Source organism: Clostridium grantii DSM 8605 (assembly GCF_900129965.1).
In the GTDB taxonomy this organism is placed as follows: Bacteria; Bacillota; Clostridia; order Clostridiales; family Clostridiaceae; genus Clostridium_AF; species Clostridium_AF grantii.
Window position 1 is genome coordinate 1 of the sequence record NZ_FQXM01000017.1, and the last position, 93,458, is coordinate 93,458.

A 93,458-nucleotide genomic window follows, 5' to 3' on the forward strand; every position below is an offset into this window, starting at 1 on the left:
CTGATCGCGTACCATATTGTGGTGGACGTAGTTCAGTTGGTAGAGCGCCAGATTGTGGTTCTGGTTGTCGAGGGTTCGAGCCCCTTCGTTCACCCCATATTGGGATATCGCCAAGCGGTAAGGCACAGGACTTTGACTCCTGTATTCGATGGTTCGAATCCATCTATCCCAGCCATTTTGATTCACTAGCTCAGTCGGTAGAGCACTTGACTTTTAATCAAGTTGTCCGGGGTTCGATTCCCCGGTGGATCACCATTTTAAAATAATAAACAACATGCAGGTGTGGCGGAATTGGCAGACGCGCTAGACTTAGGATCTAGTATCTTTGATGTGGGGGTTCGACTCCCTTCACCTGCACCAATTAATTACATAAAACAAAAGTTGCGGGAGTGGCTCAGTGGTAGAGCGTCACCTTGCCAAGGTGAACGTCGCGAGTTCGAATCTCGTCTTCCGCTCCAAAAATTATGCGGGTATTGCTTAGTGGTAAAGCTCTAGCCTTCCAAGCTAGCGATGAGGGTTCGATTCCCTCTACCCGCTCCATTTTTATTTTTTGGAGTTTTTTTATTTTTTGGAAAACTTAAATTTGAATATTCAAAGGCATACTTAAACTATTTTTAAATTTAAAGATTTTTGAAGAAAATTATCCTTAACTGTAAATTGTAGCCTATATTTTAAACATGCACTCATAGCTCAGCTGGATAGAGTTACGGACTTCGAATCCGCAGGTCGGGGGTTCAAATCCCTCTGGGTGCACCAAATCAGTTCATCAGGCACAGATTTTGAGAGTTTTTCTTCGAAAAACTTTGAATTGGTCAAATAAAGTATTTAATAAAAAAGGCTATGTTTTAAAATAAATAATTCTTTAAAATTAAGTCAAAAAAACACAAAAAGTATTTGAACATTTGATAATATATGGTATAATGAATATTGTACAAAACTTATAATAAATATGCAGGTGTGGCGGAATTGGCAGACGCGCTAGACTTAGGATCTAGTATCTTTGATGTGGGGGTTCGACTCCCTTCACCTGCACCAATTACTTTAAAAAGAGCTGCGGGAGTGGCTCAATGGTAGAGCGCCACCTTCCCAAGGTGGATGTTGCGAGTTCGAGTCTCGTCTTCCGCTCCAAAGATTATGCGGGTATTGCTTAGTGGTAAAGCTCTAGCCTTCCAAGCTAGCGATGAGGGTTCGATTCCCTCTACCCGCTCCATTTTTATTTTCTTAAAAGAACTTTTAGTTATTTAAATAGAAAGATTTGTGACTTGATAGTTGCAAGTCTTTTTTCATATAATGTTTTAAATTTCTATAAATATGGTAAAATAGAAAATAAGCGCTAAAAGTTTTAGGTTTAATAAAATATTAGGTATGGATCAATGATTAAACATAAATAGTATTATACAAAGGGGATGGAAATTAAGTGATAAAGTACATAGATAAAAGGAAAGTAGTTACTTACACCACAATTATAATTATATCTATAGTTGTATATATGTTTTTCAATAATTTCACCAATGTAAAAGAATTTTTATTTTCAGCCGTAGCAGTTATATCTCCAATAATTATTGGGTTTATATTTGCTTATGTTATTAATATTCCAATGAAATTTTTGGAGGAAAATCTTTTACATAAAGTTAAATTATCTAAAAGTTTAAAAAGGATAGTGGCATTATTACTGACTATAGTAGCTTTTGTTGCATTAGTAGTAGTTATATTCTCTTTCGCTATTCCTCAATTAGTGGATAGTATAAATATTTTAGTGGATAATATTCCAGGATATATAAAGATAGTTCAAACATATTCTAATTCTATTTTAGTTGAGTATAACTTAAGTACAGAAATTACAAAAAAAATTGTGGAATCATGGAATGAATTACTTACTGGATTGAGTAGTATAATAATGAGTGTAGTAGAGTCTGTGTATGGTTTTGCAGGGGACTTATTTTCAGGGATTTTTAATGCCTTACTTAGCTTTATATTGGCTATTTATATGTTGATTAGCAAAGAAAAATTAACTTTGTTACTTAAACGGGTATTATATGCATTTATTCCTATAAAGGTATCTAATAGATTTATGAAACTTTTAGCAATTTTAAATAAATCTTTTGAAAACTTTATAAGAGGACAAATAGTCGAAGCTTTTATCATTGGAACTATATGTTTTGTTGGTATGAGTATTTTTGGATTTCAATATGCACTTTTAATTAGTGTTATAATAGGCATAACAAATATGATACCTATGTTTGGTCCTTATATTGGAGGAACACCATCCTTTCTTATTCTTGTAATGGTGGATCCAGTAAAAGCAATTTGGTTTGTGGTTTTCTTAATAGTGTTACAACAAGTGGAAGGGAATATAATATATCCAAGGGTTGTTGGAACTTCTATGGGTTTATCAGGTTTTTGGGTGCTTATTGCAGTAATTGTAGGTAATAATTTATTTGGTATTGTAGGCATTATAATAGGAATACCGATATTCTCAACAATATATACTATTGTTAGGGAATTTACCGCTGAAAGATTGAAAGAAAAAGAGATTAAGATAATATAGTTAATAATAGTAAAAGTGAGGTTTGTTATGATTGATAAAAGTAATGATATTTGTAGGAAAAAGCTTTTAGATGAAGAAATAGAAGAAAAGATTTGGTTGCTGTCAACAATAATAGATAGTTCGCCAGATATTAGTATATTTGTTTTGGATAAAGAATACAATTATCTATTTTTTAATCAAAAATATAAAGATATCATGAAGAGTATTGGTAGAAATAACATTGAAATTGGTATGAATGCGCTTAATGCTATATATGAAGATGAAGATAGAAATAAACTTAAGAAATCTTTTGATAAATCTCTAGGGGGAGAACCTTTTGATACCATAGATCAATATAAGAATGAAAAATTAAATGGATTTTTCTGGAGGAATTATTTTGCTCCATTAAGATCTAAAAAAGATGAAGTCATTGGGTTAACTTGTTTTGTACTAAATATTACGGATAGAAAAATTGCAGAGATTGAAAATGAAAAAATTTTAAAAGAAAAAAATATGATTTTAAAAGAATTACAAGAAAAAAATGAAATGCTAAAAATTCTATCTGAAACAGATGATTTAACAGGATTAAAAAATAAAAAGTATATTTTAGATAGAATAGAAATGCAAATAGCAAAATCTAATAGGTATGATTATGTTTTTTCAATTATAGTTATTGATATAGACAAATTTAAAAAGATTAATGATAATTATGGTCATCTTATTGGGGATGAGGTTTTAGAAACCTTAGGTAAGAAAATAAAAAATAGTCTCAGAAAAGTAGATGAAGTAGGACGATTTGGTGGAGAAGAGTTTATAGTTCTATTACCGCATATAAATAAAGAGGATGGATTTAAAGTAGCAGAGAAAATTAGGAAAAATATTGCTGACTTACAATGGGGATTTGAAGTTAGGATAACAATAAGTAGTGGAGTAGCGCAATATAGTAATGAAACCAAAGAGAGTTTAATAAACAGAGCGGATAAGAAATTATATGAAGCAAAAAAAAGTGGTAGAAATAAAACGGAAGTTTAAAAATAGTGGGTCAGCTTTAGCTGTCCCACTTAATTTATTTAACCATAAAAATATCAACTGATCTAACCTAATGCTACATCTAAAATCATCATAACAGCAAATCCTACCATACAACCTATAGTTGCAATATCAGTTTTCTTATCTTGTTGTGCTTCAGGTATAAGCTCTTCAACTACTACATAAATCATTGCACCTGCGGCAAAAGCAAGAGCATATGGAAGTATAGGTCTCATGAATATTACAGCAGCTGCACCTATTACACCGGCTATAGGTTCTACAATTCCTGATGCTTGACCGTATACAAAAGATTTTGTTCTAGAAAAACCCTCTCTTCTTAAAGGAATTGAAACTGCTGCGCCTTCAGGAAAGTTTTGAAGTCCGATCCCAATAGCAAGAGCAATAGCACCTGCTAAACTTGCGGAAGGTATTCCTGATGCTACTGCACCAAAAGCTACTCCCACAGCTAATCCTTCGGGTATATTATGAAGAGTAATTGCAAGTACCAATAAAATACTTCGTTGCCAACTAGTTTTAATTCCCTCTGCTTCTGAAACGTCTAGGCCTAGATGTAAATGAGGTAATATTTTATCTACTAGGAATAAAAAAGCACCTCCAGCCAAAAATCCAACAGCAGCTGGAATCCAAGGTAAAATACCCATTTCTTCTGATAAATCTATAGCTGGAGCAAGTAAAGACCAAAAACTGGCAGCTATCATAACTCCAGCAGCAAATCCTAACATTCCATTTAAAACATTACGATTAATTGACTTAAAAAAGAAAACTAATGATGCCCCTAAAGCAGTTACTCCCCATGTAAATAAAGTAGCTATTAATGCCTGTGTAACTGGGGGAAATTGTTGAAACCATATTACCATAATAAAACCTCCTTGCATAAAATATTAGAACTAACAAATAATAATTATTATTTATAGTATTAGAATAACATAAGTAACAGATTTTTTATATAAAATATAATTAAATTTTTAATTATATTTTTCTACAGTATTAACTACTTTTATATGTAATATTATTGAAAAGAAAAAATAAAGTTCTTAACAAAGTATATATTTAAAAAGAATACAAATATATACTTATATTAAATAATTTTAACATAAAAAGAAAAATATTATGTTAAAATTATTTAATTATGATATAATATTTTTAAGGAGGGATTTTTAAATTTTACAAAAGCTAATTCTAGCGCACGTAAATGCAGAGCAAAGTAAATGTTTACATGGTGTAATAAATGATGAAAACTTATCAAAAACTTAATAAATTATGGGGGAATGTATTTTGAAAAGTTATATTAAATCTAAAAAATCAAAAAAAATCACATCATTAGCTATGGTCATTGCGTTGTTGTTTAGCATAATCACACCAACAACAGTTAAGGCAATAGAAAGTCTGGAAACGGTTACAATCCAAATTCTTGCAACAAGTGATGCTCATGGTAGATTTTTGCCATATGATTATGCAATTAATGCAGTGGATAATTCAGGAAGTTTAGCACAGATTGCTACTGCAGTAAAAGAGTTAAGAGAAAAAAATGCAAATACTATTTTAATTGATAATGGTGATACTGTTCAGGATAATTCACAGGGTTTATTTTTAGATAACTCTAAAAATTTAAACGGAATAAACCCTATGGTATTAGCTATGAATGAAATAGGATATGATGCATGGAATTTAGGAAATCATGAGTTCAATTATGGAATCGGTACCATAAAGGAAATTTCTAGTAAATTTACTGGAACGGTTCTATGTGGAAATGTAGCAAGTAAATCAGATGGGGAAACATTAGGTGCACCTTATGCAATTGTAGAAAAAGAAGGTGTAAAAGTTGCAATAATTGGTATGGTTACACCAAATATTGATAGATGGGATTCAGTGAATTTAGCAGATTATAATGTGTTAGATGCAGTTGAAGAAACTCAAAAGGCAATAGCTGCAGCTAAGTTAGATGGAGCGCAGGTATTTATAGCAGCACAACATATGGGTCTTGACCAAGAGTATGGAGTAGCAAATTCAGGAGTTACAGAAATTGCAAATTCATGTCCTGAATTAACAGCTATAATTGCTGGACATGCTCATTCTATAGTAAATAAAAGTATAAATGGAGTACTAATTGTAGAACCGGGTAAATATGTTCAAAATTTATCTAAAATAGAGATCGTATTGACAAAACAATCAGATGGAAGCTTTTCTATTCAAGATAAAGCTACAGATGTAAAAGGAAGTAATATTGCAATGGCGGGTAAATATGGTAATCCTATTTATTATGCTGTAGATACCGACCTAGAAACAAAATTAAATCCGTATCATGAAATAGCATTAGCGGATGCTAACACTGTAATAGGTGAACTTAAAGGGGGAGATTTAGTTACAGCTGATGAAGTTACTGGAATCCCTACAGCTCAAATTCAACCAACAGCTATGATTGAATTGATTAATAAAGTTCAAATGTATTATGGAAAAGAAATATCTCCTGATAATAAAGCAGTAGATGTATCAGCAGCAGCAGCGTTCCAAAGTAATGCAAATATCAAAGAAGGACAAATAAAAAAATCTGATACTTCATTAATCTATAAGTACGACAATACATTATACATACTTGAAGTTACAGGAAAACAATTAAAAGAATATATGGAGTGGTCAGCTAATTACTATAATATGTACAAAGCTGGAGATTTAACTGTATCTTTTAATCCAACAGTTAAGGGATATAACTATGATATGTTTTCAGGAGTTAAATATAATGTAGATATATCTAAAGCCAGTGGTAGTAGAATAGTAAATTTAACAAAGAATGATGGAACAGCTATAAAAGATGAAGATATCTTAAGACTTGCTGTAAACAATTATAGAGCTACAACAAATATATTGGCATCAACATCAGCAATAATTACAAAAGATGGCGATTATCCTAAGGTGATTGTTAAATCAGAAGATGTTATGGGTGATGCAGGTAGAGTAAGAGATTTAATAAGAGATTATATAGTTGATGTAAAAGGTGGAGTTATAACACCTGAATATGATAAAAATTGGAGTATTATCGGGAATAACTGGGATTTGCAAGAAAGAGCAGCGGCAGTAAAAGCTATCAATGAGAGTAAATTAGAATTGCCAGCTTCAGATGATGGTAAGTCATGGAATGCAAAAGCTGTTACTTATAATGATTTAGTAAATGCAAATAAAATTAAGCATATTAATATACTTTCCTTCAATGATTTCCATGGAGCGGTAGAAAATTCAGGGAAGAATTCAGGAATAGCAAAATTTGCTGGAGAAATAAATAGAATTAAAAATACAAATCCGGATACTTTGGTAGTTTCTGCAGGAGACAGTTTCCAAGGAAGTGCTATGTCAAACTTAACATATGGTGCTCCTGTAAATGAATTTATGAAATATGTAGGGGTAACTGCTTCTGCGGTAGGAAACCATGAATTTGATTGGGGTATAGATAAAATAGCTCAATGGTCAAAAGATGGTGAATATGATTTCTTAGCTTCAAATATTTACAGTAAAACCACAAGTGAGCCTGTAACTTGGGCAAAAGCTTATAAAATTGTGGATATTGGAGGAATAAAAGTAGGATTAATAGGCCTTGCAACTCCAGAAACTGAATTTAAAACAAAAACTGAAAATGTTAAGGATCTTGAATTTAAAGACCCAATAGAATCAGCAAAACTTTGGGCTACAAAACTTAAAGATGGTTCTCTTCCAGAAGGTAAAGCTGATGTAGTAATTGCATTAACACATTTAGGGGCTTTCCAAGACTCTACTACAAAAGTAATAACTGGAGAAGCAGCAGACCTTGCAAATGCAAATACTGGAGTAGATGCTATTGTTAGTGCACACACACATCAAACTGTTTCCGGAAAAGTTAATAATACACCAATAGTACAAGCTTATTATTCAGGAAGAACTTTAGCAAGATTAACAATCGATGTAGATACTACTACAGGAAAAATTACAACGATAGAACCTACAGTAGATAATTTATATAGTAGATCTTCTACATTGATAGAAGACAGTGGTGCAAAAGAAATTGAAAATAAATATGTATCAGAACTTGCACCTATACTAAATCAAGTTATTGCAACAACAGAAAAAGATTTAACTCATAATAAATTAACTGAAGGAACATCAATTCTTGGAGCTTGGACTTGTGACGTTATGAAAAAAGCAGCAGGGACTGAAATTGGAATAACAAACGGTGGGGGACTTAGAACTTCGATTTTAAAAGGAAATATTACAATGGGCAATATGTATGAAGTGATGCCTTTTGATAATACTTTAGTTACAATGAAATTGAAGGGTTCAGACCTTAAAAGGGTTTTAGAAAATGGTATTGGTAACGATAGTATTGGATGGGTACAAGTTACTGGTATAAAAGCTTATTATGATTTAAATAGAACATTTGGCGATAGAATAACAAGTATAGTATTATCAAATAATAAAAAAATAGATATGAATGAATACTATACAGTAGTAACAAATGATTTTATGGCTACAGGAGGAGATAAATACGACTTTACAGGGGCAACTAATGTGGTTGATACACAAATTCCTATTAGAGATGCACTTGTAAATGAGTTAAAAGCAGTTAAGAGCTTAAATTATATTTATGAAACCTCTCTTGTAAATGGAGTAAAACCAGAAGTGGAAACACCAGAAACAGAAACACCAGAAACAGAAACACCAGAAGTAGAAACACCGGGAGTGGAAACACCAGGAGTAGGAACACCAGAAGTAGAAATACCAGCCGTAAAAATACCAGAAGCAAAAGATATAATTGATATTACAAAGAATAGTTTAGTAGGAAAATCATATTTTGAATCTTCAATTGGGAAAAATAAATCTATTAAATTTGTTGGTAATGGTATTACATGGGAATTTAATGGATTAGATTTGAATAAAGATTTTGTGGCAGCTATGACTGATATTGATTTATCTATGGAAACTCCATCTGATGAATTAAAAGGAAAAATCAAAGATAAAGTTAAAGCAATGGTTGGTAAAGATGTACCATTATATGCATTCTCATTAACTTGCGATGGACAATTACCAGGAAAAGCTTCAGTTACAGTATTTGTTGGTAATGACTGGGCTAATAAAACAATAGATGTAGCAAGATACTATTCAGATAAAAACACATATGAAATAGTAGATACTGTTAAAGTAGATAAAAATGGGTATATGACGTTTACTACGGATCATTGTAGTGATTACTTTATAACTGAAACTTCTGTTGCAAAATTACCTAAAACAGGGTCAAATGTTGATACTTCAGTACTTGTAACATTAGGAAGTATGATGACAATGGTAGGATTTGCTTTATTTATGGCAAATAGAAAGAAAGAAGAAGAAGTAGCTTAATAATAAAGGGTTGAGATTATAAAAATCTCAACTTTTTTATTTTCCAGTAGCTTTTAAAATGCTATCATAATGTTGCTGTACATACTCACTTGATGCTGTTGATGAATGTGGTTTACTATTTTGTAAATATAAATCAAAATGTCCTGATACATCATTAGAATATATGGTTGAAGCTCCGTGCGGCATGCCAGAGAAAGAAGCGGCTATATTCATTCCATCTTTATGTATAACAACTGCCCTTGGAGACCATTGCCAAGTTGGAAATAATTCTTTCATAATTTGTGTATCCTTTGAAGTTACAGGTTCCACATCAGAATGATTATAACCACCCATCATTCTTACAGTAAAAGTTTTTCCGGTTTCTACATCAAGAATTTTAAGAGTATCCCATCGTTTAATTAAATATTGGCCTTCTAGATACCAGTCCACAAGTTCACCAGTATTTTGTATTCTTGAAAATTCATTGGCAAAAACAGTATATTCCCTTGGAGCATAATCAGAGATTGCAATCTTATCTCCAGCATCTAGCCATTGATCTGCAGTCATATAATTATATTTTAAAATATCATTTACAGCTACATTAAAAACATTACTAATACCACTTACTGTGTCTCCTGCTTGAACTATATATGTTATAGCTGGCCATTCATTTATAGCATCAGAAGTTTCAGTGGAGATCTTAGAGTTTTCACTAGTACTGGGTATTATTAGTTTTTGACCAATACTTAAATAATCAGTTGTTAAGTTATTTTGTGTTTTTATTTTATCCATAGTTACTTTATATTTCTGAGAAATATTCCATAAGGTATCACCCGAAGATACAGTATGGGTAGTGTTTTTAACTTGTAAGGCAGTATTTTCAGATGAAATTTCTTTGATTTTTAAGTTTTGACCAACTGATGAAGTATCGAAGGTTAAATTATTTAAAGCTTTTATCTCATCTACAGTAGTGCTATATTTTTGAGAAATTTTCCAAAGTGTATCTTGAGTTTGAACAGTATAAATTTCATAGTTTAAATTAGAAAGTTCTTCAATTGTGGGCTCAGTAATATAAAGACTCTGTCCTATAAATATGTTGTTATTAGTTATATTATTATAGCTTTTTATATCGTTAATACTTACATTATACTTTTGAGAAATTACCCATAAGGAATCTCCAGATTCTACTGTATGAATTAAAGGGGTAGAAGTTGAGGCTACGGTTTCAGCTTTGGCTTCTACTGGACTCATTCCTCCAGCTAAAGCAATTGAACCTACTAATACTGAACCTAGTAATATCTTTACAGTATTTATTTTTATATCTGGGAATTTTTCTTTTATGTATTCATTTATACTTTGATTAAGTTTTTTATCTTTATTCTTGTATTCTTCTAAAAACTCTAATGAAAACTCTGTAGAATTTTCATTTACATATAAATGAAGAATATAACTATCATAGCTTTTTTCTAGCCGATAGTCTTCAAATATATCCATAGACAATATACCTCCTTTGGTAGATAAAAAATTAATAGTTGAATTAATTAATGCATAGATTGAAATAGAGTTGACAATTGAGGGTAAAATGTTAAAAAATTTAATGTGAACAGTATTTGAACACCGTAACAAATAGTATGTACTAAAATTTAAAGTATTATTAATGATAATTGTATTAGTATTGATATTAAGTAAAAAAATATTGATTTTTATTTTTAATTAACATAAATTTAAAATAATTATAAAAAAAATAAATCAAAATGTATAGCTTATGTATCTAATAATTAGAAGGATTATCCAAAGTGGAAGGAGTAAAACAATGGACAAAAAAGAATTTACTCAGAGCATAGAGGCTATGAAAATCCAATTATATAAAACGGCTTACTTGTATTTGGGTAACGAGACAAGTGCCATGGAAGCAGTGGATGAAACTATTTTCAAAGCTTTTAAAGCCTTAAAAAAGCTTAGACAACCTCAATTTTTTAATACATGGATTACTCGTATTTTAATAAATGAATGCAAAAAAGAGCTAAAACGTCTTAAACGAATGAGTCCTAGAGAAAATCTACCCATTGAAAAATATGATGAGGTATCTTATGATCAATTGCCACTTAAGGAGGCAATTGCAAAATTAAGTGAGGAGCTTAGATGTGTTGTGATTTTGCGATATTTTTCTGGATACACTCTTTCTGAAACTGCTAAGAGTCTTGATATTCCACAAGGAACAGTGGTAACAAGGCAACGTCGCGCACTGAATCTACTTAAACTTGAATTATCGGAGGTGGAATAAAAATTGAATAGAAGTGAAGAATACTTAATGTTAATTAAGGAGCTTGATAATACTCCGCCCCAGTTAGAATATAGTATGCAACGAGTGGAAGCAAAACTGAAAAAAGAACACAAAGGTCGATTTTTCACTGTATCTCTAACTAGTTTGGTTATTTTTTTCATTACCTTTATTTTACTTGTTAATAGTTTTCCAACGTTTGCTTATGCTTGTGGTAGAATACCACTAATAAAAAATCTTGCTCAATTAGTAGCATTTTCACCATCATTAAGTGCTGCAGTTGAAAATGAATATGTGCAGCCTATTGAAATAGAACAAACTCAAAATGGAATTACTGCAAGAATAGAATATGTAATTGTAGACCAAAAGGAATTGGATATTTTTTATTCCTTAGACTCTGAAAACTACAATGAAATGGATGCAAATCCAGAAATCAAAGCTAGAGATAATTCACCACTTGAGGGCTATTCCCTAATATCAGGAAATTATGACACTGGTAATGGGGAATTGAATCATATAACAGTTAGTTTTGTAGATGTAGATATGCCAGATAGCATGATTTTAACACTAAAAGTACATGATAATGGTTGGAGGAAAGAAATTGTAGAAGTGGAGAATGAAATAACTTCAGAAAATGAATATATGGAGCCAGATTATATAAGTGAATTTAATTTTACACTTGAATTTGATCCATATTACACTTCACAGGGGGAAGAGTTAATATTAAACCATAACTTTGAAATTGACGGCCAAACACTTGCGTTAGAAACAGCTGAAATCTATCCAACTCATATAAGATTAAATTTCTTGGACAATGAAGATAATTCTGCATGGCTAAAGGAGTTCAAATTTTACCTTGTAAATGAAAAAAAACAGCGCTTTGATAAAATCACTAATGGTATAACTGGGACAGGATCTGTAGATTCACCTATGATGAGATCGCATCATTTGGAAAGTTCTTTTTTTTCCGAAAGTAAAAGTCTTACCTTGTATATTACTGGTGTTACTTGGTTAGATAAGGAAATGGAAACAGTAAAATTAGACCTTGCGAATATTACGGCAGAAGAACTTCCTCAAGGGGTTACTTTTGTAAATGCAGAGCGTAAGGGAAATGATTGGTTACTTATCTTTGAAGCAACAGAAGAAGCAGAAAATCATTCTTATCAGATTTGGAACCAAGACTACTATGACCAAGAAGGTAATGAATATTTCTATAATAGCTGGGGAACCACTCATAACATGGATTCTTGGAATGATAAAGCAGAACAATTTGTGGAAAAAACAGGTGTGTTTCAGGTAGAGATTACTTTAAAAGATTATACTTTTGATACGGTTTATATGTCACCTTCTTATTCACGTAGAATAGAATTTGTAGATCCTATTGTTATTGAAGTGAAATAGTCATAATTTTTTTATTTAAAGTAGCAGTATTTATTCATATAGAATATTTTTGTTGGATTAGAAAAAAGACTTTATTTTATATTATTGTATATATAATGTTAATAGGGTATACTTTAAGAGTATTATAAAAACTTAATAATAAATTTGCTAGGGGTGCTTATTATAAGCTGAGACTGAGATTTTTTTCTAACCCTCATAACCTGATTTAGATAATTCTAACGTAGGGAAGTACAGTTAATGTTGATAATTTTTGTTAATATAAACACACAAACTTCTGTTTGTGTGTTTTTTTAATATAACATCACGATAACCATTTTATGAGGAAGCGAAAATCGCTTCCTCATTTTTTGGGAAAATAAATAATAATAAAGGGGATGTAAAAATGAATTACACAACACAAATGGATGCAGCAAGAAAAGGTATTATTACTAAAGAAATGGAGATAGTTGCTCAAAAGGAAAGCATAGAGGTTGAGTTACTTAGAGAACTAATTGCAAAAGGTCAAGTTGCTATTCCAGCTAACAAAAATCACAAAAGTATTGAACCAGAAGGGGTTGGACAAGGTTTAAGAACTAAAATCAATGTTAACTTAGGAATTTCTAAAGATTGTTGTGATGTTGACCAAGAATTAGAAAAAGTTACAAAAGCTATTGAAATGAATGTAGAATCTATAATGGACTTAAGTTGTTACGGTAAAACAGAGGAATTTAGAAAAAAATTAATTGATAAGTCTACTGCTATGATAGGTACTGTACCTATATATGATGCTGTGGGTTTTTATGATAAAGATTTAAAAAACTTATCTGTTCAGGAACTTTTGAAAGTTATAGAAAAACATGCTGAGGACGGTGTAGATTTCATTACTATTCATTCGGGTATTAATAGAGAAACAGCAGCGGTATTTAAAAGAAATAAAAGAAAACTTAATATAGTTTCAAGGGGTGGATCATTGATTTATGCTTGGATGGAGTTAAATGGTAAAGAAAATCCGTTCTATGAGTATTTTGACGAGATTTTAGATATTTGTGCAAAACATGATGTTACAATAAGTTTAGGAGATGCATGTCGTCCAGGTTGTATTGCAGATTCTTCAGATGCTTCTCAAATAAAAGAATTAATGGTTTTAGGAGAGCTTACTTTGAGAGCTTGGGAAAAAAATGTTCAAGTTATGATAGAAGGTCCAGGACATATGTCTATTGATGAAATCGAAGCCAATGTACTTTTAGAAAAAAAACTTTGTCATGGAGCACCTTTTTATGTTTTAGGCCCTATTGTTACAGATGTTGCTCCTGGATATGATCATATTACAAATGCTATAGGAGGTGCAGTTGCCGCCGCAGCAGGAGTTGATTTTTTATGCTATGTAACTCCGGCAGAGCACTTAAGACTTCCCAATCTTGATGATATGATAGAAGGGATAGTTGCTACTAAAATTGCAGCACATGCAGGTGATATTGGTAAAAAAATAAAAGGTGCTAGAGAGTGGGACAATAAAATGTCAGACGCTAGAAGAGAACTTGATTGGGAAAAAATGTTTGAACTTGCTCTAGAACCAGAAAAACCAAGAAGATATAGAAAAGAATCTACGCCAGAAGAAGAAAAAACTTGTACAATGTGTGGTAAAATGTGTGCAGTCAGAAACATGAATAAAGTTATTGATGGAGAAGATATAATGTGTTAGATAAATATTATTGTAAAAGATAACAAAAAAATGGTGGTAGAATTATCTACCACCATTTTTGCCAGCCTTTGTATATTTTGAACTGTGTATATGATAAAATAAATAAGACTAATTATTATTAGGTGGTGGCAATAGATTTGAGACAGGTTAAGATAGTACATTGTGCAGATATTCATCTGGGTGCAGAGTTAAGAACACTAGGAAGAAAAGCAACAACACGTAAATCAGAAATCAAAATGACATTTATGAATATTTTAAAATTGTGTAATTTAGAACAAGTACAAATATTATTAATTGCTGGAGATTTTTTTGATAATATTCATATAGATGAGAGTACATTAAACGAAATAAAAAATGGATTTTCAAGTTTAAATAATACAATAGTGGCTATTGCACCAGGAAATCATGATCCATTAACGGAAGATTCACCATATGCAAAAAAAGATTTTTGGCCTGAAAATGTTATTATTTTTAAAGGAGATTTAGAAAAAATAGAGATTGAGAATTTGGGAGTTCGTTTATGGGGAGCAGCTTTTAAAGGAACATATGTAACTAATCACATGATAAAGAATGTAAAAATTCCAAATGATGATTTTATTAATATTGGAGTAATTCATGGTGAACTTGTGGGTCTAAATCAAAAAAGTGATTATAATCCAATTACAGAAACACAAATCAAAAACAGTAAGTTGGATTATGTGGCATTAGGACATATTCATAAAAGTACTGAAATACTTAAAACCGGGGATACATATTATGCTTATTGTGGATGTCCAGAAGGAAGAGGGTTTGACGAACTTGATGAAAAGGGTGTTTACATTGGAATAGTATCAAAAGGAGTATGTAGGTTGGAACATCGTACCATGTGTCGGCGTATGAATGTAGAACTTCATGTAGATATTTCTGAGGCTATGAATTCTAAAGTGGCCATAGATATTATATTAGATAAAATAAAATTAAAATATAAAGAAGATTACACAGAGCATCTTTATAAGGTAGTATTAGAAGGAAACATAGGTGATGATATTAGTATTAATATTGATGATATCAAAGCTATGATTAATGAAGTATTCTTCATTAAAATTAAAGATCATACAAGTATAAAAATGGATTTAGAATCAGTTTCAACAGAAATAACACTCAGAAATATTTTTATGAGAAAGATGATAGAAAGGATAAATGATGCAAACCCTGATAAAAAAGAAGATTTAAATACAGCACTTAAACTTGGTGTAAAAGCATTTTTCGGGGGTATAAAATATAATGAAGATTAATAAATTGCAGATTGGAAATTTTGGTAAGTTTAAGGATTACGAACTAGAATTAAAAGAAGGTTTTCAAATAATATATGGCAATAATGAGGATGGAAAATCAACTTTAATGGCCTTTATTAAAATGATGTTTTATAGCAAATTAGAAAGAGGAAGAGACATTCATAAGAATTTAAGAAAAAAATATCTTCCATGGGACGGGGCCATGATGAATGGTGCTGTTGAATTTGAACATGATGGAATATTTTATAGACTTCAGAAAGATATTGGTGCTACTCCACGTGCTGATAAAGTAAGATTATTTAATATGGGGACAGGTGAACTTATAGCATTGGGTAAGGATGAAGAAGTAGGGAAAAGATTTTTTGGACTTGATTTGGGTGGATTTGAGCGCAGTGTTTTTATAAGCCAAATAGGAGGATTCTCATCAACTGGAAATAATGATGAGGTTGCTGAAAAGCTAATGTCAAATTTGGTTCTTTCAGGGGATGAAACTGTATCACAGCAACTTGTTATAAATCGTATTAATGAGGCATTAGAAGATATGGAGTCTAAAAACAGAAAAAAAGGAGTTCTTGTTGATGCTAAAAAAGAACTTGAATTATTGTTTACTGAAAGAGCAGATATTGAAATTCTAAATCAACAACAAAAAGAAATTATAGAAGAGTATAGGGATTTAGAAGAAAAACTAAATGAAGAAAAAAAGAAAATGAAATTATTAGAATTATATACAAATAAAAACAAATTTCTTCAACTTGCTTTGTTAATTGAAAAAATAAATCAATATACAGAATTAGAACAAGGTTTAGAAAAAGAAAATATTGCATACAAAAACCTTAAATCATTTTTGAAAAATTGTAATTCTTTAATGGAGGAAAGTGAGAAAATAAAGGGGAGTTTAGAAAAGCTTAAAGGCTCAAATCAGAGCGAATCAAAGAATAAGGCTATATTGAGTTTTATTAGTGAAGAAGAATATAGAGATTTAAATGAGTTGGTTGAAAAAGAAGAAAAATTTAAGGAATTATTAACGAAAATTGATGAAAATTTTATAAACTCTTTTGAAAGCTTTATAGTGTCAAAAAATAATTTTCAAAATGTACAATTTAATTTAAAACAAGAGATATATTTGAATGAAGAACTACAGAAATATCATGAAGATTATGAAAAATATGAAGAACAAAAAATTTATAAAATAAAAGAGAAGGACAGTACAATTAATAGTTTTGAAAGAGATAAGATACAATGGGCTAATGATAAAAAATTAAGGGAGCAAGAAATTAATTTTACAAATGAAAAAATTTCAATTCAAAGGCAAACTAAGGATAATACTAAAAGTGAAAATTTACTAATAATAGTAAGTGTTGTAACATTCATCATTTCTATAATGCTGGGGGTAGTACATATTCCGCTTGGCATAAGCGGAGTAATTATTTCTATTATTATTGGTATAATTGGGGTACGAGTTAAGAAAAAACAAAGCATGGCAAAGTATAAGAATATTAATAATGCTCAGACAAATGATTTAGAACTACAAATAGAAAAACTTAAGAAAAATAATGAAAAGGAAGAAAGTCTTATTTTACATAAATCTGAAAAATATAAAAATGCAATAAGTAATATTTCAACTGAAATTGATAAAATTAATAAAAAATTAGAGTTATTAGAAGAAAAGAATAATAATTATCAAAAATCTTTAGATAAGATTACAAAGTTATATAATAAAAAAGAAGTGGAAGAAAACCTGGTTAAAATTAAGGCGAAAGCATATTTTAAAGACAAGAACTACATTATTGAGAAATATAGGGAAGATTCAAGTCTAGGTGAGGATATTAAAATTACAATTTTAGAACAAGAAAAACTAGATGAGGTTAAGGTTAGAGAATATAGGAATAAAATTGAAGTGCTCTGCTATAAATTAAAAAGTAATATTGAAGATAAAATGAAAGAAAAGTCTTGCCTTTCAGTAGCAGAGTTTGAAAACAAGTATTTAGAATATGCTTCCGATTACAAAAATCAAAAAGCTATTCTTGAAGCGGAGCGTGAATATTTAAATAAAGCTGAAGAGTTTTTGAACAAAGTAAAGGAATATCATAGTGTAAAAAGCTATGAAGAAGGTGAACTTTTAATAAGGAATCTTTGGGAACAATTAATTCAAGTGGAAAAAGAAAAAGAAGAAGCATTTAATATTGCTAAGGGTATGGGACATACTGTTTTTTCAATAGAATATTTAATGGAGGAAAAAAATAAACTTGAACTATCTATTAAAGAATTAGAAGAGTTTAGTGAAAATAGATATGAAGTAGAAGAACTCCAACAATTAAGAAAAAGTTTTAGCTATGAAAATTTACAACAAGAATTGTTTGAATTACAGAAAAAAATTAAAACACCAGATAAAAATTTAAGTCAACTTCAACAACAAATAGAAGAAAAACAAGAAGAAGTGAAGGAAAAAGAGAATTATTTCAATTGTCTCAAAATCACATCAGAAGTGATGAAAGAAGCTTCTGATGAAATGCATCAAAGTTTTGGACCTGAATTGAACAGAAAGACAACTGAAATATTTAAAAATTTAACAAATGGAAAGTATGGAAACTTAATTGTTACAAAGGATTATGATATTTCAATACAATCAGGTATTCATTATAGAGAATGGGGCTATTTAAGTAATGGGACAGTTGATCAAGCTTATCTTTCATTAAGACTAGCTATTACAGAACTTATTTCAGATAAAAATATTGCTTTACCTTTATTCTTAGATGATGTGATGATACAGTATGATGATAAAAGGATGAGGGCAGCTTTGAAATTTTTATCAGAGTATGCCGATGAAAAAGGAAAGGAATTTCAACAGCTATTATTTACTTGTCACCAACATATCCTAGATAATTCAAAACCTTATAATATTAAAATAGTTAAAATATGATATAGAGTTTTGATATAGGTAATAAGGATATAAAAATGCTTGATTTTAACTTGAAAATTTTAGAAATGTGCTAATCAAAAAACTAGTCATTAGGGATAGTTTTTCAATTAGCACATTTTATATTAGGCCAATTTTACTTGAAATGTCCATACTAGATTACAAGGTTTTTCATCAGGTAAATTAATATGTAACCCTTGGGTATCTTGTTTCCATTGGATTTGGCCGTTATAACCAAGTAATGATACATCCATAATTGTTTCTTTAAGAAGGTTAGTTTTTAAAGATTTTACAATGATTTTTTTGTTGGATGGCCAATCAAAACTAAATATATTAAGAGTATCTTCTTTAGCTGTAAATCTAAATTCAGATGAAGAAATGCCAAAGCTACTTTCGTTATGACAAGATGTTTTTTCTACAGTTTTTTCAACACCTTCACCATAAATCTTCCAAGGATGTGTTTCATAAATAGCTTCACCATTTACTGCCATCCATTCTGAAATAGATTCAAGTATTTCTTCACATTCAGCATCCAAAGTTCCATCTGGAAGCAAGGGTATATTAAGCAATAAATTGCCGTTTTTACTTACTGTATCTACAAGAAATTCAATAACTGTTAAAGCACTTTTATATTTAAAACCATCTTGATAAAACCAGTTGCCTATGCATGTATCAAGTTGCCAAGGTTCATCTAGTATGTCTTTTGCTACCCCGCGCTCTACATCGAAAACTCCAATTCCTTTTACATACTCACCAAGTTTTTCAAGTTTTTTGATATTGAATACTCCATCTAGAAATCCATTGTTCTGGATCAAATTATTATTGTAGAAGTACGCCATTAAATTTTTACCAACATCACCAAAAGGAACTCCACCATCAATATACATTAAATCCGGTTTATGTTTATCAAGTAAATCTTTCATTCTAAAAAACCATTCTTTTATGAATTCTTTTGATGTATCATCAGTTGTAAACCAATCTGTCTCAATATCTTTTTCAACTAATGTTGAAAAATATAAATCTGAATTATCAGGGTTTGTACCATCATAAGGAATATTTTTTAATTCACCATGTTTATCACAACTTTTACTTGGTCCAAACCAGTGATGATAATTTGATAAATGCTCAGTTACACCAAATTTAAGATTATTTTCTCTAGCAGCTTTTTCCCACATTCCTACGATATTTTTCCTTGGCCCCATTTCAATAGAATTCCAACGTTGATAAGTAGAATCCCAACAATCAAAATTATCAACATGAACAGCTAAAGATACAAAATATTTAGCACCAGCTTTTTTATACTTTTTCACCAAATAATCTGGGTCAAAGTTTTCTGCTTTCCATAGAGGAATGATATCTTTATATCCATGTTGCGATGGGTGACCATAATTTTCAAGGTGATGGTTATATTGTTTATTTCCCTGTAAGTACATATTCCTTGCATACCAATCTCCTTGACGGGGAACTGACTGGGGTCCCCAATGTGCCCAAATACCAAACTTTGCATCGCTAAACCATTTAGGGCATTTGTATTGTTTTAATGATTCATAAGTTCCTTCAAAAGGACCCTCTCCAATAGTAAAATCTTTGCTCAGCAATTCAGCTCTTATTTGTTTAAAATCTTTCATGATAAAACCTCCTTATATGTTTTTCACAGCTTTAAATAAAGCTTCAATATTTTGTGGTTTTGTATCTTCTAATATAGCTTCATGACTTGGAGAAAGAATTAATCCAGTAGGGAAAATATTTTTTAATTCATTAACTGTAGTTCTTACTTCTTCTGGAGAACCTATTACCATTAGTTCTTGAGCATCTACCCCACCACAGAAGGCTACTTTATCTCCAAAATTTTCTTTTAATCTTTGGGGTTCCATCCCGGTAGCTTTAGCTTGTATTGGATGAATTATATCTACGCCGGCTTCTATTAAATCAGGAATAATATCGAATATAGAACCACAGGAATGATAAATAACCTTTAGTCCATAACTTTTAGCTTGATCTATAAGTTTTTTTGTTCCAGGTAAAATAAACTCTTTTACCAAGCTTGGAGAAAGCATAAGGCCTGTCTGGCTTCCCATATCATTTCCAATAAGTACCCCATGAAGTTTTCCTTTTGTAGCCTGATAAAATCGTTCATTTGCTTTTAAATAAAAATCGATAATTTTATCGTCAATAGCTTTATACATTTCAGGTTCAAGCATCATTTTAATTAACGCTGTTTCCATACCAAAAGCTGCACAGGTTTCTTGATAATGAGATGACCATAAAATACCAATAATTGCTTTATCATCAGGTACATTTTCAACTACTTTTTTACATTCCTCAATAGAAATATATTGTAAAGGGTCTGGCCAATTAAAATCATCAACTTTTGAAGGGTCACTGTAATCTTCGAAAAATCCAGCTGCGGTTAATGTTCGCTCATCTGGATTGCCTTTATCACTTTTACCAAAATGGAAGGCATCATAAATTGCATCGCTTATAGGCGAATGATAAGGTAGTTCTACTGGATAAATGTCATCATCAATTTTATTTTTCATATCATCTAAAGTAGCAACTTCAAAATATTCAAATAATCCTTTTAGTGCTTTTTTATCAGGTAAACCAAGCCAAGAAGCTGGTCTATCTACAGCTTTTCTTTCAATGGTTGCATAAAATCTTTCAACACTATTCATGATTTTCACTCCTAATTATAAAATATATTTTTGATTTCTATATTAAAATTTTAAATGAAAAGGTTTTATAATTGAATAGACAAAATGTCCATTAAAATGGACATTTTTAATAATTTGCATTATTAGGAGATTGATTAATCAATGTTATTTTTGGGAGGAAGTACAGTACCATCTCTATATGATTTGGGAGTAACACTTGTTTCTTTTTTGAACATTTTTGTAAAATAATTATAATCATATATTCCTACCATTTCAGCAATTTGAAAAATTGGTAATGTGGTATCCATAAGATATTTTTTTGCACGCTGTATACGTATTTGATTTATATGTTTTGAGATACCCATGCCATAACTTTTATTTGAAAGTTTATATAGGTTTGTTTTTCTAATATCAAATTTCTCACAAATTAATTGAACAGAAAGTTCTTCTTCAAGGTTTTCACCAATAAATGTATCTATTTTCTGGGCTAGTGAATCTTCCTTTAAAATCAATTTATGACTTGTATAAAGAAAACTAGAACATATTTCCATCATTTTAGCAGCGGATTCTATAGTATTTGTAGATACGTTTCGTTTGTTCATAAATGCTTTATGTAAAGTGTCGAGGTTTATGTTGTAATTCTTTAAGGAAGGTATTATTTCATTCCATAAAGCTGTCTTGGAATGAGTATTCAAGACTTGGCCCATCATAATATATCCAATAATTATATTGTCTGCAAATATGGGAACTATAGCTTCAGTAAGGCCAGCATGACATTGATAAAGATACAGGTTGTGGCTATCTTTACATTTTTGGAATGCTTCATAGTCGCAAAGCGTACATTTTTGGTGTATCGCTGGGTCTTCACGTATGATATGACAATAAGTGGATAATCGACTGGGATAAGATGCAATTTCATGATAATTGTCATCAAATATGGCAACACGCATTTTAGTTAAAGTATAAAAATTTATAAGTAATTCTTTTAAATCTGTTATATTAAAAAGTAAATTCATAAAATTTTTTCTCCTTATCTGAACAAAATTACTATTTTAAGAACAAAACTTACTATAATTATATAAGAAAATAAGGTATTGTCAATATAGAGATAAAAATCTAAAAGGTAAGGAGTGAGTAGATGTTTATTGCTGGTATTGATATAGGAACTACAGGGTGTAAATGTACAGTATATAGTAAACAAGGACTTTTTTTAGAAGAATCATATAGAGAATATAATTCGGAAATTACGGAAGAAGGCCATATTTTAAAGCCTTTAGTTGTATGGAATAGTATTAAAGAGGTTATTAAAGAGACAGTTGAAAAAGTAGGTAAAATTGATATTATTGGAGTTACTTCTTTTGGTGAAGCAGCAATATTGTTAGATGAAAAAGATAATCCATTAATGGATTCATTACTTTATACTGATCCTAGAGGTAAGTATGAATGCGAAGAATTAGTAAAATTTTTCGGGAAAAATTATATGAACAAAATTACAGGTTTAAATCCAGATTCAATGTATACTATTTCAAAAATAATGTGGATTAAAAAACATAGACCTGAATTATTTGAACTATGTAAACGTATTTGTTTATTTGAGGATTATATTGTATATATGCTCACTGGAATATGTCAAATTGATTATTCTCTAGCTACTCGAACCATGGCTTTTGATATTAATGGATTGCAATGGGACGATAAAATTTTAGAATTTGCTAAAGTTAAAAAGGAATTATTCTCAAAAGTTGTTCCTATAGGAACGAAAGCAGGTAATGTTAAATTGTCTTTAGCAAATGAGTTAGGTTTAGGTAGGGCTACTATGGTAGTATCAGGCTGTCATGATCAAATTGCAGCAGCTATTGGTACCGGGGTTTATAAAGAAGGCATGGCTGTTGATGGGACAGGAACAGTGGAATGTATCACTAATGTTTTTAATGGTAACAATTTCAATGTGAATAAAGAAATGCTTTATAAAGGCAGCTATGCTATTGTTCCATTTTTAAATGATATGAGTATCGCTTATGCTTTTTCGTTTACAGGAGGAGCTTTATTAAAATGGTATCGCGATAAGCTTGTCAATATGGAAAAAGAGATTATAAATAATAGTGGAAAAAGCAGCTATGATTATTTTAATGAAAAGGTAGATATGACCAAACCATCTGGATTATTGGTTTTACCATATTTTGCAGGTGCAGGAACACCTAATATGGATGGAACAGCAAAAGGTGGAATAATAGGACTTACATTAGATACTTCTAGTAGTGATATTTATAAAGCTTTGATGGAGGGTGTCACATATGAGATGCGTTTAAATATAGAAAAACTTTCAGAAGCTGGAATTGAAATCGATAGTATACGTGCTACAGGGGGAGGTGCTTCTTCTGAAATATGGCTTCAAATAAAGGCAGATATATTAAAAAAACCGGTTATATCTCTTGGTGCGGCTCAATCAGGGACACTTGGATCTATTATGTTGGCTGGGTTAGCTTGTGGTATTTATACTTCTATGGAAGAGGCAGAAAAAGTATTTGTTAAACTCAAGAAAACTTACGTTCCTAATGAATGTATGAGTAAAAAATATGATGAAATATATGAAAAGTATACGAAGGCATATGATTTGATAAAAAATATTATGTAAAGCAATTTAAAATATAGGAGGAAAATATTATGAAAAAGACAACATTTGCATTATTCTTTGGAAACAGAGGTTTTATGCCGGAAGAATTGATTCTTGAGGCTAGAAAAGATGTAGTTCAGGCAGTAGAAAATGCTGGATTTGATTATATTATGATGGATGAAAAATCAACTCGCTTTGGTGCAGTTGAAACTAGAGATGAAGGAAGAATTTATGCGAAATGGCTAGACCAGCACAGGGGAGAATATGATGGAGTTATACTATCAATGCCAATATTTATTGATGAAAATGGTGCTATTACAGCTTTAGAAGAAGCTGGAGTTCCTATATTAATGCAAGCTTATCCTGATGAAATTGGTAAGATGGGATTCACTACTAGAAGAGATGCATATTGTGGTAAATTCAGTGTAACTGATGTTTTTGAACAGTATAGAGTTCCATATACACTTTTTGGACCACATGTAGTTCATCCTCTATCAGAAGTTTTTAATGAAAATTTAAAGGATTTTGCTGGGGTTTGTCGAGTTGTTAGTGGAATGAAAAAATTTAATGTGGGTTGTATAGGGGCTAGAACTACTGCTTTTAAAACAGTTAGATATGATGAAGTAACGGTGCAACGTTATGGCATTAATATAGAATCTTTTGATTTATCAGAATTGATTAGCAAGGTTCAGAAAAAAGAAGATACAGAAGAAGCGGTATTAGCAAAGATAGATAGATTAAATCAATATTCTAATTTTTCTTGTGTACCAAAACACAATATGAACAACTTAGCTAAGGTAGCTGTTGTTATTGATGAATATATAGAAGAGTATAAATTAGATGCTATCACTCTTAGATGTTGGATGGAAATGCAAAATGTGTTACATGTAAGTCCTTGTGTTATTTTAGGTGAGTTAAACGATAGAGGAATTGCTGCATCTTGTGAAATGGATTTATGTTCAGCTATTACTATGAGAGCAATGTATTTAGCTTCAAGAGAGGCAACTACTTGCTTGGATTGGAACAATAATTATGGGAATGAAAAAGACAAGGTTATTTTATTTCATTGTGGACCAGTACCTACATCATTAATGACAAATAAAGGGAATATTACGGATCATAAAATGATAGCTAAGTTTGAACCAGGCATAGCTTGGGGAACGAATGAAGGCAGAATAAAGTCTTTTCCAATGACTTTTTCTAATTGTAAGACAGAAGATGGGAAATTATACATTTACGTAAGTGAAGGTGAATTTACGGAAGATGAGATAGAAAATGGATTCTTTGGATGTGGAGGGGTAGCTCACATTGAAAATCTAGAGAATAAGTTGAGGAAACTTGCAAGAAATGGATTTAAGCACCATACAACTGTAGGAGTAGGTAAGATGAAAAAAGTTTTAGACGAGGCATTCCGTTACTATCTAAAATATGAAGTAGTTGATATAGACAATTAACCATATATAAATAGTTTGGAGGAAACACATGAAAAATAATCCGTATATTGGACACAGTTTGCAATTGAGTGGTGTAGAAGAACACCGTTTGATTGGAGGAAAAGGCGATGGAATGAGACTTTTTGAGGTGAGGAATGGCTTGGGGTTAGCATTTACAGTTTCATTAGATAGATGTGCAGATATTTCAAGGTTGAGTTTTAAAGGAGATAATTATGGATATTTCTCTCAAGCAGGATATGTATCACCAGCTTACTACGATGGAAAAGGTGAAGGATTTTTGAAATCTTTCACTGGAGGATTTTTGACTACATGTGGTTTGTCAGCAGTTGGAGTTCCTTGTGTTGATGAAGGAGAAGAATTACCATTACATGGGAGTATTGGTAATACACCAGCTGAACATGCTTATTGGACAGAAGATGATAAGAAAATAACCATAAATGCGGTTATAAATCAATCAATGATGTTTTCGGATAAATTAATCCTTCATAGAAAGATTATATGTTCTAAGATTAAAAATGAAATTGTAATAGAAGATACAATAGAAAATGTAGGAGATAAAAAAGTTCCATGCATGATTTTATATCATATGAATATAGGTTATCCTTTATTGAGTGAAAAAGCTAAGTTAGAAATTCCTTCTATAGAGGTAAAGCCAAGAAATGATCATGCTGCAAAAGATATAGGTAATTGGAATCAGATGTTAAAACCTCAAGTGGGATTTGAAGAACAATGTTATTACCATTTATTTAATAAAACAGGTATGGCCACCATTTACAATTCTGATATTAAAAAAGGTTTAAAAATGACATTTGATGCTAATAACTTAGATTACTTTGTTCAATGGAAAATGATGGCGGTAAAAGACTATGTATTAGGTTTGGAGCCAGGTAATTGTCATGCAGATGGAAGAAACATTATGAGAAAAGATGGAACCTTAAAGTATTTAAATGTAAATGAACAAGTTACTTATCAAATAAAATTAGAAATATTGGAGGAAGATATATGTTAGTTACAATGAAAGAAATATTAAAAATTGCAGAAGAAAGAAATATTGCAGTAGGGGCATTTAATACTCCTAATTTAGAATGTATAATGGCAGTTATCAATGCGGCTGAAAAGGGTAACTATCCAGTTATGATTACGCATGCAGAAGTTCATGAAGATGTTATGCCTTTGAGTGTTATAGGACCAATTATGATAGGAATGGCAAAAAATGCAAAGGTAGAAGTATGTGTACATTTAGACCATGGGGATACTTTGCCTTATATTGAGCGAGCTTTAAAGTTAGGATTTACATCTATTATGTATGATGGGTCATTATTATCTTATGAGGAAAATGTAAATAATACAAAAAAAGCAGTAGCTTTAGCAAAAAAATATGGAGCAAGTATAGAAGCTGAAATAGGGATTCTGGGTGGTAGGGAATCAGGAAGCAAACCAAGTGAATTGACAATTGAAGAAATGTATACAGATCCTTATGTAGCTAAGAAATTTGTAGAAGATACTGGAATTGATGCATTAGCTGCCTCTTTTGGAACAGCTCATGGATTTTATAAAACAAAACCTAAATTAGATTTTGAAAGAATAAAAAAGATAAAAGAATTGGTGGATATTCCATTGGTAATGCATGGTGGTTCTGGTGTTAGCCCAGAAGATTATAGAACGGGGATAAGTATAGGAATACGTAAAATTAATTATTATTCGTATATGTCTAGAGTTGGAGTAGAAGCTATTAGATCCAAATTGGAAAATGAAGAAGTGCAATTTTTCCCAGATTTAGCTAAAGCTGCAGTAGAAGCAATGGAAGCTGATGCAGAAAAAGCACTAAAGGTATTTTGCCAAAATTAATAAATAATAAAAAAATGTAAATTTGGACTAAAATTACGGTTAGAATGATTTTAGGTATTATAAAAACACCACATTAATGTGGTGTTTTTATAATGTTATTTAATTAAAGTATATATGTGGAAATTAAAGTAGTATTTGATGTGCTATAGAAAAGTAGTGTAAACATATAATTAATAAAAATAGTATAAAAAAAAGATGATTATATGGTAGAATAGTTAATAAAATAACTTTAAGGTGGTGAGAGCGTGAATATAATAACACAAATTGATTTGTATATTTATTCTGCTATTATTCTATTAATAATTTATTTTTATATAAAAACAGAAAAGGTGAAAAATGATTTATCAATTATATATTTCGAATTAATTATCTATGTGTGTTTGTGGATGCTAATATTAGAAGCCATTTCATGGGTATTAGACGGCAATAGTTATATAATTAACTACTGGTTAAATTGGATTTTACTCCTGAGCAATCCATTACCATTAGTATCCTGGCTTTTATATTTTGATTATAAAATTCATGAGGACCATAAGAAAATAAAAAAGAATTTTAAAATATATATGATTCCATTCATAATTATTTTTGTATTGTTAATTTATAATAATTACAATCCGATTATTTTCACAATAGATAATAATATGATGTATACACGTTTAAAAGGAATGTATATATTTCCGATTTCAGAGTATTCTATGTTCATTATTTATTTAATCAATTTAAGAAAGTATAAAAATCACATTGATGGTAGATTAATTAAAACCTTGCTATTAGTATCTATAGTTCCCAGTATTGCAGCATTAATTCAGATTTTTGTTTATGGAGTAACACTATCATGGGCAACTATGGGATTAATGGTGTTTATTACATTTATATATGTTGAGCGTGAAACTTTACTAAAAGATCAACTAACAGGATTATCTACAAGAGCACAATTAGAAAATAGATTAGCATTTAAGTTGAAAAGAAAAATTGCATTTTCTATTATTATGATAGATATGAACGATTTTAAGGTAATAAATGATACTTATGGTCATGATGAAGGGGATATAGCTCTTAAAACAATAGCATCAATTTTACATCAGTCGGTTAAAAGAGAAGATATGATTTGTAGATATGGTGGAGATGAATTTGTTTTATTAGTGGAGTCAGATAATCTTAATGCTGGAGAGCTGATTATTGCAAGAATACAAGAGAAAATTAAAACTTATAATAATAAAGAAATAAAATCATATAAATTATCAATTAGTTGTGGAAGTAAATATGTACATCTGTTTAACAATATAGATAGTTTTTCTATTTTGCGTGATGCAGATAAACAAATGTATAGAAATAAAATGATAAAGAAAAATATGTCCTATTAAAAGTAAGAATCATAGTTTTTAGGAAGTATGTAATTTTAGTGAGGGAGTACAATTAATGAAAAAAATAGGGATGAGAAATATTAAAACTGCTATAGCAGTAGTTTTAGCCTTGGGGATATCTAGGTTAATGAAAACAGAATATCCCTTTTATTCTGCTATTGCGGCTATAATATCTATGCAGAGTAGTATTATTGAGTCTTTTAGAGTGGGTAAAAATAGAATGTTAGGTACAATTGTTGGTGCAGCTGTGGGGTTGATATTTTTTCTTATTAGTCCAGGAAATTTAATATTGAGTGGTATAGGAATTGTAGTAGTGATATATATTTGTGATTCGCTTGGTTGGAACAAGGCTGTTAGTATAGCTTGTATTGTGTTTTGTGTTATTATGACTAATTTATCTGGAAGAAATCCTTTTTTTTATTCTATTTCAAGGATTTTGGATACTTTTATAGGTATAATAATAGCAGTGGCAGTTAATTACATAATAAAGCCACCAAATAATTAAGACAATTTCATTGAAATAGGTGAATAGCATGAAAGCGAGTTTTTAGGTTAATTAAATAAAAATATAAATTATATAAAAAAATAATAAAAATAATAAAAATAATAAAAATAATGAATATTAATTTATTTTTGGGATAATAATTTAAATGATAACACTTATCCCTTATCCCCCAATTTAAAAGGTACCGGCATTAGCCGGTACTTTTGTTTGTATTTGTAAATTATATTCAAGATTATTAATTTAGTTAAGTTGTTGAAACTGATATAAAATTTTTTATGTTATCTGATAAATATTTATTTTTGTGATATATAATATGAAAATTTCGTTGAAACTTCACATCCTTTATTATAATAGGATGAAGTTTTTTGTCTTCTAATTCTTTTTCTATTAGTAATTTAGATATAACAGTTAAGCCTTGACCACAGATAACCGCATTTTTAATTGCTTCTGAATTATTACAAATCCATTTTTCATTTATAGTAACCTGAGACTTTTCAAGTGCTTTCTCAAAAAACTCTCTTGTCCCACTACCTTTTTCTCTAAGAATAAAATCTGAATTTTCAAGTTGTTCAATATTGATTTCTTTTAAATTAGAAAACTCATGATCCATAGAAGAAACAAGTATAAGCTCATCATAAATAATTGGGATTTTAACAATATAAGGGCTTTTAACTTTACCTTCAACAATGCCTATATCAAGGCGGCTTTTTAACATCATATCTTCAATTACACCAGTGTTTTCCACAAAAACTTTTGTTTTTACTTCAGGATGATTTATTTGGAATTTTTTTAAAATATCATTTATTATACAAGTGCCAACTGTTATTGTAGCACCAATTTTTAAGGTTATATTTTTAGAATTTAAAATTATATTTTCTTCCATTTCATTAAATGAAGAAACAATATGCCTTGCATAACTTAATAATTTTTCTCCGGATTCTGTAATATAAAGTTTTTTAGATAATCGTTGGAATAATTTTATTCCATAATATTTTTCCAATTCCGAAATGGCTTGGCTCACAGTTGGTTGAGAAATATGTAAATTTTCAGCAGCAAGGCTCATTTTTCCATAATCACAAACAGCGATAAAAACTTGTAGATGTCTAATTGTCATATTTATACCCACTTTCATAGGTAAATACCTATCATAATAATTATATATTACTATTTTACAATATACAATCCAAGTTTTAAAATAGGATTATCATATAGGGATAACTATAGCGAAAATTTGTAAATATATAATGAGGAGTGAATATTATATGGATATATCATTAGAACAAAGAAAAAAGCTTAAATCACAGGGATTTTTATCTAATAAAGATGGAGAACATTTTTCAGCAAGAATCATTACAGAAAATGGAGTTCTAAACCACAAACAACTAAAAAACTTAAGTGAAGCTGCTGAAAAATTTGGTGATGGACAAATTGCTTTTACTTCAAGAATGACAGTAGAAATACCAAGTATTAAATTTGAAAATGTAGAAAATTTAATAAATCATATTGGGGTGGAGGGGATGGTGACAGGAGGAACAGGCGCTAAAGTTCGTCCTGTTGTAGCTTGCAAGGGAACAGTTTGTACATTTGGATTAATTGATACTCAAGAAATTGCAACTGAAATTCATAAAAGATTTTTTCAAGGATATGGGGATATAGTTCTTCCGCATAAATTTAAAATTGCGGTTGGGGGATGCCCAAATAATTGTGTAAAACCTAGTCTTAATGACTTGGGTATTGTAGGACAAAAAGTACCCAATTATAATAGTGAATTATGTAAGGGATGTAACAAATGCGGCATTGTAGAGAATTGTCCTATGAAAGCAGCAAGCTTAAAGAATAAAAAAATGATTATTGATAAAGATGTTTGTAATAATTGTGGAATTTGCAGTTCTAAATGTTATTTTGGTGCAATGGGAGAAACAAAACAACAATACAAAGTATACATAGGTGGAAGATGGGGTAAAAAAATACGTATAGGATCTCCTTTAGATAAGTTGTTTTCAAAAGAGGAGGCTTTAAATATAATAGAAAATACAATTAACTTATATAAAGATAAAGGTATAAAAGGAGAACGATTTGGAGAAACAATTGATAGAATAGGATTTAAGAATATCGAAAAAATATTGATATCTAGAAATTAGATATTTTAAACAAAGCAAGCATAAGTAAACTTATAAAAAAGTTATTGTTATGTAAATAAGCATAGAATAGCTTTTTTTATTTAGTTATTTATAAATTTTTAAATAAAAAACAAATTGTAAAATTTAATATATTTATTGATTTGATGGAAATAAAGGTATATAATTAGTCGACTACCTAACGTAAGGTAGGAAACTTTAAAAAGGTGGTTTTAATTTGGAAACAAGAAAAAAAATCATGAACTCAGCATTTGAGTTATTTGCTAAAAAAGGTATTAGTTTTTCTTTAACAGAAGTTGCCAGTGAAGTGGGGATTAAAAAGGCTTCAATTTATGCGCATTTTCAAAGCAAAGAAATGTTATTGAAAGAAGTAATTGATAAAGAATTAAAAGAATATTTTTTTGAAATAAATCAAGAAAATGATAATTTAGAAAAAATTTTTTATGGTGTTCTAGACTATTATAATAATTCACAAACAAAGCTATTGTTTTGGAAAAGATTGCTTTTATTACCTCCTGAGGCAATAGAAGATTCAATATTAGATAAAGTTCACAAGCTTTCAGAGGATAGATTTCAAATAGTAAAAGAATTAATTGTTTCTGAATCAAAAAAAGGTAGGATAAAGATAAATTGTGATGAGGCATTCTGTTTAATGTTTTTTTCTTTAATTCATGGATTATTATCCAGTGAACTAATTTATCATCCTTATAATATTAGAGAACACTATGATATTATTTGGAATCAATTCTGGTTAAGTATAAAAAAATAGACAAAAATAATTAGGGGGAAGAAAAATTGAAACCAAAATTATTCTCAATTATTAAACATCGAGAAGTAGAATTAACGAAACATCAATTGGGAAACGATATAATAGCAGGAATAATAGTGGCTATTATAGCATTACCTTTATCAGTTGCATTAGCTATTGCTTCAGGAGTGACACCAGAAAAAGGTTTGATTACTGCTATTATTGCTGGATTTTTAATATCTTTTCTTGGTGGAAGTAGAGTACAAATCGGTGGACCTACAGGTGCTTTTGTTATTATTGTATATGGTATTGTGGCACAGTATGGGGTAGCAGGATTAACTGTTGCAACTCTTATGGCTGGTAGTTTTATGGTTTTTTTTGGATTGATGAGATTTGGAGGAATTATAAAATATGTACCATATCCAACAACAACCGGCTTTACAAGTGGAATAGCTATTGTTTTATTATCAACGCAAATCAAGGATTTTTTTGGACTGGCTATCGATAATGTTCCATCAGAATTTTTTGGGAAATGGAAGATGTATATTGATAATATATCCTCAATTGATGTTACTACAGCTATAGTTGGTATTATATCAATTTTGATAATAGTTTTATGGCCGAAAATAGATAAGAGAATACCGGGGTCATTGGTTGCCTTGGTAATAGTCACAGTTGCGGTTAAAATTTTAAATTTACCTGTGGATACTATTGGAAGTCGTTTTGGGGATATTTCTAATACCATTAAATTTGTTAATTTTAAAGACCTTGATATAAGTATCCCTATGATGAAAGAATTAATAAGGCCTGCTATAACTATTGCATTTTTAGCAAGTATAGAATCGTTATTATCAGCGGTGGTAGCAGATGGAATGATTGGAAAGAAACATAATTCAAATATGGAACTTATTGCGCAAGGAATCGCAAATATTTTTTCAGCACTCTTCGGAGGTATACCAGCAACAGGAGCTATTGCTAGGACGGCTGCAAATGTAAAAAATGGAGGACGTACACCTATAGCAGGAATGGTACATGCAATAGTACTTTTACTTATTATGATTTTATTTATGCCTTTAGCAAAATTAATTCCAATGACTACATTATCAGCAATACTTATTATAGTTGCTTACAATATGAGTGAGTGGCGTTCATTTAAAGCATTATTAAAATCCACAAAAAGTGATATAGCGGTACTTTTGGTTACCTTTATGCTAACTATTACATTTGACTTAGTTATAGCTATTGAAATTGGTATGATAATAGCCATGTTTCTTTTTGTTAGAAGAATGTCAGAAAGTACTCAGATTTCAAATATCAATCATTATTATGATAATTTGTTTTATGAAGAAGATGATGACGATGAATTGAATGAAAGCATTAATGATGGGATACATATAGGATTAAAAAGTAAGATAATGGTATATGAAATAAATGGACCATTGTTTTTTGGTGCTGCAAATACATTTCTTGAAATTATGAATGAAGTCAAAAATAATACCAATGTTTTAATTTTAAAAATGAAAAATGTTCCTAATATGGATGCTACTGCTTTTAACGCATTGAGAAGAATTGAAAAAAGATGTAGTAATGAAAAAATTACACTTTTATTTACTGAATTAAATGAACAACCTTTGAAATTGTTACGAGTTTCTGGATTTGTTGAAAAAATTGGAGAAAATAGTTTTTTTGATACTGTGGAAAAAGCGGTAGAATATGCTGATGAATTGGTAATAAATTAATTAACATTCTAGAAACATTTTCAACACCTATTTGTCACATAAATATATTATTATGTTATTAACAAGTAAATAAAAAACTTATCCCCCTAAAATAAGTTAAATATTAAACCCACACCTTGCAAGAGTGAGGGTTTCTTTTTTTGTTAAGATTATTAGCTAATATGACAAGATTTACATATGTAATTCCAAATTTTGCTAAAATTATTATGAAAACAAAGATTTAGTTACATTTTATATTGACAGCTTTTATAATTGCACGGTATAATGTACTAACATTAACATAATAATATTTAAAGCTATGATAGAGAGAAAAATGCTATGTTTTAATTTTAGAGAGCCAATAATTGCTGAAAATTGGTATTAAAGCTTGTATATAATGATCACTCTTGAGCATCCTTACTGAAAATATAAAGTAAGCGAGGACGTTTGCCTACGATATAGGGTTAAAGTTTGTTTAATTAATGATTACACAGATTCTACATTTAAGATATTTCATTTGAAATATGAAGTAAGGTGGTACCACGGATATAACTTCCGTCCCTATAAGTGCATTTATGCGTTTATAGAGACAGAAGTTTTTTTATTTTATTACACAATTTTAGGGGGCATAAAAATGGAAAGAGAAAATTTTGGATCGAAGATTGGTGTTTTAGCTGCAGCTGCGGGGTCAGCTATAGGGTTAGGTAATATTTGGAAGTTTCCTTATATTACAGGAGTTAACGGTGGGGCCGCATTTATTTTAGTTTATTTAGGTTGTATATTATTAGTTGGACTGCCTGTTATGTTAGCAGAATTTGTTATAGGAAGAAAAACTCAAAAGAATGCAGTAGGTGCAATGAAAGAATTAGCACCAGATAAACCTTGGTACTTAGCAGGAGCATTATCAGTAGCAACATCATTTATAATTTTATCATTTTATGCAATAATAGCGGGTTGGGTTTTTTCTTATATGGGAAGAGCGGCTATAGGCAAGTTGACTAGCGTACCAGTGGAACAAATGGAAGCTAATTTTGGAGCTTTAATAGGAAGTGTATATGAACCATTATTCGCTACGTTTTTAGTAATTGCTATAACTGGAGCTATTGTTATTGCAGGTATTAAAACGGGTATAGAAAAATATAGTAAATTATTAATGCCATTATTATTAGTATTATTAATAGCTCTTATGATAAGATCTGTAACACTTGAGGGAGCATCAGAAGGCTTAGCATTCTTATTTAAACCTGATTTTTCATTGTTAACAAGACACGGTGTTCTTGAAGCTTTAGGTCATGCTTTTTATTCATTAAGTTTAGCAATGGGTATTATTTTGACTTACGGAAGTTATGTTAATAAAAAAGAAAATATTCTTTCATTAGCAGTTCAAGTTACAATAGCTGATACTTTAATTGCTTTAATGGCAGGTGTGGTTATTTTCCCAGCAGTTTTTGCCTACGGACTTAAACCAGGGCAAGGACCAGGATTAATTTTCATTACATTACCAGCTGTATTTAAAGCTATGCCTTTTGGTGGATTCTTCGGATTCTTGTTCTTTTTACTAGTAGGGATAGCGGCTATAACATCTACTATATCTTTAATGGAAGTAATTGTTGCTTTTATTACAGAGCAATTTAATATGACTAGAAAAAAAGCAACATTATTTATATGTATAGCATTATTCCTATTATCAATACCAAGCAATTTATCATTTGGACCAATGAGTGGTGTAACTATATTCTTTGGATTTAATTTCTTCGATTTCCTTGATAAATTAACAGCTAATATTTTCTTACCATTAGGGGGAATATTTATCTGCTTATTTACAGCATGGGCTTGGGGAACAAAAAATGCTGTTAAAGAAATTACTAGTGATGGTCTTTATGAATTTAAATGGGAAAAATTATTTACCTTTGCTATTAAATATTTAGCACCAGTTTCAATATCAATTATTTTCTTCAACTCACTAGGAGTATTTAAACTTATTTCTAAATTATTTAAATAATAAATATATGTATTAAGGGACTATGTCAGAGTTAAATATGGCTTAGTCTCTTATTTTATGTTGTTTTTTAATCATCTATTAAGGGAAAAGTTTTTTTGTTTTGTCATAAGTAGCTATACTCAAATGATATTGGCAAATAAGAAGGTCCAATTCTTGGCTAGCTTTAATAATTTCTAGAGAAATAAGATTTGATGGATCTAATGCTATTAGATTATTTAAATAAGTTCTTTTTTCTTCTATAGTAATAAAAATATTTTCCATAAGGAGAGCCTCCAAGTTTATGAATATAAATTATTTTACAAAAAAGATGTCACAAATATGTCACATCTAAGCAATGGTTTTTGAACAAGTTTCACAATGGGATCCCTATAAAATTACACAAAATTAAAAAAAACATAATTCATATGATTGACATATGAGTTATGCATTTTTAGATTATTTATTGTGGTTTAGGTTGCCCTTGACCAGCTGGTTTTTCGCCAGGTCTTTCACCCATTTGTTCGCCTAAATTTTCTAATATACCAGTTAACCAAGTTTTAGTATCTTCATTAGTTAAAGATTCTAATTGCATGCCTTTAAATAATTCTAAAGCTTCCATTGCAATTTTATTTTGAGCTTCTTCATCACTTTCAGCTGTATAATTTTTATATAGCTCTTCTAAAGCAGAAATATTAGCAGCTATTGTTTCATCACTTAAATTAAGTTCTTCTTGCATAGGAGCTCCACCTTGTTTACCTTCAGGAGTAGTACCTTGTTCAGGTTTGGTTTCAAGCGTTCCTTTTTCAGTTGTTTGAGATTCGTTTGCAGCTATAGTAGATTCAACCTGGGTACTTGCGGTATTATTTTCCTGAGGTGTGCATCCTGATGCAAATAGTAATCCAAAGGCTATACTTATACATAATATTAACTTTTTATTTTTCATTTAATTTCTCCTCCTTAAATATACTACTAAAGTAGTTATTAAGGTGATTTTATAAAAGAAAGGTCACAATAATATCACAGGTTAATATCTTTTTCTAAACTAACTTCTTTTAACTCAGTTTCTTTTGATTTTTGGCAAGCAGTTTCATAATAATTAACTTTATGATTAATATGTTCAAGGTGATGTTGTAGTTCAGCTATTCTTGATTGAACTGTTTCTCTATGATTTAAAAGTAATTGTCGTCTTTCTTCTAAACTAGAATCGCCTAAAGCACAAAGGCAAACAAATTTTTTTATATATTTTATTGACATATCGGTATCTTTTAAACAAGATATAACAGAAAGCCAATCCAAGTCTTCTTGAGTATAAATTCTAATACCAGAATCATTTCTCATAATTCCAGGTAATAATTTTTCTTTTTCATAGTAGCGTAGAGTGGATGCAGGTAATCCAGTGATTTCTGAAACTTCTTTAATTGAATAATTCATAAAATACCTCCATAATAATGTTGACTTAAAGTACACTTTAAGGGTTAAAATATATTATATCAAAATAAAATAATAAATGCGAATGTGTAAAATGAAAAATTAACTTAAATTAATTCTAATGAGTTATAATTATAAGGGATTAAAAAATCATTATATTAAGTTAGGTAATAAATTTATAAAAGAAAGGTTGAGAATAATTATGCTATATAAAATATATGGTAAGACGGGTAAAAAAGTATCAGCAGTAGGGTTTGGAGGTATGAGATTTGACACTAATAAATCTTTAGAAGAAAATGCAGAGATTGTACGTTATGCAAATAGTAAAGGTATTAACTACTTTGATACTGCACCAGGATATTGCGATGATACAAGTGAGTTAATTTTTGGAGAAGCATTTAAAAATATGCCTGGACAGTTTTATGTATCAACAAAAGGGATGCCAACAAGATTTGATACTGCAGAAAAAGCTATCGCAGCTGTAAAAAAATCTATTGAACGATTGGGTGTAAAGAAAATAGATTTTTATCATATTTGGTGTATTAGAAAAACAGAACATTATGAATTAGCAATGAAACCCGGTGGGCAGTATGAAGGGTTATTACAATGCCAAAAGGATGGTCTTATAGATCACATTGTTTTATCCTCTCATCAAACAGGTAATGAAGTGAAAAATATTCTTGAAGATGGAAAAATTGATGGTGTTTTATTAGGCGTAAATATATTAAACTTTCCTTATCGTTGGGAAGGAGTACAAAATGCTTATGATATGGGATATGGAGTTGTAGCAATGAACCCACTTAGTGGAGGGGCTATCCCAAAACATGAAAAAGAATTAGAATTTATAACAAATGGAGATGAAACAGCTACAGAAGCGGCTCTTCGTTTTGTTATTTCCTGTCCACAAATAACTATAGCTCTTAATGGTTTTACAACAAAAGAACATATTGATATGGCTTGCCGTATTGCAGACGAAGCAAAACCATTTACAGATGAGGAAATCAAAGAAGTTAGTGAAAAAATAGGTGCATCCATGAATGAAGCATGTACTGGTTGTGGCTATTGTGACCTTTGTCCAAAAGATATTGCAATTCCAAGTTTTATGCAAGCTTATAATGAAAAACACGTTTTTCATAAAACTGATGAAGAAATGAAAAAAATGTTAGAAAATGCTTACGAGTGGGGAATTTTAGCAGGTAAAAAAGGAACAGCAAAGGATTGTATTTCCTGTGGTTTGTGTGAAAAAGAATGTACGCAACATTTGCCTATTATAGAAAGATTGAGAAAGTTTGAAGAATGGTCTTAGAAAATATGGAAATATATAATTTGTTTGATATATCATTTGATAAAAAAGAGCTTATATCATTTGTAGGAGGTGGTGGTAAAACCACCTCTTTATTTAAACTTTCTAAAGAATTAAAATCAAAAGGTAAAAAAATATTAGTAACTACTACAACAGCTATTTATTTCCCATACAAAGAAGAATATGATAAAATAATAATTGATAGTAGTAGCAAAATTATTCAGAAATTGATTAATATAAAAAATGAAACCGTAACCATAATTGGTTCTAGGGTTTCAAAAGAAGATAAGTTACTAGGAATTAAAGAAGAAATCATCGAAGAAATTTTTAATAAAGAGATATTTGATTACATTCTAGTAGAGGCAGATGGGTCTAAAAGAAAACCTATAAAAGCTCCAGCAGAGCATGAACCGGTAATACCTAAAAATAGTTATAAAACTATAGGAGTCATAGGATTAGATGCTTTAGGTACAAAAATAAATGAAGAAAATGTGCATAGACCAGAACTTTTTTGTAATATTACAGAAAGTAGAATAAACGATATAATTGATGAAGAAAAAATAACTAAAATTATTATTAATGAAAAGGGTTTATTTAAAGGGACAAGTAAAGAATCAAAAAAGTATGTTTTACTTAACAAAATGGATGATGAAAAAACTAAACAAAATGCTTTGAAAATAGCTGATTTAGTAATTAAAAGTAATTTTAAAGTAGATGGAATAATTGCAGCAAGTATGAAGTTTTATGATGGATTTAGAGCTGAAAAAATAATTAAATGAGAGAGTACGTAAAGGGAAAAAGGGATGAAAATTAATTGCATATTGCTAGGAGCGGGGAGCTCAAAACGTTTTGGAAGTAACAAACTTCTTCACAATTTTAATGGAAGTACAGTTATAAGTTATATAATAAATACAGTTACTAAAGTCGATTTTAATGAAATAATTCTTGTTACTCAAAGAAAAACCTTTAATGAAATCAATCAGAAATATAATATCAAAAAAATTCTTAATGCTAATCCAGAATTAGGGATAAGTAACTCAATTAAGTTAGCATTAAATCATACTAAAGAAGCTGATGCATATATGTTCTTTGTATGTGATCAGCCTTTTATTAGTTATGAAACTATATATGAAATGATAGAGGTTTATACTAAAGGAAATAAAAATATAGTGTGTGCCTCTTTTCATGGAAAAATGGGGAACCCTGTAATTTTTTCTTCAAAATACTACAAAGATTTAATTGACTTAAAAGGAGATAGAGGTGGTAAAATAATAGTAAACAATAACTTGGAAGATACATTATGTTATGAAGTAAAGAATTTTAAAGAATTAATAGATGTGGATACTGCTGAGGATTTGGAAAACCTTAAAAAGTACTAAAGAAGTTACTGTTATTAATTATCTAATAGAAGGGATGAAAATTATGTTTAAAAATTTTACAATAGTAGTTCGTGGTGGAGGTGATATAGCCACAGGGATTATTCATAGATTATACAGGGCGGGATTTAAAGTAATTGTTTTAGAAGTGGAAAAACCTTCTCTTATTAGGCGTAGGGTTTCTTTTGGACAATCAATTTATGATAAAGAAATTGAAATAGAAGGAATAAAATCAAAACATGTGGAGACATTTTCAGAAGCTATTGAATGTTTAGAACAAGGTATAATACCGGTCATTATTGATGAACAGGGTGAAATTATAAAAAATAATAAAATAGATGTGGTAGTGGATGCTATACTTGCAAAGAAAAATCTGGGAACAACTATGGAAATGGCATCAGTTATTATAGGGGTAGGACCTGGTTTTACAGTAGGAAAAGATGTTCATGCTATTATTGAATCAAATAGAGGGCATAATCTTGGAAAAGTAATTCTTGAAAAAAATAAAAGTGCTGAGAGCAATACAGGGATACCAGGTAATATTATGGGGTTTACTGAAGAAAGAGTGGTAAGGGCAGTAGGTGAAGGAAATATAAAAATAGTTAAAGATATCGGAGCTTTAGTTAAAAAGAGAGATGTTCTTGCAACTATTGAAGGTAAAAAAGTGGAAGCTAAAATTGATGGTGTAGTTAGAGGCATGATAAATGAGGGGTTTTATGTTTTTGATGGAATGAAGATTGGTGATATTGACCCTAGGGGAAATAAAGAAAACTGTTTTGAAATATCTGATAAAGCTAGATCTGTTGGTGGCGGAGTATTAGAGGCTGTATGTTATTTGTTAAATAAATAGTTTATAATAAAGGATATAAACTATTTATAGTAAAAGACATAAAAAAAGAAGGCGATAATATGGATGAGAAAATATTAAAACAGGTTTATGAAAGTGTTGAAAAAGGAGAAACTGTTGCTTTGGTAACCATTATAGAAGCCTTTGGTTCTGCTCCAAGAAAAAGTGGGTCAATGATGGCTGTTTGGCAGGATGGAAGAATTGCAGGTTCCGTTGGTGGTGGTAAAATAGAACATGAAGTAATAAATGAAGCTATCCAATGTATAAAAAGACTTAAAGATAGCCAGTTCCAACATACATTAAATGAAAAAGGTGACTTAGGAATGCAATGTGGAGGAACAGTAAAGGGGTTTATAAAGATATTTAGTGCTAGTCCAAAACTTTTAGTAGTAGGAGGAGGACATATAGGTGAAAATCTTTATAAACTAGGAAAAATTCTTGGTTTTTATACTGTGGTTATTGATGACAGAGAAGAATTTGCTAATAAAGAAAGATTTCAAGAAGCAGATGAAATTGTTCAGGGAGATATAGCAGAAATTATTTCTAACTATAATATTGATAATAATACTTATATTGTAATAGTTACCAAAGGACACAAGCAAGATTTAAATGCATTAAAATCTTCAATTTCTAGAAATGCAGCTTACGTAGGAATGATAGGAAGTAGAAGTAAAAATATTCATGTTATGAAAAATCTTTTAGAAGAAGGAATTGCAAAAGAAGAGTTACAAAAGGTATATGCGCCAATTGGGCTTAATATATCTTCAGGAACACCAGAAGAAATAGCTTTTGGTATTTTAAGTGAAATACTTTTAATTAAAAACAAAGGCTCATTAAATCACATGAAAGATGTTAAGAGGGTAGAAATATGAAAAGTATAAAAGTAGAAGAAGCTATTGGAACAATATTATGTCATGACATAACACAGATTATTCCAGGTAAATTTAAAGGAAGAGCTTTTAAAAAAGGACATATTATAACAGCGGAGGATGTGAAGGTTCTTTTATCCATTGGGAAAGAGCATATTTTTGTATGGGAACCTAAAGAAGGAACTCTTCATGAAAATGAAGCTGCCATAAGATTAAAAGATTTAACTGCAGGTGAAGGGTTAGTTTTTAGTGAAATAAAGGAGGGCAAAATAGATTTTATAGCTGAAAGGGATGGATTATTAAAGGTAGATAAAGAGGTTTTGTTGAAATTGAACTCTTTAGATGAGATTATTTTAGCAACATTACATAATAATATGCCAGTAAAAAAAGGTCAAAAAGTTGCAGGAACAAGAGTGGTTCCTTTAGTTATTGATGAAGAAAAAATAATCATGGCTGAAAAACTTGTACAAGAAAGTGTAGTTAAGGTAGTGCCTATTAATCCTAAAAAAGTAGGAATAGTTACTACTGGTAGTGAAGTTTATAATAATAGAATAAAAGATGCATTTGGACCAGTTATTATAAAAAAAGTTGAAGAATTTAATTGTGAGGTACTAGGACAATCTATTATTAATGATGATGTAAACATAATAACCAAGGCTATTAAAGAATGGATTGATAAAGGTGCAGAACTGGTTATATGCACAGGAGGAATGTCTGTGGACCCTGATGATATGACACCAACAGCTATAAAAAATACGGGAGCAAACCTTGTAAGTTATGGGTCGCCAGTTTTGCCAGGGGCAATGTTTTTACTAGCATATGATAAGGATACTGCTATATTAGGATTGCCAGGATGCGTTATGTATTCTAAAAGAACGGTATTTGATTTAGTATTGCCTAGAGTTTTAGCAGGTGAAAAACTTAACAAACAAGATATTGCAGAACTTGGACATGGTGGTTTATGTATGGATTGCCATAATTGTATATTCCCTAATTGCGGATTTGGCAAATAAGAAAAGCTATTAGGTTATGCTCATATATACTTGAAATATTACTAGAATCTTTAAAAATACTAAAAAAAATGGTATAATAAGAACATACATTACATTTTAAGGGAGTGGACAATTATGAGAAAAAGAGTCACGAAAAATGTACATTGTTTATACCAAATTATTTTAGCAGTACTAGCTGTATCAGCTATTGCAAAAGTAATTAACTATGAAATCTTTCTGAAATCGTTTAAAAGCTTAATGTTATGGTACACTAATTCTAGCAATTTGATAGTAGCTTTCACTTTAATTTTATGTGCTGTTTACAATATGAAAGATAAGAATCCACAATGGTTGATTCTTCTAAGAAGTGGGGCAACTCTATGGGTTATTATAACCTCTATTGTTTATCATTTTATTTTAGCTAATCCTATGTATCCTTTTCATGATACCAGTTATCAAAACTTGGTATTACATTATATAGTGCCAATAGGAATGTTGTTTGATTGGATAATTTTCGAGAAAAAAAATAAATATAAATTCTATTATCCTATACTTTGGTTAAGTTATCCTTTGATGTGTTTAGTTTTTTATTTGATTTATGGTTTGAGGACTAATTTCTATCCATATTGGTTTGTGAATCCCTATGAAAGTTATCCGCAAGGAATTGGGAGTTATACCAATTTGATTTTGTTAGTTTTAGCTTTGACAATAGGATTTCTTGTCTTAGGATATATATTTGTTTGGTTTGATCACATTAGTAAAAAATCAAGAAAAGAAGTTTCTTATGATATGTAGATAAAAGTAGCAAAATGCTACTTTTTTTCATGTTAAAAATTTTTACAATCTTTTTTTGATTATAATTGCATGCAAGAATGTTGCAATATCATTGTATTATTAATTTAATATTGGTATAATATAATATAGCTAAGTTCGTTATAAACTAGCTATATTGTTATAATTGTGGGTAATTTTATAATTAAGTTTAAGAATAACTAATTCATTCATATCTTAATATCTTTTGGATGGGAGAAAATGTATATGAAGGAATTTAGTATTAACACAAAGGTTTATTTTGGAGAAGGTGCTTTAGATAGACTAAGTAAAATTAAAAATAAAAGAGTTTTAATTGTGTGTGATGAATTTATGAAAACTTCAGGTATGGCTACAAGAATACAAGAAAAACTTGTTGATTGTGAAGTGGAAGTATTTAGTGATATAGTACCGGATCCATCTGTAGAAATCATTGCCGCGGGTATTCAAAAGTTACAAAGTAGCAATGCGCAGGTTATGATAGCTCTAGGGGGAGGATCATCAATTGATGGTGCTAAGGCTATAAGAGAATATGCAAAAAAAATTACTAATGGAGTTTCTTCAATAGAAGAATGCTATGCTATTCCTACTACAAGTGGGACAGGTTCTGAGGTTACTCAATATGCAGTAATTACAAACAAACAAGAAGGATTAAAATATGCTCTTTCAGATAAATCTCTTCTTCCTATGGTTGCTATTCTTGATCCAGAATTGGTTAAAACTGTACCTAAAGCTATAACTGCTGATACAGGAATGGATGTAATAACACATGCTATAGAGGCTTATGTTTCAAAAGATGCTACTGATTTTTCAGATGCACTTGCAGAAAAAGCCTTTACATTAGCATTTAGATTTTTACCAAAGGCTTATGCTGATGGCAATGATATAGTAGCAAGAGAAAAACTTCATAATGCATCATGCCTTGCAGGAATGGCATTTAATGCATCAGGGCTTGGAATTACTCATAGCATAGCACATGCAGTGGGTGGAAAATTACACGTTTCACATGGAAGAAGTAATGCAATTATACTTCCTTATGTAATTGAATATAATGCTAATTTAAGTAAAAATGCTTTCAATGTTGAATATGATATAGCTGCTAAAAAATATCAAAGACTTGCAAAATTATTGAAATTACATGCACCAAATGTACATATTGGTGTTAATAATCTAATTAAAAGTATTATAGAACTTCAAAAAACATTGATGATTCCAACAACATTAAAAGAACATGGGGTTGATATGGAATTAGCTCAAGCATCAAATGAAGAAATTATTAATGCAGCTCTTAATGATATTTGTACAACCACAAATCCTAAACAAGTAACAAGGGAAAAATTATGTAAAATTTTAGCAAAAGTTTTGGGATAAAATAAAATTTTATAACTACTCATCAATGGGTAGTTTTTTGGGTTGTTTGTTTTTTTACAAATAAATTTATAAATTGGAAAAAATAGAGTACAATTAAAAATATCACAAAAAAGGTGGTTTCGATATGGAAAATGAATTATATTCAATCGGGAAAATCGGTGAAATGTGTAAAATAACAAAGAAAGCACTAAGATATTATGACAAAATGGGCATACTGGCGCCAGATAAAGTAGCTGGAGAAAGTGGATACAGATATTATAGCAAGGAAAATTTGCTTGCGGTTCCAGTGATAAAATATTATAAACAAAGTGGATTTAAGCTTGATGAGATGAAAGAGTTTCTAAATGGGACAACCTACGATTCTTTTGATAAAAGTTTTAGGAAAAAAATAGATGAACTAAGGGAACTTGATAGGGAAATAAATTTAAAGATAAGGTCGGTTAAAGATTGGCATAATCTTATAGTTGAAGCACAGATGGTAATTGAAAATAATATATGTGATGTTACAGTAAAATATATAGAGAGCAGTACTTTGATTTTTTTAGAACAAGATTTTAAATATGATTATATGGATTCAATAATAAATATAAAGTTTAATAATTATATAGATAGTATAAATAATGCAATAACAGGGCCTGTGATTATATCTTTTCCTTCTTTTCAAGATAAAATTAATGGAAACTGTAGTAAGATGAGAATAATGCAAGAAACTATTTTGAAGAGTAAAGAAGAATTAACTATAGAATTTGGGGGATATATGGCAATTGCTTGTTACCATATAGGATCTCATGAAACAATTAATGAAACATATAAAAAAATACAACAATGGGCAGATACGCATGGTTATATTTGTTCAGAAGAATGTTGTGAAAGATATGTAACAGATTATTGGACAACTAAAAATGTTGATAAATTTGTGACGGAAATTTTAATTAAAGTTAAGAGAAAAAAATAATTTTATCTTAATAAAGGGATATGGCAACAGTTTATTAATTTAAATTTTAGCATCCAAACCTGAGATTAGTAATTGTATCAGGTTTGGATGTTTTTTTTATTTCAGATAAAGAATTATTAATTTACATATTTATTTAAAGTTTTAAGGGATATATGTATTCTATGTAAGAGGTTATAACATTGACCTTAGAGGAAAGTATATAAGGTAATAAAGTTAAAAATGTAAAATAAAACATATTATGAGTAAATAAAATAATTTAATCGTTTTCATAAAAATGAAGTTGTTTTAAGTAGTTTTTTTAAGATAGTTTTATATTAGTTAAGCAAATAAGCCAATATCGTAGATTTTATAAAACGTTAATAAGTAGTTATTATTTTTGAAGTGAATATGGAATTGCAAGGATGAGAGTGTTTTCAAAATAGATATTGACTCTACCCTATAGGTAAAGGCGTATAATTTATGTGGGAATCAAATTTCATAAGATAGAAATGAAAAGGTGTTCAAAATCTTAAAAAAAGAAATACCCACAAACCATAACAATTTATAACAATTTATAACAAACTTAATAAAAGTAGTACCTGTTTTAAAGTATATCCATTATAAATTTTAATTAACAAAATAAATTAAAAGATTTAAAAGATTAAACGAAAGGGGTCTTATTTTTATGGAAGCAGTTTCAAACAAGGCAAATTTGGAAGCAAATATTGCAAAACAAAAATTATCATCTAATTTTCTAAAAAAAGGTATTTTTATCGCTCTTTTTTCAGGTTTAATGTATGGATTCTATTCTGCATTTTTAACACTGGGAATGACAAAAGGAATTTGGGGAGACTGGTATGGGGATAATACAGCTGGTTTATCAGCATTAGTTATTACATTTTTGCTTGGAGCACTTGGTTCTGCAGTAAACGATATTTGTAGTGCGATTTGGGCAATAATTTATGCGGCGGTTAAAGGTAAACTTGGAGATTTTTTCAGATGTCTTAATACTACTCCAGGCCGTGTAATGATATTAGCAGCTCTTATAGGAGGACCAATTTCAAGTACAGCTTACGTGGTAGCTTTAAAGATGGCTGGCTCTATTGTTATTCCAATTACTGCTCTTTGTCCGGCTATTGGTGCTATTTTAGCAAGAATTTTATTTAAGCAAAAATTAAATAAACGTATGATCATTGGTATTGGTATATGTATTTTATCTAGTGTTATGATTGGTAGTACTGGTGTAGGCGCTGATGCTCCAGAGGGAATGTTAATTGGACTTTGCATTGCTTTTATCGCAGCACTTGGATGGGGATTTGAAGGTTGTGTAGCTGGTTATGGTACAGCTATGATTGACTCAGAAATTGGTATTACAATTCGTCAAACAACATCTGGACTTTCAAATTTAATAATATTAGTACCTTTATTTGGAATTATATTTGGTGATGGAATTAAATTTTCAACTGATTTAGTTGCCCAAGCATTTACAAGTGGTCCAGCAATGTTCTGGTTTGCTTTAAGTGGTCTTTGTGCATTTCTTTCATACATGTGTTGGTATAACGGTAACAGTATGTGTGGTGCAGCTCTTGGTATGGCTTGTAATGGTACATTTTCTTTCTGGGGTCCATTCTGTTGTTGGATAGTTCTTGGAGTAATTGCAGGTATGGATGGATGGGCATTACCTCCAATTGTTTGGTTTGCAGCATTATTAATGATGTTTGGTATTCTTGTAATAGCTATGAATCCAATGGAGTTATTCAAAAAAAAGGAGGTAGCATAAAATGAAGCCTCTTAATTACGCAATTTTAAAGCATTTTACAAAAGTTAAAGAAGCTTGTGCAGATGATGTTATAAATGCTTTAAAAGGAGAGTATGGGAATTTTAAGGCATTAAATAAAAAAGCAGTAATAACCGCTTTAATGACTGCAGAAGCAAATGGTCTTATTGAAGAAACAAGATTTGAATTAGATAACAATCATGAGTTGAGAGTTTATTACCATGCACATAAAGATGGTGCTGATACAATCAACAAATATATTAAAGAGTAAGTTAAACTTAAATTTATTTTTACATAAAAAGCTTAATAAAAAACAAAAGAAATTATAAAAAGGAGTTTTATTTTATGAATGATAATTCAAATGTAGCAAGTTTACAAGCAATTGCTGCCAAAAAGAAAGTATCAAGTGATTTTTTCAAAAAAGGTTTGTCTCTAGCTTTATTTTCAGGACTTGCATACGGACTATATACTGCATTCTTAACTATGGGTATGACTAAAGGAGTTTGGGGCGATTGGTACGGTGCTAATACAGCTGGTTTATCCGCATTTGTTATAGTATATTTACTTGCTGCCATTGGTAATGCAATAAATGATACATGCAGTGCGGTTTGGGCACTTTTGTATGCATCAAGTAAAGGTAAATTTGGAGATTTTTTAAGATCTATTAACACTGCTCCAGGACGAATTATGATATTAGCAGCGCTTATTGGAGGCCCTATAGCTGGTACTGCTTATGTTATAGCTCTTCAAATGGCAGGTTCAATAGTTGTTCCAATATCAGCTCTTTGTCCTGCAGTTGCTGCTATTTTAGGTAAAATCTTATATAAGCAGGAATTAAATAAGCGTATGGCCTTTGGTATTGCGATATGTGTATTTGCTAGTTTCTTAATTGGTAGTACAGGTTTTGGAAGTGAGGCATCAGCAAGTACTTTTATAGGAATTTTAATAGCTCTTATTGCAGCTCTTGCATGGGGATTTGAAGGCTGTGTTGCTGGATATGGTACAGCTATGATTGACCCAGAAATTGGTATTTGTATTCGTCAGGTAACATCAGGTATAGCAAATTTATTCATACTAGTTCCTATTTTTGGAATAATGGCAGGTGGAATAAATATTTCTACAAATCTTGTTTTACAAGCATTCACAAGTGGTTCTGCAATGATTTGGTTTGCAATAAGTGGTTTTTTATCATTTGTTACATTTATGACATGGTATGCTGGAAACAGTATGTGTGGAGCAGGATTAGGTACTGCAGCTAATGGTACATATTCATTCTTTGGACCATTATTCTGTTTATTATTATTAGGAGTATACGGTGGATTAGATGGATGGGCATTACCTTCTGTTGCTTGGGTTGGAGCTGTAATAATGATGTTTGGTATTCTAACAATATCTATGAATCCAATGGATCTTTTGAAAAGAAAAAAAGGGGAGGTTCAATTAGATGAAGCCGCTTAATTATGCAATCTTAAAACACTTTACTAAAATTGAAGAAGCTTGTGCAGAAGATGTAATAGAAGCTTTAAAGGGGGAATATGGAAATTTTAAAGCCTTGAAAAGGACTGCTGTAATAACTGCTTTAATGACTGCAGAAGCAAATGGTCTTATTGAAGAAACAAGATTTCAACTAGATGAAAATAAAGAATTAAAAGTTTATTATCATGCACATGCAGAAGGTGCTGAAACAATTAATAAATATATTAGAGATTAATCATAAACATTACCTAAGGGGAATGTTATATAGAATAAATACTTTGATAATATATTAATACAATTACTTTTAGTAGATACTTAGGGGGGGGAAAAAGTCTCCCTAATACCATACTTCACAAAAATCTTTAGTATAAAAAAGATATTGACTTTCCCCCAAAGGGTAAGGGATATAATAAAAGTATAGTAACAAACAAAAAAACGTAGGTTAAAACAGGAAGGAGGAATTATAAATGAGATATTATGGAGAAGAAGCTTTAGGTCTTGTGGAAACAATAGGATTAGTTCCTGCACTTGAGGCTGCAGATAAAATGCTTAAAGCAGCTAATGTTGAATTGATTTCATATGAAAACGTTGGTTCAACACTTGTAACAATTATGGTAAAAGGTGATGTGGGTGCGGTAAAATCTGCAGTAGAAGCAGGTGCAGCAGCAGCGGCAGCAGTTGGTAAATTAACAGCACACAATGTTATGCCTCGTCCTATTAGAGAAGTTGGAGATATTGTTTCAGTACACGATATTGATTCATAAAATATAGAAAGGAAATGATATAGATATGGCAAGATATGAAGCTTTAGGATTAATAGAAACTTTTGGTTTAGTTTTTGCTTTAGAAGCAGCAGACGCTATGTGTAAATCAGCAAATGTTGAACTTGTAGGATATGAGAATGTAGCATCAGGATATATATCTGTAATAGTTCGTGGTGATGTAGGTGCTTGTAGAACAGCAGTAGAAACTGGTATTGCAGCAGTTGAAGGAATGGAAGGTGGAAACCTTTATAGTTCAATAGTTATTGCAAGACCACACCAAGATCTTGAGAAAATAATAAAACGTTATGCAATTACAAATCTTATAACAGAATAAAAACATTGATTTTTTTATGAGAAGAGGGAGAGAGAAAAATGAATATTATTGATAATGATTTACTCTCCATACAGGAATCAAGAATTCTTGTGGAAAATGCGCGTGAGGCTCAAAGAAAGTTAGCAACCTTTCCCCAAGCAAAACTTGATGAGATAGTTGAGCGTATGATTGAAGAAATTGAAAAGCAATTAAAAGAACTTGCAAAAATGTCTAATGAGGAAACAGAATATGGAAAGTGGGAACATAAGTATATTAAAAATCACTTTGTATGTAAGTATCTGAAAAGTAGACTCAAAGATATAAACTGTGTAGGTATTATTAATGAAGATAAAGTGAACAAGACAATGGATATTGGAGTGCCAATGGGTGTTATTATAGCTTTTTGTCCAGCAACAAGTCCTGTTTCTACAACTATCTACAAAGCTTTGATTGCAATTAAGTCAGGAAATGCTATTATATTTTCACCTCACCCAAGAGCTAAAAGTACAATTTGTAAGACAATTGATATTTTGATTGGTGCTGCAGAAAGTGCAGGTCTTCCCGAAGGTGCTTTGGCATATTTACACACAGTAACTTCAAGTGGATCATGTGAACTTATGAATCATAGAGATACTTCACTTATAATGAACACTGGAGTTCCACAAATGCTTGATTCAGCTTATAAGTCTAGTAAGCCAGTAATTTATGGAGGCAATGGTAATGGCCCAGTTTTTATTGAGCGTACAGCTGATATAAAGCAGGCAGCTAAAGACATAATTGATAGCAAGAACTTTGATTATGGAGTTGTTTCTGGTGCTGAACAGTCAATTGTTGTTGATAGTTGTATTGTAGCTGAAGTAAAGCAAGAACTTGAAAAAAATGGTGGATATTTCATGACTGATGATGAAGCTGAGAAATTAGGTTGTACATTTTTTAATAAAGATGGAAGCCCAGACTTAGAGATGGTTGGTAAATCACCACAATTCTTAGCTAAAAATGCTGGTTTTAGTGTTTCAGAAGATGTAAAGGTTCTTATTTCACAACAAAAATTTGTATCTCAAAAAAATCCCTACGAAAGAGAAAAACTTTGTCCTGTATTAGCCTTTTATATAGAAGATGATTGGATGCATGCTTGTGAAAAATGTATAGAATTGTTACTTAGTGAGAGAAATGGACATACACTTGTTATACATTCAAGAGATGAACAAGTTATTCGTCAATTTGCATTGAAGAAACCAGTTGGCAGAGTACTTGTTAATACTTCTGGAACTTTTGGAAGCATAGGAGCAACTACAAATTTATTTCCTTCTATGACTTTAGGAAGTGGATCAGCAGGCAAGGGAATGACATCAGACAATGTTTCACCTATGAATTTAATATATGTACGTAAAGTTGGATATGGAGTTCGTAAGGTAGATGAAATTGTTAAAGCAACAAGCAATAAAGATGATTTACTTAATACAGTTTTAGATGATAAATTAAATGCTAATCAAACAGATAACTTTAAGTTATTAGAGAGTATTTTAAAAAAACTTATAGATGAATTAAATTAAAAAATTATACTTTAAGGTATAAAATACATTAAAGAATGCGAGGTAATAAATTGGATATTCGTGAATTCACAAATAAATTTATGGAAGCTACTGAAAGCATGTCTGAAGAAGAACGTGCTAGTTTAATGCAAATGTTTTCTAGTGTTTCTAAAGAAATAACAAAAGAAGAAAAAACTATCAATAATGTTGTAAGTGATAATAACGGTCAAATTCCAGATGGAATAACAGAGCGTTTAGTTAAATTAAAAGAAAATTACATGAAACATGTTCCAACGATAACAACTCACCGTGCAAGAGCTATAACTAAAATAGCTAAAGAAAATCCTGGTACTCCTAAATCAGTTTTACGTGGTGAATGTTTTAAATATTGTTGTGAAACAGCACCATTAGTAATTCTAGACCATGAACTTATTGTTGGAGCACCAAACGGACAACCACGTGCAGGAGCATTTTCTCCAGATATAGCTTGGAGATGGATGGTTGATGAGATTGATACAATAGGAACTCGTCCACAAGATCCATTTTACATATCCGAAGAAGATAAAAAAATTATGCGTGAAGAGTTATTCCCATTTTGGGAAGGTAAATCAGTTGATGAATACTGTGAAGACCAGTATCGTGAAGCTGGAGTATGGGAACTTTCAGGAGAGTCTTATGTTTCAGATTGTTCATATCATGCAGTAAATGGTGGAGGAGACTCTAATCCAGGATATGATATTATCTTGATGAAAAAAGGTATGCTTGACATTAAAAAAGAGGCAGAAGAAAAATTAACGCACCTTAGTTATGAAAATCCAGAAGATATAGATAAAATATATTTCTATAAATCATTAATTAGTACTGCAGAAGGCGTTATGATATATGCAAAACGTATGTCAGAATATGCTGCTGAGTTAGCTGCAAAAGAAACTAACCCTAAACGTAAAGCAGAGTTACTAAAAATTTCAGAAGTAAATGCTAGAGTTCCAGCACATAAACCAAATACATTTTGGGAAGCAATTCAATCAGTTTGGACTATAGAATCATTACTTGTAGTTGAGGAAAATCAAACAGGTATGTCTATAGGACGTGTTGACCAATATATGTACTCATTCTACAAAGATGATATTGAATCTGGAAGAATGAATGATTTTGAGGCATTTGAATTATCAGGTTGTATGCTTATAAAAATGTCTGAAATGATGTGGATAACAAATGAAGGTGGTTCTAAATTCTTTGCAGGATATCAGCCATTTGTTAACATGTGTTTAGGTGGTGTTACTAGAGAAGGCCGTGATGCTACAAATGAATTAACTTATCTTTTAATGGATGCAGTTCGTCACGTTAAAATATATCAACCATCTATAGCTTGTCGTATCCACAAAGGTTCACCACAAAAATATCTTAGAAAGATAGTTGATGTTATTCGTGCAGGAATGGGATTCCCAGCATGTCACTTTGATGATGTTCATATAAAAATGATGTTAGCAAAAGGTGTTTCTTTAGAAGATGCAAGAGATTATTGTTTAATGGGATGTGTTGAACCACAGAAATCAGGAAGATTATATCAATGGACTTCAACAGGATACACTCAATGGCCTATATGTATAGAACTTGCCCTTAACCATGGTACGCCATTATGGTATGGTAAGCAAGTATGTCCAGATGCTGGAGATTTAAGCAACTTTAAAACTTATGAGCAATTTGAAGCAGCTGTTCAAGATCAAATTAAATATATTACTAAATGGACAAGCGTTGCTACAGTAATTTCTCAACGTGTTCACAGAGATCTTGCACCAAAACCACTTATGTCTATGATGTATGAAGGATGTATGGAAAAAGGTAGAGGAGTAGAAGCAGGCGGAGCTATGTATAACTTTGGACCTGGAGTAGTATGGAGTGGTCTTGCTACTTATGCAGATTCTATGGCAGCTATAAAGAAATTAGTATTCGAAGAAAAGAAATATACTTTACAAGAAATGAACGAAGCGCTTAAAGCAGATTTCGTTGGATATGAAAAATTAAAGAAAGATTGTTTAGAAGCACCTAAGTATGGTAACGATGATGACTATGCGGATTATATTGCCTCAGATTTGATTAACTTCACTGAAAGAGAGCATCGTAAATATAAGACATTATATTCAGTACTTAGTCATGGTACTTTATCAATTTCTAACAATACTCCATTTGGACAACTTACAGGAGCTACAGCAAATGGACGTGGAGCATGGATGCCTTTATCAGATGGTATAAGTCCATCACAAGGAGCTGATTATAAAGGACCTACTGCTATAATTAAATCTGTTTCTAAAATGTCTTGTGAGGATATGAATATAGGAATGGTTCATAACTTTAAATTAATAGCTGGTCTTCTTGATACAAAAGAAGGTGAAGAGGGAATTATCACATTACTACGTAGTGCATGTGCTCTTCAACTTGGAGAAGTACAATTTAACTATTTAGATAATGAGACTTTAATTGAAGCACAAAAGCACCCAGAGCAATATCGTGATTTAATAGTTCGTGTTGCAGGATATAGTGCATTCTTCGTTGAGTTATGTAAAGATGTTCAGGATGAAATCATCAGTAGAACTATGCTTACACACTTTTAAGTAGAAGGTATTTGAAAAATCATAAATAGTATATAACTTGAAACTGTTTGATGGAGTTTGCAATCTACAGCATGTTCTGTAGATTGCAGATTATAGAATAGCTTTAAGTTATATATTAAAAATGAAGTTAATGAAACTGGAGAATTAAGAATATGAGTAATGGAAATTTAGGTATAATCGAACGAAAAGCTAGGATTTTTAATATACAAAAATACAATATGTATGATGGAGATGGAATAAGAACTGTGGTATTTTTTCAAGGTTGCCCCCTTCGTTGTAAATGGTGTGCAAATCCTGAAGGACTGACTAAAAAGTATAGAGTTATGTTTAAAAGGGATTTATGTATTAATTGCGGAGCGTGTGTTTCGGTTTGTCCAGTAGGAATCCATACTATTTCTAATGAAACTTTAAGGCATGAGGTTAATCGTGATATAGATTGTATTGGATGCGGTAAATGCAAAGAAGCTTGTCTTAAATCAGCCTTAACTATAGTTGGAGAAATAAAAACTATTTCTGAACTTTTGAAAATTGTAGAAGAAGATAGAACATTTTATGAAGTTTCAGGTGGTGGAGTTACATTAGGTGGTGGTGAGGTTTTAATGCAACCAGAAGCAGCCTGCAATTTATTAATGGCCTGTAAGCAAGAAGGAATAAACACTGCAATTGAGACCTGTGGTTATGCAAAATTAGAATCAGTACTTAAGGCAGCTGAATTTACAGATTTATTTTTATTCGATATTAAGCATATCGATTCTGATAGACATTTCCAGTTAACAGGTGTTAGAAATGAACAGATTTTAGAGAATTTGCAGGAACTTATTCGTCGCAAATACAATGTGAAGATTCGTATGCCTTTACTTAAGGGTGTCAATGATCGTAAAGAGGATATTGAAAAAACTATGGAGTTATTAACACCATACAAAGATTATAAGAATTTTAAAGGAATTGATTTACTACCATATCATAAGATGGGAGTAAATAAATACACTCAATTAGGTATGGAATATCCTATACAGGATGACCCGAGTTTGAAAGATGAAGATTTAGATATAATAGAAGGATGGATTAAAGGATACGATTTAACTGTAAAAATAATCCGTCATTAATAATTTTCAAATAGACAATAAGATGGAAGGTAGTGCTTATGGCAGATTTTCTTGATAGAAATATACAGCGTATTGTGCAAGAGTCAGTTCCAGGCAAGCAGATTACCATAGCTCATGTTATTGCAGCACCTATGCCTGATATATACGAACGTCTTGGAATAGATGAAAAAGGAGCAATTGGTATTTTAACTCTTTCTCCATATGAAACAGCTATTATTGCAGCAGATATTGCCACAAAGGTTGCGGATGTTGAAATCGGATTTCTTGACCGTTTTACAGGATCAGTTGTAATAAATGGTGATGTTCAAAGTGTTGAAACAGCACTTGAGGCAGTGAATAATACTTTAAAGGACATGCTTGGATTTACTCCTGCTACCATTACAAGAACATGAGAAAGAAACGTATAATGGTAATTGGCCCTTCAAGGTGTGGCAAAACTACATTAGTTAATGTATTAAACGATTATGATGGTCCATTAAAGCGAACGCAAGATTTGATTTATGGTAAGAATACCATTGATGTTCCAGGCTCTTATATAGAGAATGCATGGATGTATAAACATATAATTGCTGCAGCTCAGGATGCATCTTACGTGATTATATTGATTGACCAATCTAAGTGCACTGAAATATATCCTCATGGATTTGCAAAGTCTTTTACAAGTAAGGTTATTGGAGTTATAACCAAAAGCGACTTGATGCCTGAAAATGAAGAAAAATGTTTGCGACAGCTAAAGAAAATAGGTGTAGTAGAGCCATATTTTCATATTAGTTTTCCAATGGGAACAGGAATTGATGCTTTAAAGAAGTATTTATTTGAAAAAGGTGAGGAGTAAAGGTCAATGATGAAATTTATTACTGAAGAGTATTTAAGAGATTTATATAGAAAAAAACCTTTTGATGCCTACAAGTTAGAACAGGGACAGCGCCTTACACCTGGAGCAGTTGAGTATTTATCTGATAAAGGAATAAGAATGAATGATAATATTCCAAAAGCAAAAGATAATATTCCAAAAGTAAAAGACAGCATTTCAGAACAAGATAATGATATTTTGAAATTAAGTAACAATGTTCCTGAATGTAATCAGGAAGAAACGATTAAACCAGTGGTAGATATTAATTCAAATTTGAAGAAAAAACTTTGCTGTAAATTAAAATCTATAGGTGCAACATTTCTTATTACTAGTACCGAAATATTAGAAGAAGATGTTAACTTGGCACAAAAAATTACTGACTTAGGTAGAAAAATAACAAATATCAGAAATGTTGTGGATGGTAAGGGTATTCTTGAAGCTATTCATTGTAGAGAGTGCACTGGAATAAACTTATTAAATTTTAGAACAGAAATTGATGATTGTTTTGAAATAACAGAATTTCATATGCAGTTGAAAAAAAGCAGTACAATTTTAAAAATACACGCACTTCGTTGTGATTTACAAGAGTTACAGCTTGAAATAATTGAGACCTACAAAAATGATGATGACGATTTGAAAAATAGAATTATGGGAAATATTAATTCAATAATTAATTCGCTGTCTCAGATGATTTGTTTATCAGTAGGAGGAGAAAAATGTCAGAGGGAAAAATAGTTTTTGAATATTGTGATAAACTAGTTCAAAAATTTGAAGAAGTTATAGAAAAACCAATTATTAATGGATCTTCTGTTTATTATACAGGGGTGGACTTAGGTACTGCATGTGTAGTTGTAGCAGTTTTAGATGAAAACTATGAGCCAGTTGCTGGTGCATACAGATATGCAGATGTAGTTCGTGACGGTATGGTTGTTGACTATATTGGAGCAATAAGAATTGTTAGAGAAATGAAACAGGAACTAGAACAGAAACTTAACACTGAGTTAATTTATGCTGCTGCAGCTATTCCGCCAGGAACTGATGCTTTAGATTCTGGGGCAATTAAAAATGTAGTTCAAGCAGCTGGATTCGAATTAACATGTATTTTAGATGAACCTACTGCAGCAAATGCTGTGCTTAGAATGCAAAATGGAGCGGTTGTAGATATCGGTGGTGGAACAACTGGAATATCAGTATTAAAAGATGGAAAGGTTGTTTATGTTGTTGATGAAGCTACAGGTGGTACTCATTTTTCATTAGTCATTTCAGGAGCATATGGAATGTCATTTAAAGAAGCAGATTTATTCAAAAGGGATAATAGAAACCATAAGGAAATTTTACCGGTATTAAAGCCAGTAGTAGAAAAGGTTTCATCGATAATTAATAATAATATTAGAGATTACGATGTAAGGGAAATTTCTTTAGTCGGTGGTACGTGTTGTTTGACAGGAATTGAAGAGATTATTCAAAAACAGACTGGAGTGTATACTCATAAACCGAAAAACCCTATGTTTGTTACACCACTTGGAATAGCATTGAGTTGTACAAAAGATATTTTGGAGTAATGAGGGGAGTGTTTAAAAGTGGATTTTAGAATTATAAAATCACCTTCAGATAGCACTAAAGATATTCTTAGAAGACGAATGAGTGGAAATTGTAAAACTGATTTAGACAGTGCTGATGCAATAGGACTTGTGCAGGGGAAACTTATAGATATGATTTATGCAAGTGATATTGCTGAGAAAGCTGTTGGAGTTACAGTTGAAGATATTAGAGGTACATGTCCTCAACACATGGTTTTACTTGGAATTTTTGGTGATACATCGTCAGTTGAATCCGCAATTAATGAGATCAAGCTGAAAATGAAAGAGGGTAAAATGATATGATAGCAGCAAGACTTATTGATAGTATATGGGCTACAAGAAAGTCAGAATCCCTTAGCGGACTTAAGTTTATGCTCGCAGAGGAAATTGGCGGAGTAAACGAAGGTCGCAGGTTTGTTGTTGTTGATATTATAAGTGCAGGTATTGGGGATAGAGTTATTGTTAGTACCGGATCATCTGCACGTAGAATGTTAGGAAACGACGATATTCCTGTAGATGCAGTTGTTATTGGAATAATTGATGATGATTGTAATTTCGATTAAAATAAATCCTTCTTAAAATAATCATAGAATTTTAGGATTTTTATAGATACCAATACTATTAGAAAGGATGTAAGACTATGAAAAGATTAATTAGTGCAAAAGATGTTGAAGAAGTAATTTTGAGCACAAAGAAAAATTTTTATGTAGATGGTAGTGAAATAATTACACCATCAGCACGTGATCTTGCTAAAAAGAATGGAATAATTTTTACTACAGAAGCGCCTGTACCTGAAGTGCAACATGTAGAAGTTAAGAAAGCGCCAAGCATAGAAGGTATGGATAGTGAAATGATGCTTAATTTCTTTAGAACAATGATGGATAAGGGTCTTTTACAAGAAATGCTTGAATGTTTAAAACCAAAGAATGTTTTATTTGAAGCTGATTGTGATTCTAATGGACTTAAAGTTGTTAGAGGAAATACAGTAAAAATGGATGTATTTGATACTGGCAATCCAAATGCAAGGGTTTATTTTCAAGAATTAGTAAGTAAAGAAGAATCAAAAATGAGTGCTGGATTTTTAGTTATTGAGAATTCAAAATTTGATTGGGAGTTAACTTACGAAGAAATTGATTATGTTATTGAGGGAACTTTGACCCTTGAGATTAATGGAAAGACATATACAGCTTACCCAGGAGATGTTGTATTCGTACCATCAGGTTCTAAAGTAGTTTGGGGTTCACCAGACAAAGCAAGGGTATTCTTTACAACATATCCAGCAAACTGGGCGGATCTTTTATAGAATACTAGGAGGACGAACCTATGCAATCAATTGGTTTAATAGAAACAAAAGGATTACTTGCGGCTATTGAAGCTGCTGATGCAATGGTGAAATCTGCAGATGTAAATATTGTTGAAAAAACTTATGTAGGTGGAGGCCTTGTTACAATAATAGTTACAGGGGATGTAGGTGCAGTAAAAGCAGCTATAGAAGCTGGTGTGGCGGCCGTAAAAAAACTTGATCAAGAGTCTTTAGTTTCAGAACATATAATTCCACGTCCTCATGAGGAATTAAAAAGTATTATTGGATATGATACTTTAGTAGAAGGTTTAGAAGTTCCATTATCTGATAAAGATAAAAAGGATGTATATGATGCAGAAGAAAATAAAAATGTAGAAGATATTAAAGAAGCTAAAGAGATTGAAGAAACTAAAGAAACTAAAGAAATTGAAGAAATTGAAGAAACAGAAGATAAGTGTAAAGAAGATCAAGATGATTTTGATACTGATTTAGAAAAATTGTATAAAGTAAGTTTAGAGAATCTTCATAAGAGTGATGTGGATAATTTAGTAAGTAAAGATGGTATAGAAAAAACTATTTTAATATTATCTAAAATGAAGGTTGTAAAGTTAAGAAATCTAGCCCGTGAATATAAAGATTTTGTAATTACAGGCAGAACAATTTCTAAAGCAGGTAAGAATTTATTGATCACAAAATTCAAATTACATTATGAGAAAAAATAGTAATAAGAAGTGATGCGAGAGGATGTGTGAAAAATGGAAAATTTCGATAAGGATTTACGTTCAATTCAAGAAGCTAGAGACCTTGCTAGACGTGGAAAAGCAGCAGCTAATATAATTGCTGATTTCACTGAAGAGCAAATTGATAAAATCATTTGTAATATGGTTAGAGTAGCAGAAGAAAATGCGGTTTGTTTAGCGCAAATGGCAGTTGAAGAAACAGGTTTCGGTAAAGTTGAAGATAAAACTTACAAAAACCATTTAGCAGCTACTATACTGTATGATTCAATTAAAGATATGAAAACTATAGGCATAATTAACGAAGATGAGAAAAATAAAGTTATAGAGATTGCTGAGCCAGTTGGTTTAGTTATGGGTATAATTCCTTCTACAAACCCAACTTCTACTGCAATATTTAAATCAATTATTTCAATTAAATCACGTAATGGCATAGTACTTTCACCTCATCCAGCTGCTGCAAAATGTACAATTAAAGTAGCAGAATTGATGTTAAATGCAGCTGTTGAAGCTGGTGCACCAGAAAATATTATAGGATGCATAACTACTCCAACAATTAAAGCTACAAATGAATTAATGACATGTAAAGAAGTAGATATAATAATAGCTACAGGTGGACCAGGAATGGTTAAAGCAGCTTACAGCTCAGGAAAACCAGCTCTTGGTGTTGGTGCAGGAAATTCTCCAGCATACATAGAAAGAACTGCTAATGTACAACAAGCTGTTAGAAACATTATAGCAAGTAAGACTTTTGATAATGGAACAATTTGTGCTTCAGAGCAATCCATAATTTGTGAAGAATGCAATCATGATGTAGTTGTAGAAGAGTTTAAAAAGCAAGGCGGATATTTCATGACTGAAGAAGAAACTTATAAAGTTTGTAAGTTATTATTCAAAAATGGACATGTTATGAATGCTAAGTTTGTTGGAAGAAGTGCACAAGTTATTGCAAGTTCAGCTGGATTTACAATTCCAGAAGGAACAAAAGTACTTATAGGAAAGCAAGATGGAGTAGGCGAAGGCAATCCATTGTCATTTGAAAAACTTACTACAGTTCTTGGATTCTATACAGTGAAAGATTGGCATGAAGCATGTGAATTAAGTATTCAATTACTTCAAAATGGAATAGGTCATACAATGAGTATCCATACTGAAGATAGAGATATAGTTATGAAATTTGCTAGAAAACCGGCAGCACGTATTCTTGTTAATACTGGTGGAGCACAAGGTGGAACAGGTGCAAGCACAGGCCTTAATCCTTCATTTACATTAGGATGTGGTACATGGGGTGGAAGTTCAGTATCTGAAAATGTTACTCCAAAACACCTTATAAATATTAAGAGGGTTGCTTATGGTTTAAAAGATTGTGCAACATTAGCATCTAATGACGCAACTTTTAATCGTATAAAAACTGCTGAAAATTGTCATGGGGTTCAAAATCAATTTATGAATATGAGTCCAGCTCAAATTGCAGCAGCAGCGAAAATTTTAAATAAAACTAGTGATAGTGTTGAAACTACTAATAATTGTGTTGAATCAAATGATGAAAGTGCAAAAAAAGAAGAACTTTTAGATTTAGTTAATCAAATACTTGCTGCTATGAAGGTGGCAAACTAATGGATAATTGTGAAGCAGTATTAAAGCTTTTATTAGAAGCTGTAAAAAGCAAAGAAGATAGTACTGTACTTCAGATTCCAGTAGGTGTTTCTAATAGACATATACATCTTTCGCAAAAAGATTTAGAAAGTCTTTTTGGTAAAGAGTATAAACTTACTAAACTTAAAGATTTGTCTCAACCAGGACAATACGCATGCAAGGAAATTATAACAATTTGCGGCCCAAAAGGTGCCATTGAAAAAGTTAGAATCCTTGGGCCAGTAAGAAGTAAGACTCAAGTTGAGGTGTTAATTGGAGATTGTATTAAACTTGGAACAGTACCACATGTAAGATTATCTGGAGATTTAAACAGAACATCTGAAGTTACATTAGTGGGACCAAAAGGGTCTGTTCAAATTGAAGAAGGCTTAGTAGTTGCACAAAGACATATTCACATGACACTTGATGATGCTAAAAATTTAGGAGTCTGTGATGGAGATAATGTATCTATAAAGTTTGATAATTTAAGAGGCGGAACATATAGCAATGTAGTTATCAGAGCTAATGATGATTCAAAACTTGAATGTCATCTTGATATTGAAGAGTCTAATGCAATGGGCATTAACTCAAAATCAAAAATAGTAATAGTAAAATAAAAAATCAATAAAAAACAGTTGTTTATAATTAAAAATTATAATATAAAAAAAATATATCTTAGGAGGATTTTAAAATGAAATATGATGCATTAGGAATGATAGAAACTAAAGGTTTAGTAGGAGCAGTAGAAGCAGCAGACGCTATGGTTAAGGCAGCAAATGTATATTTAATAGGTAAAGAATATGTTGGAGGCGGACTTGTAACTGTTATGGTTAGAGGAGATGTTGGAGCTGTTAAAGCTGCTACAGATGCTGGTGCTGCTGCAGCACAACGTGTTGGAGAATTAGTATCAGTTCACGTTATTCCACGTCCACACTCTGAGGTTGAAGTAATTCTTCCAACATCTAAAGAAGTTGCAAAATAATATTTTAATTAAAATGTAAAATATAAAAACGCCGCTAAAGTTGAATTAGCGGCATTTTTTTAAGAGATTTTTATTTTTACCAGGAGGGATCTTATGGAGTTATTACAGAAAATAATTGATGCAGGTGTTGTTGGAGCAGGAGGAGCTGGATTTCCTACTCATGTGAAGTTAAATTGTAAAGTTGAGTTCTTAATTGTTAATGGTTCTGAATGTGAACCACTTTTAAAAACAGACCAACTTCTTATGAAAACGAAACCAGAAGAAATGATAAAAGCACTTGAAGAAATGGCAAAAATAGTTGAGGCAAAGAGAGTTATTATTGCTTTGAAAAATAAATATAAAGAACAAATAGAAAGTTTAGAAAATGCTATTAAAAGTTTAGATTCAAAAGTGGAAATATTTTTAATGGATAATTTTTATCCAGCTGGGGATGAACAAACTCTTGTATATGAAGTAACAGGTAGGTCTATACCGGCTGGAGGGATTCCTTTAAAAGTTGGTACAGTAGTATCAAATGTTGCTACGGTAGTAAATATTTATGAAGCTATTAAAGGTAATCCGGTTATAGAACAACACGTAGCAGTACAAGGAGATGTTAAAAATCCTATTATTCTAAAAATACCAATTGGAACTTCGGTTATTAGATGTATTGAAGAAGCAGGTGGAGCAATTCTCGATGATTATAGTGTTATTTTAGGTGGACCTATGATGGGAAGAAATGTAGATAAAGAGGATTTGTATAAAGAAGTAATAACTAAAACAAGTACTTCTATTATAGTTGTTCCAAAGGATCACCACGTTATTAATAAAAATAGGATTTCTATTGAACATATGATAAATAAGGCAAAATCAGCTTGTATTCAGTGTTCTTATTGTACAGAAATGTGTCCTAGGTATTTAATAGGACATCCAATACAACCACATAAAATAATGAGAACTGTAGCATTGTCAGAAAACAGTGAGTGTATTAAAGAGGCATTGATATGTTGCGAATGTGGAGTGTGTGAGTTATATGCTTGTCCAATGCAATTATCACCAAGAAAAATGAATATATATTTAAAAAATAAATTAAGAGAACAAGGGGTTAACTACCAGAATCATCAAAGTGAGATTAATGCACATGAACAACGTGAAAATAGAAAAGTACCTGCTAAAAGGTTGATTTCTAGATTGAATTTAAATAAATATGAATATCAAAAAGTAGAAGAATTAAAAGAAATAGAAATTTCAATGGTAAGTATACCACTTAAACAGCATATTGGTGCGCCTTCTGAGGCTATAGTCAACGTTGGTGATTTAGTTGTAAAAGGACAGTTGATTGGGAAAATGGAAGAAGGGTCATTAGGTGCTAATATTCACGCTAGTATAAATGGTCAAGTTACAGAAGTGAGCAATAAAATAGTTATTAATAGCAAGTACGGAGAGGAGAAATAGTATGGACGCAATTGGAATGATTGAATTAAATAGTATAGCAAGAGGAATTGAAACAGCTGATCATATGGTGAAAGCTGCTAATGTAGAATTGATTATGGCAAAACCAGTTTGTCCGGGGAAATATGTAATTTTAATATCTGGAGATGTTGGTTCTGTTGAATCATCGGTAAAAGTTGGGGAAGAGATTGGTGCTCAATATGTAGTAGATAAACTATTGATACCAAGAGTGCATCATCAACTTATAGGAGCTATAAATCAGGCTACTGAAATAAATGACGTGAATGCTGTGGGAGTGTTGGAGTATTTTAGTATTGCTACAGCAATCGTTGGCGCAGATGCCGCAGCAAAAACAGCTCAAGTAGAGTTGATAGAAGTTAGACTAGGAATTGGTATAGGTGGAAAAGCTTTTGTTACTCTTAGTGGAGATATAAGCGCAGTACATGCAGCTGTAGAAGCTGGTGCAAAGGTAGGAAAGGACAATGGATTTTTGGTCAATAAAGCAGTTATACCTTCACCTTCAAAAGAGGTATTTGCTAAATTACTATAGTTCTATAAAGTCGATAGACCGAAATAAAAATTTTATGAATTTTTCATTAGTGATTTGTAAAGTTAATTAGTATATATTTCTTTAAAAAAACCATTTAGGTAAGTTGCCTAAATGGTTTTTTAATTATAGTTAATTGATACTAAATTATCAATATTTTAAATGCATCAATAAGATTTACATAAGGTAGTTTAATTAATTTTTGATATAATTAATATAAAGAAGTTTTATATAAGCAAAAAATAAATCTATTTTTGAAGGCTAAATTAAAAATCCTTCGTCAATATTAATGAAAGGAAAGGAGGGGACCATGCAAAGTGTAGATGATATCATAATTAAGAAAGCTGCAAAGGGAGATAAAGAAGCTTTTAGAATAATTGTTGAACATTATAAGAATTTAGTTTTTGCAGCTTGCTATAAGATTGTTAAGGATCCCCACGAAGCTGAAAATCTAACACAAGAAACCTTCTTGAAGATTTATAAGTCCATTTCTCAGTACCGATATGAGGGATTCAATACTTGGGTAATGAGGATTGCTGTGAATAAAGCTATTGATAGTAAACGAAAGATGATCAAAATTAAAGAAAGAGAAATAAACAATGTAGAGGTTATAAATTTTATTAAGGACCCTAAATTATCCGTACAAGACCAATTAATTAAAAAAGAAGAAGCACAGCAATTGATTGCTTGTTGCAATGAACTTCCAGATAAATATTCTAAAATTATTAATTTATATTACATAAAGAATAAAAGTTGCCAAGAAATAGCCTTAGAAGAAAGTATTAATGTAAAAACTGTTCAAACAAGACTTTCAAGAGGAAGAAAATTATTGAAGGATGCTTTAGAGGGGGTGATTTCTAAATGAAACAATATGATTTTAAAAATATAAATATAGATGATGAATTAATGAAGTATTTTAAAGATGAAGTAAGTGAAGAAGAAGAATTTATGGTTGAAGAAGCGCTACTAAACAATGATGAAAGTCTTATGAAGTATGTTTCTATGATAGAAAACTCAATAAATGCGCCGGAAGCTCTTTCCAAAGATTTCACAGATAAATTGTTAGAAACAGTGATTATAAGAGAAAGAAATCTAAAGAAAAATAAACGGGTAAATTTAATTACTTATTATGTGGCTGTTGCCAGTATTACTATAATGTTTTCCTTTGCTGGAGTGTTTGAAATGGTTTATTCTAGGATTGAATTTAATGCAAAGGTACTAGAAAGCAAGGAGAATTCTAAATGGGATTTAAGTAGTGAAAAATGGGCGGAAACTTTGTCTCATAAGACAATAATTTTTCTAGACAAATTCAAACTAACAGGAGGTAAAGAAGGTGAATAAAAGAAAGAGTAAATTTTTAACGTTTATATTTTCATTTATACCAGGGTTAAGCCATGTATATTTAGGATATGCAGCAAGGGGAATGTTATTCTTATTTGCAGTAATTGGGGATATAGCATTAACAATATTTTTGAGTTATATAGGAAGGTTTGATGATGTTGCCACATTAATTCCCCTGCCGATTATTTGGCTTATTGCTTTAGTGGACAGTTTTGTATTGGCAGATAAAATAAATATGTTAGTAGATATTAATAGAACATCATCAAGTCAAGTAAGTATTTTTGAAGATAAGGAGTTATCAAAAGAAAGGCAAAATATGAGTACAAAGATGCTTTTATCAATATTAATGTCAGTTATACCTGGTGTAGGACATATGTATTTAGGATTAATGAGAAAAGGAATGCAACTTATGACATCTTTCTTTATAGCTTGGTATTTTGTAAATGAGTTGAGAGTAACAGCCTTTATGGTAGTAATCCCAATTATATGGGCTTACAGTGTTTTTGATGCTATGCATAAAGCATCTTCAGAAGAAGGGTTAAAAGATGAAGATTTATTTACTAATATCCCTGGATTGACTAAAAATATGAGTAAAATTATTGGCTATGGACTAATTGCAGTAGCTTTTATCATGATATTCCAAAGTGTAGCAATTCCAATAATTAGTAGGTTCTTTGACTATGAATTTGGAGAATATTTAAGAACTGTAATTATTGCTATTGTTTTCTTTGTTGGTGGAATAATATTATTAAGAAATACTAAAAAAGATAATGCAGAGATTGAAGAAATTGCAGTTAGCCAGAATAATATAGTTGTTCAGTATGATGGCTATGAGATTAATGATGAAGTAATAGAAAATGATAGTAATAAATAAATATAATCAAGAGCCTTGGAATTTTTCAAGGCTCTTAATTATTAGAAAACAGAAACTTCTCATTTATGTAACACTAAAAATAGTAATTGATAGAAAGTGAATTAAATTTGTGAAAATATGTATTGTAATATTCGTTACAATGGGTTAATATAAATGTAACGAATATTACAAAGGAGTTATGGTTATGGAAAAAATAAAATGGCTTGTAATAAATTATAATCTTCCTACGGAACCGTCAAGACCCAGAGTTGCTGTATGGAGAAAACTTAAAAAATTAGGTGCTGTAAATATTCAGAAATCAATGTGGATTATTCCTAACAATGATGAAAATTATATTGCCCTACAAAAGATATCTGAAGAAGTTGAAGCTAATAAGGGGGAAACCCTTTTGATGGATAGTATGTTTTTGGATAATAAACACCAAGAAAGAGTTATATCGATATTTAACGGTATGAGAGATGAAGAATACGGAGAACTTATTGATGAATGTGAGAAATATTTAAAGGAACTGGAAAAGGAAATATCCATAGAAAAATTTACTTTTGCAGAGTTAGAGGAAGAAGAGGAAGAGCTGCAGAAGCTTATTTCATGGTACATCAAAATTGAATCAAGAAATAATTTCCAGGCATCTAAAGGCGAAAAAGCAAAGGGTATGATTAAAGAAATTCAAGAGTCATTTGAAAACTATAGTGATTTGGTATATGAAAATACTGAAAAGGACCATATGAGATGAGTGAAAAAAAAGTATACCCTGAAAAAAAGATTTTGGGAATTGAGAAAAATATTTTCTTTGTTGGCCTCACTAGTTTTTTAACAGACACAATGACAAAAATGATATATGCTGTTATGCCATTATTTTTAATGACCTTAGGAGCAACAAAAACTGAGCTGTCATTGATTGAAGGTATTGCAGAAAGCACTGCTTCTATTATAAAAGCTTTATCTGGTTGGTGGAGTGATAAAGTAAGAAGGAATAAGCCGTTTATGATTATTGGGTATGCATTCACTGCTATTCTTTCACCTATTTTTTCCTTAGCGGCTACTCCTTTTCAAGTTTTAATTATAAGATTTACAGAAAGGGTTGGTAAGGGAATAAGAACAGCTCCAAGGGATAGTTTGATAGTTGCTTCATCGGAAGAAGGCACTAAGGGTAGAAGTTTTGGTTTTCACAAAGCTATGGATAATAGTGGAGCAATAATTGGACCCCTTTTAGCTTCGGGAATTCTATTGATTTTTCCTCGTAATTATCGTATGGTATTTTTAATTGCAGCTATACCAGGTTTGATGGGCTTAATATCCATTATTTACTTTGTAAAGGAAGCAAAATCTAAAAATCAATCACCCTTAGGAAAAATAAAATTAACTGATTTTCCGAAAAAATACTATATTTTTCTTATAATAGTTTTTATATTTACCTTAGGAAACTCAACTGATGCGCTTTTGTTAGTAAAAGCAAGTGATATAGGAATAGAAGCAGCATTTATACCAATAATGTATCTAATTTTTAACGCTGTCTCAGCTATGTTTTCTATCCCAGCTGGAATATTATCAGATAAAATCGGAAGAGAAAGACTTATTATTTTTGGATATTTACTTTATTCAATTATATATTTAGGGTTCGGTAGGACAAACAGCAAAGTTATTTTAATTCTACTTTTTGCGTTTTATGGATTATACAGTGCATCAACAGATGGAGTGCAGAAGGCATTGGTTTCAGATCTTATTGATAAAAATAAAAGGGGTACAGGCCTTGGAATATATAATTGCATTATAGGAATGACTCTTCTTCCAGCCAGTGTTATAGCTGGATTGCTTTACGACAACATTAATAACAGAGCCCCATTTTACTATAGTGCAAGTTTAGCTTTTATTGCAGCTATATTAATGTATATTTTTCATAAAACAGGAAATAAAACATTGAAAAACAGTTAATATTTTCGTGTTATTTTATGCTGGAGAAACTTTTATTTGTTTTTATTTAATATGAATTTGGGGAATATTTGAGAACAGCAATTATTGCTATTGTTTTCTTTGTTTGTGGAATTATGTTGTTAAGAAATACTAAAAAGGATAATGAAGAGCCTTGGAATTTTTGTAAGGCTCTTCATTACTAGTACATAGAAATTTGTAAATTTTATTGTTTTATATATATTTAGGTAACCATTCTCCATGAGCTTCAATCAAATCATCGCACAAAGATTTAATATCATCAATACTAAGCTCAGCAGAAGTATGAGGGTCAAGCATCGCAGCATGGTAAATATGTTCTTTCTTTAAAGTTAATGCAGCTTCTATTGTTAGCAATTGAACATTTATATTTGTTCTGTTTAAAGCAGCTAATTGAGGAGGAATGTTACCTACATAACATGGAGTAACTCCACTACCATCAATTAAACAAGGAACTTCTACAATTGCTTCTTGTGGCAAGTTAGGTATCAAACCTGTGTTTAGAACATTACCACCAATTTTATAAGGCTTATTTGTTTCCATAGCCTCCATTATATAAGAAGCATATTCGTGAGTTCTAGTATGTTCAATTGTGTGATTTTCTAAAAGTTCATCTCTAGTTTTCCCCCATTTTTCAATTTGCTCGATACAGCGTCTAGGGTATTCGTCTAAAGGAATATTGAATCTATCTATAAGTTCTGGATATTTATCTTTTATAAAATAAGGCATATATTCTGCGTTATGTTCACTGGATTCTGTAACATAGTATCCGAAGTGTTTCATGATTTCATAACGAACCATGTCATCATGTTTTTCTGATCGTAATAAAGCTTTTTCTTTGATTTCAGGATATAAATCTTCTCCATTTCTACTAACTTCTAATAACCAAGCCATATGATTTATCCCAGCAATTTTAAAATCTACATTTTCTGCATTCATATCTAATCCTTCTAAAAGGTGAGGTACACAGACTTGTACACTATGGCATAATCCAAGAGTTTTTACATTAGTACCTTTTAACATAGCGCCTGTAAGCATTGACATTGGATTTGTATAATTTAAAAACCAAGCATTAGGGCAAACCTCTTCCATATCTTTCGCAAAATCTAGCATTACAGGTATAGTACGTAGAGCTCTAAATATACCTCCAATTCCTAATGTATCTGCAATTGTCTGACGGAGATTATACTTTTTAGGAATCTCAAAATCTGTTATGGTACAAGGGTCATATCCTCCTACTTGAATAGCATTCACCACGTAATCGGCATTTCTTAAAGCTTCTTTTCTATTCCGATAAGAAACGATTTCGGCTCTACTATTATTAGAGTTTTTATTGATATTTTGTAGTAGCATTTCTGATTCTTTTAATCTTTTATCATCAATATCATATAAAGCAATATGAGAATTTTGTAAAGCTGGCGTTAGCATACAATCCCCCAAAACATTTTTTGCAAAAATAGTGCTGCCTGCACCAAGGAAAGTAATCTTTGGCATGTAAATATCCTCCTTTATTTAACTGACTATATATTTATTTTAGATTATATTTTAATTTAAAGGAATGGAAGTTTGCGTGGAGTATGTATGGTATAATGTGAGATGTGGAGAGTGAGGAAGTTACAAAGTGGAAAGTTGGAAAAGGATAAATATGAAATAAAAGAAGTTTAAAGTAGAAGGTGTTGGTGAAAACAATGAATGAGTATTTAGAGTTTAAACTTAATCATTTAACGGATTTAGATATATACCAGTGCGGTTTTGAGGAATGTAATAAAAATCATTCCTATGGACCAGCTATGAGGGACCACTATTTGATTCATTATATTGTAAAAGGAAAAGGTAATTTTGAAAGAAAAGGAGAAACATATAATTTAAGTGAAGGGCAAGGTTTTCTTATTTGTCCAAATGAAATAACATACTATAAAGCTGATAGTGAAGAGCCTTGGACATATTACTGGGTGGGGTTTAACGGAGTAAAAGCTAAGGAATATTTATTAAAAGCTAATTTAGCAGAAGAAAAACCTATTTTTGATTATGTTAATTCAGGAGAATTACAAGAATGTTTAAATAATATGATAGGTACTAAGTCTATGAGTGCTGGAGGGGATATTCAACGTGTTGGCTATTTGTATGTTTTTTTATCTTATCTTATGGAAATGGTAGATGCGTCAAAAAAAAGAATAAGAAATAAAACAAAAGAGGAGTATGTAGCTAAAGCAATTGAGTATATAGAAAAAAATTATTCGAGAAATATTAGTATTAGCAAATTAGCTTATTATATAGGGTTAGATAGAAGCTATTTAACATTCGTATTTAAAGATGTCCTAAATATTTCACCTAAGCGATTTTTAATAGAATATAGAATAAATAAAGCTAGTGAATTGATAAAAAATACTGAATTTTCAATAGGAGATATATCACGTTCAGTAGGATATGATGATCAACTTGCTTTTTCTAAAGTGTTTAAGAAAATAAAAGGGGTAGCTCCTAGTGAGTATAGAAAAACAAGGGAAATCATTTTTTTAAATTTAAGGAAAGAAATTTAAAGAAGTATGGACGGGTGTACAATCAATTCCTGTGGAAGATATAGAAAAAGAAATTATTTTTAGCTTGCTAGCTTCAGAAGATAGAGAAGAAGAAACTATGGTGAAACTGAATCTATCAAAGAATGAATTTTCTATAGATAGATCTAAATCTAGTTTATTTGAAGAAGTAGAAAAAACAGAACTTTTTGGAAAAATAGATTTTAAAGTTGGGGATAATATAAAGCTTAATATATTTATTGATCAATCAACTATTGAAGTATTTATTAATGAAAGAGAATGATTATCTACACGAATTTATCCATCAAAAGAAAACAGCAATAATGTATTTATTTTTTCTTCACATTTATGTAACAATTCTATTATATAATATGATTAACTTAATATGATTAAATTTATAAATAAACAAAGTGAGGGTTTTTTATGAAGAAAAAACGTTGCGAAAGAAGCTTAAAGAGAAGAATAAATACCATGGTTTCAATTGTTAATTTCTCTAGTTTACTGCTTATGCTAATTGCATTTATGGTTGCTTTAGGAATAGCTTTCACCATTGTTAGTGGAATTGTATCAGAGTATGCAGCTAATCAAATGAATTTTCAAATACAACGTGAATTAGAAATGCCTATTAAAAAAGGTGTTGATATTGAAAGTGATGCCTATTTAAATGATTTATTTAAAAGAGTTGGATTTTCTTTTGAATTTCTTGGAGAAAAAAAGAATCAGTTTATTATGAATGAAATAGAATCTGATGAAAATGAAATACCAGAGTTTCTACCAACGCTAAGCATTCAATATAAAATCTTTAAGAATGAAGAATTAATTTATGATTCTATAGTGGAAACAAAAAAAGATAATATTTTTTATGATACAGCAGATATAGATTTCAACAACTTATTTTTGAAAAATGTAAATTCAACAGCATACAAGAGTATAGTAGATAGTTCTGGTGAAGAATTATTTGTTTTACAGGTTAGATTGAATCCTAAGATTATTTATGGAAGTTATATAGCTTTGTTAATTGTTTGTGGGATTATATTTTTAATAACTTTAACTATATCTAAGTTGGCTTTTTTTGGATTAAGCGGGTCTATTATAAAGCCTTTATCAGAACTGGATAAAAAAATGAATCAAATATCAGAGGGAGATATAGAGTCAACAATTTATAATGAAATAAAATTTGAAAAACCAGTGATAGAAGTTGTAAGTTTAGCTAATAGTGCAAATAAAATAATGTCAAAAATGCATGAATATATGGAGACTTTAGCACAACAAAATGAAGAACTAGAGCATCAAAACTTAACGTTACAAGAGAGTAGTGTTGTGTTAGAAAATACAAATAAAATATTGGATAATAAAAATCTGAAATTAACTAATATTTTAAGTAATGTGGAACAAGGAATTCTGACTTTTAAACAAAACTTAATTATCCATAATGAATATAGTTTGGTTTGTAAAGAAATATTTAGTGAATGTATTAGTGATAAAAAATTATCAACAATATTGCATCCTCATGATACTAAAATGCAATTATTCATAGATGATTTATTAATAAAAATATTTAGCTTAGATAAAGAACAACAAGGAATATATTTAACTTTACTACCAGAAGAGATAGTAATCAATAATAGATTTATTAGTTTAGATTATAAAATTGTTAAAGATGAAACTAATAAAGATACTATTATGACAATTATAACTGATGTAACAGAAAAGAAAATTTTAGAAAAACAAAGAGATAAAGAACATGATACTTTAAAGATGGTTGTAAAAACCATTTTAAATAGGGATGATTTTAGAGAGCTTGTTTTCCAGTTTGAAGATTTTGCATCCCAAAGTTTTGATAATTTACCAAAAGAAAAATATGAAGAAATACTTCGAGAAATACACACATTTAAGGGAAGTTTTAGTCAATATGAAATGGTAAATCTTATTTCAAAATTAGATGATTTAGAAAGTAAACTATATGAAAAAAATGATTTGTTTCATGTAAAAGATATTGATAATAGTCAACTTCATGGATGGTTAATGGAGGATTTGGGTATAATTGAAGCTTATGCTGGTGAAGATTTTATAAAAGATGAAGAGTTTTGTTATATAAAAAAAGAAAAATTAGTTGAAATTGAAAGAAAAGTAGTAGAAACATTATCTTCAAAAGAAGCTAGAGTAATTCTACCTTTGATAAAAAGTTTGAGATATAAATCACTTAAAGAACTTTTGAAAACTTACCCAGATTATGTTATAAAATTAAGTGAGAGACTAGGTAAAAATGTTGCTCCATTTGATATAACAGGAGATGATATAATGGTAGATAGTAATTATTATCAGGACGTTTTAAAATCTTTGGTTCATATATTTAGAAATTCAGTGGACCATGGTATAGAAACAGATGATGTAAGAATTGAAAATAATAAAGAAGAAATAGCAAATATAAGATGTAATATAGTTGATTTAGAAGATTCATTTAGTATACAAATTTCAGATGATGGTAAAGGAATAGATTTAAAAGCGCTAGAAACTAAAGTTGTAAGTGAAGGATTATTTACAACGGAGGATTTTAATAAGCTAAAATTAAATGAGAAGCTTGAGCTAATTTACAAACAAGGAATTACTACCAAAGAAAAAGCAACTTATGTTTCTGGTAGAGGAGTTGGCATGGCTGCTGTTAAACAAACAATTGAAAATTATAATGGAAGAATAGAAGTAGAAAGCATACAGAATAGAGGCACAAAATTCACAATTACTATTCCTAAATTTGAAGAAAAAGAAAATAATGTGGTAACGGCTGAGCATTTTATGGAACAAGTTATGAAAACAAGTAAGCATATTATTTTTAAGGAAACTAATATGGAATTTAAAGAAAATCCTATTGAAATTAATGATAGGGTTACACTAAATAAAATTACTGCTCTTATTAGTTTAAAAGGTGATTTTAATTCAATAATGATGGTTAGTGTGAATGAAAAAATGGCAAAAGAGTTTGTTAAAGGATTTATGATTGATAATATTGAGGAAAGTGTTATATTAGAATATGTAGAAGATGTTTTAGGAGAAATTTCAAACACTATATTAGGATCTACTTTTGGAAAATTTGAGAACACAAATAGTAAATTTTATATGGGATTACCAGCAGTTTTATCAAATAGTGATGGGTATATAAAACATGCTCAATCTGAAATATTATCTTTTAGGTTAAAACATGATGAATACGAATTTGAGATACACATGTTTTTAGTAAATGATGACGTGAATACAAATTATCAAATGGAGGATATAATAGATGGCTAGAATATTAATAGTTGATGATTCAACAGTAATGAGAAAAAACTTACATTCTATATTTATAAAAAATGGACATGAAGTGGTAGGTGAAGCTAACAATGGAGTTCAAGCTATAGCTTTATATAAAGAATTAAATCCAGATTTAATTACTATGGATATTACAATGCCTAAAATGAATGGAGTAGAAGCGGTTAAACATATAGTAGATAGTGATGAGAATGCTAAAATAATAATGGTTAGTGCACTAAATCAAAAACAAATGGTTTTTGAAGCTTTAAAGAATGGAGCAAAGCATTATATTACTAAACCTATAGAAGCAATGAAGTTAATAGGGGTTGTTAGTGAAGTACTTAATGAAAATATGAGTAAAAAAGAAGAAATAAGAGATAGTAAAATTGAGAATATTAATAATGTTGTAGTCAAACCAGGTTTCTCAATTGAAAATATTGAAGGTAGCTTTATAATAAAATTTAAGGAATATTTTAATGATGAAGACATCAATAAACTTGAGGTAGCTATAAAAGGAATGATGTTCATTACACCTTTAAACGTAGTATTTGATTTTGAAAATAATAAGTTCTTATCAGACAAAGTGATGATAGATATCAATAAATTAGGAAAAAGCATTAAAAATGCTGGAGGATCTTTAAAGATTTCATCTGAAAAATAAAGAATAATTTCAAGAAATTAATTGGAGGAGGCTATAAATGGAAAAGAGTATATTTATACTTACTAAAAAATACAGTAATGAAATGAAAATTAAAGAAGCTATAGGGAGTTTGTATGAAACAAATCTTGTAACTACAGCAACTTTGATGGTGGAATTATATAAAAAAAGTCCTATAGTTTTAATAGTTGATTTAGATAGCTTCGAAGAAAGCACCATTGAAATGATACAATCAGTTGTTGCAATAGATTATTTGCCTGTAATCTATACCTATGAAGTTAATGAAAGAATGAAAAAGATTTTAAAGAATGAAATTGTTTTACATTTAGATAAAGTGAAAGAAACTATAATCCCTTTAGTAAATCAATCAAGTATTTTTAAAAGCAAATACGATAAAGTTATGGATAGCTATAATGCTATTGACTTAATAAATGGTGAATTTAAAACATTTTTTAAGGATTGGGTGAATAATGAAGATGATTCAAAAATAATGATGAAAAAATCTTTAGATTTAGTGTATGCTAAAAATCTTTTCCTTAATAATAAACCAGAAATTGTATGGATATTGACTTTGAAAAATAAAAACTATTATAGTATAAAATTTAACTTGATAGATGATGAATATTTTGAAGAGGTAAGTTTTAATATGAGTAGCAGAAATTCGTTTAATTTTGATATTTATGCTGCCAATGGCTTTAGTAAAAATTTCAACACAAATGAACTTTCAGATATAAGTATTTACGAAAATAATTTTCCTCATGATATAGAAAAAAATACTGAAGATATTAGGAATTTTGCGGGTTTTACTATGGGAAAAATAATTATTATAGGCATGAATTATAAGCAATCAGTTTTTAATTTTGATGTGGGTATAATGAAAGCATTGGCTATAAATTTTGATTTATTAGAGACCGTAAAATCTCAGATGAATGAATTAGAGGGGGCTTTTGATTATACTACAAATGCTCTAGCTAGAGCGGCAGAAGCTAATGATGATATTACAGGACAACATATAAAAAGAGTTAATACTTTTGCTAAATTAATTGCAGAAGAACTAGAAATGGATAAAGAATTTGTAAAAAGAATTTACAATTCTTCTCAAATGCATGATGTAGGAAAAATTTATGTTGAGAAAGAAATATTAACTAAACCAGGAAAGCTTTCTAATGAAGAATTCGAAAAAATGAAAATGCATACGATTTTTGGGGAAAAAATAGTAGGAGATTCAGAATATTTAAAAATGTCTGCAGAGATTGCTAGGTATCATCATGAAAAATTTGATGGGTCTGGGTATCCAGATGGCAAAAAAGGAGAAGAAATTCCTTTGTCAGCGCGAATCGTTTCTTTAGCAGATATATATGATGCACTTAGAAGTGCAAGAAGCTATAAGCCAGCTTTTACACATGAGGAGGCTTATAAAATTATTGTTGAAGGTGATGGACGAGTAAATCCAGAACATTTTGACCCTAGTGTATTAGAGGCTTTCAGAAAAAATCATCTTGAGTTTAATGAGATTTATAAAAAGTTGGCTGATTAAGACAAATAATTCAAAAAACAATATATTTCAATAATTGACTGTAGGTAGGATGTATGATAGCATATATACTATATAAATTGAGGTGGATAATTATGAAATTAGATAAAATAGATAATCAATCAGTTGTTAATGTTGTTGTAGAGCGTATAAAAAATTCAATTATAAAAGAAGAATTAAAACCAGGGGATAAAATACCAACTGAAGTTGAATTGATTGAACAATTAGGCGTTGGAAGAAATTCAGTAAGAGAAGCTATAAAGATGTTAACAGCTCTTGGAATACTAGAAGTTCGTAGGGGTCAGGGTACATATGTAGTAACTAAAGTAAATCCATCATTCTTTGACCCACTAATCTTTAGCTTGATAATTGAACCAAAATCAAATAGAGATTTGTACGAGTTAAGGGTTATGTTTGATTCTATGGTACTATTTAATGTGATTGAAAAAGTATCTGATGAAGAAATACTTATGATAGAGCAAGAAATAATGGATACAGAACAAAAGTATAAAGAAAACAAAGAGAATATAGATGTAGAGTATTTTGTAAAGAGAGACTGTGAATTTCATTATATGATATTGGAATTAACTAAAAATCCTTTGATTATTCGAATTGGGCAAGCAATACTTGGACTTTTTCAAGAGTACATAAAAAAATCTATTTTGCAGCAAAACGGAATTGAGAGAAGTATTAAAAACCATGTGAGAATACTTGATACAATTAAAAAACGAGATAGAAATAATGTTTTAGATATTGTAGAGAATACTTTAATAGAGTGGAAAGAAGAATGGAAAAATTTTGAAAGTAAATAATTAAATATAAATTGATAGATTTTTGATTTTAGAAAGAAAAGATATTAATGTTGTAAATAAATAAAAAACCCTTATATTGGGTTTTTTTATTTTTGTAAGAAGTAATTAAGTAATTCATGACCAGCAGAAAAAAACTTGCCTGAATTCTCAGCAGCCATTTCTGAAAATCTATTTTCTTCTTTAAATGAATCTAAAGTACTATCGTATATAACATAAGGTACTGGTTCAGAAGAATGGGTTCTTATTTTTATAGGAGTTCTATGGTCAGGAAGAATTAAAATTCTATATGCCTCGCCTGCTTTTTCCATAGCATTCTGTACTGGTTTTACTATCTTTTCATCAATTATCTCAATAGACTTAATTTTACCATCTAAATCTCCTTGATGACCACATTCATCTGGAGCTTCTAAGTGTATATAAACAAAATCATCACCATCTAATATGGCTTTTATAGCTGCAGTTGCTTTTCCATCAAAATTTGTGTGAATAGTTCCAGTGGCACCTTCTACAGGGATTGCTTTAAGTCCGGCTAGTATTCCAATTCCGTAAATCAGGTCAACAGCAGAGATTACAGACCCCTTTAAACCAAATTTTTCATTAAATGAATCTAATTTAGGTTTTTTGCCTTCTCCCCATATCCATATAGAGTTAGCAGGATTTAGACCTTTTTCTTTGCGACTTATGTTGATAGGATGATTATTTAATAGATCAAAAGATTTTTTCATCATATCATATAGAATGCCACTATTTGGTCCTTGGGGTAGATAGCTTGTTACCTTTTGACCTAAGAAATCATGTGGTGGAATAAGAGTAAATTCCAGGGGACCATTGTCCCAAACTATCAAATGTCTATAACTAACACCTGGATAGTATTTTATAAACTCATTTTCAAGTTCTTTTTTTAGGAAAAGAATAAGTTCTTTAGATTCCTCACTAGAAATTTCTCCTGCAGAATGGTCTATCATAGTTTTTTCATCATAAGGTTCATCTTCTGATAAAGTAACCACATTACATCGAAAAGTCACATCAGTTTCTAAAAGTTCAACTCCCATGCTAGCCGCTTCTAGTGGGGAACGACCGGTGTGGTAAATTTCAGGAGCGTAGCCCATAACAGATAAATTCGCAGTATCACTTCCTGGAGACATTCCTTTAGGTACAGTTTGTACTAATCCAATTTCACCCTTTTGAGCTAAATTTGTAATATTTGGGATATTAGCTACTTGCAAAGGTGTTTTATTACCAAGAGATTCTATTTCATAATCAGCCATTCCATCTACTAAAACCGTAATATATTTCATATAATATCCTCCCGAGAATAAATTTTATGAACTTAAAAATTAAATTACTTTATTGTAACACAGCGATAAATTAGTATCAAGGTGAGAAAATCAGATAAAAATTAAATAGTATGTTTAAGTATAAAATTATTAAATTTTTGAATATTTTGCTTTAAGGATTTTTTTTCTTCATACATTTTTTCATCAGCATCACTTATAATTATATCAACTGAATTTGGAGTTTTTGGTTTGTATTCTGAAATACCGTGGCTTAAATTAATATTAAAGTTTAAATTTTTAGTGCTATTAATTAAATCGAATTCTTCAAGAATTCTAAGCCAAAGGTCTTCAGATTCAACAACATTAGTATTTGGAAGGAGTATAAGAAATTCATCTCCACCTAATCTTATTAAATAATCAGTTTTTCTTATTGTTTCACCGATTGTAGATGATACAGTTTTTATTAATAAATCTCCAGCATCATGACCAAGAGAGACATTAATAATTTTTAATCCGTTTATATCGATAAAACAAATACATAAAGTTTTTGAAGAAGATTTTGATTTAGATACTTCTTCGTTAAGAATTTCATAACCAGCTCTTCGGTTCAAAACATTAGTTAAAGCATCGTACTTCGCAAAATATTCTATTTCTTCACTATACTGCTTATTAGAGGCGTATAAAATGGCTAGAATTAATGAAATTAGTAATAAGGCTACTATAAAATAATACTCTTGTAGAAACTTATTAAAAATCAATTTGAAATCATTTAAAATAACCCATCCATAGGTTTCATTAGTAGCATCTATATGAGAAAGAATTATCCAATTATTACTATAAAATTTATTTTGTCTTTATAAGGAGATGAGGTGCTGTTTTGATTCAAAAGGTTACTTATAGATTTATAAGTATACAAGCCGTTAGAAGTTATAAATTGACCTTCATTTCCATTTTGAACTAAACTCCATTCTTCGGGGCAATAGTTCATAAATTTATTATCTATCTTTGAATCGTACATAAAGCCCCATTGTTTTGAAGAGTCTTTATTTATAAGTCAGTAACTATCTTTGTTTAACAAGTCCATATTGCCTATAAAACCCAAAGTAATTGAACTAAAGTCATTTATAAGATTTTGTGCAAGATAATTGACGATAACTATTCCTTTAAAGTCACCATCAATATAGAGAGGGGTAGAAATTATTAAAGTGGGTTTTATTGGTAGTTCAATCACACCATTTTCCTTATTTAAATCAAATTTAGAAATAAAAATTTCTCCATCCTTTAATTTCATAGTTTCAGTAAAATAGTATCTATCGCTTTTATCTTGCAATAAATTATTTTCAACAATATCTGTAGTACCCTCACAATTATTTATTCTAAGTTGTTCTTTTCCAGAATTATCGATAAATCTTATTTGATCATATATTTTTTTGCAGAAGAAAAAGAACTAAGGTTTTTAGAAATAGCGTCATAGCTGCCGTTATTATTTAAATAGTTAGTGTAATTATAATTATACCTTAATTATTTTTATTATACTATAAAAGTTTTATATAAAATACAGTTTAAGCCTATAAATTATATATAAAAAACAAGAAGTTTGTGAAAAAAATACATCAGTAGTAAAAGATATAGTACAATATCCATAGGGGATTATGAAGTAAATTGATAAAAAGTATCGGGGGGGAGTTATAAACATGACAATTGAATTTTTGGATTCATTTTTAAGTACTTTGACAGAGTTAGTCTGTTTACTTATTTTGAGAAAATCCTTCATAGCTAAGAGATTAAATGAAAATATTATGGGGAATTTTTTTGTTTTAATTTTAGCTAGTTTAGTTATTGCAGTTAGGTATGAAATATTTAAAGATACGCAGCTTATTTTCAATATAATGATACTAATTATTCTACTAGTGCTTATTTTTAAGATGTCTTTTTACGAAGCAATTATACAATTAATGTTAGCTTTAACCACGGTGATGACTATAGAATTTATAATTATTATGTTCTTTTCTGTTTTTATAGAAAACGTAAAAGGCTCATATTTGGTGAAATGTGGAGCAATATCATTAACTATATTATTTTCTTTAATTATATATTATAAAGTAAATTTGAAAAAAGTATATTCACAAATAATCAAAAAAGAGAATAAAGTACTTAAATTTATTGTTATAAATAGCTTTATAGCAGTTTTTTCTATTTGGTTTTATTGGGATAGCAATTTTAATAGACAAGTATATAATTTGATCTATATAGTACTTATATTGGTAATTATACTTACTACAAATTTAGTTTCAGTAATTTATTTGGAAAAAATAGATGCACAACACAAAGCTTTAGAGGCTTATAACAAGTACAATCCTTATGTAGAGGAGCTAATAAAAGAAATAAGAAAAGAACAGCATGATTATAAAAATAGGTTGCATGCATTAATGATGCTTCCAGAAGTTTGCGATAATTATGATGATTTGGTTAAAGAAATTCAAGAATATACAAATAATTATAAAAAGGAAACTATTGATGATAAAATTCAAATACTTAAACTGAACAATAAAATGTTGGGAGCTCTTCTTTATTATAAAATTAATCAAGCTAAAGAAATGGGAATTATAATTGATTGTGAAATAGAAGATGATTGTATGGAAGGTTGTATGCCTAATTATGAGATAGTTGATATAGTAGGTATTCTTGTAGACAATGCAATAGAAGCAACAGCAACTTATACAGGAAATAAGCATATTAAAATTGAATTTAAAGAAAAAAAATTTAAGCGCTATATTATAATTAAAAATACTTTTTATTTTATTGAAAAACAGAGGTTAGAAAAATTATTTAAGAAAGCTTATTCAACTAAAGGGAGTGGAAGAGGATACGGACTATCTAATGTTGAAGGAATTATAAATAAGTATCCAGAGATTATGATACAAGCCTATAATGAAAAAAATTATAATGAAAATTATGTTGTTTTTGAAATTAGTTGTGAATAGATATTTTAGACATAATAAAAAATTTATTTGTATATTTTAAACAATATTATTTTCTTCATGGAATAATTTATTTAATTAAAATTCGGTATTTTATTTAGAAATATTTATACAAAAGTGCAAAAATTGATAATTGAAAAATTAAAGCTATAAAAAATAAAAAAACAGTAAAAAAACAATAAAAAAACTATTGATTTTTAGAATAATATAGTTTAATATATATACGTACCGAATAATTAAAAATAAATAACATAAAAATGTTCGTCAACTCGTATATCTTCAGTAATAAGGACTGAAAGTTTCTACCAAGTCACCGTAAATGGCTTGACTACGGGTGTTTATATACTACATATAAATTCATTTTAATTATTAACATATATTTTAGTTGAAATATGTGTCTTTAATTAAAATAATTTTAAGATATTTCAATATCAATGAATGTATATGAGCTCCCTAAGTATCGTAGGGGGCTCATTTTTATTTTGGAAAGGATAATTTATGAAACTACTAAAGGAAAGAATTTTAAAAGATGGCAAAGTTATAGGTGAGGATATCTTAAAAGTGGACAGCTTTTTAAATCATCAAGTTGATGTTAAGTTATTGAATGAAATGGGAAAAGAGTTTGCAATGAGGTTTAAGGATACTAAAGTGGATAAAATATTGACTATTGAAGCATCGGGAATCGGAATAGCTTGTATTGTTGCTCAATATTTTGATGTTCCAGTCGTATTTGCTAAAAAACACAAAGGTTTAAATATGGATAATAGTGTTTACGAAACAGAAGTTTTTTCTTTTACAAAGAATACAACCTACAATGTTAGAGTTGCTAAAGACTTTATTACTCCAAATGAAAAAATTCTAATAATTGATGATTTTCTTGCAAATGGGAAAGCTATAGAAGGACTTATGGATATAATAAATCAAGGTAAAGCTGAAACTGTAGGAATAGGTATTGTAATTGAGAAAGCATTTCAAAATGCAAGAGTAGATATTGAAAATACGGGCGTAAGACTTGAATCTCTTGCAATAATTGAAGGCTTTAAGGATGGAAAAGTTTATTTAAAGTAATCAATAAAATTTAACTATAAAACATTTTTAATTTTGGGAGGATAAAAAATGAAAAAAATTACTGCATTAGTTCTAGCAATGGTATTAACTTTAGGGGTTTTATTAACAGGGTGTGGTTCAAACAATGAAGTAAAAGAAAACACTTCAAATGAGACTACAACAGAGCAAAAAGATGAAAAGAAAGAAGTAAAGGTTGGATTTTTATATGTTGCACCTATTGGTAACGAAGGTTGGACATATGCACATGACCAAGGAAGATTATATTTAGAAGAAAAACTAGGTGTAGAAACAATATACAAAGAAAGTGTTAAAGAAGATCCAGCAGAAGTTCAAGCAGTTATTGAAAACATGATTGATGAAGGTGTTAATGTAATTATAGGAACAAGTTTTGGATTTATGGATGGAATGGAATTATCAGCTAAAGAATATCCAGAAGTTACTTTTATGCATTGTTCTGGATACAAAATGTCTGATAACATGTCAAACTATTTTGCAAAACTATATCAAGCTAGATACTTAACAGGAGTAGCAGCTGGTTTAGCAACTAAAAGCAATGAATTAGGATATGTAGCAGCTTATGAAATACCAGAAGTAATTAGAGGAATCAATGCATTTACATTAGGAGTTAAATCTGTTAACCCGGATGCAGTTGTTAATGTAAAATGGACTCATACTTGGTATGATCCTGCAAAAGAAAAACAAGCAGCAGAAGCTTTAATTTCTGAAGGTGCTGACGTAATAGCTCAACATCAAGATACAAGTGCACCACAACAAGCAGCAGAAGAAGCAGGAGTTTTCTCAGTAGGTTGTGACACAGATATGGAAAGTTCAGCACCAAATGCTTATTTAACTGGAGCTATATATAACTGGGGAGATTTCTATGTGAGTGAAATTCAAAAAGTTATTGATGGTACTTGGGAATCAACAAGTTACTGGGGTCCAATGACAGATAGTGAAGATAGTATGGCTATTATAACACCATTAACAAAAAATGCGCCAGAAGGAGCACAAGCGGCTGTAGATGCAGCTAAAGCAGATGTTATAGCTGGAAAACCAATATTTGTTGGACCAATAAAAGATCAAAATGGTGAAATTAAAGTTGCAGAAGGAGTAGAACTAACTGATGCAGAATTATTAGAAATGAAATGGTTCGTTGAAGGCGTTAATGGTAAAATTGAAGAGTAATAAAAATTAAAAAACAAAAAAATAAGAATAAAAACAATTTAGCTTTGCCCCTTGTAGGGGCAAAGTTGTATTTTGTTATTGCACCAAATATAGGAATTTCATTGTTAAACTTAATTTATACTTGTACAAAATCTCATGATTCTACGAGTTTTGGACACGTATAAATTAATAGTTTAACTGAAATACCTATAAATATTTATAAAATTAAGGATAGGTGAGATTATGGATAAGAAAACTCCTTATATAAAAGTAGAAAAAATAACAAAAGTTTTTGGAAAAGTAATAGCTAATAAGGATGTAGATTTAATAATTGAAGGTGGAAAAACTCATGCTCTCCTTGGAGAAAATGGTGCAGGTAAAAGTACTTTAATGAATATGTTATCAGGTGTATATTCTCCTGATAGTGGTAAAATGTTTGTTCATGGTAAACAAGTTAGATTTTCCTCGCCAAAGGATGCAATAAACTCAAAAGTAGGAATGATTTATCAACACTTTAAGCTAGTAGAAGCAATGACGGCACTAGACAACGTTATGCTGGGACAAAAGGGTAAATTTTTTATAGATAAGAAAAAAACTAAAAACGAAATCAATGAAATTATAAATAGATTAGAATTAAATGTAGATTTAGACAAATATGTTTGTGATATGTCTGTAGGAGAAAAGCAAAACTTAGAAATGCTTAAGGTTGTATATAGAGGAGCGGATATATTAATTCTTGATGAGCCCACTACAGTTTTTACTCCTCAGGAAAGCAAAAAATTATTCAGTATAATGAACAAAATGAAAGAAGAAGGTTGTGCAATAATATTTATATCTCATAAAATGGATGAAGTTATGGAAGTTGCTGATACTGTAACAGTTTTGAGAAAAGGACAAAGTATAAAAACTTTAGATAGAAAAGATACAAATCCAAAAGAATTAACTGACTTAATGGTAGGCAAATCTGTTGATTTAGCTATTAAAAGAGTGCCGCGTGAAGGTGAAGAAAAGATACTTCAAGTTAAAAATTTGAATGTGTTTAATGAGGATAAAATTCAGAAAATCAAGGATATGAGCTTTGATGTAAGAAAAGGAGAAATTCTTGGAATAGCTGGTATTGCAGGTAGTGGACAAAAGGAATTATGTGAAGCTATAGCTGGAATTCAAAAAATTAAGAGTGGAGAAATTATTTTTGAAAATGATAATTTAGTAGGTAAATCGCCTAGAGATATAATTACAAAAGGAATTAGTATGAGTTTTATTCCAGAGGACAGATTAGGAATGGGACTAGTTGCATCTATGGATATGGTAGATAATATACTATTAAAAGAATATCAGGGACAAAAGGGCTTATTTGTAGATAGAAAGTCTGTTGCTAAAAAAGCTGAAGAAATGGTAGAAGCTTTAGAAATAAAAACTCCAAGTGTACATTATCCAATTAGATATCTTTCTGGTGGTAATATTCAAAAAATATTATTAGGAAGAGAACTTAGCTTATATCCTAAATTATTAATAATGGCTCATCCTGTAAGAGGATTAGATGTAAACACTTGTTATACAATTTATGATTTAGTTAATGTAGAGAAAGAAAAAGGAAACTCAGTTATTTATATTGGAGAAGACTTGGATGTATTAATAGAATTATGCGATAGAATAGCAGTTGTTTATGATGGGAAAATAACAGGTATCAAAGATACTGATAAAATTACTAAAGAAGAAATTGGTTTATTAATGGTAGGAAAAAAATCGGATGGGGAGGTATCAAATAATGTTTAGAATAGTAAAAAAGAGTGAAACTACAAGATTGCAAGCAACTGTAATAATTTCTACAGCTATTATTCTAGCCATATTAGTTACTTCTATATTTATATCAGCAATAGGATTTAACCCTATAGAAGTGTATGGATCTATGCTAAAAGGTTCTTTCGGATCTAGTTCAAAATTAAAAAGAACTATAATTATAGCCATTCCGTTGTTAATAACATCGCTTGGAATAGCTGTAGCTTTTAAAATGCAATTTTGGAATATTGGAGGAGAAGGACAAATATTGATGGGTGGATTTGGAGCTGCTTTTATAGCTTTGAATTTTGCATATTTACCAAAACCAATAGTATTAATATTAATGGCTATTTCAGGAATGTTGTGTGGTGGACTTTGGGCATTGCTACCTGCATTTTTAAAATCAAAATGGGGAACTAATGAAACGATTGTTACATTGATGATGAATTATATAGCTTTAAAATGGATAACTTTTCTACAATATGATAAATGGAAGGACCCAAATTCAATGGGGTTTCCTAAGATAGCAAACTTTGAAGACAATGCTGTACTTCCAAGAGTATTTGATATTCATATTGGTTGGATAATTGCATTGATATTAGTTGTAGTTATGTACATATTTATGAATTACACTAAAAAAGGGTATGAAATTAGTGTACTTGGAGAAAGTGTAAAAACAGCAAAATATGCAGGAATTAATATTAATAAAACAATGATAACAGCCATTTTACTAAGTGGTGGATTATGTGGATTAGTAGGTATGATTCAAACATCAGCAGTTAGTAATACGCTTTCTATTGAAATTTCTGGAGGTGTTGGATTTACAGCAATTATAGTAACTTGGCTTGGAGCTCTATCAGCACCAATAATTCTTATAGTATCTGTGCTTTTTGCGGCATTACTACAAGGTGGAGCTTATATTCAAACAGCCTTTGGAATACCAGCAGCAGCGGCATCAGTCTTACAAGGAATGATATTATTCTTCGTTCTTGGAAGTGACTTTTTTATTAGGTATAGATTAGTTTTAGAAAAAAATATAAAAGTTAAAGGAGCAAAATAATATGAATATGGTGATAGCTTTTTTAACAGCAGCAATAGTTTCAGGTACTCCAATTCTTTTTGCTACATTAGGAGAAATTTTAACTGAAAAATCTGGTAACTTGAATTTGGGAGTAGAAGGTATGATGTTAATGGGCGCTGTTATGGGATTTGTTGTAGGAATTAAAACAGGAAACCCTATTTTAGCAATATTAGCAGCAGCTTTTGCAGGAGCTTTTGGTGCGTTAATTTATGGATTTTTAACCATAGGATTGAGAGCTAATCAAGTAGTTACTGGTTTGACATTAACTATTTTTGGAACAGGGTTCTCTTCATTGGTAGGAAAACCTTTGATGGGGGAAGTAGTTCCACAAACAATAAAGAATTTTTTTGGAACAATGAATGTCCCTTTGTTATCTAAAATACCTTTCATTGGCCCTATATTTTTTACTCATAATATATTTGTGTATTTTGGATATGTTTGTGCTATAGTTATGGGAATCTATTTTTATAATACTCGTAAAGGCTTGAATCTTATAGCAGTAGGAGAAAATCCAGGATGTGCAGATGCGGCAAGTATAAATGTTAATTTATATAAATATGTGCATGTGCTTATAGGTGGCGCTTTATGTGGTATTGGTGGAGCTTATTTATCTTTGGTTTATATACCATCTTGGCAAGAAAATATTACAGCGGGAAGAGGTTGGATCGCAGTTGCTTTAGTAATATTTGCAGCTTGGAATCCATATAAAGCAATCTTAGGAGCGTTTTTATTTGGAGGCTTGGATATTATAGCTTTCAGATTTGAAGCATTGACACACTACGTTTCACTTTATTTTATAGATATGTTACCTTACTTAGTTACAATAGTGATTTTGGTTATTTCATCTATCAAAAATAATAAGAATGCAGGACCTCAAGGATTAGGGCAACCTTATTTTAGAGAAGAAAGATAGAAATTTTATTTATAGTAAAAAAGGCTTTTCTTTGGAGGAAAGCCTTTTTATTTGGCTAAAACTTTTTATAGCTTCTAATCCTTGATAAATTTCACTTCTTGAAAAGTTATTTTTATATAATTCATCATGACTTTTTTTCAATAGTAAATTATAAAAATAAAAATTAATATTAAATAGTTTATCCATTAATTATATAAATTCTATTTGAATTTTTCTAATCGGTAATGTCCTTCATCATCTAATTTTAGTATCCCATCTTTATAATCATAGCCCATTTTTTATAAAATTCACAAGCAGTAATTGATGATGGTATCTCAATTCTTTTTGATCTTAAAAAATATTCATCAGACTCTAATGTTTCAATTATTTTTTTCCTATACCATTTCCATGTAATTCAGGTGAAACAAAAATTGTTAAAAGAATACTTTCATCTTGGCTTCCCCAAAAACTTGAAATTGCTCCACAACCAATAATTTTATTGTCTATACAAGCAACATACATATGTGCATAGCTAGTAATCTCTAGTAATTTATCTGAAGTATAAATTGATGATAAATGTTCCATTTCTTCTTTTGGATAATCTTTTATATTAACTTCCAAAAAATTTCTGCAAATTATATTTGATAGAGTAGTTGCATCATTAGTTTTAAAATTTCTTATCTTTAAATTTTCCATAGGAGACCTCCATATTTTTTATTTTCTATCTCGCTTAATAATTGGTAAATCAGTGCTATTATTTGTTCGTACGTGGATAATGCTATTTCCTAATCCTCTACTCACTATCATGTTAGTATTATTAAGCTTGTATAATCCAGAAGTGTATTCAGGGAATAAACCTTGATTTGGGGCGATAATGCCTTTACTCATAAAAGGAATTCTAAATTGACCTCCATGAGCATGTCCAGAAAAAACTATGGTAGGACTAATGCTATTATCAGAAGATGAATAGGATTCAAATAATTCAGGGCGATGAGCTAATAAAATTACTGGCATATCTTTGATTTTATCAATGTCTTTAAAATTTTTAGGGTCATATGTAGCCTCATCAGTTAAACCTAGAATTGCAATATTTTGCTGGTTTTTTGTGTATATTTCTAGTTTGTTATCAACGATTCTAATATCATTATTTGTTAGAATACTTGTCCACTCATCTATATTCCCACTCCGAATCTCATGATTACCTGTAACAGATAAGTATTTGTGATTTCAGATAAACCTTTGCATAACTTTTCTAAGCCACATGTGTTCAAATCAGCACTTTTATCAATAAGGTCACCTGTGAGTACTATTATGTCAGGTTTTTGCTTTTTCACTTTGTTTAAAATAGTATCTATATTAGAAGCATTTTTGGGTAAATGGACATCAGAAATATGGGCTATTTTTATACCTTCTAATTCTTTTGACAAATCAGTTATTTCAACTTTTATATTTTGAACCTTTATGGAATTGTTTTGAGCATAACAATATACAAAAATCGTTATAGATATAAGCAAGAGTGTAAAAGTCAATTTATAGCGTTTTGATTGTTTAATTATAAAAAAGACCTCCTTATAATAAAATATTATATTCCAATATTGATATGATAGCTTAAATTAAGGTACACAATATAAAAAGTATTTTATTTTGAGAAATTTAGAAATAAGATGAAAATACTTATTTGTTAAAATATTTTCTTAAGTAGAATTACAATTAGAACAATCCAAATAAAAATAATGGCTACCCCAGCTATCAAATTATTTTGCTTCCCCTCTTTAAAAATATCATTTGACTGCTGCCTACATTCTTCCAAAATAGAAGATGGGATTAATTTTACTGCTAACATAATTCCTAAAGGAAGTAAATATTAATTAGAAATTATTATCAATAAATTAGGAAAATGTTTGATTTATTTATAATGAGGATGTTAAAAAGGTATAAAAACGAGAATTTATAAAGTTAAACACTCATGGCCAATTATTTTCACACCTTTTTCAATGTCACAAAGAGTTAATCTTGAAAATCCAAGTCTAAGAGTATCCCATCCCACTAAAGAGGAGGTGCTGTGTAATGTGTCAATGGATTGTGTATAAAATATATCACCTGGAGTAAAAATAACCCCTTTATCAATACATTTGCTCAAGAGCTTACGTGCATCAATATTCTTTAGTTTTATAAAAATGTAAAGACCACCATCTCCAGTTATATACTGGTGAGGGATATATTCTTTTGCTAGCTTTATTGCTAAATTGAATTTCTCATTATATACAGTTCTAATCTTCTTAAGGTATTTTTCAAAATTACCGTTTTTCAAATAATCATATAAAATAGCTTGGTCTAAAGATGAGGTATGAATATTTTTACTTCTTTTGATGCTTTCCATAGCATTAATGAGTTTTTTGTCTCCCAGTATCCAACCAATTCTTAAGCCTGGAAATAAAATTTTTGATAAACTTCCAATATAAATTACAGAATTATCATTATTACTAATGGCAGCTAAGGGGGAAATGTGATCGCTTTTCAATTGAAGCTCTTCATTAAAACCATCTTCGATTATTGGAATATTATTTTCTTTCATAATTGTATATAAAAGATTTCTTTTATCATAAGACATGACAAGGCCAGTGGGATTATGGTAAGAGGGCACAAAGAAACCTGCTTTTACTTTGTTATTTTTGATTTTATCACTTAATTGGGTTATATCAATTCCATCTGCAGTCATATCCACGCCTATTATATCAAGACCTTGTAACTTCATTATTTTAAGAGCGGTGTTATGAGTTGGATTTTCACATAGGATTTTATCGCCTTTATTTAAAATTGTAGATAGAGTTAAATCAAATCCTTCAGTAAACCCATTAGTAATAAGGATGCTTTTATTAGTAGTATCAACTCCTTTAGAAGTCATATATGATAATAGAAAATTAATAAGTTTATCATATCCTTTAGCATAACCATAATTAAGTATTTTCTCACCTTCATTAGAGAGTATATTCAAAACAGATTTTTTGACTTCTTCAATAGGAAAAAGATTCTCATCTGGGGCTATAGTTTTGAAAGATATCATACCTTTCTTATAAACAGATTCATTTTTTATAATATCGGTTTTCTCCGCAATTTTCGCATAAGCAGTTGTTTTTATTTCCCAGGGAATAATCCAGGAGCATTCCTTATTTTCATCAGCAACCAATTTTTTTACATAAGATCCTTTGTTTCGTATAGAATATATCAATCCTTCCTGTTCTAATAATTCATAAGCCGACATGATAGAATTTCGGCTTACACAAATAAGACTTGAAAGTTCTCTGGTTGATGGAAGTTTACTATCTGGTGCAAGCATCTTACTATAAATCATATTTTTAAGTTGACTATAAATTTGAAGATATTTCTTTTCTTTATCATTTATTTTAAAATCGAATACCATAAGACGCCTCCTAGCTATTTAATTTATTATCTATTAATTAATAAAGAGTACTCTATAATTTTATCCAATAGTTCACTATAAGTAAGACCATAAGCATTAGCGCTTTTAGGAATCAAACTATTTTCTGTCATTCCTGGAAGTGTGTTAATTTCTAAAACATAAACTTGTTCCCTACTAATTATCATATCAATTCTGGCATAGACTTGTAAACCAAATTGTTCCCAACAAGTTTTAGAGATTTTTGTTACTTTATCATTTAAATCATTAGGTAAATTTATAATTTTCTCTTCTGCGCCGTCCTTATTATACTTAGAATGGAAATTAAAAAAGTTAGCTTTGGGTTTTATTGAAATAATAGGTAAGACTTCTTTGTTTAACATACTAACTGTGATTTCTTCACCTTGTACAAACTCTTCAATTAACACTTCTTTATCTAATTCAAAACACAATTTAATTGAGTGAAATAACTCATTCTCATTTTTAGCAATGAAAACTCCAATACTTGATCCGCCATTACTAGGTTTTACTACAAGAGGATATCCTAATTTTTTTATAGGAATGTCTTTTATAAAAGTTTCTTTAGAAGTATAAGATTTATAGTTTTCTAGATTAATGGATATCCATTTGGGAGTTTTTATACAGCTACTCTTGAAAATTCTTTTACTCATAATTTTATTCATACATAAAGCACTAGTTAAAACTCCACATCCTGTATAAGGGACATGCATTGTTTCAAGAAGAGATTGTATTCTACCATCCTCTCCAAATTCACCATGTAATGCTATAAAAGCAAAACTTAAATCCCGGATCTGATCAATTAATTGAAATCTTGTATTTATAGGAATGGGAAATACTTCATATTTTTCTTCATCTAAGTTTTTTATTATTTCATTGCCTGTCATTAAGGAAATATCCCTTTCGGTAGAATCTCCTCCCATAATAACGCCTATCTGCATAAACTCATCTCCTTTAATATATTCTATGATTTAAGCTATGCAAAAGAAAGAACCACCCTAAGGCGATTTTTATGCCAAGGTGGTTATTTTCTGTAAAGCATCTTTATATGAGGTATATCATCTTCTAAATATTCTTCGGAAATAGTTATAAAACCTACCTTATTATAAAAACCTTCAGCATATTTCTGAGCGGATATTTTTACTTCAGTTTCATTAAGTTCATTTTCAATGAAAGCTAAAGCGTTTTTTACTAAATGAAAACCTAAATTTTCACCACGACGATCATGTTTTGTTAAAATTCTTCCTATGGACATTTCTTTATAAGATATTCCTTTAGGAAGTATGCGCGCATAAGCAATGACTTCACCTTTATCCTCACAATATATATGATACGATTCCAAATCTTTGTTATCACAATCAGGGTAAGGGCAGTTTTGCTCAATTATGAAAACATTAATTCTCTCTTTAAGTATTTTGTAAAGTTCTAGTGCAGTTAGTTCGTTGAATTTTTTGATTTGCCAGTTCATTATTCTCCTCCTATGTGTTAGCTTATAAATAAATTAAATTATTATAATAAATAGATTGTTTTCTAAATTATATTCAATATAGAAAATAATATCAAGTTAACTAACTCTAATATGATGGATTTTTAATGAGTGGAATACTTCTGTTTTCAAAGGAGAAGTAGTTGATACTAAAAACATTAAAATTGAAATGGGTAAAAACAATGAATATAGAGCAATTGCAACTATAAAAAAATGGGAAATTATAGTGGAGAGGAAGTTGTTGGAGATGTTGTAGATGTTTTATTGTCATGTGCAATGGATATTGATGAATGGGTTGAGGATGCTTAGGTGATTTCAAGAATCAGAGTTGGAATTTTTATGCTATTAAAGTATGATGATAAAAATTCTATTTGGATGGAAAATGGAGTTACATTGTATAAGACAGATATATGTGATTAGGATTTTCTAGATGTGGTGAGATGTGTTTTCTTACAAAGAAGAAATGGCGTAGATTATGCAGCAGGGGCATTTAAATCGATACCTAAAATTAAACTATGAATTAAATAAAGATATATATATTAATTAAAGATGCTTAATAAATAATAATTTTGAATATATAGTAAGTAAAATAAAAGGTAAGAGCTTACTATATAAGAAATTAAATATCCGGATTTAAATGTTAGATAATGAGGGACGCATTACTTATTGAGGTAATGAAAGCTTATAAGAACTATAAACTGTTCCTAGTGTGTCATTATAAGCAATGTCAAGAAAAACTTAGAAATACATATGTGTAGTTAGTTAAATTCTTGTAATGAGCTATTAGATAGAAAAGTAGATTAAATATAAATGATAAGATACTCCTTGTCGCCAAGAGAACTAAGAAAAATGTCGAAAGATAAGTTTTGAAAAAACTCTTGACAACATGGAAAATAAGTGATATTCTAGATAAGCTGTCGCAAGATGGTAACAAGAAATTCACAAAACAGAAATTGATCTTTGAAAATTAAACAGAGAATGATAGAATAAATTCCAGTAATGGATTCTATGTAAAATGCCAGTCAATAATTTAAGTAAATGAGTAAACAGATTAAACTTTTTAAATTGAGAGTTTGATCCTGGCTCAGGACGAACGCTGGCGGCGTGCTTAACACATGCAAGTCGAGCGATGAAGTTCCTTCGGGAACGGATTAGCGGCAGACGGGTGAGTAACACGTGGGCAACCTACCTCGAAGTGGGGGATAGCCTTCCGAAAGGAAGATTAATACC

The 93,458-nt window shown here is 30.2% G+C and carries 86 protein-coding genes, 10 tRNA genes, 1 rRNA gene, 1 pseudogene, 2 riboswitches and 1 other annotated feature; of the genes and pseudogenes, 77 read left to right on the forward strand and 21 right to left on the reverse strand.

Translation table 11 applies throughout. The features are described 5' to 3' along the window. The first annotated feature begins 21 nt into the window (after positions 1–21). From BUB83_RS13900 to BUB83_RS13955, 12 genes are all read left to right on the forward strand, one after another. Positions 22–97, forward strand: a tRNA-His gene (locus BUB83_RS13900). 3 nt (positions 98–100) lie between these two features. After that, positions 101–175: transfer RNA gene (locus BUB83_RS13905), tRNA-Gln, on the forward strand. Positions 176–179: 4 nt separating this feature from the next. After that, a tRNA-Lys gene (locus BUB83_RS13910) sits at positions 180–255 on the forward strand. A 21-nt stretch (positions 256–276) separates the two neighbouring features. After that, positions 277–360, forward strand: a tRNA-Leu gene (locus tag BUB83_RS13915). Positions 361–383: 23 nt separating this feature from the next. Beyond that, positions 384–458 (forward strand) — tRNA-Gly (locus tag BUB83_RS13920). Positions 459–466: 8 nt separating this feature from the next. Beyond that, positions 467–540, forward strand: a tRNA-Gly gene (locus BUB83_RS13925). A gap of 139 nt (positions 541–679) precedes the next feature. Continuing rightward, a tRNA-Arg gene (locus BUB83_RS13930) sits at positions 680–756 on the forward strand. Positions 757–951: 195 nt separating this feature from the next. Next, positions 952–1,035 (forward strand) — tRNA-Leu (locus BUB83_RS13935). A gap of 18 nt (positions 1,036–1,053) precedes the next feature. Continuing rightward, positions 1,054–1,128: transfer RNA gene (locus BUB83_RS13940), tRNA-Gly, on the forward strand. 8 nt (positions 1,129–1,136) lie between these two features. Further along, positions 1,137–1,210, forward strand: a tRNA-Gly gene (locus tag BUB83_RS13945). Between the two features lie 207 nt (positions 1,211–1,417). Next, a complete protein-coding gene (locus tag BUB83_RS13950; RefSeq protein ID WP_084133575.1) occupies positions 1,418–2,548 on the forward strand; it encodes an AI-2E family transporter in 1,131 nt (376 codons plus the stop codon). 27 nt (positions 2,549–2,575) lie between these two features. Continuing rightward, positions 2,576–3,559: a sensor domain-containing diguanylate cyclase gene (locus tag BUB83_RS13955; RefSeq protein WP_073339075.1), complete on the forward strand. Its 984-nt coding sequence runs from the start codon at positions 2,576–2,578 to the stop codon at positions 3,557–3,559. A 62-nt stretch (positions 3,560–3,621) separates the two neighbouring features. Here the strand turns inward: BUB83_RS13955 and BUB83_RS13960 are convergent, their stop codons facing one another. Then, on the reverse strand, positions 3,622–4,434 hold the full coding sequence (locus tag BUB83_RS13960; protein WP_073339076.1) for a ZIP family metal transporter: 813 nt from the start codon (positions 4,432–4,434) through the stop codon (positions 3,622–3,624). Positions 4,435–4,852: 418 nt separating this feature from the next. Here BUB83_RS13960 and BUB83_RS13965 point away from each other — a divergent pair, with 418 nt between their 5' ends. Beyond that, positions 4,853–8,938 (forward strand): 5'-nucleotidase C-terminal domain-containing protein, encoded by a 4,086-nt coding sequence (locus tag BUB83_RS13965; protein WP_073339077.1) that lies wholly within the window; start codon positions 4,853–4,855, stop codon positions 8,936–8,938. 36 nt (positions 8,939–8,974) lie between these two features. Here the strand turns inward: BUB83_RS13965 and BUB83_RS13970 are convergent, their stop codons facing one another. Continuing rightward, complete coding sequence (locus BUB83_RS13970) at positions 8,975–10,411, reverse strand: muramidase family protein (RefSeq protein WP_073339078.1); 1,437 nt, start codon at positions 10,409–10,411, stop codon at positions 8,975–8,977. Between the two features lie 319 nt (positions 10,412–10,730). Here BUB83_RS13970 and BUB83_RS13975 point away from each other — a divergent pair, with 319 nt between their 5' ends. The 5 genes from BUB83_RS13975 (at position 10,731) to BUB83_RS13995 (ending at position 18,474) form a co-directional block, all read left to right on the forward strand. Continuing rightward, positions 10,731–11,201 carry a sigma-70 family RNA polymerase sigma factor gene (locus BUB83_RS13975; RefSeq protein WP_073339079.1) on the forward strand — a complete coding sequence of 157 codons (471 nt, stop codon included), beginning with the start codon at positions 10,731–10,733 and terminating at the stop codon, positions 11,199–11,201. A gap of 3 nt (positions 11,202–11,204) precedes the next feature. Beyond that, entirely contained in the window at positions 11,205–12,599 is a 1,395-nt protein-coding gene (locus BUB83_RS13980; RefSeq protein WP_073339080.1) for a DUF4179 domain-containing protein, read from the forward strand. Between the two features lie 139 nt (positions 12,600–12,738). Further along, positions 12,739–12,843: riboswitch (TPP riboswitch) on the forward strand. 138 nt (positions 12,844–12,981) lie between these two features. After that, on the forward strand, positions 12,982–14,280 hold the full coding sequence (gene thiC, locus BUB83_RS13985; RefSeq protein WP_073339081.1) for a phosphomethylpyrimidine synthase ThiC: 1,299 nt from the start codon (positions 12,982–12,984) through the stop codon (positions 14,278–14,280). Positions 14,281–14,417: 137 nt separating this feature from the next. Continuing rightward, entirely contained in the window at positions 14,418–15,554 is a 1,137-nt protein-coding gene (locus BUB83_RS13990; protein ID WP_073339082.1) for a metallophosphoesterase family protein, read from the forward strand. Then, complete coding sequence (locus BUB83_RS13995; protein WP_073339083.1) at positions 15,544–18,474, forward strand: AAA family ATPase; 2,931 nt, start codon at positions 15,544–15,546, stop codon at positions 18,472–18,474. Before BUB83_RS13990 ends, BUB83_RS13995 begins: the two co-directional genes overlap by 11 nt. 122 nt (positions 18,475–18,596) lie before the next feature. Here BUB83_RS13995 and BUB83_RS14000 read toward each other — a convergent pair whose 3' ends face one another. From BUB83_RS14000 to BUB83_RS14010, 3 genes are all read right to left on the reverse strand, one after another. Then, on the reverse strand, positions 18,597–20,099 hold the full coding sequence (locus BUB83_RS14000; RefSeq protein WP_073339084.1) for an alpha-L-fucosidase: 1,503 nt from the start codon (positions 20,097–20,099) through the stop codon (positions 18,597–18,599). 12 nt (positions 20,100–20,111) lie between these two features. Then, positions 20,112–21,146 (reverse strand): uroporphyrinogen decarboxylase family protein, encoded by a 1,035-nt coding sequence (locus tag BUB83_RS14005; protein ID WP_073339085.1) that lies wholly within the window; start codon positions 21,144–21,146, stop codon positions 20,112–20,114. 134 nt (positions 21,147–21,280) lie between these two features. After that, the gene (locus tag BUB83_RS14010; RefSeq protein ID WP_073339086.1) at positions 21,281–22,141 is read right to left on the reverse strand and encodes a PocR ligand-binding domain-containing protein; all 861 of its coding nucleotides are present in this window, start codon (positions 22,139–22,141) and stop codon (positions 21,281–21,283) included. Between the two features lie 122 nt (positions 22,142–22,263). Here BUB83_RS14010 and BUB83_RS14015 point away from each other — a divergent pair, with 122 nt between their 5' ends. From BUB83_RS14015 to BUB83_RS14040, 6 genes are all read left to right on the forward strand, one after another. Next, complete coding sequence (locus BUB83_RS14015) at positions 22,264–23,760, forward strand: FGGY-family carbohydrate kinase (RefSeq protein ID WP_073339087.1); 1,497 nt, start codon at positions 22,264–22,266, stop codon at positions 23,758–23,760. Positions 23,761–23,789: 29 nt separating this feature from the next. Next, the gene (locus BUB83_RS14020; RefSeq protein WP_073339088.1) at positions 23,790–25,193 is read left to right on the forward strand and encodes an L-fucose/L-arabinose isomerase family protein; all 1,404 of its coding nucleotides are present in this window, start codon (positions 23,790–23,792) and stop codon (positions 25,191–25,193) included. A 28-nt stretch (positions 25,194–25,221) separates the two neighbouring features. Then, positions 25,222–26,202, forward strand: a complete 981-nt coding sequence (locus BUB83_RS14025; protein ID WP_073339089.1) for an aldose 1-epimerase family protein — start codon at positions 25,222–25,224, stop codon at positions 26,200–26,202. Then, positions 26,196–27,041 carry a class II fructose-bisphosphate aldolase gene (locus BUB83_RS14030; protein WP_073339090.1) on the forward strand — a complete coding sequence of 282 codons (846 nt, stop codon included), beginning with the start codon at positions 26,196–26,198 and terminating at the stop codon, positions 27,039–27,041. Before BUB83_RS14025 ends, BUB83_RS14030 begins: the two co-directional genes overlap by 7 nt. A 245-nt stretch (positions 27,042–27,286) precedes the next feature. After that, complete coding sequence (locus tag BUB83_RS14035; protein WP_073339091.1) at positions 27,287–28,405, forward strand: GGDEF domain-containing protein; 1,119 nt, start codon at positions 27,287–27,289, stop codon at positions 28,403–28,405. A 55-nt stretch (positions 28,406–28,460) separates the two neighbouring features. Further along, positions 28,461–28,910, forward strand: a complete 450-nt coding sequence (locus BUB83_RS14040) for an FUSC family protein (RefSeq protein ID WP_073339092.1) — start codon at positions 28,461–28,463, stop codon at positions 28,908–28,910. A gap of 244 nt (positions 28,911–29,154) precedes the next feature. Here the strand turns inward: BUB83_RS14040 and BUB83_RS14045 are convergent, their stop codons facing one another. After that, positions 29,155–30,024, reverse strand: a complete 870-nt coding sequence (locus tag BUB83_RS14045; RefSeq protein ID WP_073339093.1) for a LysR family transcriptional regulator — start codon at positions 30,022–30,024, stop codon at positions 29,155–29,157. A 148-nt stretch (positions 30,025–30,172) separates the two neighbouring features. Between BUB83_RS14045 and BUB83_RS14050 the strand changes: the two genes are divergently transcribed. From BUB83_RS14050 to BUB83_RS14065, 4 genes are all read left to right on the forward strand, one after another. Then, entirely contained in the window at positions 30,173–31,051 is an 879-nt protein-coding gene (locus BUB83_RS14050; RefSeq protein WP_073339094.1) for a (4Fe-4S)-binding protein, read from the forward strand. A 214-nt stretch (positions 31,052–31,265) separates the two neighbouring features. Continuing rightward, entirely contained in the window at positions 31,266–31,817 is a 552-nt protein-coding gene (locus BUB83_RS14055; protein WP_073339095.1) for a TetR/AcrR family transcriptional regulator, read from the forward strand. A 26-nt stretch (positions 31,818–31,843) separates the two neighbouring features. After that, positions 31,844–33,535 carry a SulP family inorganic anion transporter gene (locus tag BUB83_RS14060; protein ID WP_073339096.1) on the forward strand — a complete coding sequence of 564 codons (1,692 nt, stop codon included), beginning with the start codon at positions 31,844–31,846 and terminating at the stop codon, positions 33,533–33,535. Positions 33,536–33,824: 289 nt separating this feature from the next. Next, positions 33,825–34,080: a binding site (T-box leader), on the forward strand. Between the two features lie 68 nt (positions 34,081–34,148). After that, on the forward strand, positions 34,149–35,516 hold the full coding sequence (locus BUB83_RS14065; protein ID WP_073339097.1) for a sodium-dependent transporter: 1,368 nt from the start codon (positions 34,149–34,151) through the stop codon (positions 35,514–35,516). 78 nt (positions 35,517–35,594) lie between these two features. On the opposite strand, the gene BUB83_RS14070 is transcribed toward BUB83_RS14065, so the two are convergent. The 3 genes from BUB83_RS14070 to BUB83_RS14080 all read right to left on the reverse strand — a co-directional run bounded on the left by BUB83_RS14070 (position 35,595) and on the right by BUB83_RS14080 (position 36,926). Then, on the reverse strand, positions 35,595–35,777 hold the full coding sequence (locus BUB83_RS14070; protein WP_073339098.1) for an aspartyl-phosphate phosphatase Spo0E family protein: 183 nt from the start codon (positions 35,775–35,777) through the stop codon (positions 35,595–35,597). A gap of 178 nt (positions 35,778–35,955) precedes the next feature. After that, a complete protein-coding gene (locus BUB83_RS14075; protein ID WP_073339099.1) occupies positions 35,956–36,438 on the reverse strand; it encodes a hypothetical protein in 483 nt (160 codons plus the stop codon). Positions 36,439–36,512: 74 nt separating this feature from the next. Then, positions 36,513–36,926, reverse strand: a complete 414-nt coding sequence (locus BUB83_RS14080; protein ID WP_073339100.1) for a MerR family transcriptional regulator — start codon at positions 36,924–36,926, stop codon at positions 36,513–36,515. A 199-nt stretch (positions 36,927–37,125) separates the two neighbouring features. On the opposite strand from BUB83_RS14080, the gene BUB83_RS14085 reads away from it, so the two are divergent. The 36 genes from BUB83_RS14085 to BUB83_RS14260 all read left to right on the forward strand — a co-directional run bounded on the left by BUB83_RS14085 (position 37,126) and on the right by BUB83_RS14260 (position 68,220). Beyond that, positions 37,126–38,229 (forward strand): aldo/keto reductase, encoded by a 1,104-nt coding sequence (locus BUB83_RS14085; protein WP_073339101.1) that lies wholly within the window; start codon positions 37,126–37,128, stop codon positions 38,227–38,229. Beyond that, positions 38,220–39,005, forward strand: coding sequence for a selenium cofactor biosynthesis protein YqeC (gene yqeC / locus BUB83_RS14090; RefSeq protein WP_084133578.1), 786 nt, complete (start codon positions 38,220–38,222; stop codon positions 39,003–39,005). The genes BUB83_RS14085 and yqeC overlap by 10 nt, the downstream gene beginning before the upstream one ends. A gap of 24 nt (positions 39,006–39,029) precedes the next feature. Then, a complete protein-coding gene (locus BUB83_RS14095) occupies positions 39,030–39,605 on the forward strand; it encodes a nucleotidyltransferase family protein (RefSeq protein ID WP_073339102.1) in 576 nt (191 codons plus the stop codon). A 43-nt stretch (positions 39,606–39,648) separates the two neighbouring features. After that, on the forward strand, positions 39,649–40,452 hold the full coding sequence (gene yqeB / locus BUB83_RS14100; protein WP_073339103.1) for a selenium-dependent molybdenum cofactor biosynthesis protein YqeB: 804 nt from the start codon (positions 39,649–39,651) through the stop codon (positions 40,450–40,452). A gap of 59 nt (positions 40,453–40,511) precedes the next feature. Next, entirely contained in the window at positions 40,512–41,321 is an 810-nt protein-coding gene (locus BUB83_RS14105; protein ID WP_073339104.1) for an XdhC family protein, read from the forward strand. Beyond that, positions 41,318–42,331: a molybdopterin-binding protein gene (locus BUB83_RS14110; RefSeq protein ID WP_073339105.1), complete on the forward strand. Its 1,014-nt coding sequence runs from the start codon at positions 41,318–41,320 to the stop codon at positions 42,329–42,331. Before BUB83_RS14105 ends, BUB83_RS14110 begins: the two co-directional genes overlap by 4 nt. A 114-nt stretch (positions 42,332–42,445) precedes the next feature. Then, positions 42,446–43,105, forward strand: coding sequence for a Pr6Pr family membrane protein (locus BUB83_RS14115; protein ID WP_073339106.1), 660 nt, complete (start codon positions 42,446–42,448; stop codon positions 43,103–43,105). A gap of 243 nt (positions 43,106–43,348) precedes the next feature. Next, positions 43,349–44,491 carry a 1-propanol dehydrogenase PduQ gene (locus tag BUB83_RS14120; protein ID WP_073339107.1) on the forward strand — a complete coding sequence of 381 codons (1,143 nt, stop codon included), beginning with the start codon at positions 43,349–43,351 and terminating at the stop codon, positions 44,489–44,491. 124 nt (positions 44,492–44,615) lie between these two features. Continuing rightward, positions 44,616–45,446, forward strand: coding sequence for a MerR family transcriptional regulator (locus BUB83_RS14125; RefSeq protein ID WP_073339108.1), 831 nt, complete (start codon positions 44,616–44,618; stop codon positions 45,444–45,446). A 664-nt stretch (positions 45,447–46,110) separates the two neighbouring features. Further along, positions 46,111–47,205, forward strand: coding sequence for a hypothetical protein (locus BUB83_RS14130; protein ID WP_073339109.1), 1,095 nt, complete (start codon positions 46,111–46,113; stop codon positions 47,203–47,205). 1 nt (position 47,206) lies between these two features. Beyond that, positions 47,207–47,473, forward strand: a complete 267-nt coding sequence (locus BUB83_RS14135) for a hypothetical protein (protein ID WP_073339110.1) — start codon at positions 47,207–47,209, stop codon at positions 47,471–47,473. Between the two features lie 74 nt (positions 47,474–47,547). Next, positions 47,548–48,660 (forward strand): hypothetical protein, encoded by a 1,113-nt coding sequence (locus BUB83_RS14140; RefSeq protein ID WP_073339111.1) that lies wholly within the window; start codon positions 47,548–47,550, stop codon positions 48,658–48,660. Beyond that, complete coding sequence (locus BUB83_RS14145; RefSeq protein WP_073339112.1) at positions 48,647–48,913, forward strand: hypothetical protein; 267 nt, start codon at positions 48,647–48,649, stop codon at positions 48,911–48,913. The genes BUB83_RS14140 and BUB83_RS14145 overlap by 14 nt, the downstream gene beginning before the upstream one ends. A gap of 232 nt (positions 48,914–49,145) precedes the next feature. Beyond that, positions 49,146–49,442 (forward strand): BMC domain-containing protein, encoded by a 297-nt coding sequence (locus BUB83_RS14150; protein WP_073339113.1) that lies wholly within the window; start codon positions 49,146–49,148, stop codon positions 49,440–49,442. 25 nt (positions 49,443–49,467) lie between these two features. Then, entirely contained in the window at positions 49,468–49,776 is a 309-nt protein-coding gene (locus BUB83_RS14155; RefSeq protein ID WP_073339114.1) for a BMC domain-containing protein, read from the forward strand. A gap of 38 nt (positions 49,777–49,814) precedes the next feature. Then, on the forward strand, positions 49,815–51,308 hold the full coding sequence (locus BUB83_RS14160; RefSeq protein ID WP_073339115.1) for an aldehyde dehydrogenase family protein: 1,494 nt from the start codon (positions 49,815–49,817) through the stop codon (positions 51,306–51,308). Positions 51,309–51,358: 50 nt separating this feature from the next. Beyond that, positions 51,359–53,899 (forward strand): choline trimethylamine-lyase, encoded by a 2,541-nt coding sequence (cutC, locus tag BUB83_RS14165; RefSeq protein WP_073339116.1) that lies wholly within the window; start codon positions 51,359–51,361, stop codon positions 53,897–53,899. Positions 53,900–54,051: 152 nt separating this feature from the next. Then, complete coding sequence (gene cutD, locus BUB83_RS14170) at positions 54,052–55,005, forward strand: choline TMA-lyase-activating enzyme (protein ID WP_073339117.1); 954 nt, start codon at positions 54,052–54,054, stop codon at positions 55,003–55,005. Between the two features lie 38 nt (positions 55,006–55,043). Further along, positions 55,044–55,397 carry a BMC domain-containing protein gene (locus tag BUB83_RS14175; protein WP_073339118.1) on the forward strand — a complete coding sequence of 118 codons (354 nt, stop codon included), beginning with the start codon at positions 55,044–55,046 and terminating at the stop codon, positions 55,395–55,397. Beyond that, complete coding sequence (locus BUB83_RS14180; RefSeq protein ID WP_073339119.1) at positions 55,394–55,840, forward strand: EutP/PduV family microcompartment system protein; 447 nt, start codon at positions 55,394–55,396, stop codon at positions 55,838–55,840. Before BUB83_RS14175 ends, BUB83_RS14180 begins: the two co-directional genes overlap by 4 nt. 6 nt (positions 55,841–55,846) lie before the next feature. Then, complete coding sequence (locus BUB83_RS14185) at positions 55,847–56,593, forward strand: cobalamin adenosyltransferase (protein WP_073339120.1); 747 nt, start codon at positions 55,847–55,849, stop codon at positions 56,591–56,593. Further along, the gene (gene eutJ, locus BUB83_RS14190) at positions 56,575–57,420 is read left to right on the forward strand and encodes an ethanolamine utilization protein EutJ (protein ID WP_073339121.1); all 846 of its coding nucleotides are present in this window, start codon (positions 56,575–56,577) and stop codon (positions 57,418–57,420) included. The genes BUB83_RS14185 and eutJ overlap by 19 nt, the downstream gene beginning before the upstream one ends. An 18-nt stretch (positions 57,421–57,438) precedes the next feature. Then, a complete protein-coding gene (locus BUB83_RS14195; protein ID WP_073339122.1) occupies positions 57,439–57,741 on the forward strand; it encodes a BMC domain-containing protein in 303 nt (100 codons plus the stop codon). Next, a complete protein-coding gene (locus tag BUB83_RS14200; protein WP_073339123.1) occupies positions 57,738–58,001 on the forward strand; it encodes a EutN/CcmL family microcompartment protein in 264 nt (87 codons plus the stop codon). The genes BUB83_RS14195 and BUB83_RS14200 overlap by 4 nt, the downstream gene beginning before the upstream one ends. A 77-nt stretch (positions 58,002–58,078) precedes the next feature. Next, on the forward strand, positions 58,079–58,741 hold the full coding sequence (locus BUB83_RS14205) for a cupin domain-containing protein (RefSeq protein WP_073339124.1): 663 nt from the start codon (positions 58,079–58,081) through the stop codon (positions 58,739–58,741). Between the two features lie 20 nt (positions 58,742–58,761). Beyond that, positions 58,762–59,463: a BMC domain-containing protein gene (locus BUB83_RS14210; RefSeq protein WP_073339125.1), complete on the forward strand. Its 702-nt coding sequence runs from the start codon at positions 58,762–58,764 to the stop codon at positions 59,461–59,463. Positions 59,464–59,496: 33 nt separating this feature from the next. Beyond that, positions 59,497–61,095, forward strand: coding sequence for an acetaldehyde dehydrogenase (acetylating) (locus BUB83_RS14215; RefSeq protein WP_073339126.1), 1,599 nt, complete (start codon positions 59,497–59,499; stop codon positions 61,093–61,095). Further along, entirely contained in the window at positions 61,095–61,730 is a 636-nt protein-coding gene (locus BUB83_RS14220; protein WP_073339127.1) for a phosphate propanoyltransferase, read from the forward strand. Before BUB83_RS14215 ends, BUB83_RS14220 begins: the two co-directional genes overlap by 1 nt. 74 nt (positions 61,731–61,804) lie before the next feature. Further along, positions 61,805–62,095, forward strand: a complete 291-nt coding sequence (eutM, locus tag BUB83_RS14225) for an ethanolamine utilization microcompartment protein EutM (RefSeq protein ID WP_073339128.1) — start codon at positions 61,805–61,807, stop codon at positions 62,093–62,095. A gap of 93 nt (positions 62,096–62,188) precedes the next feature. After that, entirely contained in the window at positions 62,189–63,529 is a 1,341-nt protein-coding gene (locus BUB83_RS14230; protein ID WP_073339129.1) for a 4Fe-4S dicluster domain-containing protein, read from the forward strand. A gap of 1 nt (position 63,530) precedes the next feature. Then, positions 63,531–64,076, forward strand: coding sequence for a BMC domain-containing protein (locus BUB83_RS14235; protein ID WP_073339130.1), 546 nt, complete (start codon positions 63,531–63,533; stop codon positions 64,074–64,076). 307 nt (positions 64,077–64,383) lie between these two features. Continuing rightward, a complete protein-coding gene (locus tag BUB83_RS14240) occupies positions 64,384–64,938 on the forward strand; it encodes an RNA polymerase sigma factor (protein ID WP_159434092.1) in 555 nt (184 codons plus the stop codon). After that, complete coding sequence (locus tag BUB83_RS14245; protein WP_073339132.1) at positions 64,935–65,414, forward strand: hypothetical protein; 480 nt, start codon at positions 64,935–64,937, stop codon at positions 65,412–65,414. The genes BUB83_RS14240 and BUB83_RS14245 overlap by 4 nt, the downstream gene beginning before the upstream one ends. Next, entirely contained in the window at positions 65,407–66,288 is an 882-nt protein-coding gene (locus tag BUB83_RS14250) for a hypothetical protein (RefSeq protein WP_073339133.1), read from the forward strand. Before BUB83_RS14245 ends, BUB83_RS14250 begins: the two co-directional genes overlap by 8 nt. A 184-nt stretch (positions 66,289–66,472) precedes the next feature. Then, positions 66,473–67,021, forward strand: coding sequence for a Chromate resistance protein ChrB (locus tag BUB83_RS14255; RefSeq protein WP_073339134.1), 549 nt, complete (start codon positions 66,473–66,475; stop codon positions 67,019–67,021). After that, positions 67,018–68,220, forward strand: coding sequence for an MFS transporter (locus BUB83_RS14260; protein ID WP_073339135.1), 1,203 nt, complete (start codon positions 67,018–67,020; stop codon positions 68,218–68,220). Before BUB83_RS14255 ends, BUB83_RS14260 begins: the two co-directional genes overlap by 4 nt. A 210-nt stretch (positions 68,221–68,430) precedes the next feature. Here the strand turns inward: BUB83_RS14260 and melA are convergent, their stop codons facing one another. Continuing rightward, a complete protein-coding gene (gene melA, locus BUB83_RS14265; protein ID WP_073339136.1) occupies positions 68,431–69,729 on the reverse strand; it encodes an alpha-glucosidase/alpha-galactosidase in 1,299 nt (432 codons plus the stop codon). A gap of 194 nt (positions 69,730–69,923) precedes the next feature. Here melA and BUB83_RS14270 point away from each other — a divergent pair, with 194 nt between their 5' ends. From BUB83_RS14270 to BUB83_RS14295, 6 genes and pseudogenes are all read left to right on the forward strand, one after another. After that, positions 69,924–70,775 carry an AraC family transcriptional regulator gene (locus BUB83_RS14270; RefSeq protein WP_073339157.1) on the forward strand — a complete coding sequence of 284 codons (852 nt, stop codon included), beginning with the start codon at positions 69,924–69,926 and terminating at the stop codon, positions 70,773–70,775. A gap of 31 nt (positions 70,776–70,806) precedes the next feature. Then, positions 70,807–71,055 (forward strand): GH32 C-terminal domain-containing protein, encoded by a 249-nt coding sequence (locus BUB83_RS14275; protein ID WP_073339137.1) that lies wholly within the window; start codon positions 70,807–70,809, stop codon positions 71,053–71,055. A 140-nt stretch (positions 71,056–71,195) separates the two neighbouring features. Continuing rightward, positions 71,196–74,057 carry an ATP-binding protein gene (locus BUB83_RS14280; RefSeq protein ID WP_073339138.1) on the forward strand — a complete coding sequence of 954 codons (2,862 nt, stop codon included), beginning with the start codon at positions 71,196–71,198 and terminating at the stop codon, positions 74,055–74,057. Continuing rightward, a pseudogene (locus tag BUB83_RS22480) lies at positions 74,050–74,403 on the forward strand (response regulator); the annotation flags it as partial. The gene BUB83_RS14280 and the pseudogene BUB83_RS22480, both read left to right, overlap by 8 nt. A gap of 355 nt (positions 74,404–74,758) precedes the next feature. Then, positions 74,759–76,255, forward strand: a complete 1,497-nt coding sequence (locus tag BUB83_RS22220) for an HD-GYP domain-containing protein (RefSeq protein ID WP_073339140.1) — start codon at positions 74,759–74,761, stop codon at positions 76,253–76,255. Between the two features lie 92 nt (positions 76,256–76,347). Further along, the gene (locus tag BUB83_RS14295; protein ID WP_073339141.1) at positions 76,348–77,064 is read left to right on the forward strand and encodes a FadR/GntR family transcriptional regulator; all 717 of its coding nucleotides are present in this window, start codon (positions 76,348–76,350) and stop codon (positions 77,062–77,064) included. 86 nt (positions 77,065–77,150) lie between these two features. Here BUB83_RS14295 and BUB83_RS14300 read toward each other — a convergent pair whose 3' ends face one another. The 4 genes from BUB83_RS14300 to BUB83_RS14315 form a co-directional block, all read right to left on the reverse strand. After that, a complete protein-coding gene (locus BUB83_RS14300) occupies positions 77,151–78,362 on the reverse strand; it encodes a cofactor-independent phosphoglycerate mutase (protein WP_073339142.1) in 1,212 nt (403 codons plus the stop codon). Positions 78,363–78,463: 101 nt separating this feature from the next. Beyond that, entirely contained in the window at positions 78,464–79,099 is a 636-nt protein-coding gene (locus BUB83_RS14305) for a GGDEF domain-containing protein (protein ID WP_073339143.1), read from the reverse strand. 62 nt (positions 79,100–79,161) lie between these two features. Beyond that, on the reverse strand, positions 79,162–79,359 hold the full coding sequence (locus BUB83_RS14310) for a hypothetical protein (protein WP_073339144.1): 198 nt from the start codon (positions 79,357–79,359) through the stop codon (positions 79,162–79,164). Between the two features lie 36 nt (positions 79,360–79,395). Further along, complete coding sequence (locus BUB83_RS14315) at positions 79,396–79,767, reverse strand: hypothetical protein (RefSeq protein WP_423231147.1); 372 nt, start codon at positions 79,765–79,767, stop codon at positions 79,396–79,398. Between the two features lie 268 nt (positions 79,768–80,035). Here BUB83_RS14315 and BUB83_RS14320 point away from each other — a divergent pair, with 268 nt between their 5' ends. From BUB83_RS14320 to BUB83_RS14345, 6 genes are all read left to right on the forward strand, one after another. Then, positions 80,036–81,325 (forward strand): sensor histidine kinase, encoded by a 1,290-nt coding sequence (locus BUB83_RS14320; RefSeq protein WP_073339146.1) that lies wholly within the window; start codon positions 80,036–80,038, stop codon positions 81,323–81,325. Between the two features lie 246 nt (positions 81,326–81,571). Continuing rightward, a riboswitch (purine riboswitch) is annotated at positions 81,572–81,673 on the forward strand. Positions 81,674–81,820: 147 nt separating this feature from the next. Further along, positions 81,821–82,390, forward strand: a complete 570-nt coding sequence (locus BUB83_RS14325; protein ID WP_073339147.1) for a xanthine phosphoribosyltransferase — start codon at positions 81,821–81,823, stop codon at positions 82,388–82,390. 48 nt (positions 82,391–82,438) lie between these two features. Further along, complete coding sequence (locus tag BUB83_RS14330) at positions 82,439–83,575, forward strand: BMP family ABC transporter substrate-binding protein (protein ID WP_073339148.1); 1,137 nt, start codon at positions 82,439–82,441, stop codon at positions 83,573–83,575. A gap of 222 nt (positions 83,576–83,797) precedes the next feature. Continuing rightward, on the forward strand, positions 83,798–85,330 hold the full coding sequence (locus BUB83_RS14335; protein WP_073339149.1) for an ABC transporter ATP-binding protein: 1,533 nt from the start codon (positions 83,798–83,800) through the stop codon (positions 85,328–85,330). Next, complete coding sequence (locus BUB83_RS14340; RefSeq protein WP_073339150.1) at positions 85,323–86,393, forward strand: ABC transporter permease; 1,071 nt, start codon at positions 85,323–85,325, stop codon at positions 86,391–86,393. The genes BUB83_RS14335 and BUB83_RS14340 overlap by 8 nt, the downstream gene beginning before the upstream one ends. A 1-nt stretch (position 86,394) precedes the next feature. Next, positions 86,395–87,327, forward strand: a complete 933-nt coding sequence (locus BUB83_RS14345; protein WP_073339151.1) for an ABC transporter permease — start codon at positions 86,395–86,397, stop codon at positions 87,325–87,327. A 9-nt stretch (positions 87,328–87,336) separates the two neighbouring features. On the opposite strand, the gene BUB83_RS22485 is transcribed toward BUB83_RS14345, so the two are convergent. From BUB83_RS22485 to BUB83_RS14370, 7 genes are all read right to left on the reverse strand, one after another. Continuing rightward, a complete protein-coding gene (locus tag BUB83_RS22485; protein WP_242950686.1) occupies positions 87,337–87,513 on the reverse strand; it encodes a DUF6483 family protein in 177 nt (58 codons plus the stop codon). Positions 87,514–87,690: 177 nt separating this feature from the next. After that, entirely contained in the window at positions 87,691–88,002 is a 312-nt protein-coding gene (locus tag BUB83_RS14350) for a GNAT family N-acetyltransferase (RefSeq protein ID WP_242950687.1), read from the reverse strand. An 18-nt stretch (positions 88,003–88,020) separates the two neighbouring features. Further along, positions 88,021–88,320: a metallophosphoesterase family protein gene (locus BUB83_RS21320; RefSeq protein WP_084133582.1), complete on the reverse strand. Its 300-nt coding sequence runs from the start codon at positions 88,318–88,320 to the stop codon at positions 88,021–88,023. A 158-nt stretch (positions 88,321–88,478) separates the two neighbouring features. Further along, positions 88,479–88,835: a metallophosphoesterase gene (locus BUB83_RS21325; protein WP_159434093.1), complete on the reverse strand. Its 357-nt coding sequence runs from the start codon at positions 88,833–88,835 to the stop codon at positions 88,479–88,481. 419 nt (positions 88,836–89,254) lie between these two features. Next, positions 89,255–90,727 (reverse strand): aminotransferase-like domain-containing protein, encoded by a 1,473-nt coding sequence (locus BUB83_RS14360; RefSeq protein WP_073339152.1) that lies wholly within the window; start codon positions 90,725–90,727, stop codon positions 89,255–89,257. A gap of 26 nt (positions 90,728–90,753) precedes the next feature. Next, positions 90,754–91,683: a D-alanine--D-alanine ligase gene (locus BUB83_RS14365; protein WP_073339153.1), complete on the reverse strand. Its 930-nt coding sequence runs from the start codon at positions 91,681–91,683 to the stop codon at positions 90,754–90,756. A gap of 83 nt (positions 91,684–91,766) precedes the next feature. Further along, complete coding sequence (locus BUB83_RS14370; RefSeq protein ID WP_073339154.1) at positions 91,767–92,210, reverse strand: GNAT family N-acetyltransferase; 444 nt, start codon at positions 92,208–92,210, stop codon at positions 91,767–91,769. 1,079 nt (positions 92,211–93,289) lie between these two features. On the opposite strand from BUB83_RS14370, the gene BUB83_RS14375 reads away from it, so the two are divergent. Then, a 16S ribosomal RNA gene (locus BUB83_RS14375) occupies positions 93,290–93,458 on the forward strand; the annotation flags it as partial.

Coding starts and splice junctions, on each gene's coding strand:
- BUB83_RS14205 (WP_073339124.1), top strand. CDS start 58,079: ATGAAAAGATTAATTAGTGCAAAAGATGTTGAAGAAGTAATTTTGAGC.
- BUB83_RS14075 (WP_073339099.1), bottom strand. CDS start 36,438: ATGAAAAATAAAAAGTTAATATTATGTATAAGTATAGCCTTTGGATTA.
- BUB83_RS14295 (WP_073339141.1), top strand. CDS start 76,348: ATGAAATTAGATAAAATAGATAATCAATCAGTTGTTAATGTTGTTGTA.
- BUB83_RS13960 (WP_073339076.1), bottom strand. CDS start 4,434: ATGGTAATATGGTTTCAACAATTTCCCCCAGTTACACAGGCATTAATA.
- BUB83_RS14220 (WP_073339127.1), top strand. CDS start 61,095: ATGGATAATTGTGAAGCAGTATTAAAGCTTTTATTAGAAGCTGTAAAA.
- eutM (WP_073339128.1), top strand. CDS start 61,805: ATGAAATATGATGCATTAGGAATGATAGAAACTAAAGGTTTAGTAGGA.
- BUB83_RS14105 (WP_073339104.1), top strand. CDS start 40,512: ATGGATGAGAAAATATTAAAACAGGTTTATGAAAGTGTTGAAAAAGGA.
- BUB83_RS14005 (WP_073339085.1), bottom strand. CDS start 21,146: ATGAATAGTGTTGAAAGATTTTATGCAACCATTGAAAGAAAAGCTGTA.
- BUB83_RS14175 (WP_073339118.1), top strand. CDS start 55,044: ATGGCAGATTTTCTTGATAGAAATATACAGCGTATTGTGCAAGAGTCA.
- BUB83_RS14030 (WP_073339090.1), top strand. CDS start 26,196: ATGTTAGTTACAATGAAAGAAATATTAAAAATTGCAGAAGAAAGAAAT.
- BUB83_RS14360 (WP_073339152.1), bottom strand. CDS start 90,727: ATGGTATTCGATTTTAAAATAAATGATAAAGAAAAGAAATATCTTCAA.
- BUB83_RS22220 (WP_073339140.1), top strand. CDS start 74,759: ATGGAAAAGAGTATATTTATACTTACTAAAAAATACAGTAATGAAATG.
- BUB83_RS14215 (WP_073339126.1), top strand. CDS start 59,497: ATGGAAAATTTCGATAAGGATTTACGTTCAATTCAAGAAGCTAGAGAC.
- BUB83_RS14365 (WP_073339153.1), bottom strand. CDS start 91,683: ATGCAGATAGGCGTTATTATGGGAGGAGATTCTACCGAAAGGGATATT.
- BUB83_RS14350 (WP_242950687.1), bottom strand. CDS start 88,002: ATGGAAAATTTAAAGATAAGAAATTTTAAAACTAATGATGCAACTACT.
- BUB83_RS14145 (WP_073339112.1), top strand. CDS start 48,647: ATGAAGCCGCTTAATTATGCAATCTTAAAACACTTTACTAAAATTGAA.
- BUB83_RS13955 (WP_073339075.1), top strand. CDS start 2,576: ATGATTGATAAAAGTAATGATATTTGTAGGAAAAAGCTTTTAGATGAA.
- BUB83_RS13970 (WP_073339078.1), bottom strand. CDS start 10,411: ATGGATATATTTGAAGACTATCGGCTAGAAAAAAGCTATGATAGTTAT.
- BUB83_RS14070 (WP_073339098.1), bottom strand. CDS start 35,777: ATGGAAAATATTTTTATTACTATAGAAGAAAAAAGAACTTATTTAAAT.
- eutJ (WP_073339121.1), top strand. CDS start 56,575: ATGTCAGAGGGAAAAATAGTTTTTGAATATTGTGATAAACTAGTTCAA.
- BUB83_RS14155 (WP_073339114.1), top strand. CDS start 49,468: ATGGCAAGATATGAAGCTTTAGGATTAATAGAAACTTTTGGTTTAGTT.
- BUB83_RS14260 (WP_073339135.1), top strand. CDS start 67,018: ATGAGTGAAAAAAAAGTATACCCTGAAAAAAAGATTTTGGGAATTGAG.
- BUB83_RS21320 (WP_084133582.1), bottom strand. CDS start 88,320: ATGCCAGTAATTTTATTAGCTCATCGCCCTGAATTATTTGAATCCTAT.
- BUB83_RS14065 (WP_073339097.1), top strand. CDS start 34,149: ATGGAAAGAGAAAATTTTGGATCGAAGATTGGTGTTTTAGCTGCAGCT.
- BUB83_RS14000 (WP_073339084.1), bottom strand. CDS start 20,099: ATGAAAGATTTTAAACAAATAAGAGCTGAATTGCTGAGCAAAGATTTT.
- BUB83_RS14330 (WP_073339148.1), top strand. CDS start 82,439: ATGAAAAAAATTACTGCATTAGTTCTAGCAATGGTATTAACTTTAGGG.
- BUB83_RS14095 (WP_073339102.1), top strand. CDS start 39,030: ATGAAAATTAATTGCATATTGCTAGGAGCGGGGAGCTCAAAACGTTTT.
- BUB83_RS14130 (WP_073339109.1), top strand. CDS start 46,111: ATGGAAGCAGTTTCAAACAAGGCAAATTTGGAAGCAAATATTGCAAAA.
- BUB83_RS14050 (WP_073339094.1), top strand. CDS start 30,173: ATGGATATATCATTAGAACAAAGAAAAAAGCTTAAATCACAGGGATTT.
- yqeB (WP_073339103.1), top strand. CDS start 39,649: ATGTTTAAAAATTTTACAATAGTAGTTCGTGGTGGAGGTGATATAGCC.
- BUB83_RS14015 (WP_073339087.1), top strand. CDS start 22,264: ATGTTTATTGCTGGTATTGATATAGGAACTACAGGGTGTAAATGTACA.
- thiC (WP_073339081.1), top strand. CDS start 12,982: ATGAATTACACAACACAAATGGATGCAGCAAGAAAAGGTATTATTACT.
- BUB83_RS14370 (WP_073339154.1), bottom strand. CDS start 92,210: ATGAACTGGCAAATCAAAAAATTCAACGAACTAACTGCACTAGAACTT.
- BUB83_RS14345 (WP_073339151.1), top strand. CDS start 86,395: ATGAATATGGTGATAGCTTTTTTAACAGCAGCAATAGTTTCAGGTACT.
- BUB83_RS14110 (WP_073339105.1), top strand. CDS start 41,318: ATGAAAAGTATAAAAGTAGAAGAAGCTATTGGAACAATATTATGTCAT.
- BUB83_RS14045 (WP_073339093.1), bottom strand. CDS start 30,024: ATGACAATTAGACATCTACAAGTTTTTATCGCTGTTTGTGATTATGGA.
- yqeC (WP_084133578.1), top strand. CDS start 38,220: ATGGTCTTAGAAAATATGGAAATATATAATTTGTTTGATATATCATTT.
- BUB83_RS14280 (WP_073339138.1), top strand. CDS start 71,196: ATGAAGAAAAAACGTTGCGAAAGAAGCTTAAAGAGAAGAATAAATACC.
- BUB83_RS22485 (WP_242950686.1), bottom strand. CDS start 87,513: ATGGATAAACTATTTAATATTAATTTTTATTTTTATAATTTACTATTG.
- BUB83_RS14040 (WP_073339092.1), top strand. CDS start 28,461: ATGAAAAAAATAGGGATGAGAAATATTAAAACTGCTATAGCAGTAGTT.
- BUB83_RS14325 (WP_073339147.1), top strand. CDS start 81,821: ATGAAACTACTAAAGGAAAGAATTTTAAAAGATGGCAAAGTTATAGGT.
- BUB83_RS14025 (WP_073339089.1), top strand. CDS start 25,222: ATGAAAAATAATCCGTATATTGGACACAGTTTGCAATTGAGTGGTGTA.
- BUB83_RS14200 (WP_073339123.1), top strand. CDS start 57,738: ATGATAGCAGCAAGACTTATTGATAGTATATGGGCTACAAGAAAGTCA.
- BUB83_RS13975 (WP_073339079.1), top strand. CDS start 10,731: ATGGACAAAAAAGAATTTACTCAGAGCATAGAGGCTATGAAAATCCAA.
- BUB83_RS14230 (WP_073339129.1), top strand. CDS start 62,189: ATGGAGTTATTACAGAAAATAATTGATGCAGGTGTTGTTGGAGCAGGA.
- BUB83_RS14310 (WP_073339144.1), bottom strand. CDS start 79,359: ATGTACGATTCAAAGATAGATAATAAATTTATGAACTATTGCCCCGAA.
- BUB83_RS14180 (WP_073339119.1), top strand. CDS start 55,394: ATGAGAAAGAAACGTATAATGGTAATTGGCCCTTCAAGGTGTGGCAAA.
- BUB83_RS14320 (WP_073339146.1), top strand. CDS start 80,036: ATGACAATTGAATTTTTGGATTCATTTTTAAGTACTTTGACAGAGTTA.
- BUB83_RS14255 (WP_073339134.1), top strand. CDS start 66,473: ATGGAAAAAATAAAATGGCTTGTAATAAATTATAATCTTCCTACGGAA.
- BUB83_RS14300 (WP_073339142.1), bottom strand. CDS start 78,362: ATGAAATATATTACGGTTTTAGTAGATGGAATGGCTGATTATGAAATA.
- BUB83_RS14125 (WP_073339108.1), top strand. CDS start 44,616: ATGGAAAATGAATTATATTCAATCGGGAAAATCGGTGAAATGTGTAAA.
- BUB83_RS14270 (WP_073339157.1), top strand. CDS start 69,924: ATGAATGAGTATTTAGAGTTTAAACTTAATCATTTAACGGATTTAGAT.
- melA (WP_073339136.1), bottom strand. CDS start 69,729: ATGCCAAAGATTACTTTCCTTGGTGCAGGCAGCACTATTTTTGCAAAA.
- BUB83_RS14140 (WP_073339111.1), top strand. CDS start 47,548: ATGAATGATAATTCAAATGTAGCAAGTTTACAAGCAATTGCTGCCAAA.
- BUB83_RS14150 (WP_073339113.1), top strand. CDS start 49,146: ATGAGATATTATGGAGAAGAAGCTTTAGGTCTTGTGGAAACAATAGGA.
- BUB83_RS14210 (WP_073339125.1), top strand. CDS start 58,762: ATGCAATCAATTGGTTTAATAGAAACAAAAGGATTACTTGCGGCTATT.
- BUB83_RS13995 (WP_073339083.1), top strand. CDS start 15,544: ATGAAGATTAATAAATTGCAGATTGGAAATTTTGGTAAGTTTAAGGAT.
- BUB83_RS14335 (WP_073339149.1), top strand. CDS start 83,798: ATGGATAAGAAAACTCCTTATATAAAAGTAGAAAAAATAACAAAAGTT.
- BUB83_RS14135 (WP_073339110.1), top strand. CDS start 47,207: ATGAAGCCTCTTAATTACGCAATTTTAAAGCATTTTACAAAAGTTAAA.
- BUB83_RS14245 (WP_073339132.1), top strand. CDS start 64,935: ATGAAACAATATGATTTTAAAAATATAAATATAGATGATGAATTAATG.
- BUB83_RS14160 (WP_073339115.1), top strand. CDS start 49,815: ATGAATATTATTGATAATGATTTACTCTCCATACAGGAATCAAGAATT.
- BUB83_RS14235 (WP_073339130.1), top strand. CDS start 63,531: ATGGACGCAATTGGAATGATTGAATTAAATAGTATAGCAAGAGGAATT.
- BUB83_RS14340 (WP_073339150.1), top strand. CDS start 85,323: ATGTTTAGAATAGTAAAAAAGAGTGAAACTACAAGATTGCAAGCAACT.
- BUB83_RS14085 (WP_073339101.1), top strand. CDS start 37,126: ATGCTATATAAAATATATGGTAAGACGGGTAAAAAAGTATCAGCAGTA.
- BUB83_RS14185 (WP_073339120.1), top strand. CDS start 55,847: ATGATGAAATTTATTACTGAAGAGTATTTAAGAGATTTATATAGAAAA.
- cutD (WP_073339117.1), top strand. CDS start 54,052: ATGAGTAATGGAAATTTAGGTATAATCGAACGAAAAGCTAGGATTTTT.
- BUB83_RS14010 (WP_073339086.1), bottom strand. CDS start 22,141: ATGAATTTACTTTTTAATATAACAGATTTAAAAGAATTACTTATAAAT.
- BUB83_RS14240 (WP_159434092.1), top strand. CDS start 64,384: ATGCAAAGTGTAGATGATATCATAATTAAGAAAGCTGCAAAGGGAGAT.
- BUB83_RS14115 (WP_073339106.1), top strand. CDS start 42,446: ATGAGAAAAAGAGTCACGAAAAATGTACATTGTTTATACCAAATTATT.
- BUB83_RS14020 (WP_073339088.1), top strand. CDS start 23,790: ATGAAAAAGACAACATTTGCATTATTCTTTGGAAACAGAGGTTTTATG.
- BUB83_RS14120 (WP_073339107.1), top strand. CDS start 43,349: ATGAAGGAATTTAGTATTAACACAAAGGTTTATTTTGGAGAAGGTGCT.
- BUB83_RS14080 (WP_073339100.1), bottom strand. CDS start 36,926: ATGAATTATTCAATTAAAGAAGTTTCAGAAATCACTGGATTACCTGCA.